A 113,490-nucleotide genomic window follows, 5' to 3' on the forward strand; every position below is an offset into this window, starting at 1 on the left:
CTGCGGCGCTCCGGCAGCCACCTCGCCACCGCCGTCGACACCACCGGAGCACCCATCGGCGTCGTCGCCATGGAAGACCTCGTCGAGGAGTACGTCGGAACAGTCCGCGACGGCACTCACGTGCACTGACAGTGACCGGGTCGGGCAATCTCACCCGACCCGGTCACCCGTTCGTGGGAAGTGCGAGATGATCGGGGTGTGCCTCACCTCGCAGATGCCGCCCCTGAACGCCGCCTGATCGGAGCTCGCTACCGCTTGGAGGGCACCATCGGCCACGGCGCCATGGGCCAAGTCTGGGCCGGAACCGACGAGTTGCTGCACCGCCCGGTCGCGGTCAAGGAACTCCGCCTGTCCCCCGGCCTCGCCGAGGAGCACGCGGCCGAAATGCGGGAACGCGCGCTGCGCGAGGCACGGGCGATGGCCGCGCTCAACCACCCGAACACCGTGCTGCTCTACGACGTCGCACGCGAGAACGATCAGCCGTTCGTCGTGATGGAGCTGGTGCACGGGCTGAGCCTCGCCAAGCTGCTCAACAAGCACCGCTCGCTCCCTCCCGCGAAGCTGGCCGTGCTCGCCGACGGTGTCGCGGCGGCGCTGCAGGCGGCGCACCAGGTGGGCATCGTGCACCGCGACGTCAAGCCCGGCAACGTGCTGCTCGGCGCCGATCGCCAGGTCAAGCTCGCCGACTTCGGCATGTCCCGCAGCACCGCGGAATCCACCCTGACCCGCTCCGGCGTGCTGGTCGGCACTCCCGCCTACCTGGCCCCGGAGATCGCGATCGGCGGCGAGCTCGGCGCGAACGCGGACCTGTGGAGCTTCGGCGCCATGCTCTTCGCCGCGGCCGAGGGGCGCCTGCCCTACGAGAGCACCGGTGATCCGCTGATCACCATCAGCTCGATCGTGCACGGCCCGGTGCCGCAGCACCAGCAGGCGGGGCCCATCGGCGAGGTCATCAGCGGGCTGATGGTCAAGGACCCGGCCCGCCGGATGCCGCTGCTGGAGGTGCGGCGGCGGGTGCACGACCTGGCCCGCCAAGCCGGGGAGCACCCGTTCGAGGAGTACCTCCGCGACATCGAACCGCCCCGCCCGATCGCTCCCACCGCTCCCCCGCCCGACCAGCCCACAGCACCGGCACCGCCCGCGAAGCGCTCCAAAACCCGCACCACCATCGTGCTCGGCGCGACAGCGGTGCTCGCGATCGGCGCCGCGACCGGCGGATTCCTGCTCGGGCGCGCCGGTGGACCAGAGCCATCGGGCGTTCCGGGACGAGAGAGCACCTCCGTTCAGCTCCCCGACGGCACCCCCGCCGCCGACGACAGCCCGTTCGGCGTCCTCGAGGCCGAGCGCGCGACCTCCGGCAGCAAAGCCGGTCAGCTCCGCACCGAGTACGGCGATCGCGGGCCCGTCCAGTTCGCCGGTTCGATGGAGGACGGCTCCTCGCTCACCTTCGACAACGTCGAGTTCGGCTCCGCTACGGCGTCCCAGGTCTCCGCCAGGCTGCGCGTCGTCAACGGCGAGCTCAAGGGCAAGATCGAGCTGCGCCTGGGCGGGCCTTCCGGTGAGCTGATCGCCAAGATCCCGGTGGTCCCGAAGAACGGGGACGGCTGGAAGGTGGTGCCGGTCGACCTGCTGCGCCCGCTGTCCGGGAAGCGCACCGTGCACCTGTCGGTCATCGCCGACGGGCCCGTCCCCTTCGTGGACCTGGACTGGGTGCGGTTCCACCGCTGAGACGGGTCCGGCTACCCTTGACCGGCGATGACCGTGCTGTCCGAAGACCAGTGGCGGGCCCGGCAGGCCGCCCACCGCGACCGCGTCGCCGAGTGGACCCGGCCGCACCGCGAACGCCAGCACGAGCACCGCAAGCACCCGGTGCTGGACTTCCTGTTCACCTACTACAGCTTCCGCCCGGCGCGGTTGGAGCGCTGGCAGCCGGAAGTGGGCGTGGTGCTGGCCGGTGGTGCGGAGTTCCTGGACCGGCGCGGGTTCACCAGCACGCCGGACGGCGTGATGCTCGATCCCGCTGCTTTCACCGACAAGCGCCGCAGCACCGCGGAGTTCGTGCTCGGCCTGCTCAGCGCCACCGCGGCTCGCAGGCCCCGGCTGGGCTGCTTCGGGCTGCACGAGTGGGCCATGGTCTACCGCACGCAACCGGGCGACGTCCGCCACTCCGGCTGGCCGCTGCGGCTCGGGCACGCAGGCACCGACGAGGTCGTGGACTCGATGCAGGTCAGCTGCACGCACTACGACGCGTTCCGGTTCTTCACCCCGCCCGCGCGCCCGCTCAACACCCTCCAGCCCGAGCGCGCCGACCAGGTCCGCCTGGAGCAGCCGGGCTGCCTGCACGCGAACATGGATTTGTTCAAGTGGTCCTACAAGCTGGATCCGTTCGTGCCCGCCGAGCTGGTCGCGGACTGCTTCGAGCTGGCGGTGCGGGTTCGCGAGCTGGACATGCGGGCCAGCCCCTACGACCTGCGCGACCTCGGCTACGAGCCGGTCCCGATCGAAACGCCCGAGGGCCGCGCCGACTACGTGCGCAGGCAGCGCGAGTTCGCCGATGAGGCGGCCGTGCTGCGGCAGCGGCTGATCGACACCTGCCGGGACCTGCTTCGCTGGGCTGACGCCGGTTTCGGAGCAGAACCGCACTCTCCCACCGGACCGGCCGTGCAATGATCACGCGGTGACCACCCACTACTGGCAGCACGTCGAATTCGAGGATCCCGCCCTCGAAACGGCGCGTCGCGAGCTCCACGCACCGACCGGCGCGTTGGGCGTGGACGAAGCGTTCCTCGCGTTGCTGCGAAGCGGCCGGACGGTGGCGGTGAGCATTGCCCTGGACATGTACTCGGCCGAGGAGCGAACCAGCAGGTGGGGCTTCGCCAATCCCCTGCAAGAGCATGCGGACGAGGTGCTGGAACGTGCCCGCGAAGTACTGCGTAGGCCGCCGATGCCCGCAACGGACAGCGGCGCAGCGCACGACGGCGCTGATCATGCCAGTGCTCTCGGCGCGATGATGAATCTGGCGCGACCTGATGACGCGGACCTGCTCGCTGCAGTTCTTCGAGCCCCGGCGAGCAGCGAGGTGCTGCTCACCGCTTGCATGGCCGCGGACGGCGCGTTGTGGGCCGACGAGCCCAGCTCCGAACTCATCGCCGCTCTCGGCGAGATCGTCTTCGACACCGCTCGCACGACCGACCAGCGAAAGGACGCACTCCGCGCACTCGGCAACGTCGAGGCGTCATCTGTGGCCGACATCGCGGTGCGAGCCGCGCAGGGCGAGGACGCGGAGCTGCGGAGCACCGCGGTCGCAGTGCTGGCCACTGCGCATCTCAGCACCCACCGCCCCCTCGTCGAGGAGTTCTTCGCGGCCTGCCCGCGCACAGACCCCAACTACCTCAACATCCGCGACCAGTTGGAAGACGCCGGGAACGCCTGACCTCCGTCCTCACCTGGTCGCGGCAACCCGTGTGACCGTCGGCTCCTGAGCTTCGGGCAGCGAGCGCAGCGAGCGCAGCGGCGAGAGGAACACCGCCAGCCAGGTCACCGCGAAGACTCCCGCCGAGACCCACAGCACCGCGCGGGCGCCCGCTGACCCGCCGAGCGCCCCGGCCAGCACTCCCCCGACGGCGAGCGCGCCGGTGAGCAGGAAGCGGAACGTCGCGTTCATCCGGCCCATCAGGTGGTCCGGGGTGATCGACTGCCGCAGGCTCACGGCGAGCACGTTGCCGATACCCGTCTTGGTGGTGAGCACCGCCCACCCGGCTGCGGCGAACCACAGCCCGGAACCGCTGCTGAGCAGCGGCACCGCGCACCCGGCGCAACTGGCCGCCACGCCGGCGATCCACAGCACCCGGCCGTACCCGAAGCGGGCCGCCAGGGCTCGCGCGCAGACCGCCCCGGCGAGAGCTCCGCAGCCGCCGACGGCGAGGAAGACCCCGAGAACCCACTCGTCGAGCCGCAGCTCGCGGACGAACACCACCGGCAGGACGGTGATCGTCAGCGTGGTGGCGAAGTTCGTCAGCGCGCCTTCGATCGCCAGCGGTCGCAGCACCCGGTTCCCGAGCACGTGGTGCAGCCCGTCCCGCACGTCCGGCCACACACTCGATCCCGGCCGCGCCGGAGCCGCCGGTGCCGCCACCCGGATCCGCCACAGCACGACGGCCGAGCACGCGTAGCTGAGCGCGTCGAGCGCGATCACGACCGGCGCGGCGAACGCCGAGGCCAGGAACCCGCCCGCGCTCCGGCCGATGATCTGGTTCACGCCGCGCGCGCCCATCAGCCGGGCGTTGGCCGGCACCAGGTGGTCGCGGCCCACCAGCTCGGGCAGGAAGGTCTGCGCGGCCACCTCGGAGAACACCGTCGCCACTCCGCCGAGCAGCGCCACCGCGTACAGCTGCGGCATCGTCAGCGCCCCCAGCAGCCAGGCGACGGGGACCGAGCCGTACAGGACCGCGCGCACCACATCCGTGGTGATCATCACCGCGCGGCGGGGCAGCCGGTCCACCCAGGCACCGGCCGGCAGGCCGATCAGCAGGAACGCGGCCGTGGTGAGGGCGGTGAGCGCACCGACCTCGGCCGCGCCCGCGCCGAGCGCGAGAACCGCGGTCAGCGGCAGCGCGACGAAGCTGATCTGGGTGCCGAAGTCGCTGCCCGCGATGGCGGCGAAGAACGACCGGAACTGCCCCGGCAACCGGTCCGGGACCGCTGGTTTTTCGATCACGCGGCGACGATCGCGGTTGCCGGGCCCGGCGGCCACGAATTTAGACTGGGCCGAATCCACCACCGGGAGGCCGCAACTGCTCAGGATGACGATGTCGGCCGAAGGCCTGGCCCGGATCAGGTTCGCCCGCTCCCCGCTGTGGGAGGTCACGGCCAGCGTTCGCGTCCTGAAGGAACCCGGCAAGCACCCGCTGCACCACGCGTGGCGCGCCCAAGCGCAGGCCCGGCTCGACCGCGGCACCACCGATCTTTCGCTGCTGTTCGACCTGATCCCGACGCCGAGCAGGATCCTGCCCGGGTTCCTCGCCCCGGTCCCGGCCGGACAGCGACCGACGCTGGCCGAGGAGCTGGCGGATCTCTGGTCGGTGCCCGAGCACTCGGTCCGCGCCATGATCGAGAGCGCCGTGCGCACGCCATCCGAGCCGGTCCGCCGGTTGCACGCCGACCCGGCTCGCGAGCTGCCTCGGCTGGCCGAGGTGATCGAGGCCTACTGGGCGCTGGCCGTCGAGCCGTGGTGGCCGGAGATGCAGGACCTGCTGGACCAGGACGTCCGGCACCGCGGCGCGCTGCTGGTGGAGGGCGGTGCCGCGCGGCTGTTCAGCGAGCTCAGCCCGGCGGTCGAGTGGCGCGAGGACGGGTTGCGCGTGCGGCACCGGTACTTCGAGGGCACGCACGTCCTCGACGGTCGCGGGCTCGTGCTGGTGCCGTCGACGTTCATCTGGCCGGTCGTGTTCTCCAAGCTGGAGCCGCTGTGGCCGAGCGCGCTGCGCTACCCCTCCCGCGGCATCGGCGCGCTCTGGGCACCTAAGCGGCCCGCTTCGCTCGACGCGTTGGCCGCGGTCGTCGGCCGGTCCCGGGCTGTGCTGCTGGCCGAGCTGGACGCGCCGAGGTCGACCACCGAGCTCGCTCGCCGCACCCGGATGTCGGCGGGCAACGCCTCGCAGCACCTGACCGCGCTGCGCGCTGCCGGGCTGGTCGCGGTGCAGCGGGAAGGCCGGTACGTCCTCTACAGCCGTACCGCTCTGGGCACCGGACTGCTGGCCGGGGCGGGCTGATCAGGCCTGGTCGTGGGCGGTCCGGGCGGCGAGGATCTGGTTGACGTTGCGCTCGGACCAGTCGGCGATCGCCGCCACCGGGGCGCGCAGCGAATGGCCGAGCTCGGTCAGCTCGTAGACCACCTTCGGCGGGATCTCCGGGTAGGCCGTGCGGGTCACCAGGCCGTCGCGCTCCAGCGCCCGCAGCGTCTGGGTCAGCACCTTCGGGGCCACGCCGCCGATTCCCGCGCGCAGCTGGGTGAAGCGCAGCGGGCCGTCGGCGAGCAGGGTCACCACGAGCACCGTCCACTTGTCGCCGATGCGGTCGAGCACCAGCCGGGTGGGGCAGTTCGGATCGGTCAGCTTCCCCCGGTCGAACGCGCTGTCCTGCTCGGTAACCATGGGATACCTATAGCACGGCGCGGAACGGTCCTCCGAAGGCGAACTCCGCGAAGCGCTCGGCGATGCGGCGGTGCGCCGCGGCGTCGGGGTGCAGCGCGTCCGGCAGCGGCAGCTCGGCGAAGTCGGCCTCGCCGTAGAGCTCGCGCCCGTCGAGGTGGTGCAGGTCCGGGTCGTCGGCCGCCCGCTGCGCGGTGATGCGCGCCAGCTCCTCGCGGATGACGTTGAGCGTCAGCTTCCCGGCGGCGCGCGCCGCCGGATCGCCCGTCGCCCGGAACCGCACCATCCCGTCCGCGAACACCGGCGCCCCGGGGCCCGGGGTGTCCTCGTGGATCGGGCACAGGATCGGCGAGATCACCAGCAGCGGCGTTCCCGGGTGCCCCTCGCGGATCGTGTCGAGGAAGCCGTGCACCGCCGGGCCGAACGCGCGTAGGCGCATCAGGTCGGCGTTGACCACGTTGATGCCGATCTTGACGCTGATCAGGTCCGCCGGGGTGTCGCGCAGCGCGCGGGCGGTGAACGGGTCGAGCAGCGCGCTGCCGCCGAGTCCGAGGTTGATCAGCTCGACCTCACCGGCGGCCGCGGCCAGCGCGGGCCACGTCGTGCTGGAGCTATCCGCGTTCGAGCCGTGGCTGATCGAGCTGCCGTGGTGCAGCCACACCCGGCGGCCGCGGTCCGGGGCGGGTTCCACCGGCGCGTCGGTGCGCAGCTCGACGAGCTCGGTGGTCTCCCGGTACGGCAACCAGATCTCGACGTCCTTGGCCTCGGCGGCCAGCCCGGTGAACCGGACGGTGCCGACCGGGCCGGTTTCGGTGTCCACACCGCCGGTGGCCATGTCGATGGTGACCACGTTGCCACCGGTCGCCCTGGCCCGGCCGGCCGGCCGGCCGTCGACGAGGAGGTCGTAGTCGTTGCCGGGCAGGGTCTGGGCGCCCCGGTAGACCGTTCTGGTGCCCAGCACGTCGAGCTCGATCGCGGTCGCCGCGGTGCGGAAGGCCAGCCGGACCCCGGACGGCTGCGACTCCACCATGGCCAGTTGCCCGTCGGCGCACTGCGCGCGCGCCTTCGCGGGCAGGCGGTGCGGCCGCACTCCGCGTTCCGTCCGCTCCAGTTCCAGCGCACCGCGCACGATGCTGTCGGTGATCGGAGTGGTGATCGGCACGGCCGCGGAATCGTTCATGAGCCCCACCCTGTCAACTCGGCGCCCGAGGCGCACCCGAATTACGCCGCGGTTCGGCGCCGGACCAGCACCGCGAAGACGAGCACGGCGGCCACCGACAAACCGCCCATGACCAGGCCCATCGGCAGAGCCGTGTCGGTGCCTGCGGAGCCGACCAGCGGGGCGGCCAGGGCGCCTGCGGAGAACTGCATCACACCGAGCAGCGCCGAAGCGCTGCCTGCGGTCTCCGGGTGCCCGGACAGCGCCAGCGCCGTGGCGTTCGGCGAGACCATGCCGATGCTGGACACCACCAGGAACAACGCGGGCAGCAGCCCGGCCAGGCCCGCGCCGACGGCCGCCGACAGCGCCACCGCGACTCCTCCGAGCGCGGTGCAGCCCAGGCCGACGGCCAGCAGGCGGCGGGGCGCAGCGCGCTCGACCAGGCGGGCGTTGAGCTGTCCGACGAGGATGATGCCCAGCGAGTTGATCCCGAAGACCACGCTGAACATCTGCGGCGACATGCCGAAGACGTCCTGCAGCACGAACGACGAACCCGAGATGTAGGCGAACATCGCCGCGAAGGCCAGCGCCGACGACAGCGAGCACCCGACGAACGCGCGATCGCCGAGCAGCGCGCGGAAGGTGCGCAGGGTCTCGCCCAGGTTCCCGGCCCGCCGGTTCTGCGCGGGCAACGTCTCGCGCACGCCGAAGGCGGAGGCCACCAGCATCACCGCCCCGATCAGGGCCAGCGCCAGGAACACCCCGCGCCACGACGTCACCTGCAGCAGCTGGCCGCCGATGAGCGGCGCGAGGATCGGCGCCAGCCCGTTGACCAGCATCAGCAGCGAGAAGAACCGGGCCATCTCGACGCCCGAGTACATGTCGCGGACCACGGCCCGCGCGATGACGATCCCGGCGGCCCCGCCCAATCCCTGCACCAGCCGCAAACCGGCCAGCGCGTAGGCCGACGGGGCGAACGCGCACAGCAGCGAGGCCAGCGTGAACACCACCAGGCCGATCAGCAGCGGGCGCCGCCTGCCGAAGGTGTCCGAGAGCGGCCCGGCCACCAGCTGACCCAGCGCGAGCCCGAGCGTGCAGGCGGTCAGCGACAGCTGGACCTGGGACGCCCCGGTGCCGAGTTCGGCGGCGATCTCCGGGAAGGCGGGCAGGTACATGTCGATGGCCAGCGGGCCGAACGCGGACAACCCGCCCAGGATCAGCACGTACTTGGTCCTGTCCGGTGCAGACATCCCCAGCCTCGTTCGTTCGCCGCGCAAATGAGCCGACAGCACGTTAGCCGACCGCGCGCGGAGCCGACGTCGGTGGTTCGTGGTCGTATGCACCGGTGATTCGACGATCCGAGGAGATCCGATGCACGATCTGACCCCCGCCGCCGACCGGCTGGCCGGACTGCTGACCGGCGTCACCGACGCACAGCTCACCGCGCCGACCCCGTGCTCGGAGTACACCGCCGGCGATCTGATCGACCACATCAGCGGGCTGAGCATCGCCTTCACCGCCGCCGCGGTGAAGGACTTCTCGCTCACCGCGCAGGGCCCCTCCGGTGACGCTTCCCGGCTGCCCGCCGACTGGCGGACCCGCGTCCCCGAGCAGCTGAGCGCGCTGGCGAGGGCCTGGGAGGACCCGGCGGCCTGGGGCGGGATGACGCAGGCCGGTGGCCTGGAGCTGCCCGGCCCGGTGGCCGGTCTGATCGCGCTGGACGAACTCGTGGTGCACGGCTGGGACCTCGCGAAGGCGACCGGGCAGCCGTTCGACTGCGACGCGGAATCCCTGGCCGCGTGCCTGGAGTTCGTCGGCCCGGCCGCCGGATCCGAGGAAGGCCCGTTCGACCCACCGGTCGAGGTCTCCCCGGACGCCCCGCCGCTGGACCGGCTCATCGGGCTGACCGGCCGGGACCCGGGCTGGCGGCCCTGACCGCTCTCAGGGCAGGCGCGGGTCGATCACGGCCTTGATCTTGCCCTGGTTGGCCATCGCGGCCAGCGCCTTGGACGCCCCGCCCAGGCCGACCGGTTCGCTGAACAGCTCGTCCCAGGGCATCCGGTCGGCGAAGGTGCGGAAGAACTCCACCGCCCGGTGGTAGTCGGAGATGTCGCCGTTGAGCGAGCCGCGCACGGTCAGCTCCTTGCCCATCACCTCGCCCAGCGGCACCGGGGTGGGCTTGGAGCCGGTCGAGCCCACCACCACGATCGTGCCCTGCTGGGCCGCCATGCCCACCGCTTCGGCGCCAACGGTGTCGGCACCGGCGAAGTCGAACACGTAGTCCGCGCCGCGACCGCCGGTGCGCTCCCGCACCGTCGCGATCCGGCCCACCGGCTTGCGGCTCAGCGGCACCGTCACGTCGGCGCCGAAGCGGGTCGCGGTCGCCAGCCGGTCGTCGGGACCGCCGATGGTGATCACCTGCGCGGCACCGGCGATCCGCGCGGCCGCCGTGGCGAAGATGCCCAGCGCGCCCGCGCCCTGCACCACCACGGTCGAGCCGGGACGGATGCCGCCCGCCCGGTCGAACGCGCGCAGCACGGTCTTGCCCGCGCAGCCCGACATCGCCGCCCAGGTGTCCGGCACCTCGTCGGGCAGCAGGAGCTTGGCCGCGCCGGGGGTGACGTAGCAGAGCTGGGTCAAACCGCCGGTCGCGTAGGGGCTTTGGTCGGCGCGCTGGCGGAATCCGTAGCCGCGGTCGGTGCACGCCACCGGTTCGCGCAGGACGGTGCAGCCGTAGCAGCGGCCGCACACCGATTCCGACCAGCCGATGCGGGCGCCCGGCTCGATCGGCCTGCCCAGCGCGTCCGATGTGGACTCGCCCACCGCGACGACCTCGCCGACCATCTCGTGGCCCAGGATCACCGGCAGCATCCCGGGGAAGGTCATCCGCCCCTGCCACAGGTGCACGTCGGTGCCGCACAGCGTGGCGCAGGTGATCCGCACCAGCGCCGCACCGGGTTCGACCTCGGCGGGCAGGGGGACCTCCTGCAGGGCCAGCGGCTGCACGTGCCCGGTGAGCACGGCCGCCGCGGTCGTCGTCGGAAGCGTCATCGCCAACCCCTTCTCGCGGAACACCACGAACGATCATCAGACTACGAACGGAGACGGAAAAGTCGCGCCTGGCAACAACTCGACAGCTCAGCCGAGCAGCTGGCCGCCGTCGACCTGCAGGCTCGCGCCGGTGATGTGCCGGGCCTGCGGGGAGGCGAGGAACACCACGGCCGGGACCACGTCGGCGACCTCGGCGATCCGGGCCAGCGGGATCCGCTGCTCCCACGCGGCGCGGGCGGCGGCGTCGGCGGTGAGCCCGGCGGTCATCGGCGTGCGCACCGGGCCGGGCGCCACCGCGTTGACCCGGATTCCGCGCGGTGCCAGCTCGATCGCGGCCGACCTGGTCAGCGCCTCGACAGCGGCCTTGCTCGCCTCGTAGTGCCCGAGACCCGGTGTGGGCTGCCGCGCGCCGATCGAGGTGATGTTCACGATCGCGCCGCCCTCGCCGCGTTCGGCCATCCTCGCACCGACCGCCCTGGTCATCAGGAAGGTTCCGCGCAGGTTCACCCGGAAGCACGTGTCGAAGGCGGCGATGTCCAGCTCCACCAGCGGACCGCCGCCCGCGGTGAGCCCGGCGTTGTTGACCAGCACGTCCACCGCGCCGATCCGGTCGTGCACCTGGCTCACCGCCGCCTCCACCGCGGCGGCGTCGGAGATGTCCAACGCCACCCACTCCGCGCCGAGCTCGGCCGCCGCCGCTTCGGCCGCACCGGCCGAGATGTCGGCGACCACCACGCGATCGCCGCCCGCCGCGAAGGATTCCGCGACGCCGCGGCCGATTCCGCTGCCGCCTCCGGTCACCAGCACCACTCGGGACAGCTCGCCCATCGCAGACCACCCTCGATTCGGCGCGACACCTGCCGCGCATCCGGATCACGTTTTATTATACGACCGTAGACTAAAAAGCCGTTGCGATGAAGGGAGAATCGTGGACGAACGGAGCAGATCCACGATCCGGCAGCTCGGCCCGGGCGGAGTGCGGACCTCGGTGTTCGGCCTCGGCTCCTGGAACACCTGGGACCGGATGGACTTCGCCGACGCGGTCGCGCTGATCTCGACCGCGATCGAGCGGGGCGTGACGCTGTTCGACGTCGCGCACTACAACATGGGCCCGCACGCCGAGCAGGCCCGCACCGACATCATCTTCGGCGAAGCCGTCCGCGCGGCGGGCATCGAACGGCACCGCTACCAGCTGTGCGGGAAGCTGTGGCTGTGGGAGTACCCGCGCACCGGTTTCGAGGAGCAGCTGACCACTTCCCTGGACCGGGTCGGCGTGGCGCGCCTGGACACCGCGGTCGTCGGCGACTACCTGGAGAAGCCGGACGTGCGGCAGATCGTGCTGGACGTCAACGAGCAGATCCGCGCGGGCCGGATCGGCAGCTGGGGCGTGAACAACTGGATCGCCAAGGACCTGACGTCCGCAGTGGACTTCGCCGCGCGGGAGGGCCTGGTACCGCCGTGCTTCGCACAGCTGAAGTACAGCATCGTCCGCCGTTCGATGGCCGAGGGCGGCCCGTACGGCGAGCACTTCCGCAACGGCACCCTCGCCCTGCAGGCCTCGGACGTCTTCGAAGGCGGCATCCTGGCCGGCCGCAAGCACCCGCAGCGCAAGATCGGCGCCGACCCGGGCAACATCCGCGAGCAGATCCGCGCTGCGGCCGACGACGTCGCGGCCGCAGCGGCCGAGTTCGGCGCCACCGCGGCGCAGGCCGCGATCGCGTTCTGCCTGGAGCACCCGGCGGTGGCCAACGTGCTGTTCGGCGTGAGCCGCGCGGAGCAGCTGGCGGACAACCTGGCCGCCCTGCGCCTGTGGCAGGTGCACGGGGCCCAGCTCCGCGCGGCAGTGGAACACCTCTGGCTCGACCGGGAGCTCAGCCCCGACGGAACCTGGTGATCAGCGGAGGAACTCCACCGCCGCAGCCCGGAACTCATCACCGGCGAGCGCACCGAGGTGATCCCCGGGAACCCGCAGCACCGCGCCCTGCGGCAGGTGCCCGGCGAGCTCGTCGATGCCCTGCGACATGGGATCGTCCACTCCCCCGACCAGCAGCGCGGGAACCCCGGGCGGGGCGGCCGCGGGGTCGAACGGTTCGCTCGCCAGGCCTTCCACCAGCGACAGCAGCGATTCGGTGTCCCGTCCGGGCGCGCTCGCCATGCCCAGGACCATGCCGGTGAGCTGATCGGCGGGCCGGTCGCCGCCCCGCGCCGCGGCGCGAGCGGCGGCGACGTCCACCGCCGCGAACGGCTCCACCGGGCTCAGCCCGCCGAGCACCAGCCGGCGGACCGGAACCCGGCTCACCGCAACGAGATCCCACGCCAACCTCGCTCCGAGGGAGTAGCCGACCACGTCGACGGAATCCGCACCAGCGGCTCGCAGCGCCTCGTCGAGCTTCTCCAGCACCCGACCGGTGGTGGCCTCGGCAGCGGAGCCGACGCGCGGGCTCTCGCCGTGCCCGGGCAGGTCGACCACCAGCGTTTCGCGTCCGGCGGCGGCCAGCGGCCGGGCCCACCGATCGGCAGGCCAGTCCTGCGCGCCGCTGGAGGCGAAGCCGTGGATCAGCACGACGGCGGGGCCGGTGACCTCGTCCGGAGTGGTGCGGGCGATGGCTAGATCAATCGTCATTCTACGACTGTAGACCAAAAAGCCCCGCACTTCTCCCGAAAAGCCCGCCCGGCGCAGTGCCGGTGCGGGCTTTGCGAACAGGGTGCGGGTCCCGCTCGGGGTTCAGTCGGCGATGTGGCGCAGGAGGCGGTCCACGTAGGCCCGGTACTCCGGGATCAGGGCACCGTCGGGGAACATCAGGCAGGTCACGTTCGCCCCTATGGACACCCCGATGACCTCGCCCGCCACCGCCGTCACCGCCGGGTCGTCCGGCGCTTCGCCCTTGCCGCGGGCCGCGGCGATGCGCTCCGCCAGCTGGGCCCGCCAGGTCCGCAGGTGCTCGCGGTACAGCTCCGCCAGCTCCTCGTTGGCCACCGAGTGCTCCCACAGCGCCAGCAGGATTCGCGCCGAGTCGATCCGGTACTGGTCGAGCGGCAGCGCCGCCTCCACGTAGTGGCGCAGCGCCGCTTCCGCGTCCTCGGGTTCCGGGCGCTGCTCGCCGGAGCGCTCGTTCATCTCGGCCAGCACGCTCTGGAAGGTGGCCGCGATGATGCTGTCCTTGCTCGGGAAGTACCGCTTGAGCGCACCGTTGGCGTACCCCGCCGCCGCGACGATGCTGCGCATGGTCGCGGCCTCGAACCCGCCCTCGATGATGAGCTGCTTGGCGACCTCGACGATCTCCCTGCGTCGCTGGTCGTGATCGATGATCTTCGGCATGGCCCCTACGTTGTGCTCGACTCGCCCGGGCTGCGCAGCCGGAGCCACGCTCGCCTGCGCTCGGCCTGCCGGGCCGGATCGGCGACCGGGGACGCGAGCAGCAGTCGACGCGTGTACGGGTGCGCCGGGCTGCGCGTGATCGTCTCGTTCGCCCCCGACTCGACGATTCGCCCACCGTACATCACCGAAACCCGGTGGCAGACGCGGCGCACCACACCCAGGTCGTGCGAGATGAACAGGTAGGACACGCCGGTCTCGCGCTGGATGTCGATGAACAGGTCGACCACGGCCGCCTGGGTGGTCAGGTCCAGCGCGCTGACCGGCTCGTCGCAGATGATCAGCCGCGGCTTGCGCACCAGCGCCCGGGCGATGGCGATGCGCTGCCGCTGCCCTCCGGAGAACTCGCCGGGGTAGCGGGCGGCGGCGTCCGCGGGCAGCCGCACCTGGTCGAGCATCTCGGCGACCGCGGCGCGAGCGGTCTCCCGGTCGGTTCCGGCCGCCCGCAGCGGCTCGGCCACCGCCTGGCCGACCGTCATCGCCGGGTCCAGCGAGCCGTAGGGGTCCTGGAAGACCACCTGCACGTCGGCGGCCAGCCGGCGCCGGTCGGCTCCGCTCGCGCGCGTGATGTCGCGCCCGTCGATGCGGATCGAACCCGAGGACACCAGGCTCAGGCCCAGGATCGCCTTGCCCAGCGTGGACTTGCCCGAACCGCTCTCGCCGACCAACCCCACGCACTCCCCCGCCCCGATGCTCAGCGACACCCCGTGCAGCGCGCGGAAGGTGCTCCGCCCCCGGCGGTAGTCCACCACCAGATCAGCCACGTCCAGGATCGGTGCCGCCTCTCCGCGATTCACAGTGGTGGTCACGTCGGGCGTCGATCCCGCGTTTTGCGGCTTCTCGTGGCTGGGTTGCAGCACGGTCCTCTGAGATGCTGTTTCGCAGGGCTCGGGACTTTTCATGCGCGCACCGTCCGTCCGAGTCGGTCCTGAGCCGCGTCGAGGTCGGCGCGGGTTTCGGCGTCTTCCTGGGACGCCCGGATGAGTTCGGCGGTGTAGGGGTCGGCGGGTTCGGCGAAGATCCGCCCGACCGGGCCGGTTTCGACGATCGCGCCGTCCTTCATCACCACCACGCGGTCGCAGATGTCGGCGACCACGCCGAAGTTGTGCGTGACGATCACCATCGCCATGCCGTGCTCGGCCTGCAGTTCCCGCAGCAGTTCCAGGACCTCGGCCTGCACCGTCACGTCGAGCGCGGTGGTCGGCTCGTCGGCGACGAGCAGGCCGGGACGCCCCGCGACGGCTCCGGCGATGAGCACGCGCTGCGCCATCCCACCGGAGATCTGGTGCGGGTAGCTGGCCAGCAGCCGGTCGGGTTCGGCGATGCCCACCCGCTGCAGGATCTCGCGGGCGCGCTCCCGCGCCTGTGCCCTGCCGAGGCCGTGCACCGCGCGCAGCGGCTCGACCAGCTGGTATCCGATCGTGTAGCAGGGATCGAGGTTGCTCATCGGCTCTTGCGGCACGTAGCCGATCTCGGTGCCCAGCAGCGCGTGCCGCTTGCCGCGCGGCAGGCCGCCGACCTCCCGGCCGCCGATCCGGATGCTGTCGGCCGTGCTGCGCGCGGCGGCGGGCAGCAGGTCCAGCGCGGCGAACACGGTCTGCGACTTGCCCGAGCCGGATTCCCCGACGATGCCCAGCACTTCACCGGGCGCGACGTCGAGCGAGATCCCGTGCACCACCTGCTTCCCGCTCGTTCCGGACCGGTAGGAGACGCGGAGGTTCTCGATCCGCAGCGCCGCCCGCTCCGGCGGGTGCACCAGCGAACCCGTGGCCGGGTGGTCGGGCCCGGCCGGGTCGTGGCGACCGGGTTCGCCGGTCCGCACGCTCACCAGGTCGGCGAGCGTCGAGCCCATGAACGCCAGTGCCGCGATGGTCACGCCGAGCGCGGCCGATGGCCACAGCAGGATCAACGGGTGGTTGAGCATGGTGCGGAAGCCGTCGTTCATCATCTGGCCCCAGCTGGGCGTCGACGCGGCGCCCACGCCGAGGAACTGGAGTCCGGTCTGCATCCCCATCGCGATGCCCGCGGTGAGCGCGGTCTGGATGATGATCGGCGCTCGCACCGCTCGCAGCACGTGGCTGCGCAGTACCTGGGCGTTGGTCAGGCCCGCGACGCGGGCGGCGTCGATGTAGGGCTCCTTGCGCACGGCCAGCGCTCGGGAGCGCGAGATGCGGAAGTAGCCGGGTGCCATGAACACGCCGATCGTCACCATCAGCACGGTGAAGTTCGAGCCGGTGCCCGCGGCGACGATGAGCAGCACCACCATGCCGGGCACCGACTGCACCGCGTCGCTGATCCACGAGCCGATCCGGTCCACCCGCCCGCCGAGGTAACCGGCCGCGACACCGCCCGGCACGCCGAGCGCGATCCCGGTCAGGCACGCGACAGCAGCGCCGTAGACGGTGGTGCGCGCACCGTGGAGCAGCCGGCTGAAGATGTCGCGCCCGGTGGAGTCGCCGCCCATCAGGTGCCCTGGGCCGGGCGGCGCTTGCGCCAGCGTGAAGTCGACGTAGTTCGGGTCGTGCGGTGCGATCAGCGGCGCCAGCAGACCGGCGAGCACCACCAGCAGGAACACCACCAGGGCCAGGACACCGGCGGGGCGGCGCAGGTAGCGCCGCCAGAGGCCGCGGTCGGCCTGCGCGGTTGCGGTCACTTCTCACGCACCTTCGGGTTGACCCACCCGAGCACGAGGTCGAGCAGGAAGTTGACGACGACCACGAACACGACGGTCACGGCGGTCAGCCCGAGCAGCGTCGGGATGTCGCCGATCTGCGAGGCCGACTGGGTGAGGCTGCCGATGCCCGGCAGGTTGAACACCACCTCGACGACCACGGCGCCGCCGAGCAGCCCGACGAACATCAGCGCCAGCACGGTCAGCGCCGCGGGCGATGCGTTGCGCAGCACGTGCAGCGCCACCCTGCGCTCGGGCAGGCCCCGGGCCCGCAGCGTGCGGACGAAGTCCTGCCCGCCGACCTCCAGCAGGCCGTTGCGCAGCTGCTCGGCGACCAGCACGATCGCGGTCAGCGACAACGACACCGCGGGCAGCGTGATCGAGCGCAGCCAGCCGAGCACCGACTCGTCCGGCGACACGTAGCCCACCGCGGGGAACCAGCGCAGCTGCACGGCGAACCAGAGCACCAGCACCAGGCTCACCCAGAAACCGGGCAGCGCGAACAGGACCACCGAGGCGAGCTTGAGGCACCGGTCCAGCAGCCCGCCCGGCCGCTGCCCGGCCACCGAGCCGATCACCAGCCCCAGCGCGGCGGCCAGGAAGGTGGCCGCGAGGACCACCGACAGCGTCACCGGCACGCGCAGCGCGATCTGCTCGGAGATCGGCTGGAAGCTGCGCCACGAGGTGCCGAAGTCGCCGCGGACGGCGTGCGAGGCCCAGTCCCAGAACTGCACCGGCAGCGGCCGGTCGAGCCCGAGCTGCTGGCGCAGCACCGCTTGTTGGGCCGGAGTGGCGTTGTTGCCGAGGAGCCCGGCCGTCGGGTCGCCGACCGCGAGGTGCGCCAGGAAGAACGAGCCGCAGGTGACCACGACCAGCAGGACGAGCCCGGACAGCAACCGCCGGACGGTGAACTTGAGCATTGCGCACCCCTCTCGGATGAGTGAGCCTCCCGTGAGCGCTTCGGGGTGCCATGACGCCCCGAAGCGCTCACGGGCGCCGGATCCCGCATCGCCGGGACCACGTGCTGTCTTGACAAGCGACGCAAGCCGCTTTCTCCTTCGGTGAGCGGCCTGTCAACTCGCACCGCCGCGCGCACCAGCCGCTGGAAGCATTCCTTCAGCCGCGCTGGATGAAGCGGAGGGTCGGGAACATCATTCCGGTGATCGGGGTGACCTCGATGCCCGGAACGCTGAAGTAGGTGTTGTTCGCCTGGTACCAGACGTCCTGCCAGGCGAGGTCGACGAGCTTGCCGTTCAGCTCGCGCGCCAGCCCGATCTGCTCGTCGCCGGAGGCCGCCTCGGTGCGCGCGACCAGCTCGGCGATCTCGGGGAAGGCCTCGATCGACGGTTCCGGGTTGTACCACTGCTCGGTGGTGAAGCGGCCCGCGACCGAGGCCATCGGGTTGGAGTCCATCGCGATGACGGCGATGAACATCGGGTAGGTCGCGGCGTTCTTCTGGTAGTCGGCCTGCGACATCTCGTCCCAGCTGACCGTGATGCCGAGCTCGCCGAGGGTCTGCTGCACGGCAGGCTGCCAGGCCTGGAAGATCGGCGACATCGGCATCCGCACCGGGAAGCCCCGCGGGTGACCGGCTTCGGCCAGCAGCCGCTTGGCCTCGGCGATGTCGTGCGCGTAGCGGTCGTCGAGCGCCGGGTCGTAGGCCGGGTCGCCGACCGGGAACACCTGGTTGCTCACCGTGCCGCCGCCCTGGCCGACCGCTTTGAGGATGGCCGCTCCGTCGAAGGCGTGGTTGATCGCGCGGCGCACCCGCACGTCGCCGAGCGGCGCGAGGCGCTGGCCGGTGCGGTCGACGAACTGGAGGCCGACCCAGGAGGCGACCTTCGAGGAGACGTTCCAGCCGTTCTGCTGCGCCTGCGGGATTTCCGCCGGATTGGCGAAGGCGACGTTGAGCTGACCGGACAGCATCGCATTGAGGCTGGCGGTCTGGTCGGTGATCGGGAACATCTGGACGCCGGTGAACGGGTAGGTGGCGGCGTCCCAGTGCTGGGGCTTCTTGGCGAACACGTACTGCGCACCGGCGGTCGACTCGGCGGCCCGGTACTCGTAGGGGCCGGAGCCGACCGGGTCGGTGGCCAGGTCGCCGCGGTCGATCGCGGCCGGCGAGGCCATCCAGCTGCGCCCCAGGCCCATGAAGTACAGCAGCGTGTCGTCCTTGCGCGTCAGGTGCAGGGCGATGGTCTGCGGGTCCACCGCGGTGACCGAATCGACGTTGAGGTACGCCTGCCCGGAGCGCGCTCCGGCCCGGAGGTGCTCCAGGTTCTTCACCGCGGCCGCCGCGTCGAACGGCTGCCCGTCGGCGAAGGTGACGCCGGTGCGCAGCTGCATGGTCAGCGTGCGGGAATCCGGCGAGAACGACCAGGAGGTCGCCAGCGCAGGCACCGGCTGGGAGTTCTCGTCGAGCGAGACGAGCGGGTCGTAGACCGCCGACAGGTAGGGGCCGTCGAAGCCGATGTCGGCGTTGGCCGGGTCCCACGACGTCACGTCCTGGAACGTGCCCATCTTGAGCACGTCGGTCGCTCCGCCGGAATTCCCGGCGATGCTGGTGCATCCGGCCGCGGTCAGTGCGAGGACTGCGGCGAGTGCGGTTTTCCAGAGCCTCTTCATGGATCTCTGCCTCCGGCGAGAGGGGCGCTGATGACCGTTCGAAACGGGAGGATCCTCGCCACCGGCTGCGGATTTCCCGGGCGAGCGGGACGCGAGGGAGGGGCTCGTTGCTCGCCGCCGCACCGCGTCGTGGCCGTTGAGTCTACGGATGTCGGCTAAAAATGCAATGGCCTCGCCGGAATCCGCCCGCACGAGGCCATTTCCCGCCGCGGCTCAGCCCGCCGCGGCCACGATCACCCGCGGACTTCCGGGCAGTTCCAGCACTTCTCGCGGCTGCCAACCGGTTTCCCGCAACCAGCCGAAGACCTCGGCCGCCGGGTAGACCACGGTGCCGTCGATGACCAGGTACTCCGCCGCGTGCAGGGCGTCGATGCCGCGCTGCCGCTCGTCGTCGTCGAGCAGGAAGTCCAGCAGCAGCAACGTCGCGCCGTCCTGCGCCGCCGCTCGCGCCCGGCCCAGGATCGCCCGGTTCTGCTCCGCGGAGAACCGGTGGATCACGTGGTTGAGCATGACGATGTCGTGCGCACCGCCCGGATCCGCGGTGTCGGTCGGCGCCGGGTCGATCCGGGCCCGCCCGCTCAGCCCGGCCGACTCCAGCGCACCGGTGATGCCGTCGGTGAAGTCCGGCGCGAAGGCGAAGCGGACCGACAGCTCCGGGTTGGCCCGCATCGCGCCGATCGCGAAGGCCGGTGAGAGCCCGCCGAAGTCCAGCATGTCCCGGTAGGGCGCGAAGTCGAAGCCGCGGGCCAGCATCGCCGCGTGCAGGGCGTTGTAGCGCATGACACCGGCCATGAACGTCGCCCACCGGCCCTCGTCCATCCGCAGGTCGCCGGGCTCGGCGGTGTCCACGGTGGCGTCGAACTGCGACCAGTGGCCGAAGCTGATCTCGTTCAGGAAGGCGAGGAACGGGTGCAGATCCGTCTCACCCTCGCCCGAGAGGAACTCGGCAGCGTCGGGGGCGAGGCGGTAGCGGCCGTCGTGGCGGTCGAGCAGCCCCAGCGCGTTCATCCCGTCGGCCAGGATCCGGGCCGTCTGCTCGCTCAGGCCCGTCCCGGCAGCCAGCTGCTCCATGCTGCGCTCACCCGCGGCGAGTTCGCGGAAGATCCCGGTGCGCGCGGCGGCGAAGAGCTGCTTGGCACCCATGTACCCGATCGCGATGTCGACGATGCGCTCCGGCGTCGGTGCTGCGGACATGTTTCCTCCAGGAATTTGCATGGGGAGAAGATGCGGGTTCGGTGATTCCCGCTCGATTTCTACGACGGTACAAAAGAAATTCCGAGCCTGGAAAGGCCATTGTGGACCGATCAGCCGGTGCCCGCGCGGTCGTGGACGATTCGTCCGTCCACGACGGTCAGGTCGACATCGACATCCGGCAGCTCGGCCGGTGCGACCGCGAGCGGGTCCGCCGCGAGAACGCAAAGATCCGCCGCCATCCCAGGCGCGAGCACTCCCTTCCACGACGCGGCGCCGTCCTGGCGAGCCGGTTCGACCGTGCAGCAGCGCAGGAGCTGCGCCGTGCGCTGCCGGGGATCCTCCGCCGGGCCCAGCCATTCGTCCGCCGCGGCGATCTGCCGCCGCCAGTCGGGCGAGAGCACCGGCGCATCGGAGGTGACGCACATCCGCACGCCGAACTCCAGCGCCTCGCCCAGGCGCCAGGACTCCGCCGCCACCCCGGGCCCGAGCACCGCGTCGACCTGCTCGCCGGTGCACAGGGCGATTCCCGGCTGCACGTCGAGTCCGACGCCGAGGTCGACCATCCGCCGCAGCTGCTCGGACGAGGCCATGTCACCGTGGATGACGTAGTGGCCGAGATCCGCGCCGTGCCCGACCCCGGCCAGTTCGACCGCGTTGAGCACGACCTCGATCGAGCGGTCGCCGGTGGCGTGCACGCCCACCTGCAGCCCGGCCCGGTGCGCGGCGACGATCATCCGGGTCAGGTTGTGCTCGCGATCGGCGTCGTCGACCCCGTCCACCAGCAGGCCGGCCGAGCTCCCGTCGGCGTAACCGCACTTGGTGCAGGCCGAGCGCATCGGCGGGATGCCGTCCGCGAAGATCTTGATCCCGGCGAACCTGAGCCAGCGCGGGTCGGAGCTGGAGCGGTCCGCCGCCAGCCCGGCGAGCACGTCGGACAGCGAGCTGCGGCCGTCCAGCTCGCCGTACAGCGACAGCACCGTGACGCGGGCTTTCAGCAGCCCCTCGGCGGCGAGCTCGCGGTACTGCGCCACGACCGGGCTGCCGAACGCGCCGGTCGGCCCGTCGTCCTCCCCCGGCCCGAGGCCGGGCTCGGTGTAACTCGTGATACCGAGGGAGGCCAGCAGTTCACCGGCGCGCAGGATCGCCGCACGGCGCTGCTCGTTGGTGTGCAGCGGATTTCGCGGTTCACCGCCGCCGGGCCCGAACAGGGTTCGCGGCCAGAGCGCACCGAGCCAGGTGGCGTGCAGGTGCGCGTCGTTGATGCCGGGCAGGACCGCCCGCCCGGCCAGGTCGATGGTCCCGGTGGCCGGACCGGCCAGCGCCAGCACTTCGCGGTCGGTGCCGATCGCGGCGATCCGCCCGCCGCGCAAGGCGATCGCGGTCGCCGCCGGGTTCTGCTCGGTCATGGTGCGAACGACCCCGCCGTGCAGGACGAGGTCGGCGATTCCTCGGGTGCTGTCCCCTGCTGCGCGCACGGGCACTCCCCTTTCTCCGCCGTGGACTCGACATTTGAGTCAACGGCTGTAGACTAACCCAGGTTCGTGCCGTTGCACCCGCTCGATCCGAAGGAGCTGGCGATCCGTGCACACCTCCGTTCCGCACCGCCGCATCGGTAGCACCGACCTCGAAGCCTCCGCGCTCTCCCTGGGTTCCTGGCACACCTACGACCGGGTGGACTTCGCCGATGCGGTGGCGATGGTCCGCCACGCCCTCGACCGCGGCGTCAACCTCTTCGACGTCGGCGTCTACGGCCTGCCCGGCGCTCCGCCGACCTTCACCGACGTGATCTGGGGCGCGATCATGCGCGCGATCGGCCCGCCCCGCGAGGACTTCCTGCTCTCCGCCAAGCTGTGGATCGAGGGCTTCGGGCCGCGCGGTTTCCGCCCGCAGCTGGAGAACACGCTGCTGCGCACCGGCCTCGACCACGCGGACCTGGTGATCCTCGGCGATCTGCGGTGCGACGACGTGCCGCTGGACGACCTGGTCGGCGACCTCGCCGAACTCGCCCGGGACGGGCTGATTCGCGCCTGGGGCGTGAACAACTGGTCCGCGCCGAACATCCGCGCCCTGCGCGACATCGCCGACCGGGACGAGGTCGCCGGGCCGCAGCTGGCGCAGCTGAAGTACAGCGTCGCGCGACGGTCCATTCCGGACGGTGCGCCCTTCGCCGAGCTGTTCCGCGCCGGTTTCCAGATGGAGGCCTCCGACGTGCTCGAAGGCGGGATCCTCGCGGGCAACACCACTCCCGGACGCGCCATCGGCCGCGATCCGGGCGGCGTCCGGGAGTCGATCCTGGCCGCAGTGCCGGTGCTCGCCGACCTCGCCGAGAAGCTCGGCACCACCCCGGCGCAGCTGTGCATCGCGTTCACCCTCACCCACCCGGCCAACGTCTCCACCCTGGTCGGCGCGAGCCGGCTGGAGCAGGTCGAGCAGAACATCGGCGCCTTCGACCTGCTGGCGCGCGTCGGCTCCGACGAGCTGCGCGCGCTGGTCGAGCCGTTCTGGGCCGACCGCGACGCCGTCTCCCCGGAAGGTCCCTGACAGGAGCCCGAAATGCCCCACATCCCAGTACCTTTCGATCCGGAGATCGCAGCGGTCTTGGGCCCTCCGGACGGCACGACGCCGGACTGCACCGCCGAGGCGCTCCCCGAGCTGCGGCGCGCGATGGCCTCGACGTTCCCCACCGCCGCCGAAGTCATCGGCGATCGCCCGGTCGAGGTGGCCGAGCACACCGCTGACGGACACATCGCGATCACCGTGCTCAGCCCGCGCGGGCTCGACCACCCGGTTCCCGCGCTGTACAACATCCACGGCGGCGGCATGATGCTCGGCACCCGCGACATGGACAACCAGCGCCTCGTCGACCTGGTGCTGGAGCTCGGCGTCGTCGCCGTCAACGTCGAGTACCGCCTCGCACCCGAGCACCCGCACCCCGCACCCGTGGAGGACTGCTACGCGGGCCTGGTGTGGACCGCGGCGCACGCGGCGGAGCTGCACATCGACCCGGCGCGCATCGTCGTGATGGGCGGCAGCGCCGGCGGTGGGCTGTCCGCGGGCGTGGCGCTGCTGGCCCGCGATCGCGGCGGTCCGGCGCTGGCCGGGCAGCTGCTGCTGTGCCCGATGATCGACGACACCAACACCACGGTGGCCAGCCACCAGTACCGGGGACTCGGCCCGTGGCCGCAGGAGACCAACATCGCGGGCTGGTCGGCGCTGGTCGGCGACGCCACCGAGGTCTCCCCCTACGCAGCGCCGAGCCGCGCCGAGGACCTGTCGAACCTGCCGCACGCCTTCATCGAGGTCGGCAGCGCCGAGGGCTTCCGCGACGAGGACGTCGAGTACGCCCGGCGGATCTGGGCCACCGGCGGCCGCGCCGAGCTGCACGTGTGGAGCGGCGGTTGCCACGGCTTCGACATCTACGCCCCGGCTGCCGAGATCACCCGGGCCGCGCTGGCCGCGCGGCTGTCCTGGCTGCGGCGGGTGCTGGCGTCATGACCCCGGTGCCCTACGACCCCGAGCTGGAACCCGGCTTGGCCGCCTTCCTCGAACTCGTCGAGCAGGTTCCGCTGCGCGCGGAGACCATCCTGGCCAACCGCGCGCGATTCGACTCCATCGTCCCGCCGGTCGAAGCCGCGATCGGCGACCGGCCGGTGGACTTCGAGCACGTCACCGCACCCGGTGTCGAGCTGACCGTCCTGCGACCGCGCGGCGGCACCACCGGAGCGCCGGGCATCTGCAGCATCCACGGCGGCGGGATGGTGCTGGGCAACCGCGCGTTCGGAGCGGCCGGACTGGTCGAGGACGTGTTGCGGTTCAACGCCGTCGCGGTCACCGTCGAGTACCGGCTCGCCCCGGAGCACCCGGCGCCCGCCGCTGCCGAGGACTGCTACGCGGGCCTGTGCTGGTTCGCCGAGCACGCCGGTGAGCTCGGCGTGGACCCGGCGCGCATCCTGGTCGGCGGTTCGAGCGCGGGCGGCGGGCTGAGCGCGGCCGTCGCGCTGATGGCGCGCGACCGGGGCGGCCCCGCGCTCGTCGGGCAGCTGCTGGACTGCCCGATGCTCGACGACCGCAACGAAACTGTCTCCAGCAGGCAGTACGACGGCATCGGCGCCTGGGACCGCAACAACAACGACACCGCGTGGAACGCGATCCTCGGCTCGCGGCGCGGCACCGACGCGGTCTCGCCGTACGCGGCACCGGCGCGCGCGGGCGACCTGTCCGGGCTGCCACCGGCGTTCATCTCGGTCGGTGCCGCCGAGGTCTTCCGCGACGAGGCCATCGATTACGCGACGCGGATCTGGGCCACCGGCGGCCGCGCGGAACTGCACGTGTGGTCCGGCGGCTACCACGGCTTCGCCGGTTCCTCCCCGCACGCCGAGGTGTCGCGGGCCGCGATGGCGGCTCGGGATTCCTGGCTGCGCCGGCTGTTCGGCTGAACGAAGCCGACCGCGTGCTTTCCCGAGGGGGAATGCGGGAAGCACGCGGTCGACGTCCCCATCCTACCTGTCGTTCGGACGCACCCGGTTGCGCCGCTCGGCCCCCGTCATTCGGTTGGTGCGCTTGAGGATTCCGCTCGCCGGAAGACCCGGCGACCGGCGAACCAGGTCTCCTGCGCGGTGGTGCCGGCGAGCTCGTGCACCGGGTGGTCGAACGGGTTGCGGTCGAGCACGACGAAGTCCGCCGACTTGCCCGGCATCAGCGATCCGGTCACCTCGCCCAGGCCCATCGCCCGGGCGCCGTTGATGGTGAACACCTCGATCGCCTCGGCCGGTGTCAGCGCCTGCTCGGGCCACAGCGAGCCGGCGTGGACCCCGCTGGGATCCTGCCTGGTCACCAGCCCCTGGATGCCCTCCCACGCGTTGGGCGAGGTGCTCACCGGCCAGTCCGATCCGCCCGCGACCAGCGCGCCGGAGTCCAGCAGCGCCCGGTTGGGCTGCATCCGCCCGGCCAGCTCCGCCGGGCGCACCTCGGCGATGGCCGCCGGGATCACGCCGGGGAACCACAGGAACGGCGAGATGTCGGCGATGACGTCGAGCTCGGCGAAGCGCGGCAGGTCCTGCGGGTGCACGAACTGGCCGTGCGCGATCTGGAACCGGCTCGACCGGTTTCCCCCCGCGCGGATCTGCGCCACGGCGTCCAGCGTCGCGCGCACCGAAGCGTCCCCGGTGCAGTGGATCTTCGCCGACAGCCCCGCACCGGCCACCGACCGCAGCCAGCCGAGGAGCTCCTCCGGCGGCATGCTCAGCTCGCCGTGGTGGTGCGCGCCGTGCGCGTGGTCGGGCAGGTAGGGGTCGAGGAACGCCGCGGTGCGCGTCGGCGGCACCCCGTCGAGGAAGATCTTGACGAAGTCCGGCCGGTGGTGCGCGCTGCGGTAGCGCTCGCCCTCGGCCAGCAGGTCCGCACCGATCGGGGCGAACCCGAAGATCGGATCGTTGATGAGCATCGAGCTGACCACCCAGGCGCTGAGCCCGCCGTCGTCGTCCAGCTCCTGCAACGCCCGCATGACGTCCCGCGACGCACCGGCGTCCTGGAACGCGGTGATGCCGTAGGAGTTCAGCACCTCCACGGCCCGCCGCGAGGCGCGGCGGTGCTGCTCGGCGGTCGGCGCGGCGGCGTCGCGGACCGCCCGTGCGGCGGCGATTCCCGCTCGTTCCAGCAACAACCCGGTCGGCCGCCCGGTGTCCTGGTCGCGCACGATCGCACCGCCTGCCGGGTCCGCGCTGTCCGCACCGATCCCGGCCAGCCGCAGGGCGCGCGAGTTCGCCCACCGGTTGTGGTGGCTGTCGTCCGACAGCAGCACCGGCCTGCCGCCCGACGCCTCGTCGAGCGCTCGCAACGCCGCCTCGCGGGAGAGCTCGCCGACCAGGTGCGAGCCCCACGACCCGCCGATCACCCACTCGTCCGGGCCCACCGAACGCGCCTGCTCGGCGACGACCGCGAGCACCTGCGCCAGGTCCGCCGCGGGATCCACCGAGAGCTCGAAGAGCTCGGCCATCCCGGCCAGCACGTGGTGGTTGTGCACGTCGACCAGCCCGGGCATGACGAACGCGCCGCCGAGGTCGACCACCGCAGTGCCGTCCCCGCCGTGGCGGGCGACCTCGTCGCGGTCGCCGACCGCCAGCAGCTCGCCGCCGGCGATCGCCAGGTCCGTCGCCCACGGCCGCCCGGCGTCCACTGTGTACACCGTGGCGCCGGTCAGGATCAGGTCTGCGGTGTTCATGGCGGGGTCTCCTCAGCGGGCGGGGTCGTACTCGGCCGGGTGCGCGGTGGTGCTCAGGAGGCGACCGCGCGCGCCGAAGGTGAAGTGGGTGGTCGCCGAGCCGGACTCGTCGAGGCCGAAGAGCGCGCCGTGCGAGCGGATGTCGCGCGCGTTCCGGTGGTCGGCCACGGTGACCGCCGCGCACGGGATCACCTTCTCCCGCCAGGCGAACACGTGGATGCCCGGGCGCAGCTGGTAGGTGGTGTGCTCGTCGGTGTCGGCGAGACCGCGCTCCGGCCCGGCCAGGCAGTGCCAGGTGTACCAGTGCGGGCTGAGGTAGACGTGCTCGTAAGCGTGCTGCTCGCTGTACACCCACATCACCCGGCGCCCCAGCAGGCTCGTGGTGGGCGCCGGTGCGGTGCCGGTGACCTCCACGCCGTCGATGACCCCGGGCATGAATCCCTGGGTCACCCGCGGGGCGGTGTCGCCGATCTGGCTCACCACGCTCAGCGCGTGACCGCTGCGCAGGTCCAGCAGCAGCGACACCGCGTCGTTCGGGCGAGTGCTCGTGTGGAACTGCACGTAGTACAGCTGCTCGTCGACCTCGAAGGCCTCGTAGCGATCCGCGCCGCGCTCGTCGCCGTGCGGGTCGCCTTCGGCCGCGACGTAGTCCCAGCGCACCTCGTCGCGGGTGAACTGGTGCTCGACGCGCGATCCGTTGGCGTTGACCAGGGTGATCGTACGGTCGGCCAGCGCGGTGGAGACCGGGCCCTTGTTGGCGTCGAAGCCGTCGGCGAGCTCGTTGAGCGGCGGCCAGGTGGAGGTGTCGGAAAGCGTGGTCATCGATTCGTCCTCGGTGATCTCCGGGGGCGGGACGGGCACGACGATCCCGCCGCGGGCGCGGCGGTGTCTTGTCCCGGGCTGCACCGTCCTTGTCGGTGCGTGCACGCGTCCCGGCCGGACGGCTGTCGCGGCGCCGGGTCCGGGCGATGCTGCAGGCCGCGACTCCCGCTCGCGAACGTCCTCCGTGGACGCAAGCCCCGACGAGGAATGGGGTCCGCCATGGTCGCCACCGGGCTCACCACCTCCGATCGCGCGGCGGGCACCTTCATCGGTGTCTACAGCGCGGTCCTCTACACCGTGCTGCTGACCGCACCGGTGATCGGCGGCGCGCTGACCGCGCAGTTCGGCCTGACGCCGGGCGAGCTCGGCGGCCTGTTCTCGCTCGAACTCGGCGCCTTCAGCCTCGCCACCCTGCCCGCCTACCTGTGGCTGGGCCGGATCGATCCGCGCGCCGCGACCTACGCCTGCACCGCGGTGTTCATCGCGGGCAACGTCGTCTCCGGCCTGCTGGAGAGCTTCCCGCTGCTGGTCGCGGTCCGGGTGATCACCTCGCTGGCCGCGGGTTCGATCACGATCGTGCTGCTCACCCTCAGCGCCCGCACCGCCAACCCGGGCCGCGCCTTCGGCATCTTCGTGGTGAGCCAGCTGGCGATGGGCGCGCTGATCCTGGCCGTGTTCCCGGCCCTCTTCGCCGGTGCCCCCGTCTCAGCGGTGTACTGGACGATGGCCGCGCTCGGCGCGCTGTGCCTGCCGGTGGTGCGCCTGCTGCGCGGCGGCCTGAACGCGCCGGAAGCCACCGCGCACCGCACGCCGAGCGCCAGGTTCGCGCTGGGGCTGGCGGGCATCTTCCTGTTCTACATCGCGCTGAGCGGGGTGTGGACGTTCATGGCCGGGATCTCCTCGGCGGCGGGCACCGATCTCGCCGACACCAGCGTGGTGCTGTCGGTGGCGACGGTGGCCGGCATCGGCTCCGCGCTGATCGCCACGCTCATCGGCGACAGCCCGCACCGCCGCACCTACCTGCTCTCCGGTTACGCGGCGCTGACCGCGAGCATCGCGCTGCTCTTCGGCGCTCCCGGCCTGCTCCGGTTCGCGGTGGCCGCCGTGGTCTTCAAGTTCGCCTGGACGTTCCTGCTGCCGAACCTGCTGACCGCGCTCGCGGACCTCAGCAGCGGGAACCAGGTCATGAACAGCGCGAACCTGATGATCGGCGGCGGCTTCGCGATCGGCCCGTACCTGGCGGGAGTGCTGGTCGACGCGACCGGCGGCCACACCGCGATGCTCGCGGTCTCCCTGACCGCGGTCCTGCTCGCCACGACCTGCGCCGCGATCACCTCCAAACCGGCACCCCACCCCTGACCCGGGTCCCCACGCAATTTCAATGGAAATCAAACAGTGAATTTCAATTGAAATTGCACAAAATCGGACGCACCACCGGTGTGTCGGGCACCGGACGCACCGGAGTTCCGCGATTTCCATTGAAATCGGACGTCTGATTTCCATTGAAATCGCGGAACCTCATGGCCGGTCTCAGCGCAGGTCGGTGGGTGGGTGGCCGTACTCGGCGCGGAAGACCCTGGTGAAGTGGGCGTGGCTGGCGAAGCCCCAGCGGTGCGCGATGTCGGCGATCGTGCGGTGGCGGGTTGCCGGGTCGGCCAGCTCGCGCCGCGCTCGCGCCAGGCGCCGCCGCAGGACGTACCGGCCCGGGGTGTCGCCTTCGGCGGCGAACAGCCTGCCCAGGTGCCGCGCGGACATGCCGACCACGGCGGCGACCCTGGCCGGGGACAGCTCGTGGTCGCCGAGGTGGCGGTCGATGTAGTCCTTGGCCGCGAACAGCGGCGGAGCACCACCGGTCAGCAACGCCCGCAGCAGGTCCAGCGCCGTTTCGTCCGCGCCGTCGGCCACCGCCTCCGGGCGGGCCGCCACCGACTCCAGCAGGGTGCGCAGCGCCCGCAGCGCCGATCAGTCCGCGTCGAACTTGGCCGGGCTGGGCACTTCCGCGAACAGCTCGCGCGGAATGTCCACCAGCAGCTGGCGCATCGGCGCGGCGAAGCCGAACAGGTAGGACCGGCGCGTGTCGTACACGACCAGCTCGCCCGCGCCGAGGGTCAGGCAGCCCCGGCCGTGGTAGAACACTGCCTCGCCGGAGAGCACCAGGCTCGCGAACACCGAATCCTTCGGCAGCGCACGGCATGCCGCCGAGGTCCGCTCGATGACGTGCTCGTTGCCGGCGATGTCGGCCATCCGCAGCGCGCCGAACCGCACGTTGGTCTGGGTGGCCAGCAATCCCTGCTCGGCGTAGGGAGAGCACTTCAAGCCCACCAGCGCGCGGCGGTTGTACTCCTCCCACGCGGCCACCCGGTCGGCCGGGTCGAGGCGCGCCGTGGACACTCGCGAGATCAGCGAAACAGGCTGAGTCATCACGGCCTCCCGCCGGCGCGCCTCGTTGCGGGGGCAGGGTAACCCCGCGCCGCGCCCCGCCTCAAGCGGCCAGGTAGCCGCCGTCCACCGGCACCACGGCCCCGGTGACGTAGCGGGCGGCCGGCGAGCAGAGGAACTCGATCACCGAGGCGACCTCGTCGGGTTCGCCGAGCCGGCCCATCGGGATCCGCTCCAGCACCGCGGCGGAAGCCACCGGATCGTCGAGCACGCCGCGCGCCAGCGGGGTGACCACGAAACCCGGTGCCACGCAGTTGACCCGCACGCCCAGCGGCGCGTACTCGGCAGCCAGCGAGCGGGTGAGCTGGCTGACGCCGCCCTTGCTCGCGCTGTAGGCCGGCCGGTCGGCGCTGCCGGTGAAGGCGAACATCGACGACACCGTGACGACCGAACCGCCCGTGGCGGCCAGCCGGTCGCGGGCGGCGGAGCACGCGGTGAGCACCGAGGTGAGGTTCACCGCGAGCACCCGCTCCCACACCTCCGGCTCGTACTCCCGCCGGTCGCCGCTGATGCCTGCGCAGGCCACCAGGTGCTCCACCACGTCGACCTCGCCGATCAGCCCGGCCAGCGCCGACCGGTCGGTGACGTCCTGCTCGGCGATCGCGATCCGCTCGTGCGCGGGCAACTGGCCCGGCTCGGCGGGCGGCAGCCCGATCGCCAGCACCTCCGACCCGCGCTCGGCGAACCGCAGCGCGGTGGCGGCTCCGATGCCCGAGGTTCCACCGGTGATCACCACGGTCACGGCCGCACCACCACCTTCACCTCACCGGCACCCGCGCGCAGGCCGCGCTCCACCACCTCGTCGAGCGCCACCGTCGAGGTGACGATCCGGGAGAAGTCCACGCCCTGCGAAGCGAGCCGGATCAGTTCCGGGAAGGTGTCCCGGTAGCCGACGGTCGCGATGATGGACTGCTCGCGGTTGACGAGCGCGAAGGCGTCGAAGTCCAGGCGCCCGCCGAGCCCGACGAGCACCACGCGCCCGCCCGCCCGCGTCACCGCGATCGATTTGTCCAACGTGGACTGGACGCCGACCACCTCGAAGGCCACGTCCACCTCGGGTACGTCGTCGCCGACGCTGGTGGCTCCCAGCTCCACCGCCAGCTCGCGCCGCGCGGCGTCCGGGTCGACACCGTGGATCCGCTGCACGCCCAGTTGCCGCGCGAGCAGCGTGATCAGCAACCCGATCGGCCCGAGCCCGACCACCGCGATCGATTCGCCGGGACGCGCTCCCGACCGCCGCAGCGCGTGCAGCGCCACCGAGGCGGGCTCGAAAACCGCTGCCTGCTCGAAGGAAACGTCCTCGGGCAGCACGTGCGCCATGTACGCCGGGACGGTGGCGTACTCGGCCAGACCGCCGTGCCCCATCAACCCGGCGAACCCGAAGTGCGCGCAGATGTTGTACTCCCCCGCCCGGCAGCGATCGCAGCGCCCGCACCGGTAGTGCGGTTCGATCGCCAACCGGTCGCCTTCGGCCAGACCGCGCACTTCGGCGCCGACCGCGGTGACCGTGCCGCAGAACTCGTGCCCGAGAACCAGTGGCGCCACCACCCCGGATTCCGGGTGCGGCCGATCCACCGGAATCGCGTGCGGCCCGTCGACGAACTCGTGCTTGTCGCTACCGCAGATCCCGCAGTATGCGACCCGAACCTGCACCTCCCCCGGCCCGGGAGCCCGCACCGGCACTTCGCCGACCCGCACGTCCCCGGCGCCGTGGTACACCGCAGCCTTCATGCCTCCACCTCCGCTCGCCGCTGCAGGACCAGCGGCGCGGTTTCCCGCAGTCCGAACGACAACAGCACCACCACGACCGCGCCGCCCGCTGCGATGAACATGGCCGTCTGCAGGCCCCACTCGTCGGAGGCCCAACCCGCCAGCATCGGCGCCAGGAAACCGCCGCAGAGCTCGCCCACGCCCATCACCAGGCCCAGCGCGGTGGCCAGCGCCCGGCTCGGCACGGTCTCGGCCGGGATCGTCGCCATGAACAGCGTGAAGCAGCCCAGCCCGGTGTAGGTGAGCACGACGATCACCCCGAGCAGCAGCGGTTGCGCCACCAGCACCACGGCCAGCGGGCACAGCGCGGCGACCGCGGTGAACGCGATCATCGTGCGCCGCCTGCCGATGCGGTCCGAGATCGCCGGCGTGGCGAAACCCCACAGCACCCAGGCGACGCCGAAGCAGGCCATCACCGCGCTCATCGTGCCCGGCGAATACCCCTTCACCGAGGCCAGGTAGGTCGGGGCGAAGGTGATGATCACGACGAACCAGGTGAGGTAGCAGGCCGCGATCGCCATGCACAGCGCGATGTTGCGCTGCCTCAGCAGCTGGCCGACCGGCACCTTCGCGCCGGTTTCCACGGCCGCAGCCACCCGGCCGCCGGGCGGCACCTCGCGCACCGAGCGCGCCACCCACACCGCCAGCAGCAGCCCCGGCACGATCGTCAGCAGGAACGCCGCCCGCCAGCCGACGTGCTCGGCGGCCCACACCACGACTACCGGCGAGACGATCCCGCCGAGCAGCCCGGCCGAGGATCCCTGCACCAGCCCCATGTTCAGGCCGCGGCGGTGCTGCTGGGAGGCCTCGATCATCAACGACTGCGCCATCGGCAGCACCGCGCCCTCGGCCAGCCCCATCAGCGCCCTGGCGATCAGCAACCCGGTGAAGCCGGTCATCAGACCGGACGCCGCCGAGCACACCGAGAAACCCAGGATCGCCGCGATCAGCAGCGGTTTCCGCTTCCCGATCCGGTCGGAGACGGTGCCCACGACCATCCCGGACAGCGCCCAGGTCAGCGCCAGCACCCCGGACAGCGCGCCGAGCTGGGTGTTCGACAGCGGGAAGTCCTCGCGGATCATCGGCGCGAGGAACGACAGCGCCTGCCGGTCGAAGAACACGAAACCGAACGACAGGAACAGGATCAGCAGCAGACGGTTCTCGTAGCGGACCGGGTTCACGGCAGCACCCGGCTCAGCGGAACAGCGAGTTGACGTAGTCCGCGCCGATGCCGACGGCGTCGTAGTGCTTCCGGCACAGCTCGATGTAGTCGTGCACGTCGAAGAAACCGGTGGTCTCGCCGTTCTCGTCCAGCCAGATCAGCGGGCCCTTGACGATGAACATGGCCTTCATCGGCTCCTCGCTCTCGTAGGCCACCAGGGTGTGCCCCTCCCCCGGCGCCTCGTAGACGAAGTCTCCGGCCGATGCCGTCCACGGCCGTTCGAGGTAGCCCCACTTGCCGGAGATGGTGTAGGCGAACACCTCGTGCGGGTGGTAGTGCCGGTTGACCAACCCGGCCTTCTTGGCCCGCAGGATGTCCGACCAGGAGTTGTCCTTGACGTTGATCCACAGCGGCCGGGAGCCGACGGTGTCGGAGAACGGCGCGTAGTAGCGGTCGTCGTCGGTGGCCACCTGCGACAGGTAGACCTCCGGCTGCGCGTCCGGTCTGAAGGAGTTCTCGATCGGCTTGAGGTCCTTCCAGAACTCCGTGGTGGGCTGCTCGGGCATCGTCGGCCGCCTTTCCGCTCGCTTTCAGGTGCTGGCATCCAATCCCGCCGGAGGCCCCCGGGTCTTTCCGCTGGCGGACCAGTCCTTGTCCGTCCCGGACACGCTTCCGCCGCCGTTGTAACAGGTGCTACATTTTGATTCGTGACAGACCTTCGCTGGCTGGTCCTCGTGATCAAGGTGCCCGCCGAGCCCTCCCGGCACCGGGTCGCGGTGTGGCGGGAGCTCCGCAAGATCGGTGCGCTCTCCCTCGGGCAAGGTGTGTGGAGCGTGCCCGACGTCCCGGTGTTCGCCGACGGGATCGCCCGCGCCATCGAGCTGACCGAGCAGGCCGGTGGCCAGGCCCTGGCGCTGGACGCCGCCGGGCGCGGCGAATCCGACGCGGTCGCGCTGAAAGCCCAGTTCACCGCGGCGCGTTCTGCCGACTGGACGGAGTTCCTCGCCGACTGCGGCAAGTTCGAGGCGGAACTGGCCAAGGAGATCCGCAACGCCAAGTTCACCCTGGCCGAACTGGAGGAAGAGGAGCAGTCGCTGGAACGGCTGCGCCGCTGGCACCGCGACCTGACCGCCCGCGACGTCTTCGGCGCTCCGGAGGCCCGCGAAGCCGCTGAACGGCTCAAGCAGTGCGCAGCGGCGTGCGAGGACTACGCAGAACGCGTCTTCAACGCGCTGCACAACGGGAGCGAGTGATGCGCTCGAAGCGTCAGATGTGGCCGCTGTACGCCGCGGGTTTCACCACCGCGTTCGGCGCTCACGGCATCGCGGCGAACCTCGGCGGTTTCTCCGATGACGCGGTCACCTCGCTGCTGGTGCTCGGCGCGCTGCTCGCCCTCTACGACGGTGCCGAAGTCCTGCTCAAACCGCTGTTCGGCACCCTCGCCGACCGCATCGGCGCCCGCCCGGTGCTGCTGGGCGGCCTGCTCGGCTTCGCCGCGGCCTCGGCCACCTACGTCATCGCCGACAGCCCCGCCTGGCTGTGGGTGGCGCGTCTGGGCCAGGGCGCCGCGGCGTCGGCCTTCTCGCCGTCCGCTTCGGCGCTCGTCGCCCGGCTCAACCCGTCGGCCAAGCACGGCCGCGCCTTCGGGTCCTACGGCTTCTACAAGTCCATCGGCTACACCCTGGGTCCGCTGCTGGGCGGTGTGCTGGTCTGGGTCGGCGGGTTGCGGCTGCTGTTCGCGGTGATGGCGCTGCTCGGCCTCGCCGTCGCGGTGTGGGCCGCCATCGACGTCCCGTCGGCCCCGCCGCTGCCCAAGGCCCGCCAGACGGTGCTCGACCTCGTCCGGCGCCTCACCGACCTGGCGTTCCTCGCCCCGACGGCGGCGCTGGCCGCGGCGACCGCCGCGCTGTCGGTGGGAGTGGGCTTCCTGCCGGTGACCGGCCGACTGGACGGGCTGGGCCCGGTCGCCACCGGAGCCGCGGTGTCGGTGCTGGCCGCCTGCGCCGCCGTCGTGCAGCCGACGGCCGGGCGGGCACTGGACGCCGGCCGTCTCACGCCGTCCCGCGGCATCGCCGCAGGCCTGCTGCTCACGGCGGTGGGCCTGGCCTGCGCGGTGCTGCCCGGCCTGCTCGGCATCCTGCTCGCCGCCGCGCTCATCGGAGCCGGGACCGGCCTGATCACGCCGCTCGGCTTCGCCGCGCTGGCCGCCGCCACCCCGCAGGAGCGGATGGGCCAGACGATGGGCGCGGCCGAACTCGGCCGGGAGCTCGGCGACGCGGGCGGCCCGCTGCTGGTCGCGGCGATCGCCACGGGCGCAGGGCTGGCCACCGGCTACACCGCGCTCGCCGTCCTGATCGCGCTGGGCCCCGCAGTCGCCTTCGCAGTGCGCGCCGCGCGACTACGTCAGCGGGCGTAGCCGAGGTTCAGCTCCGCAACGGATGAGCGGATCCCTCCCGTCGGCCACGCTTCAACGAGCCGCGCCGACAGGAGGGATCCCCATGACGACAACGCGCCCGAGCCGCCGGCTCAGCGGTCGTGGCCGCAAGGTGTTCCTGGCCGTGCACCTGCTGGCCGCGGCCGCCTGGTTCGGCATCGACCTCGCCGTCGGAGTCCTGGTCATCACGGCCGTGGTCACCGACTCCCCGCAGACCGCGGGCACAGCGCTGCAGGCCGTCGGGTTCTTCGCCGTGTGGCCGATGTTCACCACCAGCGTCCTGTGCCTGGCCTCGGGAGCGGTGCTCGGCCTCGGCGGCAAGTACGGGCTGGTGCGCTACTGGTGGGTGGCGGTCAAACTCGCCATCAACGTGGTCTTCGCCGTGCTGATCCTGGCCGGGCTTCGCCCGGGCATCAACGAGGCGGCCGAGGCCGGCGCCCGGATGGCCGCGGGCGACCCGACCGCCGCGATCCCGCCGACGCTGTTCTTCCCGATCGTGCTCGGGCCGAGCCTGCTGCTCACCGCCTACCTGCTGTCGGTGTTCAAGCCCTGGGGCCGTCTCCAGCAGTGGGCGCCCGCTGCCCGCGAGCTCGCGACGAGTCGGCGCTGAAGAACGACGGAACGCCCCGGGCGAGGTGCCCGGGGCGTTCCATCGTCGGATCAGTCGCGGACGGCCAGCGCCAGTTCGCCGTTGGCGTCCTTCTCGGCGTCGAGCGTCTTGTCCCCGAGCAGGGCGGCGACCTGCGGTTCGAGGAAAACCCGGACCCCGGAGGCCTCGATCACCTCATCGCCCTCCTGGGGCTGATCGGCGATCGAAGCCTGCAGTCCGTCCCCGGCCGGTGCGATGCGCAGCCCGGAGCCTTCTTGAGAGTCACCACCGACGAGGACGAGCTTGATGACCTCGGCGGCGCTCTCACTGATGGTGAGCATGGTGCTCAACTCCTTCTCGGAGCCGGTCAGGTGAAGGGGCCACCGTGTCATCCAATCGGCCCAACACGCAAACCAACCACCCGGGCGTGTCCCCGCCCGAAGCCCCATCCACCCAGGGCAACGTCGACTTCCCGAGAAATCGACGCTCACCCGGGTGACGGTCGACTCCTCGGAAACCGACCGCCACCCGGGTGGGCTCAGGACTGGTAGGCGTCCAGGGGCGGGCAGGAGCAGACCAGGTTCCGGTCGCCGCGGGCACCGTCGATGCGCCGCACCGCCGGCCACACCTTCGCCTCGCCCACGCCCAGCGGGTAGGCCGCCTCCTCGCGGGAGTAGGCGTGGTCCCAGTCCTTGGCCAGGCAGGCCGCCGTGTGCGGGGCTCCGACCAGCGGGTTGTCGTCGGCGGGCCACTGCCCGGCGACGACCTTGTCGATCTCCGCGCGGATCGCGATCATGGCCTCGCAGAAGCGGTCCAGCTCGACCAGGTTCTCGCTCTCGGTCGGCTCCACCATCAGCGTCCCGGCCACCGGGAACGACATGGTCGGCGCGTGGATGCCGTAGTCGGCCAGCCGCTTGGCCACGTCGTCGACGGTGATGCCGCTGGTCTTGCTGATCTGGCGCAGGTCGAGGATGCACTCGTGGGCGACGAACCCGCCCTCACCGGTGTAGAGCACCGGGAAGTAGTTGTTCAGCCGCCGGGCCACGTAGTTGGCCGCCGCGACAGCGGTCAGCGTCGCGCGGCGCAGCCCCTCACCGCCCATCATCCGCACGTAGGCCCACGAGATCGGCAGGATCGAGGCGCTGCCCCACGGGGCCGCGCTGATCGGGCCGACCCCGGTGGCCGGACCGGCCGAGGGCTGCAGCGGGTGGTTCGGCAGGAACGGCGCCAGGTGCTCGCGCACGCCGATCGGGCCGACGCCCGGGCCACCGCCGCCGTGCGGGATGCAGAACGTCTTGTGCAGGTTCAGGTGCGAGACGTCGGAGCCGAACTTGCCCATCCGGGCCAGGCCGATGAGCGCGTTGAGGTTCGCGCCGTCGACGTAGACCTGCCCGCCCGCGTCGTGCACCAGGCCGCACACCTCGCGCACGGTGCCCTCGTAGACGCCGTGCGTGGACGGGTAGGTGATCATGATCGCGGCGAGGTCGTCGGCGTGCTCGGCGACCAGCTCGCGCAGGTGGTCGAGCTCGACGTTGCCGTCGTCGTCGCAGCGCACCACGATCACGCGCATCCCGGCCATGACCGCGCTGGCGGCGTTGGTGCCGTGCGCGCTCGCCGGGATCAGGCACACGTCGCGGGCCGATTCACCACGGCTGCGGTGGTAGGCGCGGATGGCCAGCAGGCCGGCGAACTCGCCCTGGCTGCCCGCGTTGGGCTGCAGGCTCACCGCGTCGTAGCCGGTGACCTCGGCCAGCCAGGTCTCCAGGTCCTTGACCAGCGACAGCAGGCCCTCGGCGTCCTGCGCGGGCGCGAACGGGTGCAGCGAGCCGAACTCCGGCCAGGTGATGGCCTCCATCTCGGCGGTCGCGTTGAGCTTCATCGTGCACGAGCCCAGCGGGATCATGCTGCGGTCCAGCGCGATGTCCTTGTCCGACAGCCGCCGCAGGTAGCGCAGCAGCGAGGTCTCCGAGTGGTGGGAGTGGAACACCGGGTGCGTCAGGTACTCGGAGGTGCGGCGCAGGGCCGCCGGAAGCGCGTCAGCGGTCTGCGCGTCCAGCTCGTCGACGTCCACGCCGTCGATCCCGAACGCCTGCCACACCGTCTCCAGGTGCGCTCGCGTGGTGGTCTCGTCGCAGCTGACGCCCACGTGGTCGGCGTCGACCCGGCGCAGGTTGATGCCGCCGCGCCGAGCCGCGGCCACGACCTCGTCCGCCCGGCCGGGCACCTTCGCGACGATCGTGTCGAAGAACTCCCGGTGCAGCAGCTCGACGCCGCCGCGCCGCAGCTGCTCGGCCAGCACCGCGGCCATCCGGTGCGCGCGGGTCGCGATCGCCCGCAGCCCGGCCGGACCGTGGTAGACGGCGTACATCGACGCCATCACGGCCAGCAGCACCTGCGCGGTGCAGATGTTGCTGGTCGCCTTCTCCCGGCGGATGTGCTGCTCGCGGGTCTGCAGCGCGAGCCGGTAGGCCTTGTCGCCGTCGGCGTCGACGCTCACCCCGACCAGCCGCCCGGGCAGCTGCCGCTCCAGGCCCTTGGCCACGGCCATGAACCCGGCGTGCGGGCCGCCGAAGCCCATCGGCACGCCGAAGCGCTGGGTGCTGCCGACCACCACGTCGGCACCGATCTCACCGGGCGCGCGCAGCAGCGTCAGCGACAGCAGGTCGGTGGCCACCACGACCTTGGCGCCGCGCTCGTGGACCTCGGCGATGATCGCCTCGTGGTCGCGCAGCGCACCGGAGGCACCCGGGTAGGACAGCAGCGCGCCGTAGAACTCGCCCTCCGGCAGGCCCTCCGACAGGTCGGCCACGACGACCTCGATGCCCAGCGGCTCGGCGCGCGTCTCGATGACCGCGATGGTCTGCGGCAGGGTGTCGGCGTCGACCAGGAACCGCGGCGACTTGGACTTGCCCGCGCGGCGCACCAGCGTCATGCCCTCGGCCGCGGCGGTCGCCTCGTCCAGCATCGAGGCGTTGGCCACCGGCACCCCGGCCAGGTCGGCCACCATCGTCTGGAAGTTCAGCAGCGCTTCCAGCCTGCCCTGCGAGATCTCCGGCTGGTACGGCGTGTACGCGGTGTACCAGGCCGGGTTCTCCAGCACGTTGCGCAGGATGACCGGCGGGGTCGTGGTGCCGTAGTAGCCGAGCCCGATCATCTCGGTGTGCGGGTTGCAGCGGCGCGCGAGCTCGCGCAGCTCGGCCAGCGCCGCCGATTCGGTGGCCGGGTCCGGCAGCGCCAGCCGCAGGTCGTCCTCGCGAATGGCCTCCGGCACCGCGCTGCGGCCCAGTTCCTCCAGCGAGCCGACGCCGATCACGTCGAGCATGCGGGCCAGTTCGGCCGGCGCCGGTCCGACGTGCCGGTCGGCGAACGGCGTGCCGTGCTCCAGAGCTGCCAGGGGAATGCGGTCGTCGGTCATCGCCAAACCTCAATCATCGCGGCGAACAGGGGATGGCAGTGCAGCTGGGACTGCGCTGTTCTCTCCCCCTCTGTCCCCGTCCGCGAAGCGAACGCCTGAGAGCTTCACCCGGGAACCGGGCTTGCACCGTCGGCGGGGTGGCACCACGCCCGTGGTGCACCCTCTTTCCAGAGGTATCTCGCCCGTGCGGTCCAGGTGGCCTGAGAGGTTGTCGGGGAGGGTTGCTCCTTCGGCGCCGACCGCGGCTGGGCGCCGGGCCGGACTCTCCCGCACGGGGTCGGCGATGCGTGGAGCTTACCCGATCAGCAGGCCCTCACGGACCCGCGATGCGAGCTGCGGCACAGTGCCGCGACCGGCTCAGCCGGTCTCGGCCTGCCGGTCCCGGCGACGCCGGGACAGCTCGTCCTCGGCCTGCACCATCTCGCCGCCGTCGGCCCGCTCGGCCGGGAACTCGTGGATGGTGCCGCTGATCTCGCGCATCGCACCGCTGACGGCGATGCCGAACACCCCTTGGCCGCCCTGCAGCAGATCGACCACCTCCTCCGCGGAGGTGCACTCGTAGACCGTCGTGCCATCGCTGAACAACGTCAACCGCGCCAGGTCCTGCACGCCGCGGTTGCGCAAGTGCTCCACCGCGACCCGGATGTTGTGCAGCGACACCCCGGTGTCCAGCAGCCGCTTGACCACCTTGAGCACCAGGATGTCCTTGAACGAGTACAGCCGCTGGGAGCCGGAGCCCGCCGCACCGCGGATGGACGGGCCGACCAGCTTGGTGCGCGCCCAGTAGTCCAACTGGCGGTAGGTGATGCCGGCGATCTGGCAGGCGGCCGGGCCCCGGTAGCCGACCAGTTCGTCCGGCAGCGAGGCGTCTGGGAACAGCCCACCCTGCTCCGCGGCAGCATCCCCGTTGGACGCTTCCTCGACCACGCCTGCCTCCCCTCGTCCGGCTTGTCGCCGACGACGATCACCAGCGCCCGAATCGCTTCGATCAGGGCCGCGAACGCCCCGCCGACCGCGGTCCGGTAGCACCACCGCATCGGCAGTTCACCCGTTGAATCACACCGGGGCAATTTCGCGTAACCCGACGGTATGCCTGCCGCGCGGGGAGGTCAACGCGACGCGCGGGGCACCACCGACGACCCGGCCCCCGCCTGCGCCAGCAGGCGGGGGCCGGGAACACCTGATCGGCCGACCGTTACGTGTCGGCCCCTCTAAAATCCTCGGGCGACACCGAATCGAGGAACTCGCGGAACTTCTCCACCTCGTCCTCCTGCTCGTCGGGGATGATCAGCCCGGCCTCGTCCAGCACCGATTCGTCGGCGTGGATCGGCACTCCGATGCGCAGCGCCAGCGCCACCGAGTCGCTCGGCCGCGCGGAGACCCGCACATCCCCGTCGAACACCAGCTCGGCGAAGAAGGTGCCCTCCTGCAGATCGGTGATCCGCACCTGCTCCAGGTCGCGCCCCAGAGCGCCGATGACGTCCTTGAGCAGGTCGTGCGTCAGCGGTCGCTGCGGTCGCACGCCCTGCTGCTCGAGCGCGATGGCCGTCGCCTCGACCGAGCCGATCCAGATCGGCAGGTAACGCTCGCCGTGCGCCTCGCGCAACAGCAGGATCGGCTGGTTGGCTGGTAGTTCCACTCGCACGCCGACGACGCGCATCTCACTGCTCATCGTCACATCGCCTCCTCCAGCGCGCCGAAGCGTGACATCCCTGTCGAGGATCGCGCACCGACGCCTTCGACGCTACCCGCGATACGGCGGCCACGCCCATCCCTCCGGCGGCCTCACCGGCCGCCGCTGCCACAGCTTTCCCACCGGATGCCCGATCGCCTCCGGTGGGCCCGAACCGCTGGCCGAGCTCGTCATCGAGCATTACCAGCACGATACACCGCCGACCGGTCGCGCGGACCGCCGGAAATGAAGCCGCTGCAACGGCAGAACCGGTTGCGGCGCCGAGAAATTCCCCGCTGCGGATGCCACTCGACCCCGGTCGCGCAAGTACCGCGACGCGCCAGCGGGGCGGCGCCGGGATGGCGTCGCCCCGCTGGCGGGCCGGAAGTCGGATCCGGGTCTCAGCGCCCGTCGATCGGCCCGGTCAGGAACACCAACCGGAACTTGCCGATCTGCACCTCGTCGCCGTTGGCCAGCACCGAGGTGTCCACCGGTTCGCGGTTGACGTAGGTGCCGTTGAGGCTGCCCACGTCGACGACCACGAAGTCGTTGCCCTCGCGGCGGAACTCCGCGTGCCGACGGGAAACCGTGACGTCGTCGAGGAAGATGTCGCTGTCCGGGTGCCGACCCGCGCTGGTGGTCTCCCGGTCCAGCAGGAACCGCGAGCCCGCGTTCGGACCGCGCTTGACCACCAGCAGGGCGTTGCCCGCGGGCAGTGCGTCGACCCCGGACGCGGCGGCGGGCTCCGGGGCCGGGCTCTCGGTGCTCTCCGGCTCCGAGAGGAACGGCCTGAAGACCGAGGTGGTCTCCGGTGACTGCTCCGGCGGAACCTCGCCGAAGCCGCTGTTCTGGCTCACCTGAGCTCTCCTCCACGCGGATAGATCGTGCTAAATATGTGCCCAACGTACCGTGCCTGGGCAGGCGTTGGACGCGGGACTCCCGACATTCTCCCGGGCGACCCCGACAGATCGACGATCATCCCTGGTCGATCAGCTTCTGGTAAGCCTCGGCGTCGAGCAGATCGGCGAACTGCTCCGGTTCGGCGAGCTTGATCTCGACCATCCAGCCGCCGTCCTGCGGCGCCGAATTGACCAACTCGGGCTGGTCCTCCAGCTCGCCGTTGCGGGCGGTCACCTCGCCGGTGACCGGAGCGTAGATGTCCGACACGCTCTTGGTCGACTCCACCTCACCCATGGAGTCCCCCGCCGAGACCTGCTCTCCCAGCTCGGGCAGCTGCACGAACACCACATCGCCGAGCTGCTGCTGGGCGTAGTCGGTGATCCCGATGCGCACGGTGTCCTCGCCGGTGCGCTGGACCCACTCGTGCTCTTCGGTGTACTTGATCTCGTCCGGGGCCGCCACGTGGTCCCGCCTTCCTCGTCCGCTGCTGCTCTTCGGATCGCCGGCCGCGCTGGTGGCGTGATCGGCTCGGCGAGCGTATGCAGCTCGCGGTGCCGCCCGCAAGGCGACCCCCGGTGGCGTCCGCCCAGCCCACCCGCGGGCGTCGGCGAACGCCGGTCACGCTCGCGCCGGCCGGCGGCGGGCCTGGTGCACCGCGGCCACCACCTGCCCCAGGTACAGAACTCCGGCCCACAGGTACAGCGCGCCGCCCCAGCAGGTGAAGGCGTAGGCGACCGGACGCACCACTTCGGACAGCGGGAACTCCTCCTGCACCAGCAACAACAGCGGGAACGCGTACATCAGGCAGAAGGTCGCGGCCTTGCCGAGGTAGTGCACCTCGGGCGGCTCGTAGCCGTGCCAGCGCAGCACCGGCAGGCACAGGGTCAGCACCACGTCCCGCAGCACCAGCGCGGCGGCGACCCACCAGGGCACCACGTCGCGCAGCACGAAGGCCACCAGGGTGGCGACGATGTAGAGGCGGTCGGCGGCCGGGTCGAGCAGCTCGCCGAGGCGGCTGTACTGGTTGAGCCAGCGGGCGAGCTTGCCGTCGAGCCAGTCGGTGATCCCGCTGACCACCAGCACCAGCAGGGCGAGCAGGTCGGCCTTGGGGCCGAGCAGCAGCCACAGGAACAGCGGCACCCCGGCCAGCCGGAGCACGCTGAGCAGGTTCGGCAGTGTCCACCATGGATCGGCCCACACCCCGGCGGCGGCTTCGCGGATCCGGGCTATGCCGTGGTCCTGGCGATGCTCCGGCGAGCGACCGGGGTCGCCCCCGTGGCCTCCGCTCGTGGTGTTCTCCGTGGTGCGCTCGGCGTCCTGCACCACGAGCCTCCCCTGAATGGTTGTGCGTGCTACCCCAGATGCACGGATGCGCATCCCCTCCGGGTCAGGATCTCACATTCGACGCACAACACACCTGGCGGCCGGGCTCCCCCGCGGTTCGCTGGATTTCCGGACTGGTTTCGCGTGGCGGGGCCTGCAGCGCAACCTCAGCGCCCGCCTGGACTCGCGGTGTCCGGCCTCGTCCGCGACCAGTGCGCGGCGGCCGGGCCGTCCTCGCCGGGCGACCGCGAGCGCCGAGGGCGATGTGCTCCCGCGGCGCCCGCGATTGGCTCCCGACCGGCGCCGGTCGGCCGTCGCAGCTGCGGCGACCGACCGGAATCAAGAGCGGCAGATCGGGCCGGGTGGGCGGTGGGAGCCGGCGGGGTCAGGCCCGGGTGCGGCTCCAGCCGCGGCGGCGGAGCTCGGCGTCGGTGAGGAAGCGCGCGCGCCCGCGGTCGTCGACGCCCGCCCAGCGGGCACCGGCGGAGCCCTCGAGCACGTAGGAATGGCCACCGCTCCACACCACGCTGCACGGCGCGGTGGGCAGTTCGGCCGAGGTGGCCGGGCGCGTTTCGACCTGTGCGGTGGATGCCTCGGGGGACCGGGCCGGTTCCGTGCTCATCGTTGCAGCACCTCCGTTTTCTGCTTCTGTTGTCGGCGCGGCGCGCGCTTTTGTTAGCCCGATCTCAGACTCGGACTCGATTGTGATCGCTCGTGCGCGCTGCGTCGCGCCGAAGCCGGACCGCAGCGCCCAGCGGACGCGTTCCGTCGCCGAGCTGCCGTCGGCGATAGGCCGGGCGCTACGCCCAGCCGAACTCGGGCGAACCGCTCACCGGGGACACCTGTTCGCATCGCGGCACGAGGGCTCTGGCGCACCCGGTGGTTGTGCGGTAGGACGACAGGCAATTGGCGGCGGATGCGGGAGGTAGTTGGTCATGGGTGCCTATGCCGAGGCCCACCGGCGGAGCTTGACCGACCCGGAGGGTTTCTGGCTCGACGCGGCGGCGGCGATCGAGTGGGAGCGCGAACCGTCGCGCGCCCTCGACCGCGACGCCGACCCGTTCTTCCGCTGGTTCCCCGACGGCGAGCTCAACACCTGCTTCAACGCGCTGGACCGGCACGTCCGCGACGGCCGCGGCGAGCAGGACGCGCTGATCTGGGACTCGGCGATGACCGGCCAGGTCGTCCGCTGGACCTACCGGGAGCTACTGGAGCGGGTGGCGCTGTTCGCCGGGGCGCTGCGCGCGCAGGGCGTGCAGCGCGGTGACCGCGTGGTGCTCTACCTGCCGATGATCCCGGAGGCCGCGATCGCGATGCTGGCCTGCGCCCGCATCGGCGCGGTGCACTCGGTGGTCTTCGGCGGCTTCGCGCCGAAGGAGCTGGCCGCGCGCATCGAGGACGCCCGGCCGACCGTGGTCGTCGCGGCCTCCTGCGGGCTGGAGCCCAACCGGGTCGTCGAGTACAAGCCGATCGTCGACGAGGCGCTGCGGCTGACCGAGCACCAGCCCGAGCGCGTCATCGTGTTCCAGCGCGAGCAGGCGCGCGCCGAGCTCGGCGAGCGGGACGTGGACTGGGACGACGCGCTGGCGCAGGCCGAACCGGCCGAGTGCGTCCCGGTCAAGGCCACCGATCCGCTGTACGTGCTCTACACCTCGGGCACCACGGGCCGCCCGAAGGGCGTGGTGCGGGACAACGGCGGGCACGCCGTGGCGCTGCGCTGGTCGATGGCCAACATCTACGACATCGGGCCGGGCGAGGTGTTCTGGACCGCCTCCGACGTCGGCTGGGTGGTCGGCCACTCCTACATCGTCTACGCGCCGCTGCTGACCGGGGCCACCACGGTGATGTACGAGGGCAAGCCGGTGGGCACGCCGGACGCGGGCGCGTTCTGGCGGGTCATCGCCGATCACCGGGTCAAGGCGCTGTTCACCGCGCCGACCGCGTTCCGGGCGATCAAGCGGGTGGACCCGCGGGCCGAGCTGCTGGCCAAGCACGACATCTCCAGCCTGCGGACGTTGTTCCTGGCCGGCGAGCGGCTGGACCCGGAGACCTACCACTGGGCGGCCGAGCACCTCGGCGTGCCGGTGATCGACCACTGGTGGCAGACCGAGACGGGCTGGCCGATCTGCGCGAACCTGCGCGGGCTGGAGCCGATGCCGGTCAAGCCGGGGTCGCCGACGGTGGCGGTGCCCGGCTACGACGTGGTGGTGCTGGACCAGGCGGGCAACCCGCTGCCGCCGGAGACCGACGGCGCGATCTGCATCCGGCTGCCGCTGCCGCCGGGCACGCTGCCGACGCTGTGGGGCGATGACGAGCGGTTCCGCGAGTCCTACCTGTCGCGCTACCCCGGCTACTACCTGACCGGCGACAACGGCTACGTGGACGCCGACGGGTACGTGTTCGTGATGGGCCGGACCGACGACGTGATCAACGTCGCCGGGCACCGGTTGTCCACCGGCTCGATGGAAGCGGTGCTGGCGGCGCACCCCGCGGTCGCCGAGTGCGCCGTGATCGGGGTGCGCGACGCGTTGAAGGGGCAGGTGCCGCGCGGGCTGGTGGTGCTCAAGTCCGGTGTGGACGTCGATCCGGAGGTGCTGCGGGCGGAGTTGGTCGCGGCGGTGCGCGAGCAGATCGGCCCGGTGGCGGCGTTCCGCGATGTCGCGGTGGTCGACGGGCTGCCCAAGACGCGCTCGGGCAAGATCCTGCGCAAGTCGATGCGCGAGATCGCCGACAGCGGCGACACCAAGGTCCCGTCCACCATCGAGGACCCGGCGGTGCTCGACCGACTCCGCCCGGCCCTGCGCGGCGAGTCCTGACCCGGTCCCCAGCGGCGGGACGGTCGGCTTCGCGCGAAATCGACCGTCCCGCCCGCGGGTGGGAACCGATGCGTCCGTTCGGACGCTTCGCCGGTCGGCTTTGGTCTATACCTTTGGGTGCACCGTTCCCGAGCCACGAGGAGCGCACGCACATGACCTCACGCCCGACCCGACCAACGGTGCGCAGAGCCGCGCTCGCCGTTGTGGCCGGTGCGCTGATCGCCGGGACCGCGGTTCCCGCGACGGCCGCACCTGCCGTGGAGAACCCAGCCATGGACAACCTCATTCCCGCCCCCGAATCGGTGCGACCGGATCCGGCGACGACCTTCGAACTGTCCCAGCAGACGTCGATCCGGGCCTCCGGCGAAGCCGCCGAGGTCGGCGAATACCTGGCCGGGATCCTGCGGCCGCCGACCGGGTTCCCGGTGCCGGTGAACCGCGGCAAGCTCGGCACCGGCGACATCGCGCTGGAGCTCGACGCCGCCGCGGAAACCGGCCCGGCCGGATACCGGCTGCACGTCACCGAGGAGACCATCGATCTGCGCGCCGCCAGCACCGAAGGGCTGTTCAACGGCGTGCAGACGCTGCGGCAGCTGCTGCCCGCCGCGATCGAGAGCCGCACCGAGCAGCCCGGCCCGTGGCCGGTGCCCGGCGGCGAGATCGTCGACCGGCCGCGGTTCGAGCACCGGGCCGCGATGCTCGACGTCGCACGGCACTTCTTCACCGTCGAGCAGGTCAAGCGCTACATCGACCAGATCACCCGGTACAAGATCAACCGGCTGCACCTGCACCTGACCGACGACCAGGGCTGGCGCATCGACATCGACAGCTGGCCGAAGCTCACCGAGTACGGCGGCAGCACCGAGGTCGGTGGCGGCCCGGGCGGGCACTACAGCAAGCAGGACTACGCCGAGATCGTCGAGTACGCCGCCGCCCGGCACGTGGTGGTGATCCCCGAGATCGACATGCCCGGGCACACCAACGCGGCGTTGGCCTCCTACGCCGAGCTGAACTGCGACGGGGTGGCACCGCCGCTCTACACCGGCATCGAGGTCGGCTTCAGCTCGCTGTGCGTGGACAAGGAGATCACCTACGAGTTCGTCGAGGACGTCATCCGCGAGCTCGCCGAGATCACGCCCGGCCCGTACCTGCACATCGGCGGCGACGAGGCGGACGCGACCAGCGAGGAGGACTACAAGAAGTTCGTCTCGCGGGTGCTGCCGATGGTGGCGAAGTACGGCAAGACCGCGGTCGGCTGGCACGAGTACGCCAAGGCCGCCCCGCAGGGCGAGGCGGTGGTGCAGTACTGGGGCACCGAGAACAGCGATCCGCTGCTGCCCGAGGCGGTGGCGCGCGGCAACAAGATCCTGGTCTCACCGGCGAACAAGTCCTACTTGGACATGAAGTACGACGAGAACACCCCGCTGGGCCTGAAGTGGGCCGGGTTCATCGAGGTCGCCGACGCCTACGGCTGGGACCCGGGCAGCTACCTGCAGGGCGTGCCGGAAGAAGCGGTCCTTGGCGTGGAAGCGCCGCTGTGGTCGGAAACCCTGGAGAACTCCGACCACATCGAGTTCATGGCCTTCCCCCGCCTGCCCGCCCTCGCCGAACTGGCCTGGTCCCCGAAGTCGGCCCAGGACTGGGAGTCCTTCGCCCAGCGCCTGGCCGCCCACGGACCCCGCCTGGAGGCCTCCGGCATCAACTACTACAGGTCGCCCCAGATCCCCTGGAACGACTGAGCAACCCGGTGGAGGGCGCCCCGAGGCGCCCTCCCCCCTCACTCCCCCGCCGGTAGCTTGGGTTCCAGGACCGCCCACCACTCCGCGAGGGTGGGGCGCTCGGCCAGGTCGGCGAAGGTGATCTGGACGCCGAGGCGCCGCCACTTCTCCACCAGGGTCATGATCCGCACCGAGTCCAGGCCCCAGTCGATGAGGTTCTCCTCGTCGGTCAGCTCCGCGGGATCCTCGTAGAGCAGCTCCGCGACCTGCTCGCGGACCTCTTCCAGCGTCAACTTCTGCGACATCGCACGCACTCCTGGGAAATCGTCAGGCCACTTCGGACTCGCGCGCCGCGAGGTCCTGCGCCAGGCGCTGCGCGGTGTCGACCACCGCGCACCGCTTGGCGGCGTAGGTCAGCGCCATCCGGTGCTCCTCCGCGGAGAAGTCCGCGACCGCGTCGGCGACCAGGAACGCCTGGACCTCCTGCTGGAAGGCCTCGGCGGCGGTCATCAGGCAGCCGATGTGGGCGTAGATCCCGGTGATGATCAGCTGATCGCGCCCCCAGTCCCGCAGCAGCTGGCGCAGCTCGGTGCGCTGGAAGGCGCTGTAGCGCCACTTGGTCAGCAGCACGTCACCGTCGCCCGGCGCGAGCTCGTCGATGATCGCCTCCTGCGCCGGGTCGGCCACCCCGGGCCCCCACCACTCCAGCTGCAGGCCGCGCTGCTCGGGCGTCTGGCCACCGGGCTGCGCGCAGTACACCACCGGAACGCCTGCCGCGCGGGCGCGTTCGCGCAGCAACCCGATGTTGGGCACCACCTGGTCCAGCGGTTCGCCCTCGGCCGGGAAGGCGTTGACGAAGTGCCGCTCCATGTCGTGGATCAGCAGCACCGCGCGGTTCGGGTCGGGCCGCCACGACACGCGGTTCTCCGGCAGCTCGTCGGGCTGCGGAACCCGGTACGGGGGGATGGTCGGAAGCGCCACGGGCGGCCTCCTCCTGTAGTCGGTGATCGTTTCCTGCTCGGGTCAGCGGCGTTCGAGCTCCGGCACCAGCTCCCGGCTGATCGCCTCCCGGAGGTCGCGCTTGCTGACCTTGCCGACGCCGGTCTGCGGGAACTGCTCGACGAACTCGACGCGGTCCGGCACCTTGTAGGCGGCCAGCCCGCGCTCGCGCACGAACTTGATCAGCTCGCGCGCCTTGGGCGGCGTGCCGCGCGGGACGACGAAGGCGCAGCTGCGCTCGCCGAGGTAGTCGTCGGGCATCGACACCACGGCCGCGTCGTGCACCGCCGGGTGGGCCAGCAGGTGGTTCTCCACCTCTTCCGCGGCGATCTTCTCGCCACCGCGGTTGATCTGGTCCTTCGCGCGGCCCTCCACGACGATGTTGCCCGCCGCGGTCAGCCGGACGACGTCGCCGGTGCGGTAGAAGCCGTCGGCGGTGAAGGCCTTCGCGTTGTGCTCGGCGGCCCGGTAGTAGCCGCGGATGGTGTAGGGCCCGCGGGTGAGCAGGTGCCCGGTTCCACCCGGCGGCACCGGGTTGTCCTCGTCGTCGACGACCAGCACCTCGTCGTCCGGCGAGATCGGCCGGCCCTGGGTGGTGAGGATGACGTCCTCGGGGTCGTCGAGGCGGGTGTAGTTCACCAGGCCCTCGGCCATGCCGAAGACCTGCTGCAGGGTCGCGCCGAGCACGGGCCGCACCCGGCGGGCGACCTCCTCGCTGCACTTGGCCCCGCCGACCTGGAGGACCTCCAGGCTGGACAGGTCGTGCTCGGTGCCGCTCGCCGCGTCCAGCCACACCAGCGCCAGCGGCGGCACCGCGGCGGCCAGCGTGACGCGCTCGCGCTCCACCAGCGGGAACACCTCGTCCGGGCTGGGCCTGCGGGCCAGCACCACGCGGCCACCCGCGTGCAGGACGCCGAAGGTGCCGGGAGAGCTCATCGGGAAGTTGTGCGCGATGGGCAGCGCCCCGAGGTAGACGGTGTCGGCGGTGACGCCGCAGATCTCGTTGCTGGCGCGGAAGGAGTAGATGTAGTCGTCGTGGGTGCGCGGGATCAGCTTGGGCACCCCGGTGCTGCCGCCGGACAGCTGCAGGAACGCCAGGTCGCCCGGCTCCGGGCCGGTCAGCTCCGCCGGTTCGGCGTCCACCTCGGACAGCGCCCGGAACTCGCCGGGCTCACCGGCGATGAACACCTGCAGCTCCGGCAGCTTCGCCACCACCTCGGCGGCCAGCTTCCGGTGGTCGAAACCGGCTTCGACGTCGGTGGTGATGTAGGCGGCGGCCCCGCTGAACTCGCAGAAGTAGGAGATCTCGGTCAACCGGTGCGACGGCAGCGCGAAGACCGGCACGGCGCCCAGCCGGAACAGCGCGAAGCACACGTCGAAGAACTCGGCGATGTTGGGCAGCTGCACGACGACGCGGTCGCCCTTGCCGATGCCCGCATCGCGCAGCCCGGCGGCGAGGCGGTCGGCGCGCACGTCGAGCTCGCCGTAGGACACCCGGCGGTCGCCGTCCACCACCGCGATGCGCTCGGGGTGCTCGGCGGCGCGTTCGCGCAGCATCTGGCCGAAGGTGTAGCCGCGCCAGTAGCCCGCCGCGCGGTAGCGGTCGGCGAACTCCGGCGGCCAGATCGGGTGGTCCGGTTGCGGTGCGGTCATTGCTCAGCCCCTTCAGAACACGTCAGTGGTTGCGTTGCTCGGGTGGTCGCCCAGCGGAACCTGAGTGCTCCCCCGGACTGCGGGTGCCTCTCCTGATGCATGAACAGGCCGGCAGTGCTCTCAGACTGCCTGGTCCAGGCCCATCGCGGACAACGCGGTGCGGAACTTCGCGGAGGTCTCGGCGAGTTCATCGGCCGGATCCGAGCCGGCCACGATGCCCGCTCCGGCGTAGAGCCGCAGCGAATCGTCCTCGACGTCGGCGCAGCGGATGGCCACCACCCACTCGCCGTCCCCGGCAGCGTCGCACCACCCGACCATGCCCGCGTAGTAGCCGCGTTCGAAAGGCTCTGTCTCGGCGATGACATCGCGCGCCCGCTGCACCGGGGTGCCGCACACCGCCGGGGTGGGGTGCAGCGCGTCGGCCAGTTCCAGCGAGGAGGTCTCGGGATCGCGCAGCTCACCGGTGACCTCGGTGGCCAGGTGCCACATGGCCGCGGTGCTGATCACCGACGGCTCGGGCACCCGCAGCTCGCGGCAGTACGGGCGCAGCGCCTCGGCCACCGCCTCCACCACGGCCCTGTGCTCCCGCAGATCCTTGTCCGAAGTGGACAGCTCGGCGGCGCGCCGCCGGTCCTCGACCGGGTCGGCGCTGCGCGGGCGCGATCCCGCCATCGGGTTGGAGCGCACCCGCATGCCGCGCCGCGACACCAGCAGCTCCGGGCTCGCGCCCAGGAAGGTGCGCTGCAGCAGCGGTTGCGGGCCGAAGCTGTCGCGGGTGCCGTCCTCGCCGCGCTTGGGCAGGTCGACCGCGAAGGTGTAGCTGGCGGGATCGGCCAGCGCCAGGTTCTGCAGCACGGTGCGCACGTCGATGGGCTCGGCGGCGGTCAGCTCCAGCGACCGGGCCAGCACCACCTTGCTCAGCTCGCCCTCCTCCAGCCGACGCAGCACGCGGCTCACGCCGCGCTCGTACTCGGCGGGCGCGGGCACCGGGCGGACCTCGCAGTCCAGCCCGCCACCGCGCGGGGTGCGCGGGACGACGAGGTTGAGCGGCTCGGCGCGGAGCACGTCCTCGGGCAGCACCAGGTGCGCGGGCAGGTTGTTGCCGAACGGCACCGCGCCGACGACCATCGGGTTGCGGTGGCCGAACTCCGCCGCGCTGTTGAAGAACTCCGCGACCCGCTGCGGGAGGTTCTCCCGCGCGCACAGGGTCTTCGGCACCGTCGCGGCGACACCGCGGGCCAGCAGCACGCCGCGCGGCGTGGAGAAAAGGAACGACGAGCCCGCCTCGTAGGCGGACAGCAACCGGGCCGCTGCGTCGTCGGCGACCAGGTCGATGCTGTCGATGTCGCTGTCGATGGTGGTCATGGCAACCTTTCGGAGTTCGCGGCGGGAATCAGGCGCGCAGCGTGGCGCCGCCATCGACGTACAGGTCGTGCATGGTGATGTGCCGGGCCTGATCGGAGGCCAGGAACACCACGGCGTCGGCGATGTCCTCCGGAGTGGCGAGCTTGCGCAGCGGGATGCCTGCCTTGAAGGTCTCGGGGGAACCGGCGATGACCCGTTCGGCACCGCGCTCGTCGGCCCACATCCCGCGCTGCATGTCGGTGTCGGTGGAACCGGGAGCGACGACGTTGCAGCGGATGCCGTGCTCGGCCAGCTCCAGGCCGAGCGACTTGGTGAACAGCGTGGCCGCGGCCTTGGAGGCGGCGTAGGCGGCCATGCCGTGGCGGGGCACGCCCGCGGCGTTGGAGCTGACGGTGACGATGGAGCCCCGCTGCCGGGCGATCATGTGCTTGGAGACCGCGCGGGAGAAGTTGAACACCCCGGTGGTGTTGACCGCGAAGGTCCGCTCCCAGTCCTCGTCGCTGATCTCCTGCACCGTGCCGACCTGGAGCACCCCGGCGACGTTGGCCAGCACGCCGATCGGCCCGACCTCGGCCTCCACCCGCTCCACGACGTCGGTCACGGCCGCCGAGTCGGCCACGTCGGCCTGGTAGGCCCGCACCCGCTCGCCCAGCCTCGCGGCGACGGCCGCCGCCTTCTCACCGTCGCGGTCCACCGCGGCGACGGTCGCGCCGAGCTCGGCGAACGCAGCGGTCACCGCGGCACCGATGCCCTGGCCCGCGCCTGTCACGATGGCGACCGCGCCGCCGATCCCCGTCCGGTTCATCGCACCTTCTGAAACTCAGGCAAGCCTAACCTTTGTCAGGCGAGCCTGAGTTTAGAACACGTACGTGCTCGTATCTCCCCACCATCGAGGTGTCATTGATCACCGACCGCAACGATCCGTTGCCCTCACTGCCTCGCAGGGGCGACGTCTGCGGGGTTCACGTCACGCACGCAGGTGCGGCAACGCCGGACGGTACAGGCCCCACGAAAGCACAGCAGGAGCGAGTCACCACACCGCCGTCCGGTCAGTCGGCGATTGCTCGGGTGAAGCCCAGGTCGACGAGGTCTTGGGGGCGCAGGCGGAGGTGGTCGGCCAGGTCGGGTACTTGTGCCGGGTCTCGTTTCAGGATCGCTGCGCTGGATTCCGGGGCGATCACCGCGAAGTAGGCGTCGGCGGTGATCCAGGTTCGGCCTGGTGCGGCCAGGGCCAGCGCTCCTCCGGAGCCGCCTTCGCCGATGACCAGGGTGGTGATCGGCACCTGCGCGTCGGCCACGGCCGTGAACAGCTCCGCGATCGCGGGGCCCACGCCGCCGCGCTCGGCCGCCGCGTCGTTGGCCGCGCCCGGGGTGTCCACCAGCGTCAGCACCGGGATGCCCAACTGGTCGGCGAGCCTGATCAGGCGGGCCGCGGTGCGGAATCCGGGCGGGGTGTTGGCGGTGCCGGTCTGCGCGGCGAAGGCGATCGTGCGGCCTTCGTGCTCGCCGAAGCCGCAGAGCATCCCCTCGTCGCGGCCGCCAGCCCGGTCGCCGCTGATCTCGGAGCGGGTCGAGAAGTAGGCGTCCAGGTACGCCCGAGCGCGTGGCCGGTCGGCCGACCTGGCGCGCTGGACCGCCTCCCAGCCCGTCGAGGGCGGCTCGCCGCTGGCCAGCGACTTCGGCACCGGTGCGGGCAGCGAGGACGACCGCTGCGGGTGCAGCAGCCGGATCAGCTCGGTCAGCACCGGGGGCAGTTCGGCGGGGTCGACGATCCGGTCCACCTGGCCGTCGGCGAACTTGCCCTCGGCGGTGAACGCCTCGCCCGTCTCGGTCGCGCTGCGCACGCGGCTGCCGCCGAAGGCCACCGCCGCGCCGCGCTCGGCCAGCACCACGTCGGCGGCCGCCGACAGCGCCGCCCACATGCCTCCGGTCGTCGGATTCCGCAGCACCGTGATGTGCGGGATCCCGTCCCGCCGGGTCAGCAGGCAGGCGCGCGCGATCTCCTGGAGCTGCCGGAGGGCGCAGATGCCCTCCTGCATCCGGCTGCCACCGGAGGCCACCAGCGAGATCACCGGCAGCCGCAGCTCCCGGGCCCGCCCGAAGGCCGCCGCGATCCGCGCGCCCGCTGCTTGTCCGACCGACCCGCCGAGGTGGGCGAAGTCGAACGCGATGAGCACCGCAGGCAGCTGCCCCACCTGAGCCCGACCGCAGAGCACCGATTCGGCGGCGCCGCTGCGGTCGGCCGCACGGGCGCGCTGATCGTCGTAGCCCGGCCAGCCCAGCGGGCCGTCGACCGCGTTCGCGACCGCCGGGGGCTCGAACTCCTCGAATCCCCGGCCGATCGCCTCGACCAGCGCGCGAGCCGCGCTGAGCTCAGTCATGCCGCAAGGCCTTCTTCTGCACCTTGCCCATCTCGTTGCGCGGCAGGGCGTCCAGGTAGCGCACCACGCGCGGGCGCTTGTGCGGGGTCAGCAGCCGGGCCACGTGGTCGGCCAGCTCCTGGTCGGTGACCTCCTGACCGGGCGCGCGCACGATCCAGGCCACGATCCGCTCGCCCAGGTCGGCGTCCGGTTCGCCGGTGACCGCGACCTCGGCGACCGCCGGGTGCTCCAGCAGGCAGTTCTCGATCTCGCCCGCGCCGATCTTGTAGCCGCCGCTCTTGATGATGTCGGTGGCCTTGCGCCCGACGATGCGGATGTAGCCGTCCGGGGCGCGGGTGGCCACGTCACCGGTGCGGAACCAGCCGTCGGCGAACGCCGCGGCGGTGGCGTCGGGGCGGTTGAGGTAGCCGCTGAACAGGTTCGAGCCGCGGATCAGGATCTCGCCGACCGTCTCGTCGTCGCTGACCTCGATCTCCGCGCCCTGCTCGTCGACCAGCTTGAGCTCGACACCGGCGAACGGGCGGCCCACGTAGCCGGGCCTGCGGTCGCCGTCTGCGCGCACGCCGCAGTTCATGATCGTCTCGCTCATGCCGTAGCGCTCCACGACCCGCTGCCCGGTCAGCCGCTCGATCCGCTCGTGCTCGACCGCGGGCAGCGCCGCCGATCCCGACACGAGCAGCCGCGCCTTGCCGACCGCCTTCCCGATCTCCGGGTCGCGCTCGGCGTCCTCGGCCAGCCGGTGGTACATGGTCGGCACGCCGAACATCATGGTCGCCGGCCCGGCGAGCTCCTCGGCGATGGCCGCGGAGGAGAACTTGCCCAGGTGGTGCACCGCGCCGCCCAGCCGCACGGGCCCGAGCGTGCCGAGGATCAGGCCGTGCACGTGGAACAGCGGCAGCGCGTGCACCAGCACGTCCTCTGCGGTCCACTCCCACGCCTCGGCCAGCGCGTCGAGGTTGGCGCTGAGCGCGCGGCGCGGCAGCACGACGCCCTTGGGCGGGCCGGTGGTGCCCGAGGTGTAGACGATCAGCGCCGGAGCGTCCTCGTCGGCCTCCGGGGGCAGCTCACCACCGCGAGCGCTCAGGTCGACCTCGTGCACCGGGATGTCGCCGAGGCCGTCCGGGGCTCGGAAGCCCGGCGCCGCAAGCAGCAGTTCCGGCTGGCTGTCGCTCAGGATGTGCGCGAGTTCGCGCTCCCCCACCTTCGGGTTGATCGGCACCACCGCGACACCCGCGCTGAGCCCGCCGATGACGGCCGCGCAGGTCTCCAGCTCGTTGGTCGCCCACACCGCGATGCGCTGCCGGCCCGCGACCAGCTCGGCGATCGCCGCGGCCACCCCCGCCAGCTCCTGGTAGTCCAGCGCCCGCGCGCCGAAGCGCAGCGCCTCCGCGCCATCCGGCTGCCGCAACTTCGGGAACAGCACCGGCCACCTCCACGATCATTGGTCCACTGGCCAGACCACTTTTGCGCCGCGAACCACCGCCGTCAAGCGACTGTGCGAAAATTGGCTCAGCCACTGGACCGAAACCCCGGTGTTAGCCTGATCACCGCTCCCCCTTGCCCGCCTGGAGGAAACCCGGTGTCCGACGCCCTGCGCCCGCTCGCCCGCCCGCGCCTGTACGAGCAGGTCGTGCAGCGGCTGCGCGAGCACGTCGCCGCCTCTGGCCTGCGCACGGGCGACCGGCTGCCGCCGGAGCGCAAGCTCGCCGAGCAGCTCGGCGTCAGCCGCGCCTCGGTCAAGCAGGCCATCGTGGTGCTCGAAGTGCAAGGGCTGGTCGAGGTCAGGCACGGCGGCGGCACCTACCTTCGCCGCGAGTCGCTGGACGTCGAGCCGGTCGACGAGCTGGTGGCGCGGAAGCGCCGCCTGCCCGACGTGCTGGACGCGCGCGAAGCACTGGAGACCAAGACCGCGGAGCTGGCCGCGCAGCGGCGCACCGAGGCGGACCTGGCCGAGATCGACGCCGCCCTGGCGGACATGCGCCGCGAGATCGCCGACGGCGAGCTCGGCAGCGAGGGCGACCGCCGCTTCCACGCCGCGATCACCGCCGCCGCGCACAGCTCCCTGCTCGCCGACTTCATGCGCACCATCGCCACCGAGATCGCCGAGAGCCGCCAGGAATCGCTGCGCCAGCCGGACCGCCCGAACAAGTCCCTGACCCAGCACGAGCGCATCGCCGAGGCGATCCGCGCCGGAGACGCCCGAGCGGCGGTCACCGCGATGCGCCGCCACCTGCGCACGGTCAGCCGCGTCCGCCTCCTCTCCTGGGACCCCGACGCCGAACCGACTCCCCCGGCCGAGTGACGGTCCTCCGCCCGAGACACCCGACCTTCTCCCTGCTCAGGGCACCCGCGCTGCCATGGACGTGTCGACTTCGCGAGAATCGACCGTCACCCGGATGAACGTCGATCTCGCGCGAAATCGACACCTCGTCCCCGACCGGGAGGTGGGTGAGTGCGGTCGTTAGGCTGGGTCGTCCTGTTCCGGTCGTTGTGGAGTGCGTGACGTGATCGACCGCCTGGCTCCGCCGCGCGAGCGGGTGGTCCGGTGATCGGGTGGCTGCTGGCCACCGCGGGCACCGCTGCGCTGGGCAGCTTCTTCCCGCTGGTCAACATCGAGCTCTACCTGCTCGGCGTGGTGTCCACAGTGGATGGCGTGAGCTGGTGGGCGTTCGGGCTCGCCGCCGCGGTCGGCCAGGTGGCGGGCAAGACCCTGTTCTACTTCGCGGGCCGGGGCGGGTTCGCGCTCGGCGAGCGGCTGCTGAAGCGGCTGGAGGCCAAGCGGAAGGGCAGCCGGTGGGCCGGCTGGTTCGAGAAGTTCCACCAGCGCACCGTGGAGCGCCCCTGGTGGGGCCTGGGCGTGCTGGCGCTGACCGCGATCCCCGGCATCCCGCCCTACAGCCTGATGTGCCTGCTCTCCGGAGCCGCCGGCCTGCCGCTGCTCGGCTTCCTCGCGGCGAGCCTGCTCGGCCGCAGCGCGCACTTCCTCATCGTCGCCGGTGCCCCCGAACTGCTGCACTGGCTGCCCGCCGCGCTCGGGTCCTGAACTGGCATACCCCTCGGCCCAGGCGGGAAACCTGGTGGGCGGTCTCAGCCAACACCGAGGGGAGCCAGCCGCGATGGGCAACGAGAACGACAAACAACGACAGCTCGACGAGGTCCGCAAGGACCTCACCGGCACGAAGCTGACCACCCAGCAGGGCGTGCGCGTCGACCACACCGACGACGCGCTGACCGTCGGCGAGCGCGGGCCCACGCTGCTGGAGGACTTCCACGCCCGCGAGAAGATCACGCACTTCGACCACGAGCGGATCCCGGAACGCGTGGTGCACGCACGCGGCGCCGGGGCCTACGGGTACTTCCAGCCCTACGACGGCTGGCTGGGCGAGCACACCGTCGCGCGGTTCCTGACCGATCCGAACCAGCGCACCCCGGTGTTCGTGCGGTTCTCCACCGTCGCGGGCTCCCGAGGCTCGGCCGACACGGTTCGCGACGTGCGCGGGTTCGCCACCAAGTTCTACACCGAGCAGGGCAACTACGACCTGGTCGGCAACAACATGCCGGTGTTCTTCATCCAGGACGGGATCAAGTTCCCGGACTTCGTGCACGCGGTGAAGCCGGAGCCGCACCACGAGATGCCGCAGGCCGCGTCGGCGCACGACACGCTGTGGGACTTCGTGGGGCTGCAGCCGGAGACGATGCACATGATGATGTGGCTGATGTCCGACCGGGCGCTGCCGCGCAGCTACCGGATGATGCAGGGCTTCGGCGTGCACACCTTCCGCCTGGTCAACGCCAACGGCGAGGGCATCTTCGTGAAGTTCCACTGGACGCCGCTGCTGGGCAGCCACTCGCTGCTGTGGGACGAGTGCCAGAAGATCGCCGGCGCCGACGCCGACTTCAACCGGCGCGACCTGTGGGAGTCCATCGAGGCCGGCCAGTACCCGACGTGGGAGCTGGGCGTGCAGCTGGTCGAGGAGTCGCGGGAGTTCGACTTCGACTTCGACCTGCTGGACGCCACCAAGATCATCCCGGAGGAGGAGGTGCCGGTGCGGCCGGTGGGCCGGATGGTGCTGGACCGCAACCCGGACAACTTCTTCGCCGAGACCGAGCAGGTCGCCTTCCACACCGCCAACGTGGTGCCGGGCATCGACTTCACCAACGACCCGCTGCTGCAGGCGCGCAACTTCTCCTACCTCGACACCCAGCTGATCCGGCTCGGCGGCCCGAACTTCGCGCAGATCCCGATCAACCGGCCGACCGCCGAGGTGGCCAACAACCAGCGCGACGGCTACGGCCAGCAGCGGATCCACCGGGGCCGGACGAGCTACACCGAGAACAGCCTCTCCGGCGGGTGCCCGGCGCTGGCCGACGAGGACGTGTTCCGGCACTACCAGCAGAAGGTGGACGGCTACACGATCCGCAAGCGCAGCGAGAGCTTCAAGGACCACTACAGCCAGGCCACGCTGTTCTGGAACAGCATGGCGTCCTGGGAGAAGGAGCACATCATCGCCGCGTTCCGCTTCGAGCTCGGCAAGGTCGAGCACCAGCACGTGCGCGCCAAGGTGGTCGAAAACCTGGAGAACGTCGACCACGAGCTGGCCGTGGCGGTGGCCGAAGGCGTCGGCGTGGAGCCGCCCAGCGGCGGCCGGCCCAACCACGGCCGCAGCTCCCCCGCGCTGAGCCTGGCCAACTCGCGCACCGACACGATCACCAGCCGCCGGGTGGCGGTGCTGGTCGCCGACGGCGTGGACGCCGAGGAGGTGACGCAGATCCAGCGCGGCCTGGCCGAGCGCGGCGCGCTGGTGGAGGTGCTGGGCCTGCGCGACGGCAAGATCAGCGGCACCGACGGCGACGAGGTGAGCACGGACAAGGCTGTGCACACCATGATGTCGGTGCTCTACGACGGGGTGATCGTTCCGGGTGGCGCGGAGAGCGTGCGTGCCCTGTCCGAGGACGGGCACGTCGTGCACTTCGTCGCCGAGGCCTACAAGCACCACAAGCCGGTCGCGGCCAGCGACGAGGGCATGGAGCTGCTGCGGCGTGCCGGAGTCGCCGAGGCGCGCGAGCCCTCCGGTGGCGACGGCGTGGTGACCGACCTCGGCGTGATCATGGCCGCGCACACCGGTGGTGCGCTGCCGGAGGGGTTCGTCGAGGAGTTCGCCGCCGCGCTCGCCCAGCACCGGGTGTGGCAGCGCGACACCGCTTCCGTGCCCGCCTGAGCGGGCGGAATGGGCTGTTCGTGCCTCCCAGCTGCACGAACAGCCCGTTCGCCGGGTTGATCCGGATCACTCGCAGACACCTCGCAGGCACCTAGCGTCACTTTTCGTACCGATACGATCACGCAACGCGACTCCGGTCGCGCCATCTCGGCACGCCTCGCTTACCGTGCTTGCCCGTGAGCGTCTTCCGAACGATGCCCGTCGAGGACATCCTGACCCGCGGTGAGCGCAGCGGGCTGATCCGCAGGCTGACCGGCAAGGACCTGGTCGGCTTCGGGATCGGCATCATCATCGGCACCGGTGTGTTCACGCTGGCCGGCATCGAGGCCAAGGAGCACGCCGGGCCCGGCGTGGTGCTGTCCTTCGTGATCGGCGGTGTCGTCGCCGCGCTGGCCGCGCTGTGCTACGCCGAGCTCTCCTCGGCGGTGCCGACCGCGGGCAGCGCCTACACCTACGGCTACGCCACGCTGGGCGAGCTGTTCGCGTGGATCATCGGCTGGGACCTGCTGCTGGAGTTCGCCCTGGGCGCCGCGGTGGTCTCGCGCAGCTGGTCGGGCTACGTGGCGAACCTGCTCGGCCTGCCGCCGGAGTGGTTCGGCGAGGACGCCACGGTCAACGTCGGCGCGATCCTGATCATCGCGGCGCTCACCGCGGTCGCGGTGATCGGCATCCGCGAGTCGTCGTGGGTGACCAACGCGCTGGTGGTGGTCAAGGTCGCGGTGTGCGTGCTGGTGATCGTCGCGGGCCTGTTCTTCTTCAACGGCGCCAACCTCGACCCGTTCGTCCCGCCCGCGCAGCCCGCCGCCGAGACCGCGAGCGCGCTGGAGCAGCCGCTGGTGCAGGTCGTGCTCGGCATGGAGCAGTCGATGTACGGCATCGGCGGCGTGTTCACCGCGGCGGCCATCGTGTTCTTCGCCTACACCGGCTTCGAGGCGCTGGCCAACCTCGGCGAGGAGACCAAGCGCCCCAAGCGCGATCTGCCGGTCGGCCTGCTCGGGAGCCTGATCGTGTGCACCCTGCTGTACGTGCTGGTCGCCTTCGTGCTCAGCGCGATGGTCGACTACCGGCAGATCGACGAGGGCGCCCCGCTGGCGGCGGCGTTCCAGTCGGTCGGCCAGCCGTGGGTGGGCGCGCTGATCGCGCTGGGCGCGGTGACGGGCCTGACCTCGGTGATGATGGTCGAGCTGGTCACCATCGGCCGCATCGGCTTCGCGATGAGCCGCGACGGCCTGCTGCCGCCCAAGCTCTCCCAGGTGCACCCGAAGTGGGGCACGCCGCACCGGATGACCATCGGCGGCGCGGTGGTGATCATGCTGATGGCCGGGTTCATCCCGATCTCCGAGCTGGCCGACATGGTGAGCATCGGTGCCCTGTCCGGCTTCGTGATCGTCTCGCTGGCGGTCCCGGTGCTGCGTCGCACCAAACCCGACCTGCACCGCCCGTTCCGGGTGCCGCTGTCGCCCTGGCTGCCGATCATCAGCGCCCTGGCCTGCCTGTACCTGATGACGAACCTGGACATCATCACCTGGCTCCGCTTCGCGGCCTGGCTGGTCCTCGGCCTGCTGATCTACTTCGCCTACGGCTACCGCAACGCCCGCCTGTCCAAGCAGGCCCCGGACAGCGCCCGCGACTAGCGCGGCGGCTGCACGGGCTCGGCGAGCGGGCCGCGCAGCGACTCGTGGTAGTGGATCGTCTTCCACACTCCGCCGCTGCGACGCGCGATCAGCGTGTTCCGGCCACACACCTCGAACGGCTCAGCGCCCGAGCCTTCGAGATCGAAGGAGAAGAACGCCCAGGCGGCATCCCCGATGACCTCGACCCGGACATCGGAAACCGTCATCGCCCGGACGTGGCGGATGCCGGAGACGACGCGGTCGAAGTAGCGCCCGACGGCATCCGCTCCCAGCAGCGGCCGGTCCAGCTCGGAGGGGCAGTAGACGACTTCGCGCTCCGAGTCCCAGATCGACCGGAACGCGGCAGCGTCCAGGTCCGCCCAAGCCATCCGATATGCCTCGACCAGTGCGAGAACGCCGTCGACGTCGTCAGCCATGGGCACGACGTTAGAACTTCGAGTCCGGTCGAGGGCAAGAGCACGCCAGCGCTTCGGACCCCAGAGCACTGGCGTGCCTCCCATTGCCGACGACGCTGGTCAGGTGGCGGAGAGTTCGCGGATCGCCTCGGCGCCGAGGGCGATGAGGTTGGCGAGGTTCTCCCGGCCGATGGTGAGGACGTACTCGCTGTTCGGTCCACAGTAGAGGACCACGACGTCGTTGTGCCGATCGAGCTCGTAGCGCATCGGCACCTCCTGCTCCATCGCTACGAACGAGTCGCATTCGATGCATTCAAGAGCTCGCGAAGCACCGGCGGAAGTGACAACTGCGTCGAGGACCGATTACTCGACAACGCCGTCCGGGTTCGGGACTCCAAGGCGCCTGATGACGGCATGCTGAGCTTCGGGAGCGGTGCTTGGGGTTCTTTCTTGGCTTCCCTCAAGGCTTGATGTTCTGGCTGGTGGTGGTCCGTGAGTGGTTTGGGGCGCCATGGCACCCGAAACCACTCACGAGCCCGGAGCTGCCGGAGTCTTGCGCCGGGTCAGGACGACCTCGGCCAGTGCCACCAGCAGGGCCGCGGTGACGAAGGCGATCGAGACGATCAGGCCGCTGGTGATCGCCGCGTCGAAGCCGCTGGTGGCCAGCACTCCGAAGAAGAGACCGGAAGCCGCTGCCGTGCCCACCGCCGAGCCGATGCGCTGGCCGGTCTGCTGGACTCCCGCCGCCGTTCCGCCGTGGGCCACGTCGATCTCGCTGAGCGTCACCGTCTGGTTCGGGGAGATCACCAGGCCGCTGCCGATTCCCGCCACCAGCAGGGGCGCCGCCGTCACCGCGCCCGCCATCGGTCCGGGGTGGGTGGCCAGCAGGAGATCCGTCGCCAGCAGGCCGAGCAGCGCCGCCACCAGGCCGATGATCACCAGGGAGCGGCCCATGCGGTGCACGATCCGGCCGCCCAGGGCGGAGGACACCGCCGAACCGACCGCGAACGGCGTCAGCGCCAGCCCGGCTTGCAGCGCCGAATAGCCCAGGCCGCGCTGGAAGTACACCGCCAGCACGAAGAAGATGCTGGTGAACCCGGCGAAGTAGAGCAGGCCGAGGGTGGCGCCGAAGGAGTAGCTGCGGATCCGCAGCAGGCGCAGGTTCACCAGCGGGTGGTTCCCGCGCTTGTCGTACCAGTGCTCCCACACCGGGAACGACGCCAGCAGCACCACCGCGACGATCAGCAGGTACCACGGGCTGCCGCCCCCGCCCTCCTGCTCGACCAGCGGCAGCAGCAGGCACAGCAGACCACCGCCGAGCAGCAGCACGCCCACCAGGTCGAGGCTCCGGGCCGCCTCCCGCCGGGTGTCGCGCGGCAGGACGCGCATCCCGTACAGGATCGCCGCCGCGCCGATCGGCAGGTTCACGAAGAACACCCAGCGCCAGCCGTGCTCCGCGCCCGCCAGCTGGATGATCAGGCCACCGAGCAGCGGGCCGATCGCGGTGGAGATGCCCACCACGGCGCCGAACAGGCCGAAGGCCTTGCCGCGCTCACGACCGTGGAACAGCTGCTGCATCAGGCCGAGCACCTGCGGGTTGAGCAGTCCGCCCGCCACGCCCTGCAGGAGGCGGGCCACCACCAGCCACAGCGGTGTCATCGCGAATCCGGCAAGCGCGCTGGCCACCGTGAACGCGCCCAGCGCCAGCAGGAACATCCTGCTCCGGCCCCGGTCGTCGCCCAGCCGGCCCGCGGGCACCAGCACCAGGCCGAAGGTCAGCGCGTAGCCGGAGACCACCCAGGACAGCGCGGCGGCGGGCGCGTCCAGGCCCTGCTGGATGGACGGCAGCGCGACGTTGACGATGCTGACGTCCAGCAGCGTCATGAATCCCGCGATCAGGCAGACGGCCAGCACTCGCCAGCGGGTGGCGGACGGCTCGTCGGTCCGCGGCTTCGACTCGGTCGGGTCCACGGATTCACCTCAGCACGTTCGTTCTAGGCTCGCACTACCCGGTTCGGCCCAGCATTGCGACCGACTGACTTATCAATCACGTCCACCGTCCGAGCGGCCGCGCGACAGCCGCATCGGACCGCCTCTAGCTAGGCATATTCCGCAACTGGACCGGACGGCAGACGATCGCAACACGGTCGGATCATTGCGATTCTCGCAATGTGCTGTTAGCGTTCCGTCTCGTGCAGGACACGACGGCTGCGTTGCGCCAGCGGGTGCGCGACGTGTTGCGCCAGTACCCCGGGAGCCAGCGCGCTTTCGCCGAGCAGATCGGGTTGGACCCCACCAAGCTGTCCAAGTCGCTGACCGGCACCAGGCGGTTCACCCCGGTCGAGCTCACCCGCATCGCCGAGCTGACCGGCGTGACGGTGAACTGGCTGATCAACGGCGGCGACGACGTCGAGACGGTGGCCGCCGCGCCGCAGCGCACCGCCCGTCCCGCTCGCGATCCCGGCGACCTCCGGGAAGCCAGCCGCTACCAGCAGATCCTCGACGCCGCCTGGCACCTGATCGCCGAACGCGGCTACCACTCGGTGCGCGTCTCCGACGTGGCCAAGGAGTGCGGCACCAGCGCGGCGACCATCCACTACTACTTCCCCGGCCGCAACGACCTGCTCACCGAGACGCTGCGCTACTCGGTGCGACTGGCCTTCGACCGGCAGGTCGCCGAGCTGCACGCGGTCGAGGACGCCCACGAGCGCCTGCTGCGGCTGGTGGAGCTGCAGCTGCCCACGCCCGGGCTGCTGCGCCAGGAGTGGTCGATCTGGCTGCAGGTGTGGAACGAGAGCGCGCTCAACCCCGACCTGCAGGTGCTGCACAGCGACTCCTACACGCGCTGGCACGACACCATCGCCCGCACCATCCGGCAAGGCCAGGAGCAGGGCGTGTTCGCCGACACCGACGCCGAGGAGCTGACCGTCACGCTGACCGCGCTGATCGACGGCCTCGGCATCCAGGTGCTCGCCGGGCGCCCCGGCCGGTCCGTCGAGCGGATGCGCAAGGCGCTGCGCGAGTACGTCGAACGCGAGATCGTCCGGCACTGACATCCCACGAAACCCCACCCGGGCACCGCACCGGTGCCCGGGCGCTGGAACCTGCCCACGAGAGGAGAGCCCCGATGGCCAGCGAAGTGATCGTCACCGCCGCGCTCACCGGCGCCGGTGACACCACCGGCAAGAGCGAGTTCGTCCCGGTGACCCCGGAGCAGATCGCCAAGGACGCGGTCGAGGCCGCCGAGGCCGGGGCGGCCGTGGTGCACATCCACGTCCGCAACGTCGAGACCGGCCAGGGCTCGCGGGACACCGCGCTCTACCGCGAGGTCGTGGAGCGCGTCAAGGAGACCGGCACCGACGTGGTCATCAACCTGACCGCGGGCATGGGCGGCGACCTGGTCATCGATCCCGACGACCCGCTCAAGCCGGTGGACGGCACCGACCTGGTCAACGGCCTGGACCGGCTGCCGCACGTCGAAGAGCTGCTGCCGGACATCTGCACGCTGGACTGCGGTTCGCTGAACTTCGGCGAGGGCAGCCAGCTCTACATCTCCACGCCGGACATGCTGCGGGCCGGCGCCAAGCGGATCCAGGAGCTGGGCGTCAAGCCGGAGCTGGAGATCTTCGACACCGGCAACCTGTGGTTCGCCAAGCAGCTGCTGGCCGAAGGCCTGCTCGACGCCCCGCCGCTGTTCCAGCTGTGCGCGGGCATCCCGTGGGGCGCGCCGCCGGAGCCGGGCCTGCTGCAGGCGATGGTCAACATGCTGCCCGAGGGCGCGAACTGGGCGAGCTTCGCCATCGGCCGCGACCAGCTGCGCTGGGTGGGCCTGACCGCCGCGCTCGGCGGCAACGTGCGCGTGGGGCTGGAGGACAACCTCTACCTGAGCAAGGGCGTCAAGGCCAGCAACGCCCAGCTCGTCGAGCGCGCCGTGACCATCGTCGAGGGCATGGGCATGAAGATCGCCACGCCCGACCAGGCCCGCGAGCAGCTCGGCCTGAAGAAGCGCTGAGCGACTCCGCGGAACCGCCATTGACCCGTTTCCGCTGGTCAGGTCCCGTGAGTGCTTTGCGGGGCTATAGCACCCCAAAGCACTCACGGGCCGCCACCAGCGGAAACGCACCGGGCGATTTCGCGTGAAGTCGGCCGCTACCACCGCGCGAGCGGCCGGTGCCGCCCGCACAACGACCTCGAAAGGGAATTCTGAGTTGAACGAGCACACCCCCTCCCCCGGTTCGGTGCGCCGGGTCGCCTGCATCGGCGCCGGCGTCATCGGTGGTGGCTGGGTCGCGCACTTTCTGGCCCGCGGCTACCGGGTGACCGCGTGGGACCCGGCTCCGGAGTTCGAGGCGAAGCTGCGGCGGCTGGTCGACGCCGCGTGGCCCGCGCTGACCGAGCTGGGCTTGGCCGAGGGCGCCTCCCGCGACAACCTGGTCATCGCCTCAACGCTGGCGGAGGCCGTCGCGGACGCCGAGTTCGTGCAGGAGAGCGCGCCGGAGGACCTGGCGCTCAAGCGGGACCTGCTGGCCCGCATCGACGCGGCCACCCCGCCGGGCGTGGTGATCTCCTCCTCGACCTCGGGCTACGGCATGACCGAGATGCAGGTGGACTGCCCGACCCCGCAGCGGCTGGTGGTGGGCCACCCGTTCAACCCGCCGTACCTCATCCCGCTGGTCGAGGTCGTCGGCGGCGAGCGGACCGAGCCGTGGGCCGTGCGGTGGGCCTCGGAGTTCTTCGAGGTCGCGGGCAAGTCGGTGATCACCATGGACCGCGAGGTGCCGGGCTTCATCGCCAACCGGCTGCAGGAAGCGATCTGGCGCGAGGCGCTGCACATGGTCGCCAACGGCGAGGCGACCGTCGAGCAGATCGACGCCTCCATCACCGAGGGCCCGGGGCTGCGCTGGCCGCTGCTCGGACCGTGCCTGACCTTCCACCTGGCAGGCGGCGATGGAGGCATGGCGCACATGCTGGACCACTTCGGCCCGTCGCTGAAGTCGCCGTGGACGCGGCTGGAGGCGCCCGAGCTCACCACCGAGCTGCGCGATGCGATGGTGCAGGGCTGCGAGCGCGCCGCCGACGGCCGCAGCATCGCCGAGCTGGTCGCCGACCGCGACCGCGCGGTGATCGCCGTGATGCGGGCGGTCGACGAGGTGCGGAAGGGCGCGAAGTGACCGCGCTCGGCCAGTTCCGCCAGCGGGTCCGTCCGGAGTGGATCGACTACAACGGCCACCTCAGCGAGGCCTACTACGTGCTGGTCTTCGGGTTCGCCACCGACGCGGTGATGGACCAGGTGGGCCTGGACGAGGCCTACCGCAGCGGCACCGGCTGCTCGCTGTACACAGTGGAAGCGCACGTGCGCTACCTGCGCGAGGTCGGGCCGGACGCGGAGCTGGTGATCACCAGCCGCGTGCTGGGGGCCGGGGCGAAGAAGGTGCGCCTGTGCCACGAGATGTCGGTGAACGGCACCGTGGTGGCCACCGAGGAGATCATGGCGCTGCACGTCGACCAGGCGCAGGGCGGCACCAGCCCGTTCCCGGCGGCGGTGGCCGAACGGCTGGCCTCGCTGGTCGAAGCGCCACCGGAGTACGCGGGCCGGGCCATCGGCTGACGGCCGCGAGCGCGGCGACCGGCCGCAACCGGTCGCCGCGCTCGCAACCGCCGGGCCGCTCGGGATGACCGGATCGCTTCGGATGGCTACCGTGGCGGGTGTTCCGCCCACGACCGACGGGAGGATCGATGAATCCCGAGACCCCGGAGACCGACGCGGTCGAGCAGGCCCGCCAGGTCGACGAACTGGCCGAGGACGAGGAGCCGGAGCAGGTCGAGGCACCTCTCGACGCCGATCCGGCCGACCTCGCCGACCAGCACCGCGCAGTCCCGCTCGACGACGCCTACGACCACGACTGATGTCCGCCCCTACTCGGGGAGGACGCGGCCGGGGTTGAGGATGTTGTGCGGGTCGAGCGCCGCCTTGATCGCGCGCTGCGTGCTCAAGGCCGCCTCGTCCAGCTCCTCGCCCAGCCACCGCCGCTTGAGGTGGCCGACGCCGTGCTCGCCGGTGATGGTGCCGCCCAGGTCGAGGCCGAGTTCCATGATCGCGTCGAACGCCTGCTGCGCGCGGACGCTCTCCGCCGCGTCGTCGGCGTCGAAGGCCACCACCGGGTGCATGTTGCCGTCACCGGCGTGCCCGGCGCACAGCACCTGGACCTGGTACTGCTCGGCGATCCGCCCCAGGCCCTCGACCAGGTTCACCATGTTTCGCCGGGGCACGCACACGTCGTCGACGAGCACCGTCAGGCCCAGGTGCTCGTGGGCGTCGCCGACCAGCCGCCGCGCCTGCATCAGCAGCTCGCCCTCCGCCGGATCGTCGGCGACGACCACCTCCGAAGCGCGGTTGGTGCGGGCCACGACCTCGAAGGCGGCGAGATCGCCCGGCGCCGCATCGCCCCGGTCGGACTGCACCAGCAGCATGCCCGCCATGCCCTCGGGGAAGCCCAGGTCGGCGATCTTCTGCACCGCGTTGACGGTGGGCCGGTCCATGAACTCCAGCACCGACGGCCGGTAGCCCTCGGCCAGGTAACCGGCCACGGTCCGGACGGCGTCGGCGATGGTCGGGAAGAACGCGACCGCGGTCAGCGGCTGCGCGGCGGCCGGGCGCAGCGCCACGGTGACCTCGGTGACCACGCCGAGGGTGCCCTCGGAGCCGACGATCAGGTGCGTCAGGTCGTAGCCGGCCACGCCCTTGGCGGTGCGGCGACCGGTGCGCATCACCCGGCCGTCGGCCAGCACGACTTCGAGGCCGCGGACGAAGTCCCCGGTGACGCCGTACTTCACGCAGCACATGCCGCCCGCGTTGGTGGCCACGTTGCCGCCGATGGTGGAGATGCTGCGCGAACCGGGATCCGGCGGGTAGAACAGCCCGTGCTCGGCGACCTTCGCCGCGAGCACCCCGTTGACCACGCCGGGCTGCACGACCGCGACCTGCTCGGAGACGTCGATGTCGAGGATGCGGTCCATCTTCTCCAGCGACAGCAGGATGCAGCCGTCCAGCGCGTTGGCCGCGCCGGACAGCCCCGAGCGCGCGCCCTGCGGCACCACCGGTACCCGGTTGCGGTGCGCCCACTCAAGGGTCACCGAAACGTCCTCAGTGGACCGCGCGCGGACCAGCGCCGCGGGAGCGCCCGCCGGGCAGAAGCCGGCGCGGTCCCGGCGGTGGGCCTCCAGCACGTCGACGTCGTCGAAAACGCGCCCGTCGGGCAGCAGATCGCGCAGGGCTTGCACATCGGCGGTGGTCATCGGGTGAACTCTCCGACCTCGGTGGGAACGGTATTGCCGCTAGAACTTAACCCGCCGAACGGCCCCGGAGTCCACCCTGCGGAATGGGCCTGCTCACAATGCGGGCGGCCCGAGCACGCCACCGGCGGCCTGCGGACGGGCGATCATCGCCGGATATCCGCTCGACGGCGGATCTACCATGTGAGCATGTCTTCGACGAGGGATGTGTCCGCGTCCTGGGAGGAGAACGCGGCCGACTGGATCGACTGGACCCGCACACCGAGCAACGACTCGTTCTTCTGGGAGTTCCAGCTCCCCGCCTTCGCCCGGATCACGCCCGAACCGGGGCGGCGGACGGTGGAGATCGGCTGCGGCGAAGGCCGGGTGGGCCGGTGGCTGGCCGACCGGGGGCACACCGTCGCCGGCATCGACAGCTCCCCACCCTGGCCGAAAGCGCGCGAGCAGCGGGCGGCTACGACGAGATCGTCTGCGCGAGCGCCGAATCGCTGCCCTGGCCCGATGGCGAGTTCGACGCGGCCGTCGCCTTCATGGTCCTGCACGACATGCCGCCCATGCGGCAGGCGCTCCGCGAGCTGGGGCGCGTGCTCGAAGTCGGCTCCCCGTTCAGCCTCGCCATCGTGCACCCCGTCAACCGGCCGCGCGAGCACCTGGACGACATCGAGCAGCTGCTCGAACCGCGCCCGGACCCGGCTGCTGTCGAGCGCGCTCCGGAACTGGCCGCGGCGACGCGCAGCCCGTTCTTCCTGCACATGCGCTGCCGGCCGGCCGAGCGGCGCTGACCGGCCGGGGCTTCGCCGGTCAGCCCGGCCAGTGGCCGAAGAGGTCGGCGAAGCCCTCCCGCCAGCTGGGCCACTTCGGGCGCCAGCCCAGGGTTTCGCGGAGGCGGAAGTTCGTCGCGCCGCGCTGCTCGGTGAGCTGGTGGACGGTCAGCCAGTCCAGCTGGGCCCTGGCCTGCTCCAAGGTCAGCGACACCGGCGCCGGACCGCCCGCCATCCGCGCGTAGGCGGGCAGCCACTCGGTGGCCTCCGCCGGTTCGTTGTCCACCACGTTGTAGGCGCCGGGATCACCGCTCGCCAGCAGTTCGAGCACCGCCCCGGCCGCGTCCTCGACGTGCGTGAACGAGGTCAGCCCCACTACCTCGGAGACCACCGGCAGCTCGCTGCCGCACACCCGCGAGTGGACCGCGCCGCCCGGCGCGTACTGCGTGCCCGGGCCGTAGAGGTTGCCGTAGCGCAGCGCCACGCCCTCGATGTCCGAACAGCTCAGGACCGCTTCCTCCATCGCCACCTGGGCCCGGACCGCGTCGCCCCAGCAGCCCGGCGCGTCCGTCCACAGTGGTGATTCCTCGTCCAGCACGTCGTGGCCGTGCGGGCGGTAGGCAGCGGTCGTGCTCTGCCCGATGATGCGCTTCGCACCGGCCGCCACCGCCGCGTCAAGCAGGTTCTTCGAGGCCCGCTCGCGGGAAGGCGCGGCGCGGTGCCGCCCGTCGCTGAGATCGGTCCGGCCGATCCCGGAGGTCTGGTCGACCACGACATCCGGTGCGGCGCGGCACAACTCACGCCGCACCCCCTCGGTATCCAGCAGGTCGGCGACGGCGATATCGTCGAACGATGTCGAGCCGTTCAGCCGGTCAACGCGCCGGACGAGCGCGGTCACGTGGTGACCTCGCTCCCGCAGCAGCGGGAGGAGCGTCCTTCCGACCACGCCGGTAGCACCGGCGACAACCACACGCAGGGGCACTTCGACCTCGCACCGGGTTAGACGTCAGCGGCTCGAAAGCCTACCCCGGTGGCCTACCCCGGAACGGGTGAAAAACGGCCGCCCTCGCAGGCGGCAGACCGGCACCGCGGACGGCCCGGACCTGCCGCCCCCATGAGGCGGCATCAGAGCTCTCTCCGATGCACCGTCGTGCCGGAACGGCACGACCCTTCGTCAGATGGTGCGGATTCCAGCGGCCTGCGGACCCTTCGGACCCTGGGCGATGTCGAACTCCACGCGCTGGTTCTCCTCCAGCGTGCGGAAACCGGAGGCTTCGATCGCGGAGTAGTGGGCGAAGACGTCGGCGCCGCCGCCGTCCGGGGTGATGAACCCGTAGCCCTTCTCCGCGTTGAACCACTTGACCGTACCGGTAGCCATTCCCTGTTTCTCCTGATTCTGCTGGCCAGGGTCAACACTGCGCAGACCCGAGGTCGCCGAGCCGATCCCCGCCGCGCTGGAGCACCACCGCACAAAAAAAGTGCCTGCGTTCTGGCAGGCACTTTCCAGTACTGCTGGGACCAAAACAGCAACCACCGCAACGCTAGCACTCCGGCTGCGGGTTGTCACACGTCGATCGCCGCCTGTCAACACCGCCGCCGGGCACCGGTTTTCAGGGAATGCTCAGCAGTCCCTGCCCGCGGGCTTCCGCGGCGAGGTTCTGCTCGGTCCGCTGCTCGGCGAGCAGCAGTGCCGCGGCCCGCGGGGTGAGCCCTTCGGCGTCCCACGCCGCCAGCAGCGGTGGGATCTTCGCCAGCATCTCCTCCCGCAGCACCTGGAAGGACAGCACCGGGTCGGCGTCCACCCGCCCCAGCAGCAGCCACCAGGCCCAGGCGACCGCGCCCGCGTTGGCCACGAAGTCCGGGATGACCGGAATACCGCGCGTGGCCAGCATTTCCTCCGCGTCGGCCGTCACCGGGGTGTTGGCCGCTTCGACGATCACCTTGGCGTTGATCTCCGGCACCTGCGGCGGGGCGATCGCGTAGGACACCGCGGCCGGGATGAGCACGTCGACGTCGGCGCCGAGGATCGCTTCGCGCGGCGCGCGCTGCACGTGCCCGGGCACCTGGGCGCGGTCGATCTCGCCGAACCGGTCGCGGGCCTCCAGCAGCGCCGGGACGTCCAGCCCGTCGGGATCGTGCAGCGTTCCGGCCGCGTCGGCCATCGACACCACCTTCAGCCCGGCCTCGTGCAAGTAGTAGGCCGCACCGCCGCCCATCGTGCCGACGCCCTGCACCGCGACCGTGGTCTCGGCGGGAGCCCAGCCCCTCGCGTGCACGACACCGAGGCAGCTCTGCGCGACGCCGTAGCCGCCGACCACGTCACCGAGCAGCAGCCCGCCGGGCACCGGGGCGTTGAGCCCCGCCCGGACGCGGCGCAGCGTGCGCTCTGCGTCCGGCGCCCGCCTGATCGCAGCGTGGTAGGACTGGTGCAGCCCCACCTCGGCGAACACCTCGTCGATCAGGTGCTGCGGCACCCCGAGGTCCTCCGCGGTCACCCAGTGCGCGTCCAGGTACGGGCGCATCGACTGCACGAAGCGACGCAGGACGCCCTTGGCCTCCGGGTCCTTCGGGTCGCAGTCGATCCCGCCCTTCGCCCCGCCCACCGGCAGGTCGAACACGGCGGTCTTGCGCGCCATGCCGCGCGCCAGGTCTTCCACCTCGGTCAGGGTGCACCCGGCACGCATCCGGGTCCCGCCGGTGGCCAGACCGGACACCAGGCTGTGCACCACCAGGTAACCGTTGCGGCCGGTCACCGGATCCGTCCAGATCACCCGCATCATCGGGTCGCGGTCGACGAGTGCCACGGGCCGAACCTCCTTCCCAGTACGCGTTGACCCGCCGCGGAGAACCCGGGCGGGGAATGAGTGCAACCAGTGATCGAACTACCCGCGAGCCGCGGAATCGCGATGCTCGCCCCACTGCCGATCAGGTCGGTCAGTGATGTCGCAGCCAGAGCGAGGAAGAGGACAACCACCGGGCTGGACGCGGGTTTCGGAACGACTCCGCTCGCATGATCCACCTCCCGCACTCAGCCCGGATGGCTCGAAGTTAAGGGCGGCCGGTTTGGATTGTCAACAATCGACTTCTCGGACAAGCCGTTCATCATCGGAACGGGTGCTCGACCGCCGCCGACAAGACCATCGGAAAGGCCTCCGACCAGCAGCGGAAGACCATCCGCACCCCAGGTCACACGAACGGGGGATGCGCGGTTCTAAGCTTCCGATCGCGACGGATGAGGGCGTAGCGCGAACCGCCCCGGGACTTGGACCAAACCACTCCCAAGATCACCGGGCGGCTGGGAGGATGCGAGCATGAGCCAACCGGGACGACCCCATGACCTACCGGGATCGCTGGACGAGGCGACGCAGCAGCAGCTGATCCAGGAGATCGGCCGGCTGATCGTGCGCGCGCTGCCCCCCGGTTGGCGCGAGGCCACCGTCGAGTACCGCGCGCTGGGCGGCCACCAGGAACTCGTCGCGCAGCTGATCGCGCCCAACGGCACCGCCGTCCCGCTGGCCCCTCCCGCGGAGGCCGCCGAGGCGTTCGGCAGGCTGCGGCAGGGCATGTACCAGCCGGATCGCGGCACCTGGGTGAGCGCGCTGTACCGGCTGCAGCGCCCCGGCAGCTACACCGTCGACTTCAACGGGGACTACGAGCCGAACTGGCGCACCGCTCCCCCGGCCGCCGCCCACGCCGACGAGCTCAACCGCTTCCCGCGCCCCGCGTCGGCCATCCCGGACTGGCTCTCGGCCGGCCCGGCGGCGCAGCTGCGCACCGCGGAGGTCTTCGACGACTCGGGCCGCCCGATCACCGACCGCCCGGCGATCGACCCGGCCGAGCTCGATCAGGTCGCGGACTACCTGGAGCAGGCGCCGATCGTGCTGGCGGCGCGCAGCTACGACACCGACCGGCTCGACCCGAACCGCAACCCGTCGGTGCCGATGACCTTCCACACCGACGGCACCTGGGTCTGGCCGGGCGCGGTCGGCTACTACCTGCGCCAGCACGGGGTCGCCCCGGAGGCCGACCTGGTGGGGCACATCCGCCGCCAGGGCTTCCGGGTCCCCGAGGTCGCCGAGCCGGTCCGCGAGCAGGCGGTCACCCTGATCACCGGCGAGCAGCGCCAGTAGCCGTCCGACCCGAGGCGCCGGTGCAATTTCAATTGAAATCAGCGGTGTGATTTCAATTGAAATTGCGGAATCCGGACACCGGGCGGCCGAGCCGTTCGCGTTCACCGGTGCATCGGAGGACGGTCGCACCGGTGGGAGTGCGGTTCGCGGCAGGTCGAGTTCTCGGTCGGGCGAGGTGCCGGTTCGGCGGAGCTGACACAATCCCGGCATGCGCGATGTGGTGTTCGCCGGCGGGCCGGTGGCCACAATGGACGCCGCCCGGTCGTTCACCGATGCGGTGGCGGTGCGAGACGGGCGGATCGTCGCCGTCGGGCGCGATGCCGTGCGGGCACACTGGTCCTCGCGGACCGAGTTCGTCGACCTCCGCGGCCGGTTGCTGCTGCCCGGTTTCCACGACGCGCACGTGCACCCGCTCTACGGCGGGCTCGAACGGCTGCGCTGCGACCTCACCGAATGCCTCGACGCCGCGCAGTGCCTCCGCCAGGTCGAGGCCTACCAGCGCGCGCACCCGGAAGCCGGCTGGGTGCTCGGCGGCGGTTGGGACATGGCGCAGTTCCCCGGCGGCGCACCGCACCGGACCGCTCTGGACCAGGTGACCGGAAACCGCCCGGCGTACCTGCTCAATCGCGACCACCACGGGGCCTGGGTGAACACCGCCGCGCTGCGGCTCGCCGGGATCGACCGGCACACCCCCGACCCGCCGGACGGCCGGGTCGAACGCGACGCCGACGGCCATCCCACCGGCACCCTGCACGAGGGCGCGACCCGGCTGGTCGAGCCGGTGCTGCCGACGACCGGCGAGGCGGAGTACCTCGCCGGGCTGCTGGAGGGCCAGCGGCACCTGCACTCGCGCGGCGTGACGTCGTGGCACGACGCGATCGTCGGCCCCTACCTCGGCTACGACGACACGCTGGCGACCTATCTGGACGCCGACCGGCGCGGGCTGCTGACCGGCAAGGTGCGCGGCGCGCTGTGGTGGGACCGCAGCCGCGGCCGGGAACAGATCGAGGAGCTGCGGCACCGCCGCGACCGGGCTCGCGGACACCGGTTCCGGGCCGGGACCGTGAAGATCATGCAGGACGGCGTGTGCGAGAACTTCACCGCCGCGCTGCAGCTGCCCTACCTCGGCCGGCACGGCAGCGGACTGTCCTTCGTGGACTCCGAGCTGCTCGCCGAGGTGGTCCCGGAGCTGGCCGACGCCGGGTTCCAGCTGCACTTCCACGCCATCGGCGACCGCGCGGTGCGCGATGTGCTGGACGCGCTCTCCGGCGCGCGCGAGCGGGACCTGCGCCACCAGATCGCGCACGTCCAGGTCGTGCACCCCTCCGACGTGCCGCGCTTCCGCGAACTCGGTGTTACGGCCACGATCCAGCCCCGGTGGGCGGTCAACGACGCCGCGATGACCGAGCTGACCGTGCCGCGCCTGGGCCACCGGCGGGCCGGCTGGCAGTACCCGTTCCGCTCGCTGCGCGCGGCGGGGGCGGTGCTGGCAGCGGGCAGCGACTGGCCGGTGTCCGAGGCCGATCCGGTGCTGGGCGTGCACGTCGCGGTCAACCGCAGCGAGCCCGGCACCGACGACCCGCCGTTCCGGCCCGAGCAGGCGCTCGACCTCGTCGACGCGCTCGCCGCCTACACCGCGGGCAGCGCGTGGGTCAACCACGCCGAGCGGGAGACCGGAACCGTGGAGGTCGGCAAGGCCGCCGATCTGGTGCTGCTGGACCGCGACCCGTTCGCCTTGCCGCCGAACGAGATCTGGCGCTGCGAGGTGGAGCTGACGATGGTCGACGGAGCAGTGGTGCACCACCGGATGTGACCGACCGCAATCCCGCGCTGGGCCGTGCGGGCGACGCGGCCTCCCGATCGTGTGGAAGGGCATCCGGGCCATTGGCCGCCGCGGGCGCGACTGGTTTCGTGCGCAGGGTCGGTGACCATCGCAGAGAGGTGCGCGGACCATGCAGGCCTTCCGGCTGCCGGAGTTCTACCTGTCCTATCCGGCACGGCTGAACCCGAACCTGGAGCGGGCCCGGGAGCACAGCAAGACCTGGGCCCGGCGGATGGACATGATCGACGCGCCGCAGCACGGCGTGGACATCTGGACCGAATCGGATCTCGACCGGCACGACTACGCGCTGCTGTGCGCGTACACCCACCCCGACGCCGACGGCGCGGAGCTGGACCTGATCACCGACTGGTACGTGTGGGTGTTCTACTTCGACGACCACTTCGTGGAGCTGTACAAGCGGAATCCGGACCTGCCGGGCGCGCGCGAGCACCTCGATCGGCTGCCCGCCTTCATGCCCGTCGAGGGCCCGATCACCGCCGAGCCCACCAACCCGGTGGAGCGCGGGCTGGCGGACCTGTGGGAGCGCACCGTGCCGTCGATGAGCGCCGACTGGCGGCGGCGGTTCGCCGAGAACACCAAGCACCTGCTGGACGAATCGCTGTGGGAGCTCACCAACATCAGCGAGAACCGGCTGTCCAACCCCATCGAGTACATCGAGATGCGCCGCAAGGTCGGTGGCGCTCCGTGGTCGGCGAACCTGGTCGAGCACGCGGTGGGCGCCGAGGTGCCCGCCGAGATCGCCGCGGCCAGGCCGATGCAGGTGCTGCGCGACACCTTCTCCGACGCGGTGCACCTGCGCAACGACCTGTTCTCCTACGAGCGGGAGGTGCGGGACGAGGGAGAGCTGAGCAACGGCGTGCTGGTCTTCGAGAAGTTCCTCGGCTGCTCGACCCAGCAGGCCGCGGAGGCGGTCAACGACCTGCTGACCTCGCGGTTGCACCAGTTCGAGCACACGGCGCTGACCGAGGTGCCGCAGCTGCTCGACGAACGGGGCATCGATCCGCTGGGCAGGCTGGCGGTGCTCGGCTACGTCAAGGGCTTGCAGGACTGGCAGTCCGGCGGCCACGAGTGGCACGTGCAGTCCGGCCGGTACCCCGACGGCGGTGCCTCCAGCGTGCTGGCCGGGCCGACCGGGCTGGGCACCTCGGCCGCCCGGATCATCTCCTCGCTGATCAGCACCGCGCCGCAGCGGATGCGCAGCTACACGCGGACCCCGTTCCAGCCGGTCGGGCACATCCCGCACCGGGAGATCCGGTTGCCGTACCCGGTTTCGCTCTCGCCGCACCTGGACGTGGCCCGCGAACACGCCGTCGACTGGGCGCGCACCATCGGCATATTCACCGACGTGCCTTCCGTGTGGGACGAGCCGGCGATGCGCGCCAACGACCTCCCGCACTGCGCCGCCGGTCTCGACCCGGACGCCACCATCGAGGAGATCGACCTGGCCTCGGCGTGGCTGACCTGGGGAACCTACGGCGATGACTACTACCCGCAGGTCTTCGGGCACACCCGCGACATGGCGGGTGCCAAAGCGCTCACCGCGCGGCTCAAGGAGCTAATGCCGGTCGAGGGCAGCAGTGCGGTCGTCCCGGCCAACGCGCTGGAGCGCGGGCTCGCGGATCTGTGGCTGCGCACGGCGGGCCCGCTGCCGACGGACAAGCGCCGGGCGTTCCGCGGCACCGTCGAGGTGATGCTGGACAGCTGGCTGTGGGAACTGGCCAACCAGCACCAGAACCGGATCCCCGACCCGGTCGACTACGTCGAGATGCGGCGTCGCACCTTCGGGTCCGAGCTCACCATGAGCCTGTCCCGGTTCTCCCACGGCGCGACCGTGCCGCCGGAGATCTACCGCACCCGCACCATCCGGGCCATGGAGAACTCGGCGACCGACTTCGCGACGCTGGTCAACGACGTGTTCTCCTACCGCAAGGAGATCCAGTACGAGGGCGAGGTGCACAACGCGGTGCTGGTGGTGCAGAACTTCCTGGACTGCGACCTGGACCGGGCGTTCCAGGTGGTGCACGACCTGATGGACGCGCGCCTTCGGCAGTTCGAGCGCACCGTGGACGTCGAGCTCCCGGCCCTGTTCGCCGAGCGGGACCTGGACGCCGACGCCCGCGCCACGCTCATCCGCTACGCCTCGGAGCTGCAGGACTGGATGGCCGGGATCCTCAACTGGCACCGCGAGTGCCGGCGCTACTTCGACGCCGAACTCCGGCACGACATCGCGGTGCCCCGCCCCACCGGCCTCGGCACCTCGGCCGCGCGCCTCACCTGGGACCCGGTGGTCGGCTAGAGCCGGGGGCCGGAGGCGGCCCTCAGCCCGCGACGTCGTGCACAGTTTCCGCGCCGATGCGGCGGCTGCGCTCGATGCCCCACTGGCCGAGCGGCACCAGCGCGCGGTTGAGCGACTCGCCGTGCTCGGTCAGGGAGTACTCCACCTTGGGCGGGACCTCCCGGTAGACCTCGCGGTGCACCAGGCCGTCCTCCTCCATCTCGCGGAGGTGCTGGGTGAGCATCTTCTCGGTCACGCCGGGCAGTCCGCGCCGCAGTTCGGCGAAGCGCCGGGTGCCGTGCTCGTGCAGCTCCCAGATGATCAGCGCCTTCCACTTGCCGGACACCACGTCCATCGCGGCGTCGATGCCGCAGAAATAGGGCCCGCGACGGGGTTCCTTCGGCATCCGCACGCCTCACTTCCCAAAAGGTAAGTACCCCACTAATTAGTCGGTACTTGTCGAGCCTACCGGTTGCGGAAAGGATTCGAGCATCGAAAAGCGCTGAGGAGAAACGAAGTTGAGCAACGAGAACAACACCCGCGTCAGCCTGCTCGGTCTGGGTGCGATGGGCAGTGCGCTGGCCGTCGCGGTCCTCGACGCGGGATACCCGACCACGGTCTGGAACCGGTCACCGGGCAAGACCGGTGCGCTGGTCGAGCGGGGCGCGGTCGCCGCCGGTTCGGTCCGCGAGGCGGTCACCGCCGCCGATGTGGTCATCGCCTGCCTGTACGACGCCGCCTCGGTCCACGAGACCCTCGACCCGGTCGCCGAGCAGCTCGCCGGGCGGACTCTGGTCAACGTCACCACGACCTCGCCGGACCAGTCCAGGGAGATCGCCGCCTGGGCCGCCGGGCACGGCGTCGAGTACCTGGACGGCGGCATCATGGCCATCCCGTCGATGATCGGCCGACCGGGGTCGTCGATCCTCTACAGCGGATCGGCGGCGGTGTTCGAGCAGCACCGCCCGCTGCTGGACCTGTGGGGCGAGAGCGTGTACTTCGGCGAGGACGCCGGTGTGGCGTCGCTGTACGACCTCGCGCTGCTGTCGGGGATGTACGTCATGTACGCCGGATTCATGCACGGCGCGGCCATGGTGGCGCCCGCAGGCGTGTCGGCGGGAGCGTTCGCCGAGCGGGCGTCGGCCTGGATCGCGGCGATGACCGGATCGCTGGCCGAACTGGCCGCCGTGATCGACGGCGGGGACTACACCGTCGACGGCCAGCAGAGCCTGGAGTTCTCCAGCCTCGACGACATCGTCTCCGCCAGTGCCGCCCAGGGCATCAGCACCGAGGTGATCGACGCGGTGCAGAACCTCATCCAGCGCCAGATCGACGCCGGGTACGGCGAGCAGGCCTTCCCCCGCATCATCGAGAGCATCAAGCACCCGGCTTGAGCCGGAACACCCGGCCGGACCGGCGGTTCCGCCGATCCGGCCGGGGTCTCAGCGCTCGGCCCCGGAGACCAGGTGACCGCCCTGCACGACGTGTCGGAGGTGCTCGGGACCGGCGAGCACGGCGATGTCGGCCAGCGGGTCTCCGTCGACGACCACCAGGTCCGCCAGGGCGCCCACGCGGAGGGTGCCGATCTCGCCGGTCATGCCGAGCAGATCGGCCGCGGTGCTGGTCGCCGCGCGGATCACGTCCAGCGGCTGCTGGACCTGGCAGCGGATCCGGAACTCCTCGTTCTGGTGGCGGTGCATGCCGCCGAGCAGGTCGCTGCCGTAGGCGATCTTGACGCCGCCGCGGTGGGCCGCCTCCAGCGCGGCCAGGCCTGCTCCCAGCACGTCGTCGACCTTGCGCCAGCTGTCCTCCGGCAGTCCGAACTCGCGCCCTTCGGTCTTGAGCGCCCAGTAGGTCACCAGGGTCGGCACCAGGAACGCGTCGTGCTCGAGGAACTCGGGCACGTTGGACTCGTCGATGAGGTTGCCGTGCTCGATGGACCGGATCCCCGCCCGCAGCGCCCGGCTGACCGAACGCGCCGTGTAGGCGTGCGCGGCCACGTAGCGGTTGGCGGCGTCGGCTTCCTCCACGATCGCGCGGAGTTCGTCCATCGAGTACTGGGTGGAGTCGATGCGGTCGGTCGGCGACGCCACCCCTCCCCCGGCCATCACCTTGATGTGGTGGGCGCCCTTGCGCAGCTCGTCGCGGGCTGCGGCGCGCACCGCGTCGACCCCGTCCGCGATCCGGCCCAGTCCGGCGCAGCACTGGTGCCCGTCGTGCAACCGCGTTCCGCGCGGGCGGCTGTCACCGTGGCCGCCGGTCTGGCTCAACGCCTTGCCGCAGAACGCCAGCCGCGGCCCGCGGATCAGGCCTTCGGCTTGCGCGTCGGCCAGGCCGAAGTCGGCACCCGAAGCGTCGCGGACCGTGGTGAAGCCGCGGTCGAGCATCTGCCCCATGATCCGCCCGGCGTGCGCCGCGGCGTAGGAGGGCGACCAGGACGGCAGCGCACCGAGATCCGCTGTGGCGGCGGTGACGTGCACGTGCGCGTCGATCAGCCCGGGCAGGACGGCGGCGCCCGCCAGGTCCACGATCCGCGCGCCCTCCGGTGCGGTCAGCCCGGTCCCGGTCTCGACGATCCGGCCGTCCGCGCAGAGCAGGTCGCCCTCGGCGTACTCGCCGGTCTCGACGTCGAGCAGCTTTCCGGAGCGCAGCAGCAGAGCGGTCACGAATCCTCCTTGTTGTCGTCGAGGCGCTGGACCAGTTCGGCCAGCGCTGGAGCGGCGAGCGCGGCCAGTTCGACGGCGCGCTCCACCTGGGCCGGGCCGTAGGCGTGCTCGGCGTCGAGCAGGGCCAGGGTGCCCAGCGTGGCGCCGTCGGCTCCGATCACCGGCACGTTGATCACCGAACCGCAGCCGAGTTCCGCGATCAGCGCGTGGTCGGCGAAGACCTGGCGGACCGACTCCGCGTCCGGTCCGAAGAACGGCTGCCGGCGGTTGATGCAGCGGTCCAGCCAGTCCGCGGCGACCTCGACGGACTTCTCACCGCCGATCGGGTACTGGTCGGGGTGGCTGGTGTGCGCCCGGTGCAGCACGCGTCTGCCGGGCAGCCAGGCGAGCACGGTGAACAGCCGGACGCCGATCTCCCGCCGGACCGCTTCTTCCACAGCGGACAGGTTCACCGGACGGCCGCCTTCGGCGAGCCGGGTTCGGTCAGGTCCTCCAGCGACCGCCCCGCCGTGGACAACCCGAACACCAGGGTGCAGATGACGCCGACGGCGAGCACCGCGGTGGTGATGCCGAAAACTCCCGCGAAACCGAGGGAGGCGGCGAAGACGCCGATGACCGACGGCGCGATGATGCTGCCGAACCGGCCGAACGCGCTGGACAGGCCGGTGCCGGAGGCGCGGATCCAGGTCGGGAACACCTCGGGGGTGTAGGAGTACACCGCCGCGTAGGTGCCGTTGAGGAAGAACGACAGCACCGCGGCCGCGACGGTGATCCACACCGGGTCGGTCATCTGCGACATCCAGAACGCGCTGGCAGCCGCACCCGCCAGGTACAGCGCGATGGTGTTCTTGCGGTCCAGGTACTCGCCCAGCCACGCCGCCGAGAAGTACCCCGGCACCTGGGCCAGGTAGATGATGATCGAGAACTCGAAGCTCTTGGTGACCGTGATGCCCTGCTGCACCAGCAGCGTCGGGATCCAGGTGAAGAACCCGTAGTAGGAGAAGGTGATCACGAACCAGATCAGCCAGGTGATCGCGGTGCGCCCGGCCATCCCGCCGCTCCACAGGTACTTCAGCGCGGAGAACAGGCCGATCTTGCGCGCCTCGGCGGGCTTGTCCACGACCGTCTCGGGCACCGGCGGCAGCGGCTGCTTCGTCGCGGCCTGCACCTTGCGCTCCAGGTCCACCACGATCTGCTCGGCCTCGGCGGTGCGGCCGGTGGCCAGCAGGTAGCGCGGTGATTCCGGCAGCGAACGCCGCCACCAGAGCAGCATCAGGATCGGCAGCGCGGTGATCACCTGGGCCCAGCGCCAGCCCTCGGGCAGCGGCTGCACCACGAACCGGCCCAGCAGCGCGGCGCCGACGAAGCCGAAGGAGAAGAACCCGGCCAGCGCCCCGACGAACCAGCCGCGCCGGGCGGCCGGGACGAACTCGGCCAGGAACGGCGCGATGATCGCGCTCTCGGCACCGGTGCCGAACCCGGCGAGCACCCGGGCCACCAGGAAGATCTCGTAGTTCGGGGCGACCGCGGCGATGACGGAGAACAGGGCGTAGGCGGCCAGCGCCCACATCATCACCTTGCGGCGGCCGATCCGGTCGCCCAGCAGGCCGGCGCAGGTGGCGCCGAACAGGAAGCCGAAGGGGGCGGCCGAGCCGACCAGGCCGAGCTGGGTGTTGGTCAGGCCCCACACCTCCTGCACGCTCGGCATCAGGAAGGCCACCACGGCGGCGTCCATCCCGTCGAAGGTGTAGCCGAGGCCGCCGAGCAGCAGCAACAGGTAGTGCGGACGGCTCAGCGGGAGCCGGTCCAGCCTTGCTAGCAGGGACAAGGGGTGCCTCCAGGTCGTTCCAGCACCGGATTCGAGTGATGGGCAACATATAGTGCGGATGTCGTCATTTGCAATATCTGTTGCGTTGAAGTCGCGATTACAGTGTGTATCGGCCAGCGAGGACGAGGAAGGACGGCCGATGACCGCAAGCACCACCGCGGAAGCTGATGGCTTCGAGACCTGGCTGCGCGCCCGCGTGCCCGAGCGCGGCCTGCGCCCCAAGGGCGCCGCGGTGCTGGAGGTCCTGCTCACGCAGCCGCGGCGGGTGTCCTACAGCTCCGCCGCCGAGGCCGCCGAACTGGCCGGCGTCAACGTCGCGACGGTGAGCCGGACCGCGCAGACGCTCGGCTTCAGCGGCTGGTCGGACCTGCAGCAGGAGTTGCGCGCACGTTTCCTGTCATCGCTGAGCGCGCCGGAGGTCGCCGCCGCCCAGCACACCGAGGGCGAGCTGGGCACCGCCTCGCTGCGGCGAGACCTGGAGTCGCTGGCCGTGCTCAACCGACGGCTCGAAGAGGAGCAGATCCGCGTCATCGCCGAGGCGATGGCGCGAGCGCGGCGAATCCTGATCGTGGCCCACGGCAGCTACGTCGCCATCGGCACGGCGCTGGCCCACAACGTGCGGCTCGCCGGGTACGACGCGACCGTCGTGCACGACGCCGATCTGGCCAACGCGGTGTCCCGGATCGCGCCCGACGACGTGCTGGTGGCGATCAGCTTCTGGCGGCTGTACCAGAACACCGTCACCGCGGCCGAAGAGGCGCACGACCGCGGTGCGCGCGTCTTCGTGCTCTCCGATGCGGCCAGCCCGGCCTTGGTCGCCACGGCCGAGGAAGTGCTGCTGATCCCCGCGGAGGGCGCGGCGTTCTTCCCGTCGCTGACACCGGGACTGGCGGTAGCGCAGGCCATCGTCGCCCAGTTGTCCACAGTGGATCCCAAGCGGACCCGCAGGTCGATCGAAGCCGCCGAGGAGCAGTGGTCGCGCTTCGGCCTGATGCACCGCCAACCGCGCCGCGGCTGAACCCGGCACCACCGCACCGGAACGGGCGGTGCGACGTGCGAGCAGCACGCCGCACCGCGTGCGGATCCAGAGCCGCCAACCCGTCACTCGGCCCGGCGGACTTCGGCCATGGCCTCCCAGTGCGTGAGGTACTTGGCGGCTTCCGCCGCCAGCAGCGCGTCGAGCTCCGCGCGGTTGGTGTTCCGGCGCAACCGCAGCGCTTTACCGCGCCGCACGTCGAGGACCACCGGCGTCGCCTCCGGCAGCATGACCGGCACCAGGTGTTCCAGCACCCGCAGCGCCAGGTTCGCCGAATCCGCTCCGAGCTCCGGCTCCTTCAGGTAGGGCAGGACGACCTCGGCGTGGCCGTCCCGGTGGCGCAACGCCAGCGCACTGCGCCTGGACACGGTGACCGAGAGGTCGCCGCAATCCCAGGCCGCCGACTCCATCGGCACCCCGGTCGCCCTGACCTTGCCCCACCATCGCTGGAACCCCTCGTGCAGCTGCTGGAAGTGCGGTTGCTGCACCGGGCGGGCCTGCCGGACCGCCTCGGCGACGACTTCCGAGGCGTCCGGCGAGCTCACCGCCCTGCGCAGCGCCGACCGGAACGGCGCGTAGAACGTCCAGGCCAAGCTCGTCTCGTCGATGTAGATCTCCCACTGGTTCCGAACGATGCCCGCGCAGCCGCGCGGCGTGCTGCGCGCGTAGTCCAGGAACGAACCGAGACCGATGTGCACACCGTCCACGAGTACCCCTCCGCGGCCGAGGGCAGCATTCAGCACCACCGCGGACCGCATGCCCGGAGCACGACAGTCCACAGTGGTCGAAATGCGCCCGAATCCCCTGCCCGACAACAAGATCTTACCACGTCAGGGGCACTTTTAGAACACGCATTCGAGTGATCTCAGCACTCAGAGAACTTCACTTTTCGGGCATATCGAAGGGCTGAATTCGGTACGTGCGGAGCCCCCGGCTCCGGTCGCCGCCGCGGCGGGCAGCTGCAACGCCGACCCCGGCTCGCCGCGGCCGCGATGCCGGATCAAACCTGTTGCGGCACAACGGCGGCCGCGGTTAACGTGCGTCCTCCCACGTACCCGTCGTCCGACGAGGAGACCGCGGCATGACCAGCAAGCTGACCGAGATCTCGATCGACTGCGCCGACCCCGCCGCGCTCTCGCGGTTCTGGTGCGCGGTCCTCGACTACGTGGTGCAGGACATGGACGACGAAACGATCACGATCGGCTCCCCGGAGGTGCCCGAGGGCAAGAGCCGCCGCGGCCCGGTGCCACCGGTGCTGGTGTTCGCGCGCGTGCCGGAGGGCAAGGCTGTCAAGAACCGGGTCCACCTGGACGTCAACACCACCGACGCGGAGCAGGACGAGGAGGTCCGCCGGCTGCTCGACCTGGGTGCCCGGCACGCCGACGTCGGCCAGACCGGCGACGAGAGCTGGGTGACCCTCGCCGACCCGGAGGGCAACGAGTTCTGCGTCCTCGCCGGTCGTCACCCCTGACCGAGGTCAGCTCAAGGCGGCGAAAGCGGCCCGGCCCAGCACGGCGATGGCCTCGCAGGCCGGACCGCCCCGGTAGCCGCTGAGGGAGCGCTCATCGGTGAGCTCGTCGACCAGGACCGCGATCACCGCCCGCGGACGGTCGGTGCCGAGCAGGCCGACGTCGTGGCGCAGTCCGAGCAGCTCGCCGGTCTTGTTCCAGCAGTTCGCGCCCACCGGCAGCAGCGCGGGCAGCCGGTCGCGGACCTGCTGCTCGGCGAGCACGCCCAGCGCGTGCTCGGTCAGCTCGGGCGGCAGCGCCGCTCCCCGGGCCAGCCGATCGAGCACGCGGGCCTGGTCCAGCGCGGTCGTCTCGTTGCGGCCCGGCTCGTGGTGGTGCATCAGCCGCCGCTCGACGCGGGTGCCCGTGCAGCCCAGATCCGCCGCGCAGTCCCGGATCGCGGCGAAGCCGACCGCGTCGATCACCGCGTTGGTGGCGGCGTTGTCGCTGATCACGATCATCAGCGTGATCAGGTCGCGCAGCGAGATCCGGTCGACGCTGCGCAGCTGCCGGAGCAGTCCGGCGCCGCCGACGCGCTCCGCGGGCAGCTCCACCTCGTCGTCCAGCCCGATCCGCCCGGCCTGCACCGCCCGCAGCGCGCTGATCATGATCAGGACCTTGATCGTGCTGGCCGCGGGCACCACCCGCTCGGCGCCGAGCAGCACCGGCTCCCGCTCGGTCAGGTCCCACGCGGCGAACCCGACGCGACCCGGCAGCTCGGCCTGCGACAGCTCCGCGCGCAACCGCTCCGCGAATCCCACAACCACGCTCCCATCAGGTGCACCGCCCTCAGACGAGGACCAGGAACAGCACGGCGAACAGCGCCAGGTTGGCGACCATGATCGCCCAGCCGTTGTACATCATCATCCGCAGGTTGCGGGAGCGCGCCAACCCCATCTGCCCGATCATGTCCGGTCCGGGGAACGGGCCGAACCAGTCGATCTGCGAGGAGCCCAGCAGCACCGCGGCCCACGCGCCCGGCGGAACGCCCACCGCGGCCAGCGCGGGCCCGAACAGGTTCTGCAGCAGCACCACCTGCGCGACGGCCGCACCGGAGATGCCGAGCCACCCCACCAGCAGCACGATCATGCAGAACAGCCACGGCCCGACGCCGTCGAGCGTCGGTGCCATCAGGTTCTGCAGCGCGTCGTAGGCGCCGGACTTCTCCAGCAGCTCCAGCATCGGGTTGAGCAGCCAGAACAGCAGGAACAACCACAGCAGCGGCTGCGCGCCCCGGTACATCGCCTGCAGCGCCGCGCTCGGCGCCATGCGCCCGAGCAGCGCGGTCACCGCGGCGCTGACCGGCATCACGATCAGCACGTAGGTGTAGCCCGCCTGGAACACGATGCCCAGCACCACCAGAACCGCCATGCTGCCGAGGAATCCGGCCATCGCGCGCTTCGCCGCGGCCGGTGCGTGCGCCTGGTCGTCGGCCACCTCGTCCGGGTAGGCCTCGGTGCCCTCGGTCCGCCGCTGGATCCAGTGCGACATGCCGAGGCCGGTCAGCCAGACCACGACGGCCATCGGGATCCCGGCGTTGAGCAGGTAATCGCCGTAGCCGAGCTGCGCCGCGCCCATGACGGTGACCACCGGCGGCGTGAACGGGCCGACGACCAGGCCGGCCGCCGTGCCCGCGTGCAGCATCGCGGCCATCGACGGCGGGGTCAGCCGCAGCGCGGCGGCGATCGGCAGCACGATCGGCACCAGCAGCGCGCTCGCCCCGGACAGCGTGCCGAGGGCGGCGGCGAGCAGCGTCGCCGAGGCCATCACCCCGATCCGGAACCGCAGCCGGGTGCTGATCCCGATGCCGTGCAGCACGGCGCGGACCATGGTCGCGGCCGCGCCGGTCTCCGTCACGACCCGGCCCAGACCGCCGCCGAGCAGCACGATCAGCCCGACGACCGCGATGAACGAACCCAGCGATTCGCCCATCAGCTCGCCCAGTTCCAGCGGGGCGGTTCCGGTCTGCAGGGCCGCGATGACGAGCGCGCCGAGAGTCGCCAGCACCACGTCGACGTCGAGCAGCACCAGGATCGCGTACACCACGATCGGCGTGAGGCCCCACAGCGTTCCCGCCGAGCCGGTCACCAGCAGCACCACCGCCGCGATCAGTGCGGCCCCGAAGACACCGACCGCGACCCGCGGCTTCCAGCCGGTCATCGGCCGGGCTCGTCGAGAGAGCTCAGGTCGGCCGAGCCGCCCGGCATCACCCGGCGGGTGCTGCGGTAGCTGTAGAGCGCGTAGACCAGCAGCCCGAGCAGCAGCCAGCCCGCGAAGCGCAACCAGGTCTCGGCGGCCAGGAACGACATCAGCCAGGCGGAGAACAGCACGCCCAGCACCGGCACCACCGGCATGCCCGGGCAGCGGAACCCGCGCGGCAGATCGGGCCTGCGGTAGCGCAGCACCACGACCGCGGCGCAGACCAGCACGAAGGCGAACAGCACGCCGATGTTGGTCAGCTCGGCGGCCTCCTGCACCGGCAGCAGGCCGGCCAGCACGGCCGAGACGATGCCGAGGATCCACGTCGCCCGGTGCGGCACGCGGCGCACCGGGTGCAGCTCGCCGAACCACTTGGGCATCAGCCCGTCGCGGCTGAGCGCGTACCACAGCCGGGACGCGCCCATCATGAACGAGAAGCTGACCGTGACGATGCCCAGCACCGCCCCGACGGCGATCACCACCGCCACGCCGGACATCCCGACGCTGGCGAACGCGCTGGAGAACCCGCTGTCCGGGTCGACCTGGTCGTAGGACACCATGCCGGTGAGCACGATGCAGGCGCCGACGTAGAGCACCATCGAGATGGCCAGCGAGAGCATCATGGCCTTGGGCAGCAGCCTGCGGGCCTCCACCGATTCCTCCGCCGCGGTGGACAGCGCGTCGTAGCCGAACACCGCGAAGAACACCGTCGCCGCACCGGTGACCGCACCGCCCCAGCCGAACGGCGCGAACGGTGTCAGGTTCCCGAAGTCCACCTTGGACAGACCGACCACGACGACCAGCAGCACCACCGCGATCTTCACCACCGTGAGCACCACGTCGACCTTCGCGGAGGCCCTGGTGCCGCGGTTGAGCAGCCAGGCCACGCCGAGGCAGATCAGCATCGCGATCAGGTCCACCCGGTGGCCCTCGCCGGTGCCGGGCGCGCCGAGCATCCACACCGGCAGCTGGAGCCCGACCGACTCCAGCAGGAACCCGGCGTAGCCGGACATGCCGATGGACACCGTCGCGACGATGGCGGTGTACTCCAGCAGCAGGTCCCAGCCGATGATCCAGCCGACGACCTCGCCGAGCACCGCGGCGGCGTAGGTGTAGGACGAACCGGCGCGCGGCACCATCCCGGCGAACTCGGCGTAGGCGAAGGCCGCGCACAGCGAAGCCGCCCCGGCGATGAGGAACGACACGAGCACGGCGGGGCCGGCGACGTCCCGCGCCACGGCACCGGCCAGGCTGAAGATCCCGGCGCCGATGATGGCCCCGACGCCGATCATGGTCAGCTGCGGCAGCCCCAGCACCCGCAGCATCCGCCGGTCGGTCTGCTCCTCGGGCTTCGGGACGGTGCGGCGGAAGATGCCGTTCGGCCCGGTGCCGAACAGCGACCCACCCGTCGCGGCAGTCTCATCGCGCATGAGTACCTCCCCGCGAGCTGCGCCGAATGCGCTAGCGATGCGGGGATGTTCGTCCATGGAACCGGCCCGGGAAAGACGCCGAAGCCAGCGGATGCCTTCCCCTGAGCCCCAGCTGACCTTCAGCTGGCGATGGCCCGTGAGCGTTTTGGGGCGTCATAGCACCCCAAAGCACTCACGGGGCCTGACCAGAGGAAACGGCGCTCAGAGGGTGCCGAGCACGGCGTGAGCCGCAGCGGCGTCCTGCACGCCCAGGCCGACGCTGTTGTAGAACACGACCTCCGCCGCGTCGCGGCGCCCCGGCGCCGCTCCGACGAGCACCTCGCCCAGCGCTCGCAGCCGCTCGCGCGCGATGTCTCCGCGCTCCAGCGCTCCGACGATCGGCCCCGCGTGCGTCGCGGCCGCGCCGACTTCGTCGACGACGACCGCTCCGGCGCGCCGCACGAGCTCCGCGTCCACCTCGCACCGGTGGTGCTCGAAGCTGCCCACGCTGATCACGGTCGCTCCCGCCGCTACCGCGGCGGTCGGCACGACCGGCTCCGCGCTCAGGGTGCACGCGGCGATCAGCGGCGCTTCGCGCACCGCCTCCGCCGCGCTCGCCACCGCTCGCACCGGCAGGCCCAACTCCGCCGTCAGCTCCGCGGCCGCCGCCTCGCGCCGCGCCGCGTCGCGGCTGAAGATCCGCACTTCGCGCAGCTGCCGCACGCGCGCGATCGCGCGCACGTGGGCGCGTGCCTGCACGCCGGAGCCGAGGATCGCGAGCTCGTCGGCGTCCGGCAGCGCCAAGGCGTCCGCCGCGACGGCGCTGCCTGCGGCGGTGCGGATCTCGGTGAGGGCGGTGGCTTGCATGGTGGCCACGAGCCGGCCGGTCACCGGGTCCATGACCAGGACCGTTCCCGTGATCGTGGGCAGCCCGCGCCCGGCGTTGCCGGGATGGACGGTGACGAGCTTGCTCACCGCACCGTGCCGGGGAGACAGGCGGCTCAGGTAGCTCAGCGTCGTGTCGTCGCCGGTGCGGATGGCGATCTTGTCGGCCAGCTGCGCCTCACCCCGGGCCAGCGCCTCGAACGCCACCCGCTGCGAACCGATCGCCGCGTCCATGTCCAGCGCCGCGGCAACGTCGGCATCGCTCCACATCCTCATGCGCGGCCAGGTTGCCATCCGCCGCAGCGGAGATCAACGCGCGGGAACCCGCTCCGCTGAAATGCCGAAAGCACCCGACATGCGCCGGTGTGTCGGGCACCGGGTGCGCCTGTGCCGCGCGGTTCCGGTCCAAGCTGGTGGGGCGCGACGGCGAGACGCAGGGTTGCTGGTGCTCAGGCGGAGGAGAAATCACTCTCCTGATTCTCCGCGAACGCCCCACCGACGAACTACCGTGAGCCGTGCGACGAGGGTGGCGCGCGGCACACACCGCCGCGGCACCGCTGGACATCGAGACGTTCGAGCAGGAAGAGGTGCATGTCGGTGCAGTCGACGTTGAGCTCCGTGATCGGTCCGGACGCCCCGGCGCGGGTCGACGGCGGGGGCGAGTACCTCTCGCGCAACCCGGCGAACCTGGACGACGTCGTCGCCGAGGTCTCGCTCGGCGGGCCCGAGGTCCTGCCCGCCGCCACCGAGCAGGCGCAGCGCGCGCAGCGCGAGTGGGCGCAGGTGCCCGCGCCGGTGCGCGGACGCGTGATCGCCGGGCTGGGCCGACTGGTGGAGGCCAACAAGGAGTCCCTGGCGCGGCTGGTGACGCGCGAGATCGGCAAGCCCTACGCCGAGGCGCTGGGCGAGGTCCAGGAGATCATCGACACCTGCGACTTCTTCCTGGGCGAGGGCCGGCGGCTCTACGGGCAGACGGTGCCCTCGGAGATGCCGGACAAGCAGCTGTTCACCTTCCGCGTCCCGGTGGGCGTCGCCGTGGTGATCACCGCGGGCAACTTCCCCGTCGCGGTCCCGTCCTGGTACCTGGTGCCCGCGCTACTGTGCGGCAACGCCGTGGTGTGGAAGCCCGCCGAGTACGCCGCCGGGGCCGCTCGCGCGCTCGCCGAGCTGGCCTGGCGGGCCGGAGTGCCCAAGGGCGTGCTGAACCTGGTCTACGCCGACGGCGAGTCGACCTTCAAGGGCCTGGAGACCGCGCTGGCGGCGGGCACCGTCAACAAGGTCGGCTTCACCGGTTCCAGCGCGGTGGGCGCGGAGGTCGGCGCGCTGTGCGGCCGGTACCTGCAGAGCCCGTGCCTGGAGCTGGGCGGCAAGAACCCGATGATCGTCGCGCCGGACGCCGAGCTGGACCTGGCGGTGGAGGGTGCGCTGTTCTCCGGCTGGGGCACCGCCGGGCAGCGCTGCACCTCGCTGGGCAACCTGATCGTGCACCGCGACGTGCACGACGAGTTCGTGAGCCGACTCGACTCGGCGCTGCGCTCGGCGACCATCGGCGACCCGAGCGGCGACGTGCTCTACGGGCCGCTGCTGGACCAGAAGTTCGCCGACAACTTCGAGAACATCCTCGGCGAGATCCGCGACCACCACACCGTGCTCGGCTCCGAGTCGGTCGGGCGGATCACCGAATCCGCCCCGCGCAAGGGCTTCCACGGCGACCCGTCGACCGGCCTGTACTACCACCCGGTGCTGCTGGACGGGCTGCGCCCGGACGACCACGTCTTCCGCAACGAGACCTTCGGGCCGATCGTCGGCGTGAGCACCTACGAGACGCTGGACGAGGCGATCGAGCTGGGCAACGCGCCGGGCTACGGGCTGTCCGCGGCGATCTACACCACCGACCCGGCCACCGCGTTCCGCTTCCGGCAGGGCATCGGCGCGGGCATGGTCAGCGTGAACAACTCCACCTCCGGTGCCGAGGCGCACCTGCCGTTCGGCGGCAACGGCAAGTCCGGCAACGGCAGCCGCCAGTCCGGCGTGTGGGTGCTCGACCAGTTCACCCGCTGGCAGTCGTTGAACTGGGACTTCTCCGGCAAGCTGCAGAAGGCCCAGATGGACGTCGACACCGTGGAGCCGGAGCTCGACTTCAAGCTGCCACCCGAGCTCGGCGGTGCCCGGTGACGCTGCCGGGCAGCGCCGAGGTCGTCGTGATCGGCGGCGGGGTGGTGGGCGTGAGCACCGCCTTCCACCTCGCCGAGGCCGGCGTGCAGGTGCTGCTGCTGGAGCGCGACGAACTCGGTTCGGGCAGCACCTGCAAGGCCGCGGGCGGTGTCCGGGCGCAGTTCTCCGACCCGGTCAACATCGAGCTCGGCCAGCGCAGCCTGCGCGCGTTCGAGGACTTCGCGCGCAGGCCCGGCGGGGAGATCGACCTCAAGCAGCACGGCTACCTCTTCCTGCTGTCGGAGCCCGCGGACGTCGAGGCGTTCGAGAGCGGTGTCCGGCTGCAGAACGAGTTCGGGGTGCCCAGCCGGATGCTGACCGTCGCCGAGGCCTGCGAGCTCTCGCCGTACGCGGTGCCCGACGGGCTGCTGGCCGCTGCCTTCTCCCCCACCGACGGGCACTGCACGCCGGAGGCCGTGGTGCAGGGGTACGCGCAGGCCGCCCGGCGGCACGGCGCGGTGATCCGGCGGCACTGCGCGGTCACCGGGATCGACGTCTCGGGCGGGCAGATCACCGCCGTGCGCACCGAGCACGGGCCGGTGGCGACCTCCACCGTGGTGTGCGCGGCCGGTGCGTGGTCCGCGTCGGTCGGTGAGTTCGCCGGGGTCGAGCTGCCGGTGCGCCCGCTGCGGCGGCAGATCCTGGTCACCGAACCGGTGCCGGACCTGCCACCCCGGCTGCCGTTCACCATCGACTTCGCCACCAGCTTCTACTTCCACGACGAGGGCCCCGGCCTGCTCATCGGCATGTCCGATCCCGACGAGGAGTACGGGTTCGACCTGCGCACCGACGACCGCTGGCTCGGCCGGCTCTCCGCCGCGGTGGAGCGCCGGGCGCCCCGATTAGCCGAGGTGGGAGTGGCGCACGGCTGGGCCGGGCTCTACGAGATCACTCCCGACCACAACGCCCTGGTCGGCGAGGCCGACGGGCCGGGCCGGTTCCTCTACGCCACCGGCTTCTCCGGGCACGGATTCCTGCAGGGACCCGCCATCGGCGAGGTGCTGCGCGACCTCGTGCTGGGCCGCCGCCCGGTCGTCGACGTCTCGGCGCTGGACGTGCGCCGGTTCGCCACCGCCGAGATCCGCCCCGAGCACAACTGCGTCTGACCGGCTCCGCGATTTCACCGGGAATCGCACGCCGAATCGCTGCGGAGTCGTTGCCGCAGAACAATTTCCGCATTCTCCCAAGGAGCGCGAACGTGCCTGATCTGTTGCAGGAGATCGACGAGTGGGGCCCGGAGAAGGTCGTGTGCGTCTCGGACGCGCGCACCGGGATGCGCGGCGTGCTGGTGATCGACAACACCGCCCGCGGCACCGGCAAGGGCGGCACCCGGATGAGCCCGACCGTCACCGTCGGCGAGATCGCCCGGCTGGCTCGGGTGATGACCTGGAAGTGGGCCGCGGTCGACCTCTTCCACGGCGGCGCCAAGGCGGGCATCTTCGCCGACCCCGCTTCCCCCGACAAGGAGCGGATCGTGCGCGCCTTCGCGCGGCGGCTGGCCGATCAGATCCCGGCCAGCTACGTCGCCGGGCTGGACATGGGCATGACCGAGCAGGACGCGGCGATCATCCAGGACGAGCTCGGCGACCGCGGGGCGGCGGTCGGCGTGCCGGAGACGCTGGGAGGGGTGCCCTACGACCAGCTCGGCGTGACCGGCCACGGCGTGGCCGAAGCCGCCGAAGCCGCACTGGTGCGCCAGGGCCGCAGCATCGCGGGTGCCCGGGTGGCGGTGCAGGGCTTCGGCGCGGTGGGAGCTGCAGCGGCCAGGCGGCTACACGAGCTCGGCGCGCAGCTGGTCGCGCTGTCCACCATCGACGGTTCGGTGCACGACCCGGACGGCCTCGACGTGCCGAAGTGGCTGGAGGCCCGCGCCGAGTTCGGCGACGCCTGCGTGGCCAAAGCCTCTGCGGCGCAGCGCGTTCCGCGCGGCGAGGAGCTGCTGGTGGACTGCGACGTGCTGATCCCGGCAGCCGGGCAGGACGTCATCGACGAATCGGTGGCCGCGAAGATCCGGGCCGGACTGGTCGTGGAGGGCGCGAACCTGCCCACCACGCCCGCGGCGCGGGAGCTGCTCGCCGAGCGCGAGATCACCGTGGTGCCGGACTTCATCGCCAACGCGGGCGGCGCGATCGCGGCCGGATTCGCCATGGACGCGCGCCACTCGCCCTTCCGGCCGGAGCCGACCGCGATCCTGGCCGAGGTGGCCGAGCGCACCCGCAACAACACCGTGCTCGTCCTCGACACCGCCGACCGCAGCGGGCTGCTCCCGCACGAAGCCGCGCTGGACCTGGCCAAGCAGCGGGTGCGCACCGCGATGGAGCTGCGCGGACGACTGCCCCGCCCCGCCTGATGCTCCGATTTCCGCAGTTCAGCAGCCGTGAGCGTTTCGGGGCGCCATAGCACCCCGAAACGCTCACGAGGCCGGGCCGAGTGCCGGGTATTGCGCCGGGGCCCTCCGAAGGCCGAACGTTGCTTCGAACGTCGAGAGTTGAAGGGGCCGGCATGCTGAACCCGATCCACCTGCGAACCCTCCAGGAATGCGTGCGCACCGGTTCGTTCGCCGAAGCAGGGCGTGCGCTCGGCTACACCGCCTCGGCCGTCTCCCAGCAGATGGTGCTGCTGGAGCGGGCGATCGGTTCCGCGCTGTTCGAGCGCTCCGCCCGCAGCGCCCGCAGCACGGCGCTGGCCGTCCGGCTCGCCGACCGCAGCCGCGACGCGCTGGGCGCGCTGGACGCGCTGGAGCGGGAGGTGCGCGCGATGGTCGCCGGTGAGGAGGGCAGCCTGCGGCTGGCCAGCTTCGCCACCGCCAACGCCCGGGTGCTTCCGGACGTGCTGGCCGCGGTCATAGCGCAGCGCCCGAACGCCGAGGTCCAGCTCGACGAGGGCGAACCGGACGAGGTGCTCGGAGGCGTGCTGGACGGAACCCTCGACGCGGCGGTGGTCTTCGAGTACGACCTGGACCCCCGGCAGTGGCCGATCGACCTGTGCGTCGAGGAGCTGATGGCCGAGCCGCTACGGCTCGCGCTGCCCGAAACGCACCGGCTCGCCCGCGCCGCCGAGGTCGACCTGCGCGAGCTCGCCGACGACGCCTGGATATGCACCCGGCAGGACACCGCGGGCGCCCGCTCGCTGGTCCGGCTGGCCGCCGCGGCCGGTTTCGTCCCGCGGATCACCTTCCGCAGCAACGACTACTCGGTGATCCGCGACCTGGTGGCCCGCGAGCTCGGGGTGGCGGTGCTGCCCGGGCTGGCGCTGCCGGACCAGGCGGTGCGGACCTGCCGCATCGCGGGCTGGCAGCCATACCGCCGGGTGAAAGCCCTGTACCGCAAGCAGAACACCAACCCGCTGCTGCCGATCGCACTGGAGTGCCTGGCCAAGTACTGCGCCCAGGTCGCCAACGACTGGCACGCCGATCCGCACGACCACTGCACGGAGAACGCATGAGCACCCCTGCGCCAACCCGAGTGCTGCTCGACCGCACCCCGGGGGAACGTGAGGCAACCCAGCCACGAGAAGCCCCGAAAACGCAAGATCAATCCCCACGCGACCACCACTGAAAAACTCGGAGAGGCGGAACAGTGTCGGTTGATGAGTTCTTCCACCGCACCGTGGCCGGATGGTCCCCTCAACCGGCGACCGGGTCGGATCTCGCCGAGGACCTGCTGGCGCTGTTCGACGCGCAGGCAGGCAGCCGGCACCTCGACCTGCAAGCACGCCAGCTGGGCAAGCAGGGCAAGGGCTTCTACAGCATCGGCTCGTCCGGGCACGAGTCCAACGCGGCGGTCGCCGCCGCGCTGCGCCCGACCGACCCGGCGCTGCTGCACTACCGCTCCGGCGGCTTCTACCTGCGGCGCGCCGGTCAGGTGCCCGGCCAGCACCCGCTGCGCGACGTGCTGCTCGGCGTCGTCGCCGCCGCGGACGAGCCGATCTCGGCCGGCCGGCACAAGGTGTTCGGCAATCACGAGCTGGCGGTGATCCCGCAGACCTCGACCATCGCCTCGCACCTGCCGCGCGCGGTCGGCCTGGCCTTCTCCCTGGGCCGGGCGGCCAAGCTGGGCGTGCCCAGCGGCTGGCCGGACGACTCGGTAGTGGTGTGCAGCTTCGGCGACGCCTCGGCGAACCACTCCACCGCCACCGGGGCGATCAACTCGGCGCTGCACTGCGCCTTCCAGGGTCTCGCGATGCCGCTGCTGCTGGTGTGCGAGGACAACGGCATCGGGATCAGCGTGCGGACGCCGAAGGGCTGGATCGAGTCCGCCTACGGCGACCGCGCCGGCCTGCGGTACTTCACCGCCGACGGCGCCGACCCGGTCCAGTGCCTGTCGGTGGCCCGGGAAGCCGCGGAGTGGGTTCGGCTGAACCGCGCCCCGGCATTCCTGCACCTGCGCACCGTGCGGCTGATGGGGCACGCCGGTTCGGACGTCGAGTCCGGCTACCGGTCGCGCACCGAGATCACCGCCGACTACCAGCGCGATCCGCTGCTGGGCACCGCGAAGGCGCTGGTGGACAACGGGATCCTGCGCCCGGACGAAGTGCTCGCGCGCTACGCCGACAAGCGCGCCGAGGTCGCCCGGGTCACCGAGGAGGCGCTGGAGCGCCGCAAGCTGGGCAGTGCCGCGGAGGTGATGGCCTCGATCTGCCAGCACCGTCCGGAGGCGGTGGAACGCCGGGCGCTGGAAGTTCCGCCGCGGGAGCACTTCGGCGGCCAACTGCCCGAGGACGAAGGCCCGCTGACGCTGGCGCAGGCGATCAACCGCTCGCTGGCCGAGGAGCTGGGCCGCGATCCCGGCGTCATCGTCTTCGGCGAGGACGTCTCCCGCAAGGGCGGTGTGTACGGGGTGACGCGCGGGCTGCGCAAGAAGTTCGGCGCCACCAAGGTCTTCGACACGCTGCTGGACGAGCAGAGCATCCTCGGCACCGCGCTCGGCGCGGGCCTGGCAGGGCTGCTGCCGATCCCGGAGATCCAGTACCTCGCCTACCTGCACAACGCGGCGGACCAGCTGCGCGGCGAAGCGGGCACGCTGAGCTTCTTCTCCAACGGCCAGTACCGGAACCCGATGGTGGTGCGCATCGCCGGCTACGGCTACCAGAAGGGCTTCGGCGGCCACTTCCACAACGACAACAGCGTCGCGGCCCTGCGCGACCTGCCGGGCGTGGTCGTCGCCTCGCCGTCCCGGCCCGACGACGCCGCGGCGATGCTGCGCACGTGCGTGGCGGCGGCCCGGGAAGACGGCCGGGTGTGCGTGTTCCTGGAACCCATCGCCCTCTACCACACCCGCGACCTGCACGAACCCGGAGACGAGGGCTGGCTGGCCCGCTACCCGGCCCCGGGCGAGCACCACGTCCCGATCGGCCGCGCCCGCCAGTACGGCGACGGCTCGGACCTGACCCTGGTCACCTTCGGCAACGGCGTCCCGATGAGCCTCCGGGCGGCCGAACGGCTGCGAGACCGCGGGATCGACGCCCGGGTCCTCGACCTCCGCTGGCTGGCCCCGCTGCCGGTCGACGACGTCCTCACGGCAGCGGAAGCAACGGGCCGAGTCCTGGTCGTGGACGAAACCCGCCGAAGCGGAGGAGTCTCCGAACCCGTGGTGACGGCCCTGGTCGACGGCGGCTTCACCGGCCCGATCGCCCGAGTGACCAGCGAGGACAGCTACATCCCCCTCGGCGCGGCGGCCTACCACGTCCTCCTCGACGAAGAGACCATCGAAACCGCCGCCCTGAAGCTGGCCGACGGCTGAGGCGGGTCGTGAGTGCCTGACAGTGTCCGAACACTGTTACGCACTCACGACCGGCAATGATCAGGCCTGCGGGTCGCCGAAGACCTTGCCCGGGTTGAAGATTCCCGCCGGGTCCAGCGCTGCCTTGATCGCGTGGTGCATGCCGATCACCGTGGGGCTCAGCTCGGCGTGGAGACCCTTGCGCTTCAGGAGGCCCACGCCGTGCTCGCCCGTCACCGTGCCTCCCATCGCGATCGCGTCCGCCACGATGTCGTCGAAGGCCAGTTGGGCTCGTTCTCGGGCCGCTTCGTCTCCGGGCTGGGTGATGATCAGCGGGTGGAGGTTGCCGTCTCCGGCGTGCGCGATGTTGGCGATCTGGGTGTCGTGGCGCTTGGCGGACGCTTCGATGCGGGCCAGCATTTCCGGGACCTTCGCGCGCGGGACGCAGACGTCTTCGGTGAGCACCGGGCCGAGGCGCTCCAGCGCCGGGTAGGCCAGGCGCCGGGCCGCGAACAGGGCGTCGGCCTCGTGCTCGTCGGTGGAGCGGGCGCTCCAGGTGGCTCCGGCCTCGTCGAAGCAGCGCAGGAGCTCGTCGACTTCCTGCTCCCCCGCCGCGCCCGGCGTGTCCGAGCGGCCCAGGAGCAGCACGTTCGCCTCAGCGCTCAGGCCCATGTTCTTCCACTCGTCGACCGCGCGGAGGCAGTGCTGGTCGAGCAGTTCCAGCGCCGAGGGCACCACACCTGCCGCGGCCACCGCCGCGACCGCTTCTCCGGCTTCCACCAGCGAATCGAAGTAGCCGACCACGGTGCGCTCCGGGGCGCGCAGGCCCGGCAGCAGCTTGACGGTGATCTCTGTGATCACGCCGAGCGTGCCCTCCGATCCGACGAACAGGCCGCACAGGTCGTAACCGGCCACGCCCTTGGCGGTGCGGCGGCCGAGTCGGACGACCTCGCCGTTGCCGACGACCGCTTCCAGGCCGAGCACGTAGTCGCGGGTCACGCCGTACTTCACGCAGCACACGCCGCCTGCGTTGGTGGAGGCGTTGCCGCCGATGGTGGACCACGGCGAGCTCGCCGGGTCCGGCGGGTACCAGGCGCCCTGCTCGCGGCAGGCCGCGCGCAGGTCGTCGTTCACCACGCCGGGTTGCACCACGGCCAGCTGCTCGCGCGGGTTGATCTCCAGGATCCGGTTCATGTCCGCCAGCGAGATCAGCACGCAGCCGTCGACGGCGTTGGCCCCACCGGACAACCCCGTTCCCGCGCCTCGCGGAACCACCGGAATGCCCAGCTCGGCGCAGACCCGGACGGTGGCCACCACGTCGTCGGTGTTCCTGGCCCGCACCACGGCGAGCGGTTTGCCGTGCGGCGCCCACTCCGCTTCATCATGGGCGAAGCGACCGGTGGAGTCCGGGTCCGTGAGCAGCACCGGCTCCGGAAGTGCCGCGCGCAACGCCGCCAGCGCCTTCTCCGACATGTCGTCCTCCATCCGAGTCGAACCGACCCACACGTTAACCAACGCGTCCGGCGACCGGTTAGCCAGAGCAACGACATTTCCCACCGTGACCACGCGGGCACCAGGGGTGTCAGTCCGGGACGACCGGCACGTACAGGTGCGAGGCGTGGTCGCCGCCGAGGTGGATGGTGGCGCCGCGCCCGCTCTTGCGGTCGTCCGGGTCGTCGTGCGCCAGCAGTCCCATGTTGTCGTCGTCGGCCTGGACGCGCAGTTGGAGGCGTTGCCCGGCTTCGAGCGTGATGGAGGTCGGCCAGATCTCCACTTCGAGCAACGTCGGCACACCGGGTTCGAGCGGCTGGATCTCGTCGTGGCTGTGCCACGGGCGGTGCGGCAGGCTGCGCTCGGGATCGAGCTTGCGGTGCGAGGCGCGCAGCCAGCCGATTCCCATCGGCACCGGTGTGGCCTGCCCGCCGGACCTGCTCAGCGGGCAACGCGCGGAAGGCGTCGAGCGCGGCCTGCAGGCCCTTGCCGTCGTCCAGGAAGCTTTCGCCGAAGCAGCCGCCCCGCACCGCGATGACATCCGCAGGACGGACCGCGAACTGGCACTGCGGATGGTCGCACGCACGATCACCGGCTCGTGCGTGCACCGGGCCGCCACCTGCCGGGCATGGCCGGATGGACTGACCTGGACCAGCTGGGCGGACGAAACCGCCGAACTGGCTGTTGCCTACCTGACCGCACGACGGTGATCGCGGCTTCATCGCTGCCGGGCAACGTGGTTCGCCGCGGTCAGTCGTTGGTGGCGATGATGGTGTTGATCAGGTCTGCGCCGGGGAAGTCCATCATGATGACTCCGGTGCGCGGGAGGTCGTTGGACTTCAGGTGTTCCAGGGCGTAGTCGTTCACGCCCCGGAAGCCCGCCGCTCCGCAGGCCACCGCGTTCGGGAAGGCCGCCGGGCTGGAGCCGCTGGTGAAGTTCAGGAACATCTCGCCCCGGTCCGCCGCCGCGGTCTTGTCCAGGTGGGCGCGGGCCTTGTTCCACTTGTCGTCGATGTCGAACAGCGTCGGGACGGTGTACTCGTCCTGCACGTACTCGCCCCAGGTGTCGTTGTTGAACTGGCCGATGCCGCGCCCGCCGTAGAGGCCGCCGCCCGCGCCCTGCAGCGTCGCGAGCACGATCTTGCCGCGCACCTCGCCCAGCGCGGGAACGCCGCCGCCGGCCGGGTCGTGCAGGTACTTGCCGTTGGGGTCGTTGTCGCGGTACCAGTCCAGGATCTGATCGACCTCCAGACTGCTGTTCTCGTCGGTGCACGAGGCCACTTCGCCGGTGCACTCGGCTTTGAGCCGCATCAGCACCGTCTCGCCCGGGTGCGCGGACAGGAAGTCGCCCGCCTTCTGCAGCACGTCCGAGAAGTTCGCGTTCTGGTAGAACGGCCCGTGGTGCAGGGTGAACCGGTCGTCGTAGCGGCGCACCCGGATGTCGATCGCGCGGATGCCCGACTGCAGCTGGACGGCGAGGGTTTCCGCGCTGTCGCCGTGGTTCTCCTGCGTCCGGGTCAGCTCACCGCCGTGCAACGACAGCGTCTGGTGCGTGCCCGGGATCGACAGCTGCGCCAGGCTGGCGTCGTCGGGCAGCCCGGCCATCCAGTCCGGGTTCGACGCGTCCTTGACGCTCTGGCAGTACGGCGCGGCAGCCGCTGTTCCCGGCACCATCGCAACGGACAACGCCAGCGCGAGCACGGCTGCCGCGCGAACCGCCTTCCCAGACATGCGCCACAGAATTCCGCCCCGGCCGCCGCAGCGGACCGATTGGCGGGAATTCGCCAGCGCTTCAGAAGCGGTGCTGCCAGATCTCCCGGGAGATCCCGACCGGGTCCGCGGCCACCGTCGGCGGAACGTTCCAGATCCGGACCCGGCGATCGGTCGGCGCGTACGCGGGCCAGCCGGGATCGCCCGTGGTGGCGAAGGAAACCCACGCCTCGCGCAGCGCCGCCGAGAGGACTTCGAAGTCCGCCGGAGTCTCGCCGCTGAACACGTGCTCGGTGACGTCGCTGCGGTCGACGCCGAAGGTGAACGGCACGTCCAAGCCGTGGCAGGCGCCGAGAGCGCCATCGCGGGCCGGGCTCGGCCACGCGAACTCGTAGGCGTAGCTGCGCCCGCCCGCCTGCGCGTGCCCTTCCGCGCACCACAGCGACGGCATCCGGAACAGCTGGTCGCTGAGCAGCAACGAGTGCAGGTCGGCATCGGCGATGCCCGGGTACCCGGCGCGGTACTCCTCCAGCACCGACGGGGCCAGTCGCAGGCCGTGCGCCAGCAGCGCGGGGTCGGCCATCTCCCCCGGGAAGTCCACCGTGAACAACCGTGCCTCGTCGGTGTTGTACCCGCTGATCAGCTCGATGTCCTGGCCCGCGCCGTCGCGCAGCGCCACCCACGGCAGGTCGTCGAGCAGCTCGCCGTCGGGCACCACCGCGAACGGCGTGGAGTTGGTCCAGTCGGCGCGGTTCCGGTTCTGCTCGGCCATCACGGCCAGCTGCGCGGCGTGGATCGCCTCCGACGGCACCTCGCCCAGTTCTTCGGAGGTCGCGGCGACTCCCAGCGGGGCGACGATCAGGTCGCTGATCCGCCGGGTCTCCTCCGCGCCGCAGAACACCGCGCCGACGCTCTGGGCGATGGCGCGGCGGAACAGGCCCGTCTTCGCCGAGCCCGCGACCAGCGTCGCCACCGAGCTGGCGCCCGAGGACTCGCCGAAGATCGTCACGTTCCCGGGATCGCCGCCGAAGGAAGCGATGTTGTCCTGCACCCAGCGCAACGCCGCCAACTGGTCCAGGATCCCGCGGTTGGCCGGAGCATCGGCCACCCAGCCGAAACCCTCATACCCGACCCGGTAGTTCACCGTCACCACGACCACACCGGCCTGCGCCAGCCTCGTGCCGTCGAAGGCCGGACTGGCGCTCGTCCCGCCCATGTAGGCACCGCCGTGGATCCACACCATCACCGGCAGGCCGGCGCCGATGTCCGGCGACCACACGTTGACGCTGAGGCAATCGGTGTCGTCACCGGGCGACCACCACGGCGATGCGGCGGGCATCACGGTGGCCTGCGGCACCGAGGCGCTGAAGGCCGTCGCCTCCCGCACTCCGTCCCAGGCCTCGGGGGCTGCCGGCGCCTGGAAGCGGCGCGCGCCGTCCAGCGGTGCCGCGTAGGGAATTCCCTTGAAAACAGCCACGTCACCGCTGAAAGCGCCGCGCACCGCGCCGCTGCGAGTAGAAACCACGAGTTCCATACCCATATGTAACCACGCTAGGTATCGACTCGTCCGGCACTCGGGAGGGTTCAGGCCGGGAAGCGGTGCTGCCAGATCTCGCGGGAGACCTTGACCGGGTCGGCGACCACCCGCGACGGGACGTGCCAGATCCGGGTCCGGCGATCCTGCGCGGTGTACTCCGGCCAGCCCGGGTCTCCGCTGGTGGCGAAGGAGATCCACGAGCCGCGCAGTTCCGCCGAGAGGGTCTCGAAGTCCGCGGGCGGTTCCTCGCCGAGCAGGGTCGTGCCGAGGAGACCGCCGGAAACGCCGAAGGTGAACGGGATGTCGAGGCCGTGGCACGCGCCGAACACGCCATCGCGGCCCGGTGCGGGCCAGGCGAACTCGTAGAGGTAGCTGCGGCCGCCCGCCTGCGCGTGCGCTTCGGCGCTCCACAGCCCCGGCATCCGGAAGAGCTGGTCGCTGAGCATCAGCGCGTACAGCTCCGCGTCGGGCTCGCCCGGGTACCCGGCGCGGTACTGCTCCACCACCGACGGGTCCAGCCGCAGGCCGCTGGCCAACAACGCGGGATCCTTGGCCGCCGCGGGCATGTCCACGGTGAACATCCGGGCTTCATGGGTGTTGTAACCGCAGATCAGCTCCACGCCCCGACCCGAACCGCGGCGCAGCATCGCCCACGGCAGGTCGTCGAGGACGGCACCGTCGAAGACCACCGCGTAGGGCGTCGAGTTCGTCCAGGCCGCGCGGTCCTGGTTGATCTCCGCCATCGCCGCTGCCTGCGCGCCGTGGATCGCCTCCGGCGCGACGGCACCCAGCTCCTCGGCCGTCGCCGACACGCCGAGCCGACCGAGGACCAGCTCGCTGACCTTGTGGAACTCGTCCTCCCCGCAGAACAGCGAACCGAGGCTCTGCGCGATGGCGCGCCGGAACAACCCCTGGTCCGCGGAACCGGCGACCAGCGTCGCGACCGACGTGGCACCGGCGGACTCGCCGAAGATCGTCACGTTCCCGGGATCGCCGCCGAAGGAAGCGATGTTGTCCTGCACCCAGCGCAACGCCGCCAGCTGGTCCAGGATCCCGCGGTTGGCCGGAGCATCCGCGACCCAGCCGAAACCCTCATACCCGACCCGGTAGTTCACCGTCACCACGACCGCACCGGCCTGCGCCAGCCTCGCCGGGTCGTACTCGCTGCTCGACCCGCCGAGGAAGGCACCGCCGTGGATCCACACCAGCACCGGAAGTCCACCGCCGAGATCCGGCGTCCACACGTTCACCGTCAGGGATTCCGCGCTGTCACCGGGATTCCACGACGACGGCAGGCCCGGCAGGATCGCCGGCTGCGGGACCGACGCGCTGAACTCCGACGCGTCCCGCTCCCCCTCCCACGATTCCGGGGCCACCGGGGCCTGGAACCGGCGCGGCCCGTCCAACGGCGCCGCGTACGGAATCCCCTTGAAAACGCACAACTCTCCACCGGCGGTGCCACGCACCGCACCGCGCTCAGTCCGCACCACAAGATCCATGCGTTCATACAACCATCCGCGGCCCGGTCGCGGTTCCTCATGCGAACAACCGCTCCAGCGCCGACCGGCTCTCCTCGTCGGCGGCGCGGTAGATCAGCAACCGCTGGTCCGGATCTTGCAGCGGCACGAGCACTTCGAAGTTCAGGGCGAGCTCGCCGACCCCGGGATGCCGCAGCACCTTGCTCCCGCGGCCGTTGACCTGGACGTCCCGCTCGGCCCACAACCGCGCGAACTCCTCGTCCCCGGCGGTGAATTCGGCGATGAGATCGGTCAGCGCCCGGTCGTCCGGGTGCGCGGCCCACGCAGCGCGCAGGTGGGCGATGCCGTCCCGCAGAACGCGCTCGCGGTCGGCGTAGCGCTCGCGGATCTCCGGGTGCTTCAGGCACAACCACATCGAATTGCGCTGCGACGCGGGCAAGGTGCCGAAATCCAGCAGCAGCCGCGCCATCTCGTCGTTCCAGGCGAGGATGTCGTAGCGGTGGTTCATCAGCATGGCGGGCAGCGGCGAGAGGTCGGCGACCAGCCGGGCCAGCGGCGGCGCGGCGGTGGTGGCGGGTTCGTCGGCGCTGCGGGGGCGCTGCTGGGCCAGGCCGAAGAGGTAGGCGCGCTCCCCCGGCGCCAGGCGCAGTGCGCCTGCCAGCGCCTCCACCACCTCTGCGGAGGGCCGCAGGTCGCGCCCCTGCTCCAGCCGCACGACGTAGTCGATGCTGATCCCGGCCAGCTCGGCGACCTCCTCGCGGCGCAAGCCCGGGGTTCGCCGGGCTCGCCTGCGCTCCGGCAGGCCGAAATCGCGCGGGTCCAGGCTTTCGCGCCGGGCCCGCAGGAACGCGGCCAGCTCCTGGGTCCGGTGCGTGGTGCGGGTCATCACCGCGATCCTACCGCCGGGGTAGGACTGGCCTTCCCAGGAATTCCCGCCCCTTAACCCCGGCTCGCGACGCTCGCAGACTCGGTTCTCGACAACGGATCACGAGCACGGAGGAACACCATGTCGCTCACCCTCGACACCTACCGGCTGCTGGGCCGCTCCGGGCTGCGGGTCTCACCGCTGGCGCTGGGCACGGCGACCTTCGGCACCGAGTGGGGCTGGGGCGCGGAGGAAGCCGAGGCGCGCAAGCTGTTCGACACCTACGTCGAGCGCGGCGGCAACTTCATCGACACCGCCAGCACCTACACCGAGGGCAGCTCCGAGCGGCTGCTGGGCGAGTTCGCCCGCGCCGAGCGCGAGAGCCTGGTGCTGGCGACGAAGTACTCGACGCTGCGCAGGCCCGGCGACCCGAATTCCGGAGGCGCGCACCGCAAGAGCCTGTTCGCGTCGGTGGAGACCAGTCTGCGGCGGCTGCGAACCGACTACGTCGATCTGCTCTTCCTGCACGTCTGGGACTTCACGACGCCGGTCGAGGAGATCCTGCGCGGGATGGACGATCTGGTCCGGCAGGGCAAGGTCCTGCACGTGGCGATGTCCAACGTCCCGGCCTGGCAGGTGTCGCGCATGCAGGCGATCGCCGATCTGCGCGGCTGGTCGCCGCTGGTCGCGCTGCAGATCGAGTACAACCTCGTCAACCGGGCCGCCGAACGCGACCTGCTCCCGATGGCGCGGGAGCTGGGCCTGGGCGTGACCCCGTACTCGCCGCTGGCGGGCGGCCTGCTCACCGGCAAGTACGGCCGCGCTGATCTGGCGGGCACCGGATCCGGCGAGAGCGCGCGCAAGAGCTTCAACGCCGGTCTGGGCATGGTGTCCGAGCGCAACCTCGCGATCGCCGACGCCGTGCGGGAGGTCGCCGCGGAGCTGGATCGCGCACCCGCCCAGGTCGGGCTGGCCTGGCTGCTGCAGAACCCGGGCGTGACGGCACCGGTCATCGGTGCTCGCACCGCCGAGCAGCTGGCGGACAATCTGGGCGCCCTGGAGGTCGAGTTCACCGCCACCCAGTCGGACCGCCTGGATGCCGCCAGCGCGATCGAACTCGGCTACCCGCACGACCTGCTCGCCGGCGAGCACATCCGCGCCGTGACCAGAGGCGATCTGAAGGTCGAAACCCGCCGCTGACGCCGGGAAGACCCCGCCGCCCGGCGGTCGGACCGGGCGGCGGGGTTCCTCCGGTCGATCAGGCGGCCTTGAGCACGCCGTCGATCAGGCCGAGGTTGGCCAGCACCTCGCGGGTGGCCTTGGCCCGGTTCAGGCTGTAGAAGTGCAGCGCCGGCACGCCTTCGGCGATCAGCTTCTCGCACAGCCGGGTGGTGATCTCCAGGCCCGCCTCCCGGAATCCGGGCGCGTCCTCGCGCAGCGGGTCCAGCACCGCCGACACCTCGTCCGGGATGGTCATGTTGCTCAGCTGGGTGGTCATGCCCAGGACCTTCGGCGTGGTGATCGGCATGACGCCCGGCAGCAGCGGCTGGTGGCAGCCGCGCTGCTCCAGCCGGTCCCGCAGCCGCAGGAAGTACTCCGGCTCCAGGAACATCTGCGCCACCGAGAAGTCCGCCCCGGCCCGCAGCTTGTTGACCATGTGCTCGGTGTCGGACTCCAGGTCCGGCGAGCGCGGGTGCATGTGCGGGAACGCCGCGACGCCCACGCTGAAGTCACCGCACTCGCGCACCAGCCGGACCAGCTCGTCGGCGTAGGTGATGCCCTCCGGGTGCGGGATCCACTCGCCCAGCGGGTCGCCCGGCGGGTCGCCCCGGATGGCCAGCACGTTCGTGATGCCCTCGGCCGCGTACGAGCCGATGACGTGGCGCAGCTCGGCGATCGAGTGGTTCACCCCGGTCAGGTGCGCCACCGGCACCAGCGTGGTGTCCCGCGCGATGCGGCCCGTGGTCCGGACCGTGCGGTCCCGGCTGGATCCGCCCGCGCCGTAGGTCACCGACACGTAGGCGGGGTCCAGCGGCTCCAGCTCCCGGATGGCCCGCCACAGCTGGCGTTCCTCCTCGTCGGTCTTCGGCGGGAAGAACTCCACCGAGAACACCGTCTTGCCGGGGCGCAGCCGGTCGATGACTTTGGTCATTCCTGGCCTCCCTCATTCCCAGCTTGGTCTCGTCAAGCGGCAGAACCGCCCCGTCACCACCACTGCGACGGGCGGGGCGGCAGGTGACAGGCCCGTGAGCACTTCCTGGCGCTATAGCCCCACAAAGCACTCACGGACACGGAAACCGCAGCGGCGACGCGAGCGAGCGAACCGGCCACCGTCGGGCAAGCGGCGAAGCCGCTTCCAGTGGTGAACAGCAACCGCGACGCACGACCGGCACCTATCGCGAGGTGTCGCATGCGCCGCAGGCGCATGACCCGCCCCCGCAACTTGCACCGCCGCGGGTTCTCAGAGGCTTTCTCGCGAGGACAGCCCGGACGCCGCGTACACGTCCGTACTCAAGTCCGGGATCCCGGAGTCGAGAAAGCCTCTGAGGTTCCGCTACCCGCACCGCCACGCAAGACGAGTGCAACTCACAAAAAGGATCAGTAGCGGTAGTGGTCCGGCTTGTAGGGGCCGTCCACGTCCACACCGATGTAGGCCGCCTGCTCCTTGGTCAGCTTGGTGAGCTTGACGCCGAGGGCGTCCAGGTGCAGGCGGGCGACCTTCTCGTCCAGGTGCTTGGGGAGCACGTAGACCTGCTTGTCGTACTCGCCCGGCTTGGTGAACAGCTCGATCTGGGCGATCGTCTGGTTGGTGAAGGAGTTCGACATCACGAAGCTGGGGTGGCCGGTGGCGTTGCCCAGGTTCAGCAGGCGGCCCTCGGACAGCACGATGATCGAGTGCCCGTCGGGGAACGCGTACTCGTGGACCTGCGGCTTGATCTCCTGCTTCTTGACGCCGGGCAGCCGCTCCAGGCCGGCCATGTCGATCTCGTTGTCGAAGTGGCCGATGTTGCCCACGATGGCGTTGTGCTTCATCTGCGCCATGTGCTCGGCGGTGATGATGTTGAAGTTGCCGGTGGTGGTGACGAAGATGTCGGCGATCGAGACGACCTCTTCCAGGGTAGTGACCTGGTAGCCGTCCATCGCCGCCTGCAGCGCGCAGATCGGGTCGATCTCGGTGACGATCACGCGGGCGCCCTGGCCGCGCAGCGACTCCGCCGAGCCCTTGCCGACGTCGCCGTAACCGCAGATCACGGCGACCTTGCCGCCGATGAGCACGTCGGTGGCGCGGTTGATGCCGTCGACCAGCGAGTGGCGGCAGCCGTACTTGTTGTCGAACTTCGACTTGGTGACCGAGTCGTTGACGTTGATCGCCGGGAACAGCAGGTCACCGGTCTTGGCCAGCTCGTAGAGCCGGTGCACACCGGTGGTGGTCTCCTCGGTGACGCCCTTGATGTCCGCGGCCAGGCGGGTGAACCGCTTGCCGTCGGCGGCCAGGCTCTTGCGCAGCGTCTCCAGGAAGACCTTGAACTCGTCGGAGTCGTCGTCGGTGGCCTGCGGGACCGCACCGGCGGCCTCGAACTCGACGCCCTTGTGCACCAGCATGGTGGCGTCGCCGCCGTCGTCGAGGATCATGTTCGGGCCCTGCTCACCGAACTGGAACAGCTGGTCGGTGCACCACCAGTAGTCCTCCAGCGTCTCGCCCTTCCAGGCGAACACCGGAACGCCCGCGGGCTTGTCCGGGGTGCCGTTCGGGCCGACGACGACCGCCGCCGCGGCCTCGTCCTGGGTGGAGAAGATGTTGCAGGACACCCAGCGGACCTCGGCGCCCAGCGCGACCAGGGTCTCGATCAGCACGGCGGTCTGCACGGTCATGTGCAGCGAGCCGGCGATCCGCGCGCCCTTCAACGGCTGAGCGGCCGCGTACTCCTCGCGGGTCGCCATCAGGCCCGGCATCTCGTGCTCGGCCAACCGGATCTGGTGCCGCCCGGCCTCGGCCAGCGTCAGATCCCTGACGGCGAACTCCAGGCCGTTGACCTTCTGCAGCTTCGCGCTCATGGCTTCCTTTCTGATTTCCCGATCTTGTCAGGTCTCGTCGGATCGGGTGTCGAGTGCAGGGTAGCGCCCTTCCACGGGCGCCGACCTGCGTCGATCTGTGTTCGTCATGGTCTTCTGCATGCGGCGTGAGCCGCATGCGGTGAGGCACTCGGCTCGCACCGCCGCGAGTTCTCAGCGGCTTTCTCGCGAGGACGGCCCGCTTGCCGTGTCCCGGGCATGCACGAGAACGGGATCCCGCAGCGGGAAAGCCGCTGCGGTTCCGCTGCCCGCACCGCCACGCAAGCCGGCCACTGGAACACTCCTTACGTGTTGAAGTACTTGGCCTCGGGGTGGTGGGCGACGATCGCGTCGGTGGACTGCTCCGGGTGGAGCTGGAACTCCTCGGAGAGCACCACGCCGATGCGCTCGGACTCCAGCAGGTCGACGATCTTGGCCCGGTCCTCGATGTCCGGGCACGCGCCGTAGCCGAAGGAGTACCGCGCGCCGCGGTAGCCGAGCTTGAAGAACTCCCGCACGTCCTCGGGGTCCTCCTGGGCCACCGTGCCGCCGCTGGACCAGGCCAGCTCCCGGCGGACGCGGCGGTGCCAGTACTCGGCCAGCGCCTCGGTGAGCTGCACGCTCAGGCCGTGCACCTCCAGGTAGTCCCGGTAGGCGTTCTTGGCGAACAGCTCGTTGGCGTAGTCGGCGATCGGCTGGCCCATGGTGACCAGCTGCATCGGCAGCACGTCCACCTGGCCGGTCTGCTCGGCCTGCTCCCGGGACCGGAAGAAGTCGGCCAGGCACAGCCTGCGGTCGCGCTTCTGCCGCGGGAAGAAGAACCGGCAGCGCTCCGGGGCGTCGGGCTCCTCCTTGTCCAGCACGACGAGGTGGTTGCCCTCGGTCACGCACGGGAAGTAGCCGTAGACCACCGCCGCGTGCTGCAGGATGCCCGCGGTCGACAGCTCGTCGATCCAGTGCCGCAGCCGCGGCCGGCCCTCGGTCTCCACCAGCTCCTCGTAGGAGGGGCCTTCGCCCTTCTTGGCACCGCGCAGGCCCCACTGGCCGAAGAACGTGGCCCGCTCGTCCAGCAGCGCCAGGTAGTCGGCGACCGCGACGCCCTTGACCACCTTGGATCCCCAGAACGGCGGCGTCGGCACCGGCGAGTCGGCGGCCACGTCGGACCGCGTGGTGTCGTCGTAGCCGGGCTCCTCGCCCTGCTCGGCCTTGCGCTTCTCGGCGATCCGCAGGGAGCGCTCGCGGCGGGCCTTGCGCTCGGCCTTCTTGGCCTCCTCGGCGGCGTCCTCCTCGGGGCTGTCACCGCGCTTGATGGCCATCAGCCGGTCCATCAGGTGCAGGCCCTCGAAGGCGTCCTTGGCGTAGCGCACGTCGCCCTGGTAGACCTCGTCGAGGTCGTGCTCGACGAAGGACCTGGTCAGCGCCGCTCCGCCGAGCATCACCGGGTACTTGGCGGCGAGTCCCCTGGAGTTCATCTCCTCCAGGTTCTCCTTCATGATCACCGTGGACTTCACCAGCAGCCCGGACATGCCGATGGCGTCGACCTGGTGCTCCTCGGCGGCTTCGAGGATGGCGCCGATCGGCTGCTTGATGCCGATGTTGACCACGTCGTATCCGTTGTTGGAGACGATGATGTCGACCAGGTTCTTGCCGATGTCGTGCACGTCGCCCTTGACGGTGGCCAGCAGCAGCCTGCCCTTGCCGCCGGAGTCGTCCTTCTCCATGTGCGGTTCCAGGTGCGCCACCGCGGCCTTCATCACCTCGGCGGACTGCAGCACGAACGGCAGCTGCATCTGACCGGAGCCGAACAGGTCGCCGACGACCTTCATGCCGGCCAGCAGGTTCTCGTTGATGATCTGCAGCGGCGGCTTCTCGGCCATCGCCGCCTGCAGGTCGTCCTCCAGGCCGTTGCGCTCGCCGTCGACGATCCGCCGCTCCAGCCGCTCGAACAGCGGCAGCTTCGCGAGCTCCTCGGCGCGCGAGGCGCTGCTGGACTTCGCGGTCTGGCCCTCGAACAGCTCCATGAGCTTCTGCAGCGGGTCGTAGCCCTCGCGGCGCCGGTCGTAGACCAGGTCCAGCGCGACGTTGCGCGCCTCCTCGTCGATCTTGCTCATCGGCAGGATCTTGGAGGCGTTGAGGATCGCCGTGTCCAGCCCGGCTTCCCGGCACTCGTTGAGGAACACCGAGTTGAGCACCTGCCGCGCCGCCGGGTTGAGCCCGAAGGACACGTTGGACAGCCCCAGCGTGGTCTGCACCCGCGGGTGGCGCGCCTTGAGCTCGCGGATCGCGTTGATGGTCTCGACGGCGTCCTTGCGGACCTCCTCCTGACCGGTGGTGATCGGGAAGACCAGGCAGTCGATGATGATCGCGGACTCGTCCAGACCCCAGTTGGTGGTCATGTCCTCGATCAGCCGCTCGGCGACCCGCAGCTTCCACTCCGCGGTCCGCGCCTGGCCCTCCTCGTCGATGCAGGTCACCACGACGGTGGCGCCGTGCTCGACGGCCATCCGCATGACCCGCTCGTACCGGGAACCCGGCTCGTTGCCGTCCTCCCAGTTGACCGAGTTGATCGCGCAGCGGCCACCGAGGTGCTCCAGCCCGGCCTCGATGACCTCCGGCTCGGTGGAGTCGACCATGATCGGCAGCGTCGAGGCGGTGGCCAGCCGCGAGGCCAGCTCCCGCATGTCGGCGGTGCCGTCCCGGCCCACGTAGTCCACGCACAGGTCGAGCATGTGCGCGCCCTCGCGGGTCTGCGCCTTGGCGATCTCCACGCAGTCGTCGTAGCGGCCCTCCAGCATCGCCTCGCGGAAGGCCTTCGATCCGTTGGTGTTGGTCCGCTCGCCGATGTTGAGGATCGAGGCGTCCTGCGCGAAGGGCACCGACTGGTACACCGAGGAGACCGACGGGATGTGCTCCGGGGTGCGCGGGGCGGGCGTGATCCCGCGGACCGCTTCGGCCACCGCGCGCACGTGCTCGGTGGTGGTGCCGCAGCAGCCGCCGACCAGCCGCGCGCCGTAGTCGTTGACGAACCCGACCAGCGCCTCGGCCAGCTCGTCGGGCTGCAGCGGGTACACCGCGCCGTTGGGGCCCAGCTCGGGCAGGCCGGCGTTGGGCATCACCGACAGCGGGATGCGGGAGTTCTGCGCCAGCACCCGCAGGTGCTCGCTCATCTCCGCCGGGCCGGTCGCGCAGTTCATCCCGATCAGGTCGATGCCCAGCGGTTCCAGCGCGGTCAGCGCCGCGCCGATCTCCGAGCCGACCAGCATGGTGCCGGTGGTCTCCACGGTGACCTGCGCGATGATCGGCACGTACCGCCCGGTCCGGGCCATCGCCCGCTTGGCGGCGACGATCGAGGCCTTGGTCTGCAGCAGGTCCTGCGAGGTCTCGACCAGCACCGCGTCGATGCCGCCGTCGAGCATGCCCAGGACCTGCTCCAGGTAGGCGTCGCGCAGCTGCGCGTAGGGCGCGTGCCCCAGCGTCGGCAGCTTGGTGCCCGGGCCCACCGAGCCCAGCACGAACCGCGGCCGGTCCGGGGTGGCGTACTCGTCGGCGGCCTCGCGGGCCAGCACGGTGCCCTTCTCGGCCAGCTCCCGGATGCGCTCCGGGATGTCGTACTCGGCGAGGTTGGCCCAGTTCGCGCCGAAGGTGTTGGTCTCGATCGCGTCCGAGCCCGCCTCCAGGTAGCCCCGGTAGATCGAGGACACCACGTCGGGCCGGGTCACGTTGAGGATCTCGTTGCAGCCCTCGAGGTTGGCGAAGTCGTCCAACGTCAGGTCGAAGCCCTGCAACGCGGTGCCCATCCCGCCGTCGGCGACGAGGACGCGCTCGCCGAGGGCGGTCAGGAACCCGCTCGGATCGTTCTGCCGGTCTGCCATGCCGTGCCTACTCCCCGTTGCTCAGCGGAGCTTCGCCCCGACCTCGCCCGCCGCCGCGTCGCCGTAGGCCTCGGCGAACCGGGCGAGGAACGAGTCGCGCTCGACCTGGTACTCCTGCGGGCCGTCGGCTTCCAGCGAAACGGTCGCCAACGTGCAACCTAGCTGCAACGAGCGCTCAACTCCCAGATCGTGGGACAGACCGGCCAGGAACCCGGCCCGCAGCGCGTCGCCGACGCCGGTCGGGTCGCCCTTCTGCTTCTCCTTGGGCGGGACGACCTCCGCGGTGGGCTGCGAGTTGGACTCCACCTGGACGCCCTTCGGGCCCAGCGTCGTCACCCAGCTGCCGACCCGGTCGAGCACCTCGTCGTGGGTCCAGCCGGTGCTCTGCAGCAGCAGGCCGTGCTCGTACTCGTTGGTGAACAGGTACTCGGCGCCCTCGACCAGCTCGCGGATCCCGGCGCCGTCCATCCGGGCCAGCTGCTGGCCGGGGTCGGCGATGAACCGGTAGCCGCGGTCGCGGCACTCCTGGGTGTGCCGCAGCATCGCGTCCGGGTCGTTGGCGGAGACGACCACCAGGTCCAGCCCGCCGACCCGGTCGGCGACCGGCTTGAGCTCGATGTCGCGGGCCTCGGCCATCGCACCGGCGTAGAAGGAGGCGATCTGGTTGAAGTCGGTGTCGGTGGTGCACAGGAACCGAGCGGTGTGCTTGGTCTCCGAGACGTGCACCGATGCGGTGTCCACGCCGTGGCGCTCCAGCCAGGAGCGGTAGTCGTCGAAGTCGCGGCCGACGGCGCCGACCAGGATCGAGCCGACGCCCAGCTGCCCGAGGCCGAAGGTGATGTTCGGCGCCACCCCACCGCGGCGCAACACCAGCTCGTCGACCAGGAACGACAGCGACACCTGCTCCAGGCGGTCGGCGACGAGCTGCTCGGTGAACCTACCGGGGTAGGTCATCAGGTGGTCGGTGGCGATGGATCCGGTCACCGCAATCCGCACTGCACTACTCCTTAACCAGGGGGCGGGCGCCCCGAAGCTCCCATGGACGACCGGCGCGCCGGACTGCGGGGCGCAGTCGCCCGCGCCCCGCAGTTCGCGCTCCGGCGATCGTTCTCAGACGCCGGCGGCGCTCTTCAGCGCCTCGGCGCGGTCGGTGCGTTCCCACGGCAGGTCGACGTCGCTGCGCCCGAAATGACCGTACGCCGCGGTCGGCGCGTAAATCGGGCGCAGGAGGTCCAGGTCACGCACGATGGCGGCCGGGCGCAGGTCGAAGACCTCGTTGATCGCGGCCTGGATCTTGACCGGGTCGACGTTCTCGGTGCCGAAGGTCTCCACGAACAGGCCCACCGGGGCCGCCTTGCCGATCGCGTAGGCCACCTGCACCTCGATCCGGCCGGCCAGACCGGCGGCGATGGCGTTCTTGGCCACCCAGCGCATCGCGTAGGCCGCCGAGCGGTCGACCTTCGACGGGTCCTTGCCGGAGAACGCGCCACCGCCGTGGCGGGCCATGCCGCCGTAGGTGTCGACGATGATCTTGCGGCCGGTCAGGCCCGCGTCGCCCATCGGACC

102 protein-coding genes and 1 riboswitch are annotated in these 113,490 nt (G+C 71.3%); of the genes, 38 read left to right on the forward strand and 64 right to left on the reverse strand.

The annotated features are described in order from the left end of the window. The first annotated feature begins 198 nt into the window (after window positions 1-198). From C4T78_RS33090 to C4T78_RS33100, 3 genes are read left to right on the forward strand one after another with little or no spacing between them, the layout of a single operon-like run. On the forward strand, window positions 199-1,728 hold the full coding sequence (locus tag C4T78_RS33090; RefSeq protein ID WP_235863102.1) for a protein kinase domain-containing protein: 1,530 nt from the start codon (window positions 199-201) through the stop codon (window positions 1,726-1,728). 27 nt (window positions 1,729-1,755) lie between these two features. Beyond that, window positions 1,756-2,670, forward strand: coding sequence for a 3-methyladenine DNA glycosylase (locus tag C4T78_RS33095; protein ID WP_093348113.1), 915 nt, complete (start codon window positions 1,756-1,758; stop codon window positions 2,668-2,670). 7 nt (window positions 2,671-2,677) lie between these two features. After that, complete coding sequence (locus tag C4T78_RS33100) at window positions 2,678-3,433, forward strand: hypothetical protein (protein ID WP_093348110.1); 756 nt, start codon at window positions 2,678-2,680, stop codon at window positions 3,431-3,433. Window positions 3,434-3,442: 9 nt separating this feature from the next. Here the strand turns inward: C4T78_RS33100 and C4T78_RS33105 are convergent, their stop codons facing one another. Next, window positions 3,443-4,717, reverse strand: coding sequence for an MFS transporter (locus C4T78_RS33105; RefSeq protein WP_093348656.1), 1,275 nt, complete (start codon window positions 4,715-4,717; stop codon window positions 3,443-3,445). Window positions 4,718-4,808: 91 nt separating this feature from the next. On the opposite strand from C4T78_RS33105, the gene C4T78_RS33110 reads away from it, so the two are divergent. Then, the gene (locus C4T78_RS33110) at window positions 4,809-5,771 is read left to right on the forward strand and encodes an ArsR/SmtB family transcription factor (protein WP_235863101.1); all 963 of its coding nucleotides are present in this window, start codon (window positions 4,809-4,811) and stop codon (window positions 5,769-5,771) included. Here the strand turns inward: C4T78_RS33110 and C4T78_RS33115 are convergent, their stop codons facing one another. Genes C4T78_RS33115 through C4T78_RS33125 form a run of 3 tightly spaced genes read right to left on the reverse strand, consistent with a single transcriptional unit; the run spans window position 5,772 to window position 8,558 of the window. Continuing rightward, window positions 5,772-6,152, reverse strand: coding sequence for a winged helix-turn-helix transcriptional regulator (locus C4T78_RS33115; protein ID WP_093348105.1), 381 nt, complete (start codon window positions 6,150-6,152; stop codon window positions 5,772-5,774). 7 nt (window positions 6,153-6,159) lie between these two features. Then, window positions 6,160-7,329, reverse strand: a complete 1,170-nt coding sequence (locus C4T78_RS33120) for a GDSL-type esterase/lipase family protein (RefSeq protein ID WP_093348103.1) — start codon at window positions 7,327-7,329, stop codon at window positions 6,160-6,162. Between the two features lie 41 nt (window positions 7,330-7,370). Next, window positions 7,371-8,558, reverse strand: coding sequence for a Bcr/CflA family multidrug efflux MFS transporter (locus C4T78_RS33125; protein ID WP_093348100.1), 1,188 nt, complete (start codon window positions 8,556-8,558; stop codon window positions 7,371-7,373). Window positions 8,559-8,679: 121 nt separating this feature from the next. Here C4T78_RS33125 and C4T78_RS33130 point away from each other — a divergent pair, with 121 nt between their 5' ends. Further along, on the forward strand, window positions 8,680-9,243 hold the full coding sequence (locus C4T78_RS33130) for a TIGR03086 family metal-binding protein (RefSeq protein ID WP_093348098.1): 564 nt from the start codon (window positions 8,680-8,682) through the stop codon (window positions 9,241-9,243). Window positions 9,244-9,249: 6 nt separating this feature from the next. On the opposite strand, the gene C4T78_RS33135 is transcribed toward C4T78_RS33130, so the two are convergent. Beyond that, window positions 9,250-10,359: a zinc-binding dehydrogenase gene (locus C4T78_RS33135; RefSeq protein ID WP_093348095.1), complete on the reverse strand. Its 1,110-nt coding sequence runs from the start codon at window positions 10,357-10,359 to the stop codon at window positions 9,250-9,252. Between the two features lie 87 nt (window positions 10,360-10,446). After that, complete coding sequence (locus tag C4T78_RS33140; RefSeq protein WP_177247435.1) at window positions 10,447-11,187, reverse strand: SDR family NAD(P)-dependent oxidoreductase; 741 nt, start codon at window positions 11,185-11,187, stop codon at window positions 10,447-10,449. 100 nt (window positions 11,188-11,287) lie between these two features. Here C4T78_RS33140 and C4T78_RS33145 point away from each other — a divergent pair, with 100 nt between their 5' ends. After that, window positions 11,288-12,253 (forward strand): aldo/keto reductase, encoded by a 966-nt coding sequence (locus tag C4T78_RS33145; protein ID WP_374703920.1) that lies wholly within the window; start codon window positions 11,288-11,290, stop codon window positions 12,251-12,253. Here the strand turns inward: C4T78_RS33145 and C4T78_RS33150 are convergent, their stop codons facing one another. From C4T78_RS33150 to C4T78_RS33185, 8 genes are all read right to left on the reverse strand, one after another. After that, on the reverse strand, window positions 12,254-12,982 hold the full coding sequence (locus tag C4T78_RS33150; protein WP_093348090.1) for an alpha/beta fold hydrolase: 729 nt from the start codon (window positions 12,980-12,982) through the stop codon (window positions 12,254-12,256). It abuts the gene before it with no gap. Between the two features lie 102 nt (window positions 12,983-13,084). Continuing rightward, a complete protein-coding gene (locus C4T78_RS33155) occupies window positions 13,085-13,678 on the reverse strand; it encodes a TetR/AcrR family transcriptional regulator (protein ID WP_093348087.1) in 594 nt (197 codons plus the stop codon). Window positions 13,679-13,683: 5 nt separating this feature from the next. Beyond that, window positions 13,684-14,544 (reverse strand): ATP-binding cassette domain-containing protein, encoded by an 861-nt coding sequence (locus C4T78_RS33160; protein WP_235863100.1) that lies wholly within the window; start codon window positions 14,542-14,544, stop codon window positions 13,684-13,686. A gap of 89 nt (window positions 14,545-14,633) precedes the next feature. Continuing rightward, window positions 14,634-16,388, reverse strand: a complete 1,755-nt coding sequence (locus tag C4T78_RS33165; RefSeq protein WP_093348082.1) for a dipeptide/oligopeptide/nickel ABC transporter permease/ATP-binding protein — start codon at window positions 16,386-16,388, stop codon at window positions 14,634-14,636. After that, a complete protein-coding gene (locus C4T78_RS33170) occupies window positions 16,385-17,326 on the reverse strand; it encodes an ABC transporter permease (RefSeq protein ID WP_093348080.1) in 942 nt (313 codons plus the stop codon). The genes C4T78_RS33165 and C4T78_RS33170 overlap by 4 nt, the downstream gene beginning before the upstream one ends. Window positions 17,327-17,522: 196 nt before the next feature. Beyond that, entirely contained in the window at window positions 17,523-19,031 is a 1,509-nt protein-coding gene (locus C4T78_RS33175; RefSeq protein ID WP_093348077.1) for an ABC transporter substrate-binding protein, read from the reverse strand. Window positions 19,032-19,244: 213 nt separating this feature from the next. Continuing rightward, window positions 19,245-20,225 carry a methyltransferase gene (locus C4T78_RS33180; protein ID WP_093348075.1) on the reverse strand — a complete coding sequence of 327 codons (981 nt, stop codon included), beginning with the start codon at window positions 20,223-20,225 and terminating at the stop codon, window positions 19,245-19,247. Window positions 20,226-20,335: 110 nt separating this feature from the next. Further along, window positions 20,336-21,700, reverse strand: coding sequence for an amidohydrolase (locus C4T78_RS33185; RefSeq protein WP_235863099.1), 1,365 nt, complete (start codon window positions 21,698-21,700; stop codon window positions 20,336-20,338). A gap of 106 nt (window positions 21,701-21,806) precedes the next feature. Here C4T78_RS33185 and C4T78_RS33190 point away from each other — a divergent pair, with 106 nt between their 5' ends. The 3 genes from C4T78_RS33190 to C4T78_RS33200 are packed head-to-tail and all read left to right on the forward strand — an operon-like array spanning window position 21,807 to window position 24,661. Next, the gene (locus tag C4T78_RS33190; RefSeq protein WP_093348072.1) at window positions 21,807-22,766 is read left to right on the forward strand and encodes an aldo/keto reductase; all 960 of its coding nucleotides are present in this window, start codon (window positions 21,807-21,809) and stop codon (window positions 22,764-22,766) included. A gap of 12 nt (window positions 22,767-22,778) precedes the next feature. Next, window positions 22,779-23,720: an alpha/beta hydrolase gene (locus C4T78_RS33195; protein WP_093348069.1), complete on the forward strand. Its 942-nt coding sequence runs from the start codon at window positions 22,779-22,781 to the stop codon at window positions 23,718-23,720. Continuing rightward, complete coding sequence (locus C4T78_RS33200) at window positions 23,717-24,661, forward strand: alpha/beta hydrolase fold domain-containing protein (protein WP_093348067.1); 945 nt, start codon at window positions 23,717-23,719, stop codon at window positions 24,659-24,661. Before C4T78_RS33195 ends, C4T78_RS33200 begins: the two co-directional genes overlap by 4 nt. 107 nt (window positions 24,662-24,768) lie before the next feature. Here the strand turns inward: C4T78_RS33200 and C4T78_RS33205 are convergent, their stop codons facing one another. Together C4T78_RS33205 and C4T78_RS33210 are read right to left on the reverse strand one after the other, a co-directional pair. Beyond that, window positions 24,769-26,445 (reverse strand): amidohydrolase, encoded by a 1,677-nt coding sequence (locus tag C4T78_RS33205; protein WP_093348065.1) that lies wholly within the window; start codon window positions 26,443-26,445, stop codon window positions 24,769-24,771. A gap of 12 nt (window positions 26,446-26,457) precedes the next feature. After that, window positions 26,458-27,267: a molybdenum cofactor biosynthesis F family protein gene (locus tag C4T78_RS33210; RefSeq protein ID WP_093348649.1), complete on the reverse strand. Its 810-nt coding sequence runs from the start codon at window positions 27,265-27,267 to the stop codon at window positions 26,458-26,460. 219 nt (window positions 27,268-27,486) lie between these two features. Here C4T78_RS33210 and C4T78_RS33215 point away from each other — a divergent pair, with 219 nt between their 5' ends. Then, a complete protein-coding gene (locus C4T78_RS33215) occupies window positions 27,487-28,626 on the forward strand; it encodes an MFS transporter (protein WP_218161477.1) in 1,140 nt (379 codons plus the stop codon). Between the two features lie 171 nt (window positions 28,627-28,797). Here C4T78_RS33215 and C4T78_RS36835 read toward each other — a convergent pair whose 3' ends face one another. The 6 genes from C4T78_RS36835 to C4T78_RS33240 form a co-directional block, all read right to left on the reverse strand. Then, window positions 28,798-29,193: a helix-turn-helix domain-containing protein gene (locus C4T78_RS36835; protein ID WP_218161476.1), complete on the reverse strand. Its 396-nt coding sequence runs from the start codon at window positions 29,191-29,193 to the stop codon at window positions 28,798-28,800. 36 nt (window positions 29,194-29,229) lie between these two features. Continuing rightward, the gene (locus C4T78_RS36840) at window positions 29,230-29,688 is read right to left on the reverse strand and encodes an AraC-like ligand-binding domain-containing protein (RefSeq protein WP_218161475.1); all 459 of its coding nucleotides are present in this window, start codon (window positions 29,686-29,688) and stop codon (window positions 29,230-29,232) included. 61 nt (window positions 29,689-29,749) lie between these two features. Further along, window positions 29,750-30,448, reverse strand: a complete 699-nt coding sequence (locus C4T78_RS33225; protein WP_093348060.1) for an SDR family NAD(P)-dependent oxidoreductase — start codon at window positions 30,446-30,448, stop codon at window positions 29,750-29,752. Then, a complete protein-coding gene (locus C4T78_RS33230) occupies window positions 30,445-31,437 on the reverse strand; it encodes an alcohol dehydrogenase catalytic domain-containing protein (protein ID WP_093348057.1) in 993 nt (330 codons plus the stop codon). Before C4T78_RS33230 ends, C4T78_RS33225 begins: the two co-directional genes overlap by 4 nt. Continuing rightward, window positions 31,434-32,657: an MFS transporter gene (locus tag C4T78_RS33235; RefSeq protein ID WP_093348054.1), complete on the reverse strand. Its 1,224-nt coding sequence runs from the start codon at window positions 32,655-32,657 to the stop codon at window positions 31,434-31,436. The genes C4T78_RS33230 and C4T78_RS33235 overlap by 4 nt, the downstream gene beginning before the upstream one ends. A gap of 13 nt (window positions 32,658-32,670) precedes the next feature. Further along, window positions 32,671-33,204 (reverse strand): 2,4'-dihydroxyacetophenone dioxygenase family protein, encoded by a 534-nt coding sequence (locus tag C4T78_RS33240; RefSeq protein ID WP_093348050.1) that lies wholly within the window; start codon window positions 33,202-33,204, stop codon window positions 32,671-32,673. Window positions 33,205-33,345: 141 nt separating this feature from the next. Here C4T78_RS33240 and C4T78_RS33245 point away from each other — a divergent pair, with 141 nt between their 5' ends. From C4T78_RS33245 to C4T78_RS33255, 3 genes are all read left to right on the forward strand, one after another. Continuing rightward, window positions 33,346-33,891, forward strand: coding sequence for a Chromate resistance protein ChrB (locus C4T78_RS33245; RefSeq protein ID WP_093348047.1), 546 nt, complete (start codon window positions 33,346-33,348; stop codon window positions 33,889-33,891). Next, a complete protein-coding gene (locus C4T78_RS33250) occupies window positions 33,891-35,054 on the forward strand; it encodes an MFS transporter (protein ID WP_218161474.1) in 1,164 nt (387 codons plus the stop codon). Before C4T78_RS33245 ends, C4T78_RS33250 begins: the two co-directional genes overlap by 1 nt. Window positions 35,055-35,136: 82 nt before the next feature. After that, complete coding sequence (locus C4T78_RS33255; RefSeq protein ID WP_093348045.1) at window positions 35,137-35,682, forward strand: hypothetical protein; 546 nt, start codon at window positions 35,137-35,139, stop codon at window positions 35,680-35,682. A 50-nt stretch (window positions 35,683-35,732) separates the two neighbouring features. Here C4T78_RS33255 and C4T78_RS33260 read toward each other — a convergent pair whose 3' ends face one another. The 8 genes from C4T78_RS33260 to C4T78_RS33295 all read right to left on the reverse strand — a co-directional run bounded on the left by C4T78_RS33260 (window position 35,733) and on the right by C4T78_RS33295 (window position 43,593). Beyond that, window positions 35,733-36,002: a HesB/YadR/YfhF-family protein gene (locus C4T78_RS33260; RefSeq protein WP_093146455.1), complete on the reverse strand. Its 270-nt coding sequence runs from the start codon at window positions 36,000-36,002 to the stop codon at window positions 35,733-35,735. 197 nt (window positions 36,003-36,199) lie between these two features. Then, complete coding sequence (gcvP, locus tag C4T78_RS33265; protein WP_093348041.1) at window positions 36,200-39,076, reverse strand: aminomethyl-transferring glycine dehydrogenase; 2,877 nt, start codon at window positions 39,074-39,076, stop codon at window positions 36,200-36,202. A gap of 177 nt (window positions 39,077-39,253) precedes the next feature. Further along, a riboswitch (glycine riboswitch) is annotated at window positions 39,254-39,356 on the reverse strand. A gap of 77 nt (window positions 39,357-39,433) precedes the next feature. Next, window positions 39,434-40,003 carry a MerR family transcriptional regulator gene (locus C4T78_RS33270; RefSeq protein ID WP_093348038.1) on the reverse strand — a complete coding sequence of 190 codons (570 nt, stop codon included), beginning with the start codon at window positions 40,001-40,003 and terminating at the stop codon, window positions 39,434-39,436. 268 nt (window positions 40,004-40,271) lie between these two features. Further along, window positions 40,272-40,748 (reverse strand): bifunctional nuclease family protein, encoded by a 477-nt coding sequence (locus C4T78_RS33275; RefSeq protein ID WP_093147450.1) that lies wholly within the window; start codon window positions 40,746-40,748, stop codon window positions 40,272-40,274. Window positions 40,749-41,149: 401 nt separating this feature from the next. After that, complete coding sequence (gene garA / locus C4T78_RS33280; protein ID WP_093146452.1) at window positions 41,150-41,605, reverse strand: glycogen accumulation regulator GarA; 456 nt, start codon at window positions 41,603-41,605, stop codon at window positions 41,150-41,152. A gap of 118 nt (window positions 41,606-41,723) precedes the next feature. After that, a complete protein-coding gene (gcvH, locus tag C4T78_RS33285; RefSeq protein WP_093348036.1) occupies window positions 41,724-42,110 on the reverse strand; it encodes a glycine cleavage system protein GcvH in 387 nt (128 codons plus the stop codon). Between the two features lie 156 nt (window positions 42,111-42,266). Then, the gene (gene clsA, locus C4T78_RS33290) at window positions 42,267-42,974 is read right to left on the reverse strand and encodes a cardiolipin synthase ClsA (protein WP_093348033.1); all 708 of its coding nucleotides are present in this window, start codon (window positions 42,972-42,974) and stop codon (window positions 42,267-42,269) included. Between the two features lie 382 nt (window positions 42,975-43,356). Beyond that, window positions 43,357-43,593: a hypothetical protein gene (locus tag C4T78_RS33295; protein WP_093146449.1), complete on the reverse strand. Its 237-nt coding sequence runs from the start codon at window positions 43,591-43,593 to the stop codon at window positions 43,357-43,359. Window positions 43,594-43,906: 313 nt separating this feature from the next. Between C4T78_RS33295 and C4T78_RS33300 the strand changes: the two genes are divergently transcribed. Then, a complete protein-coding gene (locus tag C4T78_RS33300) occupies window positions 43,907-45,787 on the forward strand; it encodes a propionyl-CoA synthetase (RefSeq protein ID WP_093348030.1) in 1,881 nt (626 codons plus the stop codon). Between the two features lie 152 nt (window positions 45,788-45,939). Further along, window positions 45,940-47,526: a beta-N-acetylhexosaminidase gene (locus C4T78_RS33305; protein WP_093348028.1), complete on the forward strand. Its 1,587-nt coding sequence runs from the start codon at window positions 45,940-45,942 to the stop codon at window positions 47,524-47,526. Window positions 47,527-47,564: 38 nt separating this feature from the next. On the opposite strand, the gene C4T78_RS36670 is transcribed toward C4T78_RS33305, so the two are convergent. The 7 genes from C4T78_RS36670 to C4T78_RS33335 all read right to left on the reverse strand — a co-directional run bounded on the left by C4T78_RS36670 (window position 47,565) and on the right by C4T78_RS33335 (window position 55,326). Further along, on the reverse strand, window positions 47,565-47,810 hold the full coding sequence (locus C4T78_RS36670; RefSeq protein ID WP_177247434.1) for a phosphopantetheine-binding protein: 246 nt from the start codon (window positions 47,808-47,810) through the stop codon (window positions 47,565-47,567). 22 nt (window positions 47,811-47,832) lie between these two features. Then, entirely contained in the window at window positions 47,833-48,486 is a 654-nt protein-coding gene (locus tag C4T78_RS33310) for an isochorismatase family protein (protein WP_177247433.1), read from the reverse strand. Between the two features lie 42 nt (window positions 48,487-48,528). Continuing rightward, entirely contained in the window at window positions 48,529-50,157 is a 1,629-nt protein-coding gene (locus C4T78_RS33315; RefSeq protein ID WP_093348026.1) for a (2,3-dihydroxybenzoyl)adenylate synthase, read from the reverse strand. A 120-nt stretch (window positions 50,158-50,277) separates the two neighbouring features. Then, window positions 50,278-51,522: an isochorismate synthase DhbC gene (gene dhbC, locus C4T78_RS33320; RefSeq protein ID WP_093348023.1), complete on the reverse strand. Its 1,245-nt coding sequence runs from the start codon at window positions 51,520-51,522 to the stop codon at window positions 50,278-50,280. A 28-nt stretch (window positions 51,523-51,550) separates the two neighbouring features. Beyond that, the gene (locus C4T78_RS33325; protein WP_093348022.1) at window positions 51,551-52,327 is read right to left on the reverse strand and encodes a 2,3-dihydro-2,3-dihydroxybenzoate dehydrogenase; all 777 of its coding nucleotides are present in this window, start codon (window positions 52,325-52,327) and stop codon (window positions 51,551-51,553) included. 244 nt (window positions 52,328-52,571) lie between these two features. Beyond that, window positions 52,572-53,903, reverse strand: coding sequence for a carboxyl transferase domain-containing protein (locus tag C4T78_RS33330; RefSeq protein ID WP_093348020.1), 1,332 nt, complete (start codon window positions 53,901-53,903; stop codon window positions 52,572-52,574). Further along, a complete protein-coding gene (locus tag C4T78_RS33335) occupies window positions 53,896-55,326 on the reverse strand; it encodes an acyl-CoA synthetase (protein WP_093348018.1) in 1,431 nt (476 codons plus the stop codon). Before C4T78_RS33335 ends, C4T78_RS33330 begins: the two co-directional genes overlap by 8 nt. Before the next feature lie 156 nt (window positions 55,327-55,482). On the opposite strand from C4T78_RS33335, the gene C4T78_RS33340 reads away from it, so the two are divergent. From C4T78_RS33340 to C4T78_RS33355, 4 genes are all read left to right on the forward strand, one after another. Then, complete coding sequence (locus tag C4T78_RS33340) at window positions 55,483-56,205, forward strand: FadR/GntR family transcriptional regulator (RefSeq protein ID WP_093348016.1); 723 nt, start codon at window positions 55,483-55,485, stop codon at window positions 56,203-56,205. 243 nt (window positions 56,206-56,448) lie between these two features. Beyond that, window positions 56,449-56,946 carry a VTT domain-containing protein gene (locus C4T78_RS33345; protein ID WP_093348014.1) on the forward strand — a complete coding sequence of 166 codons (498 nt, stop codon included), beginning with the start codon at window positions 56,449-56,451 and terminating at the stop codon, window positions 56,944-56,946. Window positions 56,947-57,019: 73 nt separating this feature from the next. Next, window positions 57,020-59,122 carry a catalase gene (locus tag C4T78_RS33350; protein WP_093348012.1) on the forward strand — a complete coding sequence of 701 codons (2,103 nt, stop codon included), beginning with the start codon at window positions 57,020-57,022 and terminating at the stop codon, window positions 59,120-59,122. Between the two features lie 194 nt (window positions 59,123-59,316). Further along, complete coding sequence (locus tag C4T78_RS33355; protein ID WP_177247463.1) at window positions 59,317-60,756, forward strand: APC family permease; 1,440 nt, start codon at window positions 59,317-59,319, stop codon at window positions 60,754-60,756. Here the strand turns inward: C4T78_RS33355 and C4T78_RS33360 are convergent. Together C4T78_RS33360 and C4T78_RS36675 are read right to left on the reverse strand one after the other, a co-directional pair. After that, window positions 60,753-61,172 (reverse strand): YybH family protein, encoded by a 420-nt coding sequence (locus C4T78_RS33360; RefSeq protein ID WP_177247432.1) that lies wholly within the window; start codon window positions 61,170-61,172, stop codon window positions 60,753-60,755. The genes C4T78_RS33355 and C4T78_RS33360 overlap by 4 nt on opposite strands. Before the next feature lie 99 nt (window positions 61,173-61,271). Further along, window positions 61,272-61,418 carry a hypothetical protein gene (locus C4T78_RS36675; RefSeq protein WP_177247431.1) on the reverse strand — a complete coding sequence of 49 codons (147 nt, stop codon included), beginning with the start codon at window positions 61,416-61,418 and terminating at the stop codon, window positions 61,272-61,274. Between C4T78_RS36675 and C4T78_RS33365 the strand changes: the two genes are divergently transcribed. Beyond that, complete coding sequence (locus C4T78_RS33365) at window positions 61,395-61,622, forward strand: DUF397 domain-containing protein (RefSeq protein WP_309599297.1); 228 nt, start codon at window positions 61,395-61,397, stop codon at window positions 61,620-61,622. The genes C4T78_RS36675 and C4T78_RS33365 overlap by 24 nt on opposite strands. Window positions 61,623-61,679: 57 nt before the next feature. Here C4T78_RS33365 and C4T78_RS33370 read toward each other — a convergent pair whose 3' ends face one another. Then, complete coding sequence (locus C4T78_RS33370) at window positions 61,680-63,122, reverse strand: MFS transporter (protein WP_235863098.1); 1,443 nt, start codon at window positions 63,120-63,122, stop codon at window positions 61,680-61,682. Between the two features lie 221 nt (window positions 63,123-63,343). Here C4T78_RS33370 and C4T78_RS33375 point away from each other — a divergent pair, with 221 nt between their 5' ends. The 5 genes from C4T78_RS33375 (at window position 63,344) to C4T78_RS36680 (ending at window position 67,058) form a co-directional block, all read left to right on the forward strand. Then, the gene (locus tag C4T78_RS33375) at window positions 63,344-64,204 is read left to right on the forward strand and encodes a TetR/AcrR family transcriptional regulator (protein WP_093348638.1); all 861 of its coding nucleotides are present in this window, start codon (window positions 63,344-63,346) and stop codon (window positions 64,202-64,204) included. Window positions 64,205-64,278: 74 nt separating this feature from the next. Further along, window positions 64,279-65,163: a beta-keto acid cleavage family enzyme gene (locus tag C4T78_RS33380; RefSeq protein ID WP_093348005.1), complete on the forward strand. Its 885-nt coding sequence runs from the start codon at window positions 64,279-64,281 to the stop codon at window positions 65,161-65,163. A 196-nt stretch (window positions 65,164-65,359) separates the two neighbouring features. Then, complete coding sequence (locus tag C4T78_RS33385) at window positions 65,360-66,322, forward strand: 3-hydroxyacyl-CoA dehydrogenase NAD-binding domain-containing protein (protein WP_093348004.1); 963 nt, start codon at window positions 65,360-65,362, stop codon at window positions 66,320-66,322. Further along, window positions 66,319-66,759: a thioesterase family protein gene (locus C4T78_RS33390; RefSeq protein WP_093348002.1), complete on the forward strand. Its 441-nt coding sequence runs from the start codon at window positions 66,319-66,321 to the stop codon at window positions 66,757-66,759. Before C4T78_RS33385 ends, C4T78_RS33390 begins: the two co-directional genes overlap by 4 nt. Before the next feature lie 128 nt (window positions 66,760-66,887). After that, on the forward strand, window positions 66,888-67,058 hold the full coding sequence (locus C4T78_RS36680) for an Rv3202a family protein (protein WP_177247430.1): 171 nt from the start codon (window positions 66,888-66,890) through the stop codon (window positions 67,056-67,058). 9 nt (window positions 67,059-67,067) lie between these two features. Here the strand turns inward: C4T78_RS36680 and C4T78_RS33395 are convergent, their stop codons facing one another. Then, window positions 67,068-68,447: an FAD-binding oxidoreductase gene (locus tag C4T78_RS33395; protein WP_093348000.1), complete on the reverse strand. Its 1,380-nt coding sequence runs from the start codon at window positions 68,445-68,447 to the stop codon at window positions 67,068-67,070. Window positions 68,448-68,818: 371 nt separating this feature from the next. On the opposite strand from C4T78_RS33395, the gene C4T78_RS36685 reads away from it, so the two are divergent. Beyond that, window positions 68,819-69,226: a methyltransferase domain-containing protein gene (locus C4T78_RS36685; RefSeq protein WP_177247429.1), complete on the forward strand. Its 408-nt coding sequence runs from the start codon at window positions 68,819-68,821 to the stop codon at window positions 69,224-69,226. A 19-nt stretch (window positions 69,227-69,245) separates the two neighbouring features. On the opposite strand, the gene C4T78_RS33405 is transcribed toward C4T78_RS36685, so the two are convergent. The 3 genes from C4T78_RS33405 to C4T78_RS33415 form a co-directional block, all read right to left on the reverse strand. Then, window positions 69,246-70,187, reverse strand: a complete 942-nt coding sequence (locus tag C4T78_RS33405) for an NAD-dependent epimerase/dehydratase family protein (RefSeq protein ID WP_258958394.1) — start codon at window positions 70,185-70,187, stop codon at window positions 69,246-69,248. A 192-nt stretch (window positions 70,188-70,379) separates the two neighbouring features. Then, window positions 70,380-70,583: a cold-shock protein gene (locus C4T78_RS33410; RefSeq protein WP_093146427.1), complete on the reverse strand. Its 204-nt coding sequence runs from the start codon at window positions 70,581-70,583 to the stop codon at window positions 70,380-70,382. A gap of 232 nt (window positions 70,584-70,815) precedes the next feature. Next, the gene (locus tag C4T78_RS33415) at window positions 70,816-71,985 is read right to left on the reverse strand and encodes a Glu/Leu/Phe/Val family dehydrogenase (RefSeq protein WP_177247462.1); all 1,170 of its coding nucleotides are present in this window, start codon (window positions 71,983-71,985) and stop codon (window positions 70,816-70,818) included. A gap of 531 nt (window positions 71,986-72,516) precedes the next feature. Between C4T78_RS33415 and C4T78_RS33420 the strand changes: the two genes are divergently transcribed. The 3 genes from C4T78_RS33420 (at window position 72,517) to C4T78_RS33430 (ending at window position 77,474) form a co-directional block, all read left to right on the forward strand. Beyond that, on the forward strand, window positions 72,517-73,335 hold the full coding sequence (locus C4T78_RS33420) for a hypothetical protein (protein WP_093347989.1): 819 nt from the start codon (window positions 72,517-72,519) through the stop codon (window positions 73,333-73,335). Window positions 73,336-73,543: 208 nt separating this feature from the next. After that, a complete protein-coding gene (locus tag C4T78_RS33425) occupies window positions 73,544-75,148 on the forward strand; it encodes an amidohydrolase (protein ID WP_093347987.1) in 1,605 nt (534 codons plus the stop codon). A 139-nt stretch (window positions 75,149-75,287) separates the two neighbouring features. Next, entirely contained in the window at window positions 75,288-77,474 is a 2,187-nt protein-coding gene (locus C4T78_RS33430) for a terpene synthase family protein (protein ID WP_093347984.1), read from the forward strand. 22 nt (window positions 77,475-77,496) lie between these two features. Here the strand turns inward: C4T78_RS33430 and C4T78_RS33435 are convergent, their stop codons facing one another. Next, window positions 77,497-77,859, reverse strand: coding sequence for a winged helix-turn-helix transcriptional regulator (locus C4T78_RS33435; protein ID WP_093348635.1), 363 nt, complete (start codon window positions 77,857-77,859; stop codon window positions 77,497-77,499). Window positions 77,860-77,971: 112 nt separating this feature from the next. Between C4T78_RS33435 and C4T78_RS33440 the strand changes: the two genes are divergently transcribed. Then, window positions 77,972-78,847 carry an NAD(P)-dependent oxidoreductase gene (locus C4T78_RS33440; RefSeq protein WP_093347982.1) on the forward strand — a complete coding sequence of 292 codons (876 nt, stop codon included), beginning with the start codon at window positions 77,972-77,974 and terminating at the stop codon, window positions 78,845-78,847. Window positions 78,848-78,895: 48 nt separating this feature from the next. Here C4T78_RS33440 and C4T78_RS33445 read toward each other — a convergent pair whose 3' ends face one another. The 3 genes from C4T78_RS33445 to C4T78_RS33455 are packed head-to-tail and all read right to left on the reverse strand — an operon-like array spanning window position 78,896 to window position 81,947. Beyond that, window positions 78,896-80,119 (reverse strand): metal-dependent hydrolase family protein, encoded by a 1,224-nt coding sequence (locus tag C4T78_RS33445; protein ID WP_093347979.1) that lies wholly within the window; start codon window positions 80,117-80,119, stop codon window positions 78,896-78,898. Further along, on the reverse strand, window positions 80,116-80,571 hold the full coding sequence (locus tag C4T78_RS33450) for a GAF domain-containing protein (RefSeq protein WP_093347977.1): 456 nt from the start codon (window positions 80,569-80,571) through the stop codon (window positions 80,116-80,118). Before C4T78_RS33450 ends, C4T78_RS33445 begins: the two co-directional genes overlap by 4 nt. Next, window positions 80,568-81,947 (reverse strand): MFS transporter, encoded by a 1,380-nt coding sequence (locus C4T78_RS33455; RefSeq protein ID WP_093146418.1) that lies wholly within the window; start codon window positions 81,945-81,947, stop codon window positions 80,568-80,570. The genes C4T78_RS33450 and C4T78_RS33455 overlap by 4 nt, the downstream gene beginning before the upstream one ends. A gap of 139 nt (window positions 81,948-82,086) precedes the next feature. On the opposite strand from C4T78_RS33455, the gene C4T78_RS33460 reads away from it, so the two are divergent. Further along, a complete protein-coding gene (locus C4T78_RS33460; protein WP_093347974.1) occupies window positions 82,087-82,965 on the forward strand; it encodes a MurR/RpiR family transcriptional regulator in 879 nt (292 codons plus the stop codon). 83 nt (window positions 82,966-83,048) lie between these two features. Here the strand turns inward: C4T78_RS33460 and C4T78_RS33465 are convergent, their stop codons facing one another. After that, complete coding sequence (locus C4T78_RS33465) at window positions 83,049-83,690, reverse strand: hypothetical protein (RefSeq protein WP_093146416.1); 642 nt, start codon at window positions 83,688-83,690, stop codon at window positions 83,049-83,051. 374 nt (window positions 83,691-84,064) lie between these two features. Here C4T78_RS33465 and C4T78_RS33470 point away from each other — a divergent pair, with 374 nt between their 5' ends. After that, window positions 84,065-84,454, forward strand: coding sequence for a VOC family protein (locus C4T78_RS33470; RefSeq protein ID WP_093347971.1), 390 nt, complete (start codon window positions 84,065-84,067; stop codon window positions 84,452-84,454). Window positions 84,455-84,460: 6 nt separating this feature from the next. Here the strand turns inward: C4T78_RS33470 and C4T78_RS33475 are convergent, their stop codons facing one another. The 4 genes from C4T78_RS33475 to C4T78_RS33490 form a co-directional block, all read right to left on the reverse strand. Further along, window positions 84,461-85,258, reverse strand: a complete 798-nt coding sequence (locus C4T78_RS33475; protein ID WP_093347969.1) for a serine hydrolase — start codon at window positions 85,256-85,258, stop codon at window positions 84,461-84,463. Between the two features lie 22 nt (window positions 85,259-85,280). Then, window positions 85,281-86,651, reverse strand: a complete 1,371-nt coding sequence (locus tag C4T78_RS33480; protein ID WP_107916140.1) for a GntT/GntP/DsdX family permease — start codon at window positions 86,649-86,651, stop codon at window positions 85,281-85,283. After that, the gene (locus C4T78_RS33485; protein ID WP_093347966.1) at window positions 86,648-88,120 is read right to left on the reverse strand and encodes an amino acid permease; all 1,473 of its coding nucleotides are present in this window, start codon (window positions 88,118-88,120) and stop codon (window positions 86,648-86,650) included. The genes C4T78_RS33480 and C4T78_RS33485 overlap by 4 nt, the downstream gene beginning before the upstream one ends. Before the next feature lie 201 nt (window positions 88,121-88,321). After that, window positions 88,322-89,260, reverse strand: coding sequence for an ornithine cyclodeaminase family protein (locus C4T78_RS33490; protein ID WP_235863096.1), 939 nt, complete (start codon window positions 89,258-89,260; stop codon window positions 88,322-88,324). 315 nt (window positions 89,261-89,575) lie between these two features. On the opposite strand from C4T78_RS33490, the gene C4T78_RS33495 reads away from it, so the two are divergent. The 5 genes from C4T78_RS33495 (at window position 89,576) to C4T78_RS33515 (ending at window position 96,939) form a co-directional block, all read left to right on the forward strand. Further along, window positions 89,576-91,159, forward strand: a complete 1,584-nt coding sequence (locus C4T78_RS33495) for an aldehyde dehydrogenase family protein (protein ID WP_093347961.1) — start codon at window positions 89,576-89,578, stop codon at window positions 91,157-91,159. Further along, window positions 91,156-92,304: an NAD(P)/FAD-dependent oxidoreductase gene (locus C4T78_RS33500; protein ID WP_218161473.1), complete on the forward strand. Its 1,149-nt coding sequence runs from the start codon at window positions 91,156-91,158 to the stop codon at window positions 92,302-92,304. Before C4T78_RS33495 ends, C4T78_RS33500 begins: the two co-directional genes overlap by 4 nt. Before the next feature lie 92 nt (window positions 92,305-92,396). Then, complete coding sequence (locus tag C4T78_RS33505; RefSeq protein WP_177247428.1) at window positions 92,397-93,548, forward strand: Glu/Leu/Phe/Val family dehydrogenase; 1,152 nt, start codon at window positions 92,397-92,399, stop codon at window positions 93,546-93,548. Between the two features lie 152 nt (window positions 93,549-93,700). After that, window positions 93,701-94,642 (forward strand): LysR family transcriptional regulator, encoded by a 942-nt coding sequence (locus tag C4T78_RS33510; RefSeq protein ID WP_093347959.1) that lies wholly within the window; start codon window positions 93,701-93,703, stop codon window positions 94,640-94,642. Window positions 94,643-94,776: 134 nt separating this feature from the next. Next, window positions 94,777-96,939, forward strand: a complete 2,163-nt coding sequence (locus C4T78_RS33515) for a thiamine pyrophosphate-dependent enzyme (RefSeq protein WP_093347956.1) — start codon at window positions 94,777-94,779, stop codon at window positions 96,937-96,939. A 60-nt stretch (window positions 96,940-96,999) separates the two neighbouring features. Here C4T78_RS33515 and C4T78_RS33520 read toward each other — a convergent pair whose 3' ends face one another. From C4T78_RS33520 to C4T78_RS33545, 6 genes are all read right to left on the reverse strand, one after another. Beyond that, complete coding sequence (locus C4T78_RS33520) at window positions 97,000-98,391, reverse strand: FAD-binding oxidoreductase (protein WP_093348624.1); 1,392 nt, start codon at window positions 98,389-98,391, stop codon at window positions 97,000-97,002. 109 nt (window positions 98,392-98,500) lie between these two features. Beyond that, window positions 98,501-99,028 (reverse strand): CocE/NonD family hydrolase C-terminal non-catalytic domain-containing protein, encoded by a 528-nt coding sequence (locus C4T78_RS36225; protein WP_143185751.1) that lies wholly within the window; start codon window positions 99,026-99,028, stop codon window positions 98,501-98,503. 131 nt (window positions 99,029-99,159) lie between these two features. Further along, on the reverse strand, window positions 99,160-100,140 hold the full coding sequence (locus C4T78_RS33530) for a phosphatidylinositol-specific phospholipase C (RefSeq protein ID WP_093347954.1): 981 nt from the start codon (window positions 100,138-100,140) through the stop codon (window positions 99,160-99,162). 61 nt (window positions 100,141-100,201) lie between these two features. Continuing rightward, complete coding sequence (locus C4T78_RS33535; protein ID WP_235863095.1) at window positions 100,202-101,659, reverse strand: carboxylesterase/lipase family protein; 1,458 nt, start codon at window positions 101,657-101,659, stop codon at window positions 100,202-100,204. Window positions 101,660-101,703: 44 nt separating this feature from the next. Beyond that, window positions 101,704-103,155 (reverse strand): carboxylesterase/lipase family protein, encoded by a 1,452-nt coding sequence (locus C4T78_RS33540; protein ID WP_093347949.1) that lies wholly within the window; start codon window positions 103,153-103,155, stop codon window positions 101,704-101,706. A 37-nt stretch (window positions 103,156-103,192) separates the two neighbouring features. Next, complete coding sequence (locus tag C4T78_RS33545; protein ID WP_218161472.1) at window positions 103,193-104,020, reverse strand: helix-turn-helix domain-containing protein; 828 nt, start codon at window positions 104,018-104,020, stop codon at window positions 103,193-103,195. A gap of 120 nt (window positions 104,021-104,140) precedes the next feature. Here C4T78_RS33545 and C4T78_RS33550 point away from each other — a divergent pair, with 120 nt between their 5' ends. After that, window positions 104,141-105,199 (forward strand): aldo/keto reductase, encoded by a 1,059-nt coding sequence (locus C4T78_RS33550; RefSeq protein ID WP_093347943.1) that lies wholly within the window; start codon window positions 104,141-104,143, stop codon window positions 105,197-105,199. A 58-nt stretch (window positions 105,200-105,257) separates the two neighbouring features. On the opposite strand, the gene C4T78_RS33555 is transcribed toward C4T78_RS33550, so the two are convergent. The 5 genes from C4T78_RS33555 to C4T78_RS33575 form a co-directional block, all read right to left on the reverse strand. Beyond that, window positions 105,258-106,151 carry a methylenetetrahydrofolate reductase gene (locus tag C4T78_RS33555; protein WP_093347941.1) on the reverse strand — a complete coding sequence of 298 codons (894 nt, stop codon included), beginning with the start codon at window positions 106,149-106,151 and terminating at the stop codon, window positions 105,258-105,260. A 446-nt stretch (window positions 106,152-106,597) separates the two neighbouring features. Further along, on the reverse strand, window positions 106,598-108,055 hold the full coding sequence (ahcY, locus tag C4T78_RS33560) for an adenosylhomocysteinase (RefSeq protein WP_093347938.1): 1,458 nt from the start codon (window positions 108,053-108,055) through the stop codon (window positions 106,598-106,600). 302 nt (window positions 108,056-108,357) lie between these two features. Continuing rightward, the gene (gene metH, locus C4T78_RS33565) at window positions 108,358-111,924 is read right to left on the reverse strand and encodes a methionine synthase (RefSeq protein WP_093347935.1); all 3,567 of its coding nucleotides are present in this window, start codon (window positions 111,922-111,924) and stop codon (window positions 108,358-108,360) included. A 21-nt stretch (window positions 111,925-111,945) separates the two neighbouring features. Beyond that, window positions 111,946-112,920 carry a carbohydrate kinase family protein gene (locus tag C4T78_RS33570; protein ID WP_093347933.1) on the reverse strand — a complete coding sequence of 325 codons (975 nt, stop codon included), beginning with the start codon at window positions 112,918-112,920 and terminating at the stop codon, window positions 111,946-111,948. Window positions 112,921-113,034: 114 nt separating this feature from the next. After that, window positions 113,035-113,490, reverse strand: a 456-nt coding sequence (locus C4T78_RS33575; RefSeq protein WP_181138266.1) for a methionine adenosyltransferase domain-containing protein, incomplete at its 5' end; no start/stop codon positions are given.

The sequence above is a fragment of the Saccharopolyspora kobensis genome (assembly GCF_900108315.1).
In the GTDB taxonomy this organism is placed as follows: domain Bacteria; phylum Actinomycetota; class Actinomycetes; order Mycobacteriales; family Pseudonocardiaceae; genus Saccharopolyspora; species Saccharopolyspora kobensis.

Bases quoted from the DNA above. Each gene is read 5' to 3' on its own strand.
- C4T78_RS33260 (WP_093146455.1), bottom strand. From the start codon at position 36,002: ATGCTCACCATCAGTGAGAGCGCCGCCGAGGTCATCAAGCTCGTCCTC.
- ahcY (WP_093347938.1), bottom strand. From the start codon at position 108,055: ATGAGCGCGAAGCTGCAGAAGGTCAACGGCCTGGAGTTCGCCGTCAGG.
- C4T78_RS33555 (WP_093347941.1), bottom strand. From the start codon at position 106,151: ATGACCAAAGTCATCGACCGGCTGCGCCCCGGCAAGACGGTGTTCTCG.
- C4T78_RS33175 (WP_093348077.1), bottom strand. From the start codon at position 19,031: ATGAAGAGGCTCTGGAAAACCGCACTCGCCGCAGTCCTCGCACTGACC.
- C4T78_RS33130 (WP_093348098.1), top strand. From the start codon at position 8,680: ATGCACGATCTGACCCCCGCCGCCGACCGGCTGGCCGGACTGCTGACC.
- C4T78_RS33205 (WP_093348065.1), bottom strand. From the start codon at position 26,445: ATGAACACCGCAGACCTGATCCTGACCGGCGCCACGGTGTACACAGTG.
- C4T78_RS33230 (WP_093348057.1), bottom strand. From the start codon at position 31,437: ATGAAGGCTGCGGTGTACCACGGCGCCGGGGACGTGCGGGTCGGCGAA.
- C4T78_RS33215 (WP_218161477.1), top strand. From the start codon at position 27,487: ATGGTCGCCACCGGGCTCACCACCTCCGATCGCGCGGCGGGCACCTTC.
- C4T78_RS33510 (WP_093347959.1), top strand. From the start codon at position 93,701: ATGCTGAACCCGATCCACCTGCGAACCCTCCAGGAATGCGTGCGCACC.
- C4T78_RS33140 (WP_177247435.1), bottom strand. From the start codon at position 11,187: ATGGGCGAGCTGTCCCGAGTGGTGCTGGTGACCGGAGGCGGCAGCGGA.
- C4T78_RS33095 (WP_093348113.1), top strand. From the start codon at position 1,756: ATGACCGTGCTGTCCGAAGACCAGTGGCGGGCCCGGCAGGCCGCCCAC.
- C4T78_RS33300 (WP_093348030.1), top strand. From the start codon at position 43,907: ATGGGTGCCTATGCCGAGGCCCACCGGCGGAGCTTGACCGACCCGGAG.
- C4T78_RS33250 (WP_218161474.1), top strand. From the start codon at position 33,891: ATGCGCTCGAAGCGTCAGATGTGGCCGCTGTACGCCGCGGGTTTCACC.
- C4T78_RS33460 (WP_093347974.1), top strand. From the start codon at position 82,087: ATGACCGCAAGCACCACCGCGGAAGCTGATGGCTTCGAGACCTGGCTG.
- C4T78_RS33480 (WP_107916140.1), bottom strand. From the start codon at position 86,651: ATGACCGGCTGGAAGCCGCGGGTCGCGGTCGGTGTCTTCGGGGCCGCA.
- C4T78_RS33360 (WP_177247432.1), bottom strand. From the start codon at position 61,172: ATGGCTGACGACGTCGACGGCGTTCTCGCACTGGTCGAGGCATATCGG.
- C4T78_RS33125 (WP_093348100.1), bottom strand. From the start codon at position 8,558: ATGTCTGCACCGGACAGGACCAAGTACGTGCTGATCCTGGGCGGGTTG.
- dhbC (WP_093348023.1), bottom strand. From the start codon at position 51,522: ATGACCACCATCGACAGCGACATCGACAGCATCGACCTGGTCGCCGAC.
- C4T78_RS33325 (WP_093348022.1), bottom strand. From the start codon at position 52,327: ATGAACCGGACGGGGATCGGCGGCGCGGTCGCCATCGTGACAGGCGCG.
- C4T78_RS33420 (WP_093347989.1), top strand. From the start codon at position 72,517: ATGAGCCAACCGGGACGACCCCATGACCTACCGGGATCGCTGGACGAG.
- C4T78_RS33530 (WP_093347954.1), bottom strand. From the start codon at position 100,140: ATGTCTGGGAAGGCGGTTCGCGCGGCAGCCGTGCTCGCGCTGGCGTTG.
- C4T78_RS33115 (WP_093348105.1), bottom strand. From the start codon at position 6,152: ATGGTTACCGAGCAGGACAGCGCGTTCGACCGGGGGAAGCTGACCGAT.
- C4T78_RS33295 (WP_093146449.1), bottom strand. From the start codon at position 43,593: ATGAGCACGGAACCGGCCCGGTCCCCCGAGGCATCCACCGCACAGGTC.
- C4T78_RS33540 (WP_093347949.1), bottom strand. From the start codon at position 103,155: ATGGATCTTGTGGTGCGGACTGAGCGCGGTGCGGTGCGTGGCACCGCC.
- C4T78_RS33425 (WP_093347987.1), top strand. From the start codon at position 73,544: ATGCGCGATGTGGTGTTCGCCGGCGGGCCGGTGGCCACAATGGACGCC.
- C4T78_RS33535 (WP_235863095.1), bottom strand. From the start codon at position 101,659: ATGGGTATGGAACTCGTGGTTTCTACTCGCAGCGGCGCGGTGCGCGGC.
- C4T78_RS33435 (WP_093348635.1), bottom strand. From the start codon at position 77,859: ATGCCGAAGGAACCCCGTCGCGGGCCCTATTTCTGCGGCATCGACGCC.
- C4T78_RS33350 (WP_093348012.1), top strand. From the start codon at position 57,020: ATGGGCAACGAGAACGACAAACAACGACAGCTCGACGAGGTCCGCAAG.
- C4T78_RS33210 (WP_093348649.1), bottom strand. From the start codon at position 27,267: ATGACCACGCTTTCCGACACCTCCACCTGGCCGCCGCTCAACGAGCTC.
- C4T78_RS33415 (WP_177247462.1), bottom strand. From the start codon at position 71,985: ATGATGCGGGTGATCTGGACGGATCCGGTGACCGGCCGCAACGGTTAC.
- C4T78_RS33255 (WP_093348045.1), top strand. From the start codon at position 35,137: ATGACGACAACGCGCCCGAGCCGCCGGCTCAGCGGTCGTGGCCGCAAG.
- C4T78_RS36670 (WP_177247434.1), bottom strand. From the start codon at position 47,810: ATGTCGCAGAAGTTGACGCTGGAAGAGGTCCGCGAGCAGGTCGCGGAG.
- C4T78_RS33240 (WP_093348050.1), bottom strand. From the start codon at position 33,204: ATGCCCGAGCAGCCCACCACGGAGTTCTGGAAGGACCTCAAGCCGATC.
- C4T78_RS33275 (WP_093147450.1), bottom strand. From the start codon at position 40,748: ATGAGCAGTGAGATGCGCGTCGTCGGCGTGCGAGTGGAACTACCAGCC.
- C4T78_RS33520 (WP_093348624.1), bottom strand. From the start codon at position 98,391: ATGTCGGAGAAGGCGCTGGCGGCGTTGCGCGCGGCACTTCCGGAGCCG.
- C4T78_RS33150 (WP_093348090.1), bottom strand. From the start codon at position 12,982: ATGACGATTGATCTAGCCATCGCCCGCACCACTCCGGACGAGGTCACC.
- C4T78_RS33180 (WP_093348075.1), bottom strand. From the start codon at position 20,225: ATGTCCGCAGCACCGACGCCGGAGCGCATCGTCGACATCGCGATCGGG.
- C4T78_RS33380 (WP_093348005.1), top strand. From the start codon at position 64,279: ATGGCCAGCGAAGTGATCGTCACCGCCGCGCTCACCGGCGCCGGTGAC.
- C4T78_RS33550 (WP_093347943.1), top strand. From the start codon at position 104,141: ATGTCGCTCACCCTCGACACCTACCGGCTGCTGGGCCGCTCCGGGCTG.
- C4T78_RS33430 (WP_093347984.1), top strand. From the start codon at position 75,288: ATGCAGGCCTTCCGGCTGCCGGAGTTCTACCTGTCCTATCCGGCACGG.
- C4T78_RS33135 (WP_093348095.1), bottom strand. From the start codon at position 10,359: ATGACGCTTCCGACGACGACCGCGGCGGCCGTGCTCACCGGGCACGTG.
- C4T78_RS36840 (WP_218161475.1), bottom strand. From the start codon at position 29,688: ATGACTCAGCCTGTTTCGCTGATCTCGCGAGTGTCCACGGCGCGCCTC.
- C4T78_RS33490 (WP_235863096.1), bottom strand. From the start codon at position 89,260: ATGAGGATGTGGAGCGATGCCGACGTTGCCGCGGCGCTGGACATGGAC.
- C4T78_RS33470 (WP_093347971.1), top strand. From the start codon at position 84,065: ATGACCAGCAAGCTGACCGAGATCTCGATCGACTGCGCCGACCCCGCC.
- C4T78_RS33410 (WP_093146427.1), bottom strand. From the start codon at position 70,583: ATGGCTACCGGTACGGTCAAGTGGTTCAACGCGGAGAAGGGCTACGGG.
- C4T78_RS33545 (WP_218161472.1), bottom strand. From the start codon at position 104,020: ATGACCCGCACCACGCACCGGACCCAGGAGCTGGCCGCGTTCCTGCGG.
- C4T78_RS33195 (WP_093348069.1), top strand. From the start codon at position 22,779: ATGCCCCACATCCCAGTACCTTTCGATCCGGAGATCGCAGCGGTCTTG.
- C4T78_RS33170 (WP_093348080.1), bottom strand. From the start codon at position 17,326: ATGCTCAAGTTCACCGTCCGGCGGTTGCTGTCCGGGCTCGTCCTGCTG.
- gcvP (WP_093348041.1), bottom strand. From the start codon at position 39,076: ATGACCGACGACCGCATTCCCCTGGCAGCTCTGGAGCACGGCACGCCG.
- C4T78_RS33110 (WP_235863101.1), top strand. From the start codon at position 4,809: ATGTCGGCCGAAGGCCTGGCCCGGATCAGGTTCGCCCGCTCCCCGCTG.
- C4T78_RS33355 (WP_177247463.1), top strand. From the start codon at position 59,317: ATGCCCGTCGAGGACATCCTGACCCGCGGTGAGCGCAGCGGGCTGATC.
- C4T78_RS33330 (WP_093348020.1), bottom strand. From the start codon at position 53,903: ATGACTGAGCTCAGCGCGGCTCGCGCGCTGGTCGAGGCGATCGGCCGG.
- C4T78_RS36680 (WP_177247430.1), top strand. From the start codon at position 66,888: ATGAATCCCGAGACCCCGGAGACCGACGCGGTCGAGCAGGCCCGCCAG.
- C4T78_RS33315 (WP_093348026.1), bottom strand. From the start codon at position 50,157: ATGACCGCACCGCAACCGGACCACCCGATCTGGCCGCCGGAGTTCGCC.
- C4T78_RS33305 (WP_093348028.1), top strand. From the start codon at position 45,940: ATGACCTCACGCCCGACCCGACCAACGGTGCGCAGAGCCGCGCTCGCC.
- C4T78_RS33120 (WP_093348103.1), bottom strand. From the start codon at position 7,329: ATGAACGATTCCGCGGCCGTGCCGATCACCACTCCGATCACCGACAGC.
- metH (WP_093347935.1), bottom strand. From the start codon at position 111,924: ATGGCAGACCGGCAGAACGATCCGAGCGGGTTCCTGACCGCCCTCGGC.
- C4T78_RS33395 (WP_093348000.1), bottom strand. From the start codon at position 68,447: ATGACCACCGCCGATGTGCAAGCCCTGCGCGATCTGCTGCCCGACGGG.
- C4T78_RS36675 (WP_177247431.1), bottom strand. From the start codon at position 61,418: ATGCGCTACGAGCTCGATCGGCACAACGACGTCGTGGTCCTCTACTGT.
- C4T78_RS33200 (WP_093348067.1), top strand. From the start codon at position 23,717: ATGACCCCGGTGCCCTACGACCCCGAGCTGGAACCCGGCTTGGCCGCC.
- C4T78_RS33495 (WP_093347961.1), top strand. From the start codon at position 89,576: ATGTCGGTGCAGTCGACGTTGAGCTCCGTGATCGGTCCGGACGCCCCG.
- C4T78_RS33155 (WP_093348087.1), bottom strand. From the start codon at position 13,678: ATGCCGAAGATCATCGATCACGACCAGCGACGCAGGGAGATCGTCGAG.
- C4T78_RS33485 (WP_093347966.1), bottom strand. From the start codon at position 88,120: ATGCGCGATGAGACTGCCGCGACGGGTGGGTCGCTGTTCGGCACCGGG.